This window comes from Massilia sp. Root418 (genome assembly GCF_001425265.1).
Classification (GTDB): domain Bacteria; phylum Pseudomonadota; class Gammaproteobacteria; order Burkholderiales; family Burkholderiaceae_D; genus Rugamonas.
On the sequence record NZ_LMEC01000026.1, the window covers coordinates 337,689 to 448,941 of the forward strand.

A 111,253-nucleotide genomic window follows, 5' to 3' on the forward strand; every position below is an offset into this window, starting at 1 on the left:
CGCTGCCGTCCGCCCGCACCACGCCTTTGAGCCTGGCCAGCGCCTCGATGGTGGTCTCGCGCGGATGCTCGTCCTGCTCGAAGCGCAGCGGATCGCCCTTCTTCTGCGGAATCAGCACCGGCACGATTTCGTCCGCGAACAGGCCGTCGCGCTGGGCGCGGGCTGTTTTCTCCTGACTGGCCAGCGCGAAGCGGTCCTGGTCGGCGCGGCTGATCCCGTAATCGTCTGCCACGTTCTCCGCCGTCTCCGGCATGGCGTCCGTGCCGTACAGCTCCTTCATCACGCGGTTCGGGAAGCGCCAGCCTATGGTCGTGTCGAAGATGGCGGCGCTGCGCGAAAAGGCCGCATCGGCCTTGCCCATTACGAAGGGCGCGCGCGTCATCGACTCGACGCCGCCGGCGATCATCAGGCCGGCGCCGCCGGACTGGATGGCGCGGGCAGCCGTGCCCACCGCATCCATGCCGGAACCGCACAGGCGGTTGACGGTGGAGCCAGGCACTTCCAGCGGCAGCCCCGCCAGCAGCGAGGACATGCGCGCCACGTTGCGGTTGTCCTCGCCGGCCTGGTTGGCGCAGCCGTAGATCACGTCGTCCACCGCGCGCCAGTCGACGGAAGGGTTGCGGCGCATCAGTTCGCGCAGCGGCATGGCGCCCAGGTCGTCGGCGCGCACGTCTTTCAGGGCGCCGCCGTAGCGGCCGATCGGGGTGCGGATGGCGTCGCAGATGTATGCGTCTTGCATGGTCGATTCCTCTATTGGGGGCGCAACAGCGGCGCGGCGGTGGCGGCCTGCAGTTCGTCAAAGCTCAGGCCTTCGGCCATTTCAAGCACCACCAGCCCGGCCGGGGTCACGTCCAGCACGGCCAGATCGGTGTAGATGCGGTTGACGCAAGCGACGCCGGTGAGCGGGTAGCTGCATTGCGGGACGATCTTGCTCTCGCCGCTCTTGGTCTGGTGGTCCATCATCACGAACACCTGCTTGGCGCCGATCGCCAGGTCCATGGCGCCGCCAACCGCGGGAATGGCGTCGGGCGCGCCGGTGTGCCAGTTGGCCAGGTCGCCACCGGCCGACACCTGGAAGGCGCCCAGCACGCACACGTCCAGGTGGCCGCCGCGCATCATGGCGAAGGAATCGCCGTGGTGGAAATAGGCGCCGCCGGTGAGCAGCGTCACCGGCTGCTTGCCGGCGTTGATCAGGTCTTCGTCTTCTTCGCCTTCGGCGGGTGCAGGACCCATGCCGAGCAGCCCGTTTTCACTATGCAGGAACACTTCGCGCTCGGCCGGCAGGTAGTTGGCCACCTTGGTCGGCAGGCCGATTCCAAGGTTGACGTAGGCGCCTTCGGGTATATCCTGCGCCACGCGGGCAGCAATCTGGTCTCGGGTATAGCGCTGCATTATGCATTCTCCTTGACCACGCGCTGCACGAAGATGCCGGGCGTGACGATGACTTCGGGGTCCAGTTCGCCCAGTGCCACCACCTCCTGCACCTGGGCGATAGTTGTCTTGGCGGCCATGGCCATGATGGGGCCGAAATTGCGCGCCGTCTTGCGGTACACGAGGTTGCCCCAGCGGTCACCGCGCAACGCCTTGATCAGGGCGAAGTCCGCGTGGATGGGTGCTTCGAGCACGTAATGGCGGCCATTGATCAGGCGCGTCTCCTTGCCCTCGGCCAGCAGCGTGCCGTAGCCGGTGGGCGTGAAGAAGCCGCCGATGCCGGCGCCCGCCGCGCGGATGCGTTCGGCCAGGTTGCCCTGCGGGGTCAGTTCGAGTTCGATCTTGCCGGCGCGGTACAGCGCGTCGAAATGCTGCGAGTCGGCCTGGCGCGGGAAGGAGCAGATGATCTTGCGCACCCGGCCCGCCTTGAGCAGCGCGGCCAGGCCGGTTTCGCCGTTGCCTGCATTGTTGTTGACGATGGTGAGCTCGCGCGCTCCCTGCTCTATGAGCGCGTCGATCAGCGCCGACGGCATGCCCGCGTTGCCGAAACCGCCGATCATGACAGTGGCGCCGTCATGCACGTCGGCCACGGCGCGCTGCAGGGATTCGTATGTCTTGTCTATCATGCTGACTCCTAGTTTGTTCGACTATCGAACAAATGATTGATTACCGCACACCAATAATATCGGCGTTTTGCGGCCGAGGTCAAGCGAAAAACGCTTGCCGGGCGCACGCGGCTGCGCCAACGCCCCCGTCCTGCTTGACAGGGGCTGGCTGCGATACGGGAAACGCCCCCTTCCTCGCGGAATCGTGTGCATGCTGCCGGAGGCTCCCCGCTACACTGTTCCGCTCTGAACCGATCTGCGAGGAGAACACCATGAACCAGCAGAGCTATCAAACTTGCATCGACGCGTGCAACGCTTGCGCCACCGCCTGCGACAACTGCGCCGCCTCCTGCCTTGCCGAGCAGGACGTCAAGGCCATGGCAAAGTGCATTGCATTGGACATGGACTGTGCCCAGGCGTGCCGGCTGGCGGCCGCCCTGATGAGCAGGGGCAGCCGCTTCGCGCCTGCGATGTGCAAGCTGTGCGGGGAAATATGCGCAGCCTGCGGCGAGGAATGCGGCACCCATGAGATGGACCATTGCCAGGCCTGCGCCGACGCATGCCGGCGCTGCGCCCAAGCCTGCCAGGCCATGGCCGCCTGATCTGCCGCCTGATCGGCCGCCGGTGTGCGTGCTAAAATGCGGCTGACCATCCAGCCCATCCATGCCGCAAGCTTCATGCCGCACACCTCATGCCGCAAACCTATACTGCCCAAGCCGAATCGCTGATACGCGACACCGGGGCGCGCCTGACCCAGCCGCGCACCCGGGTGCTTGCCTTCCTGCTCAAGCAGAAAGAGGCGATGACGCACCATGAAATCCACGACCACCTGCCCGGCGAGCCGCTGGATGCGGTAACGCTGTATCGGGTGCTGGAATGGCTGACCGAAAACAGCCTGGCACACCGCATCGCCGGCGCCGACCAGGTGTGGCGCTTTTCCGCCGGTGCCGGCCAGCAGAACCACGAGCACGCGCATTTCCAGTGCAACAGCTGCGACGCCGTCACCTGCTTCAACGACGTGCCGCTGCCGCGCCGCGTGAAAATGCCGGAAGGTTTCGTCAGCGAGGAAGTCGACTTCCTCATCAAAGGCATCTGCCCACGCTGCAGCAAGAAGTAAGCGCATTTTTTTGCACTTAAATGCAATTGAGTTGCGTTTACTGCCCAGCCAATCTATTATTGCAACTCTCTTGCATTAATGGATCCCCTCTCATGCCCGCCAACGACACCCGCTTGCCCGTCACCGTCCTGTCCGGATTTCTCGGTGCCGGCAAGACCACCCTGCTGAACCACATACTCGCCAACCGTGAAGGCCTGCGGGTGGCCGTCATCGTCAACGACATGAGCGAAGTCAATATCGACGCCGCGCTCATCGCCTCCGGCACCGCCAGCGCGGGCGCCTCATTGTCGCGCACTGACGAGCGCATGGTCGAAATGAGCAACGGCTGCATCTGCTGCACGCTGCGCGAAGACCTGCTGCTGGAGGTGCGCAAGCTGGCCGCCGAAGGCCGTTTCGACTACCTCCTGATCGAGTCCACCGGCATTGGCGAGCCGATGCCGGTGGCCGCCACGTTCGACTTCCGCACCGAAGAGGGCGAATCGCTGAACGACATCGCCTGCATCGACACCATGGTGACGGTGGTGGACGCGCGCAGCTTCCTGCCGGATTACCGCAGCACCGATTTCCTGTCCAGCCGAGGCGAAACCGCCGGCGAAGGCGACGAACGCACCCTGCCCTCGCTGCTGGCGGAACAGGTGGAGTTCGCCGACGTCATCGTCATCAACAAGACCGACCTGGTGACGCAGGCGGAGCTGGCCGAGGTGCAGGCGGCGCTGATCGCCCTGAACCCGGCCGCCGAACTGGCCTTTGCCGAGCGCGGACGCCTGCCGCTCAGGCGCATTCTCGGCACCGGCAAGTTCAACCTGGAACGCGCCAGCGGCATGGCCGGCTGGGCGCGCGCGCTGGCGGGTGAACACATGCCGGAGACCGAGGAATTCGGCATCTCCAGCTTTGTGCTGCGCGCGCGCCGCCCGCTGCATCCCGAGCGCTTCGACGCCTACCTGGGCCGCGATTTCCCCGGCCTGCTGCGCGCCAAGGGATACGTCTGGTTCGCCACCCGGCCCGACTGGGCGGTGGCCTATTCGCTGGCGGGCCGCATCGCGAGCGTGGAGCCGGTCGGCCAGTGGTGGGCCGCAGGCGACAGGGAGCGCTGGCCGCCGAAGGGCGATCCGCAGCGCGCCGAGATCGAAGCTGCCTGGCAGGAGCCGTTCGGCGACCGCGTCAACGAAGTGGTGTTCATCGGCCAGGCGCTCGACCGCGCCGCCATCGAGCGCGCCTTCGAAACGTCGCTGCTGACGGATGCCGAACTGGCGGCCGGCATGGCGGGCTGGCGCGGCCTGGAAGACCCGTTCCCGGAATGGGAGCGCGAGGAAGCATGAAGCACATGAAGCAGACAGCGATTGCCGCCGCGCTGGCGGCCAGCATGGCGCCGGGCGCCGTGCTCGCAGACGGCGCGGACGCGGCTGAAACCGCAGACATCGGCGCAGCTGCGGCCCCTGCAGCCGGCAGCGTCGTCATCAGTGCCCAGCGCCAGAACTACCGCAGCCTGAGCGTAGCCGGCGCCACCAAGACCGACGCGCTGCTGCAGGATCTGCCGCAGAGCGTGCGCGTGCTCACTGCCGACCTGCTGCGCGACGCGGGCGCCACCTCGCTCTCGTCGGCGCTGGAACTGGCCAGCGGCATTGCGCAGCAGAGCAACCTGGGTGGCCTGTGGGACAGCTACGCCATGCGCGGCTTCACCGGCGACCCGAACTTCGGTTCCGACTACATGGTGAACGGCTTCAGTTCCAGCCGCGGCTACAACGGCATGCGCGATATCGCGGGCACGCAGTCGGTGGAAATCCTGAAGGGGCCGTCGTCCGCCCTGTACGGGCGCGGCGATCCGGGCGGCACTGTCAACATCCTCACGCGCAAGCCACGCTTCACGCCCCAGTACAGCGTGGAGACGTCAGCCGGCAGCCACCGCACCTGGCGCACCGCCGCCGACCTGGCCGGCCCGCTGGGCGAGACCGTGGCCTACCGCCTGAACGCGGCCCACCAGCAAGGCGACAGCTTCCGCGATACCCTGCACAGCGAGCGCAGCTTCCTGTCGCCATCGCTGCTGTGGCTGATCGGCCCGGCCACCACGCTGTCCTACGAAGTGGAAGCGGCGCGCCAGGCCACACCGTTCGACCGTGGCGTGCTGGCCGTGAACGGCAAGCTGGGAGCGGTGCCGGTGTCGCGCTTCCTCGGCGAGCCGCGCGACGGTGCCATGGCGGTGAAGTCGCTGGGGCAGCAGCTGTTCGTGCAGCACGAACTGTCGCCGGCGTGGTCGCTGCAAAGCGGCCTGTCCTACCGCGACAGTTCGCTGTCCGGCTATTCCAGCGAGGCGAACAACCTGCTGGCCGACGGCCGCACCCTGCGCCGCCAGCGCCGCTACCGCGACTTCTCCGCCACCGACCGCTCGGCGCGCGTTGAACTGCTGGGCCGCGCCGCCACCGGCGCCGTGGTCCACAACCTGCTGTTCGGCGTGGACGGCTACCGCTTCGACGACGAGCGCCTGCAGCTGCGGCGCAATCCGGGCGCCGCGAATCCCTACGCGATCGACATTTTCGTGCCGGTGTACGGCACCACTGCCGACCCGCTGGCGCTGTCCATCAATACCGTGGAGCACCAGCGCGCGCACGCGGTCTACCTGCAGGACCAGCTTGTGCTGGGTGCGCAGTGGCAGGCGCTGCTGGGCGTGCGTCGCGACAGTTACCGCCAGCATGTGATCAACCGCCGCACGGTGGCCAGCAACGAGCAGGCGCTGAGCGCCACCAGCCCGCGCGTGGGCCTCGTATACCAGCCGCTGGCGGCCGTGTCGCTGTACGCCAGCGCAGCCAAGGGCTTCCGGCCCAACAGCGGCATCAGCCTGGAGAACCAGGCCTTCCCGGCAGAGTCCAGCCGCGCCTACGAGATCGGCGCCAAGGCCGACACGCTGGACGGCCGCCTGAACGCCACTGTGGCGCTGTACCGCATCGCCAAGAAGAACGTGCTGACCACCAATCCGCTCAACACGGACTTCGCCATCCCGGCCGGCGAAGTGGCCAGCAAGGGCGTGGAGCTGGACGTGTCCGGCGAGCTGGCGGCGGGCCTGCGGCTGTCCGGCGCCTACGCCTACACCGACGCCAGCGTGACCAAGGGCGACAACACCATCCGCACCGGCAGCAGCCTGCCCAACGTGCCGCGCCACAGCGCCAGCGTGCTGCTGGCGCAGACCTTGCGGCTTGGCGGCGGCAACGGTGGCAGCGGTGGTGGTGGCGGTGGTGGCGGCGACCTGACCCTGGGCGCTGGCATGAACTACGCCGGCGAGCGGCTGGGCGACGTGGCCGCATCGACCGGCTTCCGGCTGCCGGCCTACACCACGGCGCGCTTGCTGGCGGCGTACTCGCCCACGTCCCGGCTGCGCGTCTCGCTCAACGTGGACAACCTGTTCAACCGCGTCTGGTATGCCAGCGCCTACAGCCAGCTATGGGTGGCGCCGGGCGCGGAACGCACCGTGACCGCCACACTGTCCTACCGCTTCTGAATCCGAACATGAACCAATCCCTGACCGGCGGCCGCGTGGCCGCGATTGACATCCTGCGCGGCATGATCATGCTGCTGATGACGGTGGACCACGTCCGCGAAACCTTTTATCTGCAGCACCAAGTCGGCGATCCGATGGACGCCGCCGGCACGCCGCCCGCGCTGTTCTTCACCCGCCTGGCGGCGCATTTCTGCGCGCCGCTGTTCGTGTTCCTGACCGGCCTGGCGGCCTGGCTGTATGCGCATCCGCCCGGCGGCCAGCGCAGCGCCACCGGCTTCCTGCTCAAGCGCGGCGCCCTGCTGCTGTTGCTGGAACTGCTGGTGATCAATTTCGCCTGGTTTGGCAAGTGGCCCGGGCCGGTGCTGTACCTGCAGGTGATCTGGGCCATTGGCCTGTCCATGATCGCGCTGGCCTCGCTGCACCGGCTGCCGCTGCGCTGGCTGGCTGCCGTAGGCGCGCTGATCGTGGCCGGCCACAATGCCCTGCCCACCACCGCCCAACTGGCGGCGGCTTTCGGCGGCAGCTTCGAGCCGGGCGGCGCCGGCGCCATGCTGTGGACGGTGCTGGAGCAGCGCGGTTACCTGGTGAACGACGGTCCGGTCCGGGTGCGCGTCAGCTACCCGGTGCTGGCCTGGATAGGCGTGATCCTGCTCGGTTACGCAGCCGGGCCGCTGTACGCCCGCGCGATGGCGCCGCAGCACCGTGCGCGCCTGCTGCTGGGCGCCGGCTGCGCCGCGCTGGCCGCACTGCTGGTGCTGCGCGGCTTCAATCTCTACGGGGAAGCGCAGCCCTGGGCCCAGGGGGCGGACGCGCTGCACAGCGTTATGTCCTTCCTGAACTTCACCAAGTACCCGCCCTCGCTGGACTTCCTGCTGCTCACGCTGGGCACGGGCCTGCTGGTCCTGGCGCTGCTGGAACTGCCGGCGGGACAGGCAGCCCGGGCCTGGACCCAGGTGTGCGCCGTGTTCGGCGGCGCGCCGCTGTTCTATTACCTGTTGCACCTGTATGCGCTGCTGGCCCTGCAGCGCGCGGCGGCGGCGCTGCACCAGCAAGGCCGCCATGAATTCAACGCCGTGTGGCAGATCTGGCTGGCCAGCGCGCTGCTGGCCGTCCTGCTCTACCTGCCCACGCGCTGGTTCGGCCGCGTCAAGCGCAGCAGCGGCATCGCCTGGCTCAAGTATTTCTAACCGGCGAAAAATCCTGTCACGCGAAAAAAAAGCACCCGGCCTCGCGGCACGGGTGCTTCCTTGACATATCTTGGCAGCAGGGAATGCCGAAGGCGCTTAGCCTTCCGGATTTTCCTTGTTGTAGTTGGCCACGCCGTTCAGGATCTCCTGCTTGGCTTCTTCCGGGCCGTACCAGCCTTGCACTTTCACCCACTTGCCTGGCTCCAGGTCTTTGTAGTGCTCGAAGAAGTGCTGGATCTGCTGCAGGCGCAGGTCTTGCAGGTCTTCCGGCTTCTGCCAGTGCTTGTAGATCGGCAGTACCTTGTCCACCGGCACGGCCAGCACCTTGGCGTCTTCACCGGCTTCGTCGGACATTTTCAGCACGCCGATGGCGCGGCAGCGCACCACCACGCCAGGGATCAGCGGGAACGGGGTGATGACCAGCACGTCGCATGGGTCGCCGTCGTCGGACAGGGTATTCGGCACGTAGCCGTAGTTGCACGGGTAGTGCATCGCGGTGCCCATGAAGCGGTCGACGAAAATCGCGCCCGACTCCTTGTCCACTTCGTACTTGATTGGATCGGCATTCATCGGGATTTCGATAATCACGTTGAAGTCGTTCGGCACGTCGCGGCCGGATGGTACTTTATTCAGGCTCATATTTTCCTCGGTTTGCTATGCTGGTCAATTGCTTAAGAAAAGTCTAACCGCGTAATTATAGCGAAGTGGACAGCACTTGTGCGCCGCAGCAGGAAGCCGGGCGGAAAAAAGCCCGTCGCGGGAGACGGGCCTGGGCGATTACAGAATGGTGGCCAGTGCGCACTGGCGGTAGTGGCTGGCGGCCTCCTCCGGCTGCTGCAGCGCTTCGTGCAGCTGCGCCAGCTTGAGGTGCGATTCGCGCACCATGCGCGAGTCTTCCGCGTCCGACAGGGCCTGCTCCAGGTAGCGCTGGGCCTTGCCCCACAGCTTCTGCTTCAGGCACAGCGAACCGAGGGTCAGCGCCAGTTCGGCGTCGGTCGGGCGCTGCTGCATCCAGCGCTCGCAGTGCTCGATCTGCGCCAGCAGCGCCGGGGTGCCGGCCGGCGCGGCCGCGTCGCGGTAGGCGCGCACCACGCGGTCGTCCCAGTTGGCGGCCAGCGCTTCCTCGGCCACCACGCGCGCCGCGTCGTGCAGGCCGCGCGCGTTCATGGCGGCGGCGGCGCGGCAAGCCACATACGGCTTGAGGCGGTCGGCGGTAGGCACGGTGGACCAGACGCGCTGCACCGATTCGGCGTCGTGCGCCTTGTCCGACAGCAGGTCGTCATAGGCCAGTTCGCGCAGGCGCGCCGACAGCGCCGGGTGCAGCGCCTTGTGCTTGTCCAGCGAACGCACCAGGCGCAGCACTTCCGGCCAGTTCTTGGCCTGCTGCTGGGCTTTCAGCGACCATTGCAGCGCGTGGATGTGGCGCGTGCCGCTGGCGTTCAGTTCGCGCACCGCTTCCAGCGCCGCTTCCGGCTGGTGGTCGTCCACCAGCAGCTCGGTCATGGTCATCAGGCGCGCGGTCTTGAGCGCGCTGTCGCCGGCGGTCTGGGCCAGCCAGTTGTCGCGGCGGTGGTTCTGGCGCATGCGATGCGCGGCGCGCGCGCCGATCAGCGCGGCCACGCCGGCGTTTTCCGGCAGCTCGGAGGCGCGCAGCGCGGCCTTCTCGGCGTGGCCGAAGCGGCCTTCGAACAGGGCCTTGAGCGCGTCGCGCAGGCCCTTGTTGCCGTCGCGCTCACGCTTGCGCTGGCGGTAGGCCGCCACGCGGCCCGGCATCTGCATGGTGCTGCGCAGCGCGCCGATCACCAGGTACAGCAGCGCGAACAGCGCCAGCATCATCACCACGAACAGGTTCAGGGACAGGTCGATGCGGTGCGGCGGATAGAACAGCACCACATTGCCCGGGTTGAAGCGCGCCGTCACGGCAACGCCGATGGCCAGCGCCATCAGTGCGAGTAACCAGAGGAAGAAACGCATGGCTTAAGGCTTCGCTTTGTAGTTGCGCACGGCGTTCAGGCTGTCGGCCAGCGTCGGCATTTCGATGGCCAGGTTGCTGCCCTGCACCTGGCGCAGCAGCGCCTGCACGGTCTGCGTGGTCTTGGCGCGGGTATCGAAGTATTTGTTGAGCGCTTCCTGGGCGGCGATCAGGTCGCTGCGGAAGGCGGTCTCGTTGCGCGACAACAGGGCCATGCGCGCGTTCAGCAGGCGCAGCTTGAGGTTCTCGCGCAGGAAGTAAGCCTGGCTGGGCGAGAGCATCAGCGCATCCGGCGTGTCCACGGTGCGCACGCGGATCAGCTGGCGCACGTCGGTCCACATTTCGCTGCTCCAGCTGTTCCACACGTCCTGGGCCTGGTGCAGCCATGGGCTGCCCTCCTCGGCTGGCACGCTGGCGTCCCTGGCGGCCTTGCCGCCCTTGGCGGCAACGGCCGGCTTGGCGGCGGGGGCGCGCACTTTCCTTTCCGGCGCGGCCGGCAGGGTCGGCTTTTCGTCTGCCAGCATCGGCAGCGTGTCCACTTGCGCCATCACGTTGTCCAGGCGCAGCGCCAGGCCGACCGAATCCACGCTCGGCAGCGCCTTGAGCTTCTCGGTGTCCTTGGCGATGGCGCGGCGGATGGTGATGAATTGCGGCTTGTCCGAACGCGACAGGCTGCGGTCGGCGTTTTGCAGCGCGATCAGCGCGCCCGGCACGTTGCCGGCCAGCTGCAGCTGCTGGCTGGCGGTCGACAGCACTTGCTCGATCTCGGCCAGCGCCCATTCGTCGCGGTTCTTCGACAGGTCCTGGTACAGCTGCTCCAGGGCCAGTTGCTGGCTCTGGGCTTCGGTCTGGCGGCTTTCCAGCAGGCCGACCTTGATTTGCAGTTCCTTGGCCGTTTCCTGCACCGAGCGCGCCAGCGCGCCCGTTTCCGTGTTCACCGTGTCGCCCTTTTGCAGGCGGCGCGCCATTTCCTCGCGCAGGTTGCGCATCTGGTTGTGCGAGGACCAGGTCTGCGCGGCCAGCAGGATGCCGAGCACGATGACGGCGATGGTCAGCGGGCGTTGCAGGGGGGTGCCGGCGCCGGCGGCAGCGCTGAAGGCGGGACCGGCGGCGGAACCGGCGGCCGGGCTGGCCGTCAGCAAGGCCGGCTTGTCCGCACCGTCGGGCTGCGCTGCGGGATCGGCGGGGTCGGGTTTCGTAGGCAAATCGTTCATGGACGTGATTGTAACGCGGCCAGCAGGCGTTCGTCGCCTGATCCTGTCTGCGTGATGCTATGGAAGCCCAGCCCGTTTGCCGTTTGGGCAATACGGGCGTGGGGGACAATTAAATGCTGTTGTTGCAACTTTACAACGGCGTCAGGGCCGCCGGGCAACTGCCCGGCCAGCTGCAGCAGGCCGCGCAGCGCCTCGGAACTGGTGATGACCCAATCGGCCGGGCGCGCCAGCAGGCGCTCCAGCGTGGCGCTCAGCGCCGGCGTGAGCACCGGCGTGCTGCGGCGGTAAGCCGCCACCACGGTGACGTCGGCGCCGGCGGCGCGGAAGGCGTCGCCCATCAGTTCGCGCCCGCTCTCGCCGCGCACGATCAGCACCCGCGCGCCGCGCAGCGCGTGCAGGTCCAGCGCCTGCAGCAGGTGTTCGGTGTCCGCGTGCGCCGGGTTGGCCGGGCTGGCGATGTGCGCGTTGGCGTCCGTGACGCCGTGCGCGGCCAGCGCCGCGCGGCTGCCCTCGCCCACCACGGCCGCCGTCACGCCCGCCGGCCAGGCCGCGATATGGGCAAAGGCGGCGTCGATGGCGTTGGGCGACACGAACGCCACCAGCGCGTAGCTGGACAGCTGCGCCAGGGTGGCCTTGAGCAGGCTGTCGTCGGCCAGCGGCGCAATTTCCAGCAGGGGCAGCACTTCAACCGGACGGCCGAGCGCAGCCACGCGCGCAGCCAGCGGCTGCGCCTGCGCGTAGGGACGGGTGATGATGACGGTGGCGGGCATCCGGTGCTGGCGGGGCCGCGCGTCAGACGCCGGACCGGCCGCCGGTCGGCTCGCCGGGCTGCGTGTACGCGATATCCTCCGGGCTGCCGGGCTGCGGCGCGGCCTGCGGATTGGCAGCGGCGGCATCGGCGGCGGCGGCATCGGCCAGGCAGGAAGCCAGGATGGCGACGGCGTCCTGCCCGCGCAGCAGCTCGGCCACGTCCTGCCCCAGCTGCTCGGCGCTGGCGGCCACGCCGCGCACTTCGGCGCTGGCCATGCGCGCGCCGTCCGGGGTGGCAACCATGGCGCGCAGATGCATCTGGCCGCCCTCCACGGTGGCGTAGGCGGCCAGCGGCACCTGGCAGCTGCCGCCGAACACCTTGGACACCTTGCGTTCGGCCGTGACGGCCTGCGCGGTGGCCAGGTGGTTCAGCGGCGCCAGCAGGCGCATCAGGTCCAGGCCGTCGCTGCGCTCGGCGATCTCGATCGCCATGGCGCCCTGCCCGGCCGCCGGCAGGCTGGTTTCCGGCTCCAGCAGCGCGCGGATGCGCTGCGGCAGGCCCAGGCGCTTGAGCCCGGCGGCGGCCAGGATGATGGCCGCGTAGTCGCCCCGGTCCAGCTTGCCCAGCCGGGTGTCGAGGTTGCCGCGCAGCGGCTTGATCACCAGCTGCGGATAGCGCGCCGCGATCAGCGACTGGCGGCGCAGGCTGCTGGTGCCCACCACGGCGCCGGCCGGCAATTCGTCCAGCGAGGCGTAGTCGTTGGAGACGAACGCGTCGCGCGGGTCTTCGCGTTCCAGCACGGCGGCCAGCGCGAAGCCTTGCGGCAGCTCCATCGGCACGTCCTTCAGCGAGTGCACCGCCAGGTCGGCGCGGCCCTCGGCCATCGCCACTTCCAGCTCCTTCACGAACAGTCCCTTGCCGCCGACCTTGGACAGCGTGCGGTCCAGGATCTGGTCGCCCCGCGTGGTCATGCCCAGAATTTCTACGCTACACTGCGGATATAAAGCCGACAGCCGCGCGCGCACGTGCTCCGCCTGCCACATGGCAAGGCGGCTCTCGCGCGAAGCGATCACCAGTCGGGTTGGAAGCTCTTGAGCCAATTCGGAAGTATTCAAAGCCTGTTCTTTCGCTAGCGTGCATGTGACAAATTGTTCGACCCCAAATTTTATCATGCGCGCCCCATTCGAGAATCATGCATAGGGCATATACCATGGTTGAAAGCAATACAGCAGCACCAGCGGCAGAAGCAACCGCCAGCGCCGACAAGGATGCGCCCCTGAAGGAAGACATCCGCCTGCTCGGCCGCCTGCTGGGCGACGTGCTGCGCGCCCAGGAGGGCGAGGACGTGTACGCGGTGGTGGAAACCATCCGCCAGACCGCCGTGCGCTTCCGCCGCGAAGCCGACGCGGGCGCCGCCAAAGAGCTGGACGGCATGCTGAAAATCCTCACCCGCGAACAGACCATCACCGTGGTGCGGGCCTTCTCCTACTTCTCCCACCTGGCCAATATCGCCGAGGACCAGCACCACATCCGCCGCCGCCGCGCCCATCTGCTGGCCGGCTCCAGGCCGCAGCAGGGCAGCGTGAGCTACGCGCTGTGCAAGCTGGCCGGCGCCGGCGTGGACCAGGCCACCGTGGCCGGTTTCTTCGAGGACGCGCTGATTTCGCCGGTGCTCACCGCCCACCCCACCGAGGTGCAGCGCAAGTCCATCCTGGACGCCGAGCACGACATCGCGCGCCTGCTGGCCGAGCGCGACCTGCCGCTCACGCCCAAGGAACAGGCCGCCAACCTGCACCTGCTGCGCGCCCGCGTGGCCACGCTGTGGCAGACCCGCATGCTGCGCTACACCAAGCTGACCGTGGCCGACGAGATCGAGAACGCGCTGTCCTATTACCGCATCACCTTCCTGCGCGAGCTGCCCGGCCTGTACGACGACATCGAAGCCGACATCGCCGCGCAATACGCTGCGCAAAACGCCGCGCAGGCGCCCGGCTCAGAGCCGGCGCCGCCGGCCGCGCCCGCCATCGCCGCGTGCTACGTGCAGATGGGCAGCTGGATCGGCGGCGACCGCGACGGCAACCCCAATGTCAACGCCGCCACCGCGCGCCACGCGCTGGCGCGCCATGCCACCACCATCCTCGACTTCTACCTGGACGAGACGCACACGCTGGGCGCGGAGCTGTCGGTGTCGACACTGATGGTGGGCTGCACGCCCGCGCTGCAACTGCTGGCCGACAACTCCACCGACACCTCCGACCACCGCAGCGACGAGCCATACCGGCGCGCCCTGATCGGCATCTACGCGCGCCTGGCCGCCACCGCGCGTGCGCTGGGCGCGGCCAATATCCTGCGCAAGGAAGTGGGCCACGCCGAGCCCTACGACAACGCGGGCGGCTTCGCGGCCGACCTGCAGGTCCTGATCGATTCGCTCAACGCCCATCACGGGGCGGTGCTGGTGCACCCGCGCCTGTCCACGCTGCGGCGCGCGGCCGACATCTTCGGCTTCCACCTGGCCTCGCTGGACATGCGCCAGAGCTCGGACGTGCACGAGCGCGTGCTGGCCGAGCTGTTCGCCAAGGCCGGCGCGGCGCCCGACTACGCGGGCATGGACGAGGAAGCCAAGGTGGAACTGCTGCTGGCCGAGCTGGCCCAGCCCCGCCTGCTGTACTCGCCCTATATCACGTATTCGGAGGAAACCGGCTCCGAGCTGGCCGTGCTGGGCGCGGCGCGCGAAATCCGCCAGCGCTACGGCGCGCGCGCCATCCGCAACTACATCATCTCGCACACGGAAACCGTGTCCGACCTGCTGGAGGTGCTGGTGCTGCAGCAGGAAACCGGGCTGCTGCATGCCGATGGCGAGCGCAGCACCGCCGACCTGATGGTGATCCCGCTGTTCGAAACCATCCCCGACCTGCAGCGGGCGGCCGGCATCATGGAGCGCCTGATGGCGCTGCCGCTGGTGCGCCGGGTGATCGACGCCCAGGGCGGCCTGCAGGAAGTCATGCTGGGCTACTCGGACTCCAACAAGGACGGCGGCTTCCTCACCTCGAACTGGGAGCTGTACAAAGCCGAGCTGGGACTGGTGGACGTATTCGCCCGGGCCGGCGTGAAGCTGCGCCTGTTCCACGGCCGGGGCGGCACCGTGGGCCGGGGCGGCGGCCCCAGCTACGAAGCCATCCTGGCCCAGCCCAAGGGCACCGTCAACGGGCAGATCCGCCTGACCGAACAGGGCGAAATCATCGCCTCCAAGTTCTCCAACGCGGAAATCGGCCGGCGCAACCTGGAACTGCTGGTGGCCGCCACGCTGGAGGCCAGCCTGATGCCGCCGGCGGCGGACGACGCCCAGCGCGCGCAGCTGGCCGGCTTCGAGGTGGTGATGGCGGAGATTTCCGACCTGGCCTACCACGCCTACCGCAACCTGGTCTACGAAACGCCCGGCTTCACCGACTACTTCTTCTCTGCCACGCCGATCGCCGAAATCGCCGAACTCAACCTGGGCTCGCGCCCGGCCTCGCGCAAGTCCACCCGCCGCATCGAAGACTTGCGGGCGATTCCGTGGGGATTCTCCTGGGGCCAGTGCCGCCTGCTGCTGCCGGGCTGGTACGGCTTCGGCAGCGCCATCGGCGCCTGGATCGCCGCCGGCGACGAGAACGCCCGCGTGGAGCAGCTGCGCGCCATGTACCGGCAGTGGCCCTTCTTCGCCACCCTGCTGTCGAACATGGACATGGTGCTGGCCAAGACCGACCTGGCCATCGCCTCGCGCTATTCGCTGCTGGTGCAGGACGCCGAACTGCGCGAGCGCATCTTCAAGCGCATCACCGCAGAACACGCGGCCACGCTGGCCTGCCTGGAGCGCATCACCGGCGCCAGCGAGCGCCTGGCCGGCAACCCGCTGCTGGCGCGCTCGATCCAGAACCGCTTCGCCTACCTGGACCCGCTGAACCACTTGCAGGTGGAGCTGATCAAGCGCCACCGCTCGGTGGCGCACGAGCCGGGCAAGGTGGACGAGCGCGTACACCGCGGCATCCATTTGTCCATCAACGGCGTGGCGGCCGGCTTGCGCAACACCGGCTGACACCGGCTGACACTGGCGAAAAAAAAAGCGCCGCCCGGTTCACACCGGGCGGCGCTGTCGTTTGCTGCGTGCGGAATTAGCGGGTCACTTGCACCGTGGCGGTGGAGGTGTTGCCGGCCGCATCGGTGGCGCGGGTCTGCACGGTGTGGGTGCCGGCCGCTTCTTTCTTGGTGTTCCAGCTGTAGGCCAGGCTGCTGCCGGTGCCGGAGGCCTTCAGGCTGCCGTCGATGTACAGCGCCAGGCGGATGCCGGCGGCGCCGCTGTTGTCGCTGGCGTTCACGGTGACGGTGACGTTGCCGTTCACGCGGCCGTCGGTCGGGTTGGTGATCACGACCACGGGGGCAGTGGTATCCGGTGCCACAGGAGGCAAGGCGTTGGCGACGTTGACGGCCACGGTGCTGGAGTTGCCGCGGTTGCCGGCGGCGTCGTACGCCACGGCCACCAGGTTGTTCATGCCGTTGGCCACGCCGGTGCTGTCCCAGCTGAAGGCGTAGGGCGCGGCGTCGGTGGAAGCGACCACGGTGCCGTTCACTTGCAGGTCGACGCGGGCCACGCCCTTGTTGTCGCTGGCGCTGACGCTGACGGCGGTGGCGCCGCTGACGGTGCTGCTGCCCAGCGGCGCGGCGATGGCCACGCTAGGCGCCTGGGTGTCCGGCGCGGCCGGGGCAGCCAGCGCGGCCTGCATGGCGGCGGCGGCGTTGATGCGGCCGTAGCCGTACAGGTTGTCGCGGCCGGCGGTGCCGAGGTCCTTGGCGGTGCTGAACAGGATGCTTTCAACCTGGGCGCCGCTCAGGTCGGGACGGGCCGACATCAGCAGCGCTGCGGCGCCGGCGGCCACCGGGGCGGCAAACGAGGTGCCATTCCAGGTCTGGTACGCGCCGCCCTTGCTGGTCGTCCAGATGGCGGCGCCGGGCGCGGCCAGGCTGACGAAGTTGCCGTAGCTGGACCAGCTGGCCTTGGTGTCGCTGCCGTCGGTGGCCGATACCACGATCATGGTGGTGGTGGGCGCCAGGCCTTCATCCCGGCTGTTGTTGCCGGCCGAGACGAACACCAGGCCGCCCTTGTTCTTCATATACTGCGCTGCGCTCTGCACGGCGGCGCTGCCGGCGACACCGCCGTAGCTCACGTTGGCGATGCGGGCGCCGTTGTCGGCGGCATAGGTCAGGCCGCTGGCCACCGTGCTGAAATAGGCGTAGCAGCCGTTGACCGCGTCCAGGTAGGCGATACGCACCGGCATGATGCGGGCCTGGCCAGCCACGCCGGCCACGCCCACGCCGTTGTCGCTGCGGGCTGCGGCCGAGCCGGCCACTGCGGTGCCGTGGCCGCACACGTCGGAGGTGTCGGCATTGTTGCCGTAGATGTTGTAGCCGGCCACCAGGTTGCCTTGCAGGTCGGGGTGGCTGCCATCCACACCGGAGTCCAGGATGGCGATGGTGACGCCGGCGCCCTTTGCGCTATCCCAGGCGGCGGCGGCGCCGATGGTGCTGAGGTGCCATTCGCCGCCGGCGTAGGGATCGTTGACCGCGTAGCTGCTCTTGACGCGGCGGTCCAGTTCCACGAACTTGAACTCCGGGCGGTTTTTCAGCTGCGCCACGACCGCCGTTTCCGACGCGTTGGAAGGCAGGTCGACGATATGGGTGTTGCCCTGGCCGATCTTGCGGGCCTTGCCGCCGTGGGTCTTGAGCAGTTTTTCGAACTGGTCGGCGGTGACGCCGGCGCGAGGTTCAACCAGGATGCGGCCACGGGCATAATCTTGATCGTTATCGGCGGCAGCATGCGCTTGCGGCGCCAGGGCGGCGGCCATGCCGGCAAACGCCAGGGCGATGGCACGTGGCTGGAACACTGCGGAGATGGCGATAATCGATTTCATGGCTGGCTTCCTGTGATTGAATGATTTTCAAAGACAGGACTGCACAACCATGCGGAGGCACGGCCTCGGGACCCGGAGGGCGCGAGGGGACGGCGTACTACTCCACATTGCCTGGCAGTCCTGCCGTCATGGGGCTTGCGCCCTTTAGACCGATGACTTTGCGTCCCCCGCTTTCGCGGGGTTTGCCTTTTTCAGAGTTCGATACGGATATTAAACCAAAAGTTTATGTACGGCAATTGAATGTTTTGTGCGCCTACTTTCTAACTGATAGGCTCAGTTAATTAGAAAGTGACCATAATCATCACACTAATTTCCGTACGTAAACATTTATGGTATTTTTGTAAATAGACGGCTATTTATTTACCTGCACTGTCGCGGTCGAGGTATTCCCCGCCGCGTCGCGCGCCACGCTCTGCAATGTATGCGCACCGGCTGCAATCTTTCTGGTATTCCAGTTATAAGAAAGACTGCCGCCATTCCCGCTGCTCTTCAATTCGCCGTCGATATACAAAGACAGCCGGATACCGGCGGCGCCGCTATTATCAGAGGCGTTAATGGCAACATTAACGTTGCCGCTTACCTGGCCTGCCGTCGGATTGCTTATGACCACGACGGGACGCGTCGTATCCGCCGCCACCAGCGAAGTATTATTGGCCACGTTCACTTGCACCGTGCCGGACGCACCGGCGTTGCCTGCCGCGTCATAGGCGACAGCGGCCAGGCTGGCCATGCCGTTCGGCGCGCCGGCGCTGTTCCAGCTGAACGCATACGGCGCGCTGCTGTCGCTGGCGACAACCGTGCCGTTCACTTTCAGGTCCACCCTCGCCACGCCCACGTTGTCGGCGGCATTCACGCTGACCGCCACTGCCCCGCTGACGCTGGCGCCGCCGAGCGGTGCGGCGATACTGGCGGACGGCGCCTGGGTGTCGGCGGCCGCCACGCTGCTGGCCGCAGCCTGCACGGCGGCAGCGGCGTTGACCCGGCCGTAGCCGAACAGCGCGTCGCGGCCGGCCGCGCCCAGGTCCACCGCCGTGCTTTGCAGCAGGCTCTGCACCTTGGCGGGGTCCAGCGCAGGATTGGCCGCCATCATCAGCGCGGCCACGGATGCGGCCACCGGACTGGCGAACGAGGTCCCATTCCAGGCCTGGTAGCCGCCGCCCTTGGTGGTGGTCCAGATGCCGGAACCGGGCGCAGCCAGGGTGACGAAGCTGCCGTAGCTGGACCAGCTGGCCTTGGCGTCGTTGCCGTCCGTGGCCGAGACCACGATCATGCTGCTGGTGGGCGCGATGCTTTCGCTGATACCGTTGTTGCCAGCCGACACGAACACCAAGCCACCCTTGCTTTTCATATACTGCGCCGCGCTCTGCACGGCGGCGCTGCCGGATACGCCGCCATAGCTGACGTTGGCAATGCGGGCGCCGTGGTCCGCCGCGTACGTCAGGCCGCTGGCCACCGTGCTGTAGTAGGCGTAGCAGCCGTACGTCGGGTCCGGGTAAGCGATGCGCACGGGCATGATGCGGGCCTGCCCTGCCACGCCGGCCACGCCGGCGGCATTGCCGGTGCGAGCGGCCGCAGCGCCGGCCACGGCCGTGCCGTGGCCGCACACGTCCGAGGTATCGCTGTTCCCGCCATAGATATTGGTGCCGGCCACCAGGTTGGGCTGCAGGTCCGGGTGGCTGGCGTCCACGCCGGAATCGAGAATGGCAATGGTGATGCCGGCGCCCTGGGTTTTGTCCCAGGCGATGGCGGCGCCCATTTTGCCGAGATGCCACTCGCTGCCCGCATAGGGGTCATTGGCGGCGTAGGTGCTCTTGACGCGCCGGTCCAGTTCCACGAACTTGAACTCGGGACGGTGCTTGAGCTGCGCCAGCACCGCCGTGGCCGAGGCGGACGGCGGCAAGTCCACCACATGCAGGGTGCTCTGGCCCAGCTTGCGGTGCTTGCCTCCATGGGCTTTCAGCACCTGGGCAAGATCTTCATCGCTGACGCCGGCAACCGCTTCGACCAGCAGCCTGCCCGGTGCGTAGTCGTCGTCGCGGCCGGCGGAGGCATGTGCAGCCAGCGGCAGCAACGCGGCCAGGGCCAGCACGGGTTTGATGTTGAGTAAATTGAATGAATAATTAAATTGCATGAAATGGACCTGTTATAAATGGCTATGTAACAGGACTGTTTGCACGTCGCGACGCTTCACAGCCCTCTCTCCTTCGGGCTTGTCGCCGCACAAAGCTGAAAAGCGATATTGCTTACTTTCAACTTGGAAGTCGCATAGTAAATGAGTCCGACCAGCAAGACAATTGAATACCTTTGCGTGTCCTGGCATATCGATAGCCAAGATTAATTAGGCAGTGGATAATACGGAAACATAGATTATCTAAAGGCAATTACAATTGCCAGAGGAATTTATTCGTTTCAAGCCGTATATATTGCCTGAATGACTGTCGGTTTTCTTTACAGTTATTTCAAGTATCAAACTTTTAATTTTCGGTATTCCATATCAATTCAATAGCTTATACTTTCTGGCACAGTTAATGCATAACAATCCCCGGGTGATGTCATTTTTTACACAAAAGGGGAGGGTCATGAAAAAGTACCTAACACCGCTTGCACTGGCGATCGCTGTATCGCTGGACGCGGGCGCCGCGCCGATCATCTATTCGGCTAGCGGCACAACCGGTGGCGTGAATGTGAGCGCCACAGCCAGCTTCGATCTGGTCGGCAATAATCTGACCATCGTGCTGACCAACACTTCCGGCGCCAACGCGCTGGCCGACGTTCCAGGCAGTACCCTGACCGGCCTGTTCTGGAACTTTACCGGGTCGCCAACGCTGACCACCGTGTCCGCCATGCTGACCGCCGGTTCGCAGATCCTGGGTACTTGCTCGCAAGTGAACTGTGCCGGCGTCACCGATGTGAGCGGCGAATTCGGCTACAAGGCCGGTTCGGGGCCCACCGGCCAGAACCAGGGCATTGCCAGCTCGGGCTATATCGCCAACCCGGGTGGCAACGTCGGCAACTTCAACAATGGCGGCGCAGGCGTCAACCTGGACAATCCGGTGTCGCTGGACGGCATCAACTTCGGCATCGTTTCCAGTGCTGCAGGCTACAGTCCCAACGGCGGCCTGGAGGCGGTACCGGTGATCTCGAATTCCGTGACCTTCATGCTCACGGGGGTTAGCGGCCTGACCAATAGCGACATCAGCGGTGTGCTCTTCCAGTACGGCACCAATTTCAGTGAGTTCAGCATCCCTGGCGATGGTGGCGGAGGCGGCAACGGCGGAGGGGGCGGCGGCAACTCCGTGCCGGAGCCGGGCAGCCTGGCGTTGCTGGGTATCGGCCTGCTGGGCCTGGCGGCCAAGCGGCGCGGCCGCCGGCTTTGAGGCGCAAGCTCCGATGACTTGGGCCGCGTACCGGCCCAAGGCGCATCAAAAGGTGGGGATGGGGTTGGTGCCGCTGGCCAGCTTGTAGACCTTGCCGTCAAATATATAACGCGCACTGCCGGCAATGCGCCTGGTGGTGCGCACCGCTTTGTTGTCGTCACCGGACGCTTCGACGGCAGCCAGGCTGGCGGCCGTGGCCACGCGCTGCTCGCCCTCGAAATCCATGGCCACGTCGCCGTAGCGCGCACCGGCTGCCGCCGGCAGCACGCGCCAATGGGCCCGCACGTCCCAGCACTCCGCCACCCGGCCGCCGCAAGCGCCTTCGGTGTCGGCAAGCACTTGCGCCTCCGTCCCCATCAGTTCGCGCGGCTTGGGATCGCTGACGTCGAACAAGGACAGGAACATGGACGTATAACCCTGCCAGGTCCCGCCGCTCTCCGCTGCAAGTCCGACGCGGCCGGGGCCCAGCGCCACCCAGCTCAGCGTTCCCGGCTTGCCAAAGGAACCCAGCGCGGCAAAATTCTCGTTCCGGCGCAGCACGCGCCAGGCGCCGCCCTCCTGCTTCAGCACGAACATGCTGAGCAGGCCCGGCGTGGCATGCGCGGTCTGCGCGCTGCCCTCGTCGTCGCAGGCCTCGCCGTTAAACACCAGCACGGTTTCACCTCCCGGCAGCACCGTGGAGGCCACCCGCTCCAGCAGGTACAAGCCTTGCGCGCCGGGCTGGTCCGGATCGGCCAGCGAGGCCACCACCCCGCCCTCTTTGCCGGTGGCATAGTCGCCGAACAGGGCTTTGAGCAGCGGCGCGGCATCGGCCCCGGTGCCGGCGCTGGCCTGGTCGGGCGCGGAGGTGGACGCGGAAGCAGCGGCCGGCAATACCGGGCCGGCCGGCATGGCGGCGGCGGGCGCAGCAGCGGCGGGGGCCGCGGCAGCGCCCCCTGCCGGCGCTTGCTCCCGCGAACAGCCGGCCGCCAGCGCGCCCGCCGACAGCAGCACGCCCAGGCGCAGCCAGGCGCGGGACCCCACGTTCATTCTTCTCGACATGTCTTTTCCAAGCAAAAAGACAATAATATACTCTTGATAAGAATTCCGTAGGGCACGGTTGCATCTCAGTGGCCGCCGCCGCCCTCCGCGCGCACCGCTTGCACCTGCGCTTCGCTTACCCTGGCCGCGCCGCCCCAGCTGGCGCGCATATAGTTGGCCAGATCCGCCACTTCCTTGTCGGAGAGCTTGCCGGCAAAGCCGGGCATTTCCTGCATGCTCTCCTTCTCGCCGAAATGCTGGGCACGGATGCCGTCCAGGGTGACGGCGATCAGGTTATGCGCGTCGGCGCTGCGCACCGAAGTGTTGCCCTTCATCGCCACCGCCGCGTGCGGCTTGCCGCCGCCGTCCAGGCCGTGGCAGCCGGCGCACACAGCGACATAGGTGCGCCGGCCCGCATCGATATCGGCGCCGGTGGCGTTCACCACCTTCAGCGGCTGCGGTGCCAGCGGCTGGTCGCCCATCAGGTAAGTCGTCATGGCCTTCACGTCAGCCGGCGCCATGTACTGCGTGCTCAGGTGCACCACCTCGAACATCTCACCGGTGGCCGAGCCTTGCGAGGCCACGCCCGTGGTCAGCAGGGACGCCAGGTCCGGCTGCGTCCAGCCCATCGCCGACAGGCCGGCCGGCGTGATGTCGGGCGCGCCGATGCGCGCCATGCGGTTGCCTGCCAGGGGCCGCGACAGATCCATCTGGCCCAGCGCGCCGCGCGGCGTATGGCATTCCGCGCAGTGGCCCAGGGTGTTGGACAGGTAGCGCCCGCGCTGCCATTCGGCCGACTTGCCTGCCGATGCATCGCTCAACTCGTCTTTCAGGAACAGCATGTTCCAGAAGCGCACGCCGAAACGCATGTTGTAGGGGAACTTCAGGTCCGGCTCCCGGTTCGCCACCTTGGCAGGCCTGGCTTGCATGAAGTAGGCATACAGCGCGTCGCTGTCGGCGCGCGTCAGCGAGCGGTAGGAGGTGTAGGGCATGGCCGGATAGAGGTGCTTGTCGGGCGTGACGCCGTCGCGCAGCGCGGCATCGAACTCGTCCGCGCTCCAGCTGCCGATGCCGTGCTCCTTGTCCGGCGTGATGTTGGTGCCGTAAAAGGTGCCGAAGGGCGACTTCAGCTCCACGCCGCCGGCCCATGGCGCGCCGTCCGCCGTGGTGTGGCAGGCCGCGCAGTCGGCCAGCTTGGCCAGGTAGCGGCCGCGCTCCACCATCTCCTTGTTATTGGCGGCCGGCGCGGTGGCACCGCTGCCGCCCTTGCCGCAGCCGGCCAGCAGCGCCAGCGCCATGGCGGCCGATGCCAGCGAGGCCAATGATGCCACCGATGCCAGCGATGCCATTGCGGCCGCGCGGCTGCGCGCGTGTGCGTTCGCCATCATGCGCCCTCCTTCACCAGCCCCGGCGTGCCGAGCACCACTTCCTTTACCGCTTCGAAGTAGCGCACATAGCCGGTGCAGCGGCAAATATGGCCTTCCAGCGCGCTGCTGATGGTGCGCTCCACATCCGCCCTGGCCACCGGTTCGCGCTTCAGGCGCTCCAGCAGCACGGTGGCGCCGTTGACGAAACCGGGGGTGCAGTAACCGCACTGGAAGCTGAAATGCTCCAGGAACTTTTGCTGGATGGGCGACATGCCGACCAGCTCGCCCTTCTCGTTCTGCTGTCCGACGCCCTCCACCGTGCGCACCTTTTTGCCCTCGAAGTAGTGCGCACCGGTGATGCAGGAGCGCACTTCCTCGCTGCTGCCGTCCGGCTTGTCCAGGATCACCACGCAGGCGTGGCACACGCCCTGCCCGCAGCCCAGGCGCGAGCCGGTGAGGTTCAGGTATTCGTGCAGGAAATCGACCATCATGATGCCCTCGGGCACCGGCACCGGGCCGACGGTCTTGCCGTTCAAATGTAGCGTGATGGGTTTGGTTACGATGCTCATGCCAGCACCTCCTTGATACGTTGCGGGGTTACCGGCAGGCTGTTGAAGCGGTGGCCGATGGCGTGGGCGAGGCCGTTAACGATGGCGCCCACCACGGGAATCATCACCACCTCGGCGATGCCCTTGGGCGGGTCGGTTTCCGACACCGGCGGCAGCACTTCGGCGGTCTGGGTCCACACCGCCACGTCGGATGCGCGCGGCAGGTGGTAGCGGTTGAAGTTCCAGGTACCGTTGCCGGGACCGTCCTCGTACAGCGGCAGGTATTCATGCAGCGCGTGGCCGATGCCCATGGCCAGCCCGCCCTGCAGCTGGCCGGACACCAGCTGCGGCGACAGCATGTTGCCGCACTCCATGATGGAATGGTGGCCCAGCAGCTCCACCTTGCCGCTGCCTTCGTGCACAGCGAGCTCGACCAGGGTGCCGACGCAGCTGTAGTACGTGACCATGGCGCCATTGCGCTGGGTGGCCGGCATATAGGCCTTCCTGCGGTCCAGCACGCGGTAGCCGTTGGGCGTGCCGGCCTTGCCCTTGCCGTCGCCGTAGCGCAGCGACAGGCCGTCCACCGGCAGGCGCACCATGGCGCCGGCGCGGCTGCCGGTGCCATCGCCCGGGATATCCCAGTCCGCCTCGCTCCACTGCCAGCGGTTGAACACGTGCACCGCCGCGCCGGTCACCAGGCCCAGCGCGTGCGCCTTCCTGACGATGGCCTCGAACGGCAGCGCTTCCAGGCCGCCGGCCGACAGCTTGCCGTCCACCCAGCGCGCGTCCTCCACCCGCACCACCAGCGAGGCGGCCTGGCCGCCGGCCACGCCCTGGCTCCAGATGGCCATGGCGGCCGGCCACAGGCCGTGCATGAACACCACCCGCGCCGCCTCGCGCGTGCTGTGGGTGTAGTAATAGGCCGAGTTGGTGGCGCTCGCGGGCGAGCAATACGTGGGCGACCAGCGCGGGTTGGTGGCCAGCTTGTCCTGCTCGGCCTGGCTCATGATGTAAGGGTCGCCGGTGGCCACCACGGGCAGGTCGGCCCAGTCCGTGACCGCCGTCAGGATTTCGTCAGCCGGGCGGCACAGCCACTTGGCGCACGCCACCGCCTGCGAGGTGGACATGCCGGTGCCGATCTCGGTGCCGCTGTGCCACAGCCGGATCTTGCCATCGGCGTCGATCTCCACCCGCGCCAGCGAACTTTCCGCGCCGGTGCCGAAGTCCTTCTGCGTGCAGGCGAAGCCGACGCCGTAGCGCTTGCCGGGATGGGCGCTCTCGTACTCCGCCTTGCGCCGGGCGCGGCCGGTCCACATGGGATGGGCTTGCGCCTTGCGCAGCACCTCGTCCACGCGGATGGCGCCGGCCGGGATGGCGCCCTGCGAATTCTTCATGCCCGAGCGCAGCGCGTTACGCAGCCGGAATTCGATCGGGTCCAGCTTCAGCTGCTCGGCGAACTCGTCCACCATCATTTCGGTGGCCGCCATGCTCTGCAGGGTGCCGTAGCCACGCGCCGAGCCGGCATCCACCGCACGCGAAGCCAGGGCCACCGCCGCGAAGTCGTTCTTCGGGAAGTAGTAGATGGACTGCGCCGCCGTGGCTGCCACCATCACCACCGACGGCGAAAAATTGGCGCGGCCGCCGCCGTTGCCTTCGAAGGTGCCGGCAAAGGCCTGCAGCATGCCGGTCTTGCGGTCCACCGCCATGCGGTATTTCATGTCGAACGCGTGGCGCTTGATCGAGGTCTGGAACTGCTCGTAGCGGTCGTTGGCCAGCCGCACCGGCTTGCCGTTGCCGTACAGCGCGCACACCAGGCCGTAGAACGGGAAGTTGTAGTGGTCCTTGGAACCGTAGCCCACCGTGTAGCAAGGATGGACGAACAGCGCCTTAAGCGGGAAGTTCGCCGTTTTCATCATCTCCAGCGTGCTGTCGATGACTTCCTGCGGGCCCTGGCTGGCCACCACCATGTGCAGCTCCTGCCTGGCGGCGTCGTACCAGCAGTTGGCGTTGTCCGGCTCCAGCGCGGCGGTGTCCACCGACTGCGTCTGATAGGCGCGTTCCAGCACCAGCCAGTCCGGCGGCGGGCTGTCCAGCTCGGCCTTGATCTGGTTGGCGTGGTACATGCCCTGCTCGCCCAGCTTGCCGTGCTCGATGCCGTCCGGCCACACCGGCTGCTGCTTGCGCATCATGCTGGGGAACACCGGCGCCTGGCCCAGGCTGGAGAATTTGTCGTCGTCCTGCGAGCTGGCGCCGCCCACGCGCACGAAGCGGAAAGTGGCCCAGGGATCGCGCTCCATGGGCGGCACGGCGCCGCCGTAGCGCAGCACGGACTCCTGGAATTGCAGCTTGTCCTTGGCGAAGCGGTAGCGCGCGAAGTCGTCGTAGATCAGGATGGCCACCGCGTGGCCCAGGTAGGCTGCTTGCTTGCCTTCGGGCAGCAGCATGTCGCTGCCATAGAAGGCCGGGAAAGCCACGCCGTCGCGCGCCAGCTCGGCCGCCGTCACCACGCGGTCCGGCTTCAGGTCCTCGCCCAGCAGAGACAGGTCGATGCCGGTGTACAGGCGGTCGGTGCGGGTGGCGCGCAGGATGAAGGCATGCGATTGCTGCTGCGGCCAGTGCGGCATGTCCTGCGCGCGGATGTCGCGCGCGAACACTTTGGCGCCGGTGACCTTGGCCTTGCCGTCGATACGGACCCGTGCCTGGCCGCTTTTCGGATCCCAGGCGACGGGAGTGAGGATGTTGTGCTCGAACAGGGCGGCAAACGCCTTGCCCCCCAGCGGCGCGAGATACACCGAGACGCCCGCGACCATTCCCGCCTTCAGGAACGTGCGGCGCGAAAGTGCGACCTTCATGTTGAATACTCCCAATATTGGATAACGAGTTTCCGGGCCGGGGACGCCTGCTACGGGTCTGCCCCATCGTCCCGCCAGCATTTACGGCTGTCAAGAAACTCCGGCGCGCAGTGTCTCATCTGCGGTGTCCCATCAACAGCGTGCCGCGCCGCTACCGATTAATGACTTCTTTACGCCAATTCCATCGGGATTCGTGCTATACAGGTTGAATGCCAAAAGCATAAGATCGGATAAAATTTGACGATGTTTCCACAAGACACCACTCCGCTGCTGCTCCTGTTGCTAGCCGCCTCGATCGCCCTGGCCGGCACCGCCGCCGTCGCGCTGGCGCAATGGCGGCGTGCCAGCGCGCTGGCGCGCAGCGAGCGCCAGCTGCGCGAGATCCTGGCCAAGCTGCCGCTGGGCCTGTTCCTGAAAGACGCCGAGTCCCGTTTCGTGATGATGAACGCAGCCTGCGAACAAGCGTTCGGCCAGGATTACGCGACGCTGGCGGGCACCCATGGCGGCGAGCACTACCCGGCCGAGCAGCAGGCCGGCTTTCTGGCGGCCGACCGCGGCGCGTTCGCTTCCGGCCGCCTGTGGACCGACGAGGAATGGGTGTGGCACGCCGGCCTGCAGCAAGACCGCCGCCTGCAGACCTACAAGCAGCCGCTCTACGATGAGGATGGCAAGCCGTCCCTGCTGGTCGGCATGTGCATCGACGTGACCGAGCGCCGCGCCGCCGAGGAGGCGCTGGAATCGACGCTGCGCCAGCTGCGCGAACTGAGCGACCAGCAGGAAACTGCGCGCGAACACGAACGGCGGCGCCTGGCGCAATGCCTGCACGATGAACTGGGCCAGAGCCTGATGGCGCTGAAGCTGGACGCCACCTTGCTCAGCAGTTCGGCGCAGGCGCGCCATCCGCGCCTGCACGGCCACAGCTTGCGCGTGCTGGCCACGCTGGACGGCGCCATCGGCACGGTGCGCGCCCTGATCAACGACCTGCATCCCAGCACGCTGGAGCTGGGCTTGCCGGCCGCCACCGACTGGCTGCTCAAGCAGCAGGCGCGGCGCAGCGGCATGCAGTGCCGGCTGCACCTGATGCGCGACAGCGCCGGCGCAGCGCTGACGGCGCCGCAGACCTGGGCGGTGTTCCGCATGATCCAGGAGGCCCTGTTCTGCATCGAGGCCTATGCCCGCGCCAGCCGGCTGGACGTGTCGCTGGACCTGGACGGGGACGCGCTGCTGATCGTTATCAGCGACAACGGCCTGGGCATCGGCCTGCAGGCGGCGGGCGAGCGCCACGGCTCGCTGGCCATGCTGGCGCTGCGCGAGCGGGTGACTGCCTACGGCGGCCAGCTGAGCGAAGACAACCGCCCCGGGCGCGGCACCACCCTCACCATTTTGTTGCCCGACAATGAAAAACGGGAGGCCGCAGCCTCCCGTCCGGAATCCTCCGTGCGCGCCTGACGGCGCCCCACTGCTTAGTGCGTGGTCAGGAAGGTCTTCAGCTTGTCCGAGCGCGACGGCTGGCGCAGCTTGCTCATGGCCTTCGCTTCGATCTGGCGGATGCGCTCGCGCGTCACGTCGAACTGCTTGCCCACTTCTTCCAGCGTGTGGTCGTTCGACATTTCCACGCCGTAGCGCATGCGCAGCACCTTCGCTTCGCGCGGGGTCAGCGAGTCCAGCACTTCCTTGATCACGTTGCGCATCGAGGCGTGCAGCGCGGCGTCCAGCGGGGCCAGGGTGGTGTTGTCCTCGATGAAGTCGCCCAGCTGCGAATCGCCATCCTCGCCCATCGGCGTTTCCATGGAAATCGGCTCTTTCGCGATTTTCATGATCTCGCGCACCTTGTTCTCCGGCATTTCCATCTTGACCGCCAGGGTCGCCAGGTCCGGCTCGCTGCCGGTTTCCTGCATGATCTGGCGCGAAATGCGGTTCATCTTGTTGATGGTCTCGATCATGTGCACCGGCACGCGGATGGTGCGCGCCATGTCGGCGATGGAACGCGTGATGGCCTGGCGGATCCACCAGGTGGCATAGGTCGAGAACTTGTAGCCGCGGCGGTATTCGAACTTGTCCACCGCCTTCAGCAGGCCGATATTGCCTTCCTGGATCAGGTCCAGGAACTGCAGACCGCGGTTGATGTACTTCTTCGCGATCGAGATCACCAGGCGCAGGTTGGCCACCGTCATTTCGCGCTTGGCGGTGCGGGCGCGCTTCTCGCCGGCCGCCATCTGCTTGTTGATCTTGCGCAGGTCGGCCAGCGGCAGCGCCACGCGCGCCTGCAGGTCGATCATCTTCGATTGCAGTTCCTTCACGGCCGGCACGTTACGGCCCAGCACGGCGCTGTAGGGATAGGCCGAATCGACTTCGCCATCCACCCAGTCCAGGTCCGTCTCGTTGCCCGGGAACACCTTGATGAAGTGCGCGCGCGGCATGCCGCAGCGGTTCACGCACAGTTCCAGCACGGCGCGCTCGATGGAACGCACCTGCTCCATCTGGCCGCGCAGGGTGTCGCACAGCTTTTCGACCACCTTGGCGGTGAAGCGGATGCCCAGCAGCTCGGACGAAATGGCTTCCTGCGCCTTGGTGTAGGCCGGCGAACCGTAGCCGCCGGCAGCCTTGCGCATTTTCTCGAACTGCACTTCGATCACTTCGAATTTTTCCAGCGCGCCCTTTTTCAGCTGTACCAGCTGCTCGGTGGAGAAACCGGCCGCGCCGCCATTGGCGTCGCCGTCTTCTTCCTCGACTTCTTCTTCCTCTTCCTCGTCCTCGTCCGAGGCGGCGGCGTGGGACACGGCAGGCGCCGGGGCCGGCGCGTTGCTCGCTTCGTTCAGGTCGACGAAACCGTCCACCACTTCATCGACCTTGACTTCGTCGTTCTCGATCTTCTTGGCCAGCGCGATGATTTCGGCGATGGTGGTCGGGCAGGCGGAAATGGCCTGGATCATGTCCTTCAGGCCGCCTTCGATGCGCTTGGCGATCTCGATCTCGCCTTCGCGCGTCAGCAGCGCCACGGCGCCCATTTCACGCATATACATGCGCACCGGGTCGGTGGTGCGGCCGAAGTCGGAGTCCACGGTCGACAGCGCGGTGGCGGCAGCCGCTTCCACTTCGTCGTCGCTGGTCACGGCGGCCACGTTGTCGGTCAGCAGCAGGCTTTCCGCGTCGGGGGCGCGCTCGTAGACCGCGATGCCCATGTCGTTGAAGGTCGCGATGATGCCTTCGATCGCTTCCGGATCGATGATGTTTTCCGGCAGCTGGTCGTTGATCTCGGCGTAGGTCAGGAAGCCGCGGTCCTTGCCCATGTTGATCAGGTTCTTGATCTGCAGGCGGCGGCGTTCCAGGTCCTCGGCGGTCACGCCTTCGGTGCTCAGCGCGTCCAGGCCCTTGGCCTTGCGCTCGCGCGCCTTGGACACGGCCTTCAGTTCGGCGCGCTCAACCGCGTTCAGCGCTGCCACTTCATCGTTTTCCGGCGTGAATTCGCTCGGCTTGCGGCCGCGGCGGCCCGGCACTTTCACGCCCGGCAGCAGATAGCCCGAGGTGTCGATGGTGGCCAGGGTGGCGGCGTCGGTGACCTGGCTCACGGCCGGCGCGGTGCCGGGGGCCACGACCACGACAGGAGCAGGCTCGGCCTTGGCCTTGGCGGCGCGGGTCTTGACCACCACCGGCTTCGGGCCGGCCGGCGCGGCCAGGGAAACGGCGGCCGAGGCGGCGCCGGACTTGCGCGCCACCTTGACGGTGGCGGTCTTCTCTTCTGCGGCCACGTCGGCCACGGCATCGGCCTCGGCGGCGGCCGGCATGGCCAGTTCGGCCACGTCGCTGGCAGCGTTATCGGCGGCGGCCACGGCGGCCAGGCGCGAGCGAGTCTTTTTTACAACGGTAACTTTGCCGGCAGCCTCTTGCGCATTGTCGATGACATAAGATAAAGTGGTCTTAGGTACAGCCAGTTCCGCCGTTTTAGCGCGGGGGGCTTTGGTGGACAGCGTGAGGGTTTTCGGCGTTTTCGTCATTACAAATATCTCTCAATGGCAGACCCAAGGGCCGGCGGCGCGTAGTGAAAACAATGCCACCCGGGCCGGCAAGGGTCCGATGGCGCTTAGATGTGCTGGAATGAAAAAAGCCCGTTTGGACGGGCTGGCAGCTACGTATCAGTGCAGAGTGGGAAAGGCAAGCAAACTTCCTGTTTCAAACTGACGGTCACGGTGCTTCATTTGGTGCGTCGGCAATTATAGCGCGTTTCGGGCCGGCGCGCACGCTCAAAATTGTGGTTAAAATAACATTTTAGCCGATCTGGCAATGCACTCCCCTCCCCAGCGTGATATGCTGGCGGCTCTTTGCTTAACCTGTGATGTCGATGAACACTAGCCTTACCCCCGAGCCAGCGCCTGTTGTTGCCAATCCAGCAACCCCACAGGCGGCCACTCCCGAGTCCGCCGCGCCGGCGCTGACCGCGCGCACCCTGCTGAAACAGCTGCAGCAGCAGTTTCCCCCCTTCCGCGATTGTCTGCCGCTGTCGATCGGCATCGACAAACAGATCCTGGCGCAGGTGCCGGGCATCGACAAGAAACTCATGCGCACCGCGCTGGGCATCCACACCGGTTCGCAGCGCTACCTGCGCGTGATGGAAAAAGCCACCGTGCGCTACGATCTGGACGGCACCGCCGGCGCCGAAGTGACCGATGTGCACCGCAAGCACGCCAAGGAAGTCCTGAAGGAGCGCCTGAAGAAGGAAGCCGACCGCAAGAAGGCCGAGCGCGAAGCGGCTGCCGCCGAGGAAGCGGCCCGCGTGCGCCAGGACAAGCTGGCCCAGCTGACGGCCAAGTTCTCCAAAAAAGGCTGATGAGCGACACCGCCGCGGCCCCCACGGCGGTCTCGGCCGAGTCCGTCCCCGAGCTGCCGCCTTATATCGGCATTACGCTGGCCGAAGTGCGGCTGGTGAAAACCGCCGCCGACGTGGAAGAAGCGCAGGCGGCGCTGCTGGCGGCGGACGTGGTCGGTTTCGATACCGAGTCCAAACCGACCTTCCAGAAGGGCCAGAATTCCGACGGCCCGCACCTGATCCAGCTGGCCACCGACCGCCTGGCCTATCTGTTCCAGATCGGCAACGGACCTTCGCCTGCGCTGCCGGCACTGAAGGCGGTGCTGGAATCGGAACTGACGATGAAGGTGGGCTTCGGCCTCTCCGACGACGTGCGGCGCCTGCGCGCCAAGCTCGGCATCGAGCCGGCGCGGGTGGTGGACTTGTCGGTGGCCCTGCGCGGCGGGCAGCGCAACGACCTGGGCGCGAAAAGTGCGGTGGCCAAGTTCTTTGGCCAGAAGCTGCAGAAATCCAAGAAAATCTCCACCACCAACTGGGCCAGCGCGCGCCTGAGCGAGCGCCAGATCCTGTATGCGGCCGACGACGCCCAGGTGGCGCTGCGCGTGTACCGGCACTGGATTGCCGCCGGCAACGCGCTGCCGCCGCAGCGTGCCGCCAAGGCGCGCCGCACGCCACGGCCTCGGCCGCCTGCGCAGGAAGCCTGAGCCGCCGGCGCGCCGCCACGGCGGATTACGCTGCGCTAATCCGCCCTACGATGGTGGCGGGTGGTGATCATGTAGGGCGGGTTAGCGGGGCGCGCAGCGCGCCGCGTAACCCGCCGGCGCGCCGCCACCGGCCATTTCCCCTATCATCTGCCCCAGCGTGGCAATCGCCGCTTCGTGCTCGGCCGTCCACGGGTGCCCGTAATTCAGCCGAAGGTAATTGCGGAATTCGCGCTTGGCCGAGAACATCGGCCCGGGCGCAATGCTGATGCCGCGCTCCAGCGCGGCGGCGTGCAGCGCCAGCGCGTCCACGCCGTCCGGCAGCGCCACCCAAAGGAAATACCCGCCCTGCGGATGCGTCACGCGCGTGCCGGCCGGGAAGTGCTCGCCGAGCGCGGCCAGCATCTGCGCCTGCTGGGCCTTCAAGGCGGCGCGCAGCTGCCGCAGATGGCGGTCATAGCCGCCCTGCGCCAGGTATCCGGCCAGCGCCAGCTGCGACGGCATGGCGGCCGCCAGGCTGGTGCTCAGCTTGAGCCGCTCCACCGCCTGTGCGTAACGCCCCGGTGCCGCCCAGCCGACGCGGAAGCCCGGCGCCAGGCACTTGGAAAAGGAACTGCAGTGCAGCACCAACCCCTGCGCAGCGGGCGCGTCGTAGCGCTTGGCCAGCGCCGGCCGGCGCGCGCCGAAATACAGCTCGCCGTAGACGTCGTCCTCGATCAGCGGCACGCCGCGCGCGGCCAGCAGCGCCACCAGCGCCTGCTTTTTCTCCTCGGGCATCAGGCTGCCCAGCGGGTTCTGGAAGCTGGTCATGAGCCAGCAGGCGGCGGGACGGTGCCGGTCGAGCGCCTCGGCCAGCGCGCCCAGCTCCATCCCTTCGCGCGGATGCGTGGCCACTTCCACCGCCTTCAGTTGCAGCCGCTCCAGCGCCTGCAGGGCGGCGTAAAAGCTGGGCGACTCGACCAGGACCGTGTCCCCGGGCCGCGCCACCGCCTGCAGGCACAGGTTCAGCGCTTCCAGCGCGCCGTTGGTGACCACGATGTCCTGCGCCGCCACCGCCGCCCCGTCCAGCTGGTAACGCAGCGCGATCTGGCGCCGCAGTTCGCCGTTGCCCGCCCCCAGGTCCGCCACCGTGCTCCACGGGTCCAGCCGCCGCATGCTGGCGGCCAGTGCGCGCGCCAGCTTCGGCAAGGGGAACAGCTCCGGGCTGGGGAAGGCGGAGCCGAACGGCACCGCCCGGCGCGCACGCGCCGCTTCCAGCACGCCGAACACCAGTCCGCTCACCTCCACGCTGCGCGGCGCCCCGTCCGGGCGCGACGGTTCGGGATCGGGCTGCGGGGTGGACAGCGCCGCCGGCAAGCTGGCCGGCGCCGCCGGCGGCCTTGCCTGCGCCACGTAGTAGCCCGAACGCGGCCGCGACTCGATCACGCCGCGCGCCTCCAGCAGATAGTAGGCCTGGAACACGGTGCCGGGGCTGGCGCCGCGCCGCGCGTGCTGCTGGCGCACGGACGGCAGCCGTTCGCCCGGCAGCAGCATCCGCCGCGCCACCATGTCTTCGATTTCCTGCGCCAGCGCTTCGTACAGTTTCAAACTGATCCTTGGTTTTTGTTGCGCATCTGAGCCTGTCCATTTTGGCAACGCAGGCGTATCCTGTTTCCTGATTCCCATCCAACAGCTATTCTAAACGGGAGCCCCATGCTTACGAACCTGTCTCGACTCTGTACGGCAGCGCTGCTGGCCTGCGGCCTGGCCAGCGCGCCGTGCGCCGGGGCCGCGCCCGCCGCGCTGAAGGCCCTGCCCGACACGCTGGAGCAGCGTGTGGCCGCGTGCACCGCCTGCCACGCCGCCAACCAGCGCGGCGACGCCTACTTCCCGCGTATCGCCGGCAAGCCGGCCGGCTACTTGTACAACCAGCTGCTCAACTTCCGGGAAGGCCGCCGCAAGTATCCGATGATGACCTATATGGTGGACCACCTGCCGGACGCCTACCTGCGCGAGATCGCGCAGTACTTCTCCGAGCAGCACCCGTCCTACCCCGCGCCGGCCCCGAACGCAGCCACCCCGGCCATGCTGGAACGCGGCCGGGTGCTGGTGCACGAGGGCGACGCGGCGAAGAAAGTGCCGGCCTGCGTGGCCTGCCACGGCGCCCAGCTGACCGGCGTGGCGCCCGCCATCCCCGGCCTGATCGGGCTGCCGCGCGACTACGTCAATGCCCAATTCGGGGCCTGGCGCAACAAGGTGCGGCGCGCCCACGCGCCCGACTGCATGGCTGAGATCACGGCCCGCCTGTCGGACGCCGACGTGGCCGCCGTGTCCGGCTGGCTGGCCTCGCAGCCGGCCGACGCGGCAGCGCGCCCGGCCGCGTCCATCGCCATGCCGCTGCCCCTGCAATGCGGCAGCGCCCAAGGCACCGCCGCAGCGGAGGCCCAACCATGAAAAAGATGCCCATCATCGCGATTGCCGGCCTGCTGCTGGCGGCCGGCGCCGGCTTCATGCTGTATCCGGCCGACGATCCCCTGCCTCCCCTGGGCAAAACGGCCGCCCTGCCGCAAGCCGAACGGGTTGCGCTGGGCGCCTACCTGGCCAAGGCGGGCGACTGCATGGCCTGCCACACGCCGCGCGGCGGCGCACCGTACGCGGGCGGCCGCGCGCTGCAGACGCCATTCGGCAACGTGGTCTCGCCCAATATCACTCCGGACCGCGAAACCGGCATCGGCCAGTGGAATGCGGACGATTTCTGGCGCGCCCTGCACAACGGCAAATCGCGCGGCGGGCGCATGCTGTATCCGGCTTTCCCTTACACCAATTACACCCACCTCACGCGCGACGATTCGGACGCGCTGTTCGCCTACTTCCAGAGCCTGCCGCCGGTGAAGCAGGCCAACCAGCCGCACCAGCTGCGCTTCCCCTACAACCAGCAGCTCGGCCTGGCGTTCTGGCGCGCGCTGTATTTCCGTCCCGCCGCCTACCGCGGCGACAGCGCGCAAAGCGCCGACTGGAACCGGGGGGCCTACCTGGTGCAGGGGCTGGGCCATTGCAGCGCCTGCCATAGCACGCGCAACGTGCTGGGCGCCTCCCGCGACGGCCTGTCGGGCGGCCTGATTCCCGTGCTGGGCTGGTATGCGCCATCGCTCACGTCCGACCGCGAGGCGGGCCTGGGCGACTGGTCGCAGCAGGAGGTGGAGCAATTGCTGAAAACAGGCGTATCGCAGCGCGCCACCGTGTTCGGGCCGATGGCCGAAGTGGTGCGCGAGAGCCTGCAGCATTTGAACGATGCGGACGTGAAGGCGATGGCGGTGTATCTGAAGACCCTGCCGCGCAAGGAGGCCGCCGAACCGTACGAACGCAGCAAGGCAGCCGAGGCGCGCGCCCAGCTGGAAAACGGCGCGAGGCTCTACACCGCGCACTGCGTGGAATGCCACGGCGTGAGTGGCAAGGGTTTGCCGCCGCACTATCCGCCGCTGGCGGGCAACCGCGCGCTGCTGATGGACGAGGCCGTTAATCCGATCCGCATTGTGCTGAACGGCGGCTTCGCGCCCGGCACGGCGGGCAACCCGCGCCCCTACGGCATGCCGCCGTTCAGCCACAAGCTCAATGACAACGAAGTGGCGGCGGTGGTGTCCTACTTGCGCAGCGACTGGGGCAACAACGCGCCGCCGGTCAGTGGCAATGATGTGAACCGCTACCGCACCGTGCCGCTCGATTAGCCGACAATGGCGGGTTACGGCCTGCGGCCTAACCCGCCCTACGCACTGCCGGGATCGTAGGGCGGGTTAGGCGCAGCCGTAACCCGCCATTGCCGCGAACCYRTCCCACCGTAGGGCGGGTTAGGCGCAGCCGTAACCCGCCATTGCCGCGAACCTATCCCACCGTAGGGCGGGTTAGGCGCAGCCGTAACCCGCCATTACGCGGCAAAGCCCAAGCGGTCGGTGGTGGCATTGCGCGCGTCTTCGACGGCGATCTTGCCCTCGGCCAGCAGCACGCGCAATGCGGCGTTCATGGTGTGGCAACCGTCGCCGCCCTTGGTTTCCATCCAGTCGCGGATGGCGGCGATATTGCCGTTCTCGATCAGGCGCGCCACGTCCGGGTTCATGGTCAGGCACTCGGTGGCCAGGTGGTAGCGGTTGCCCTCCACCGACGGCAGCAGCGCCTGGCACAGCACGCCGCGCAGCGCGTGCGCCAGCGCCTGCTGCTGCGGCTCGCTGTTGCCCAGCATGCGCAGCATCTTCTGCAGCCCCAGTTCGGTGGAGCGCGCGTGCAGCGTGGCCAGCACCAGCGGTCCGGATTCCGCCAGCGCCAGCGCTTCCTGCGCCGTCTGCGCGTCGCGGATTTCACCGATCACGATTACGTCCGGCCGCTCGCGCAGCGCGTCCAGCGCGCCCAGGTAGAAGCTTTCCACGTCGCCGTCGAAACCCACCTCGCGCTGGGTGACGATGCAGCGGCGCTGCGGGATCAGCGTTTCCACCGGGTCTTCAATGGTGATGATGTGGCCGGAGCGGGTCTTGTTGATCTCGTCCAGCATGGAGGCGATGGTGGTGGACTTGCCCTGGCAGGTGTCGCCGATGATGAGCACCAGCCCGCTGGTCAGCTGCGAAAACTTCTGCTCATCGGCGCGCAAGCCCAGCTGCGCCAGCGCATGCGGCTCCTTGGGGAAGCGGCGGATCACGCAGCCCAGCCGCTTCTTGCCCTGGAAGGTAAAGCAGTTGGCGCGGATGCGCGCCGTATGCAGGTCGATGGAACGGTCGAAGGCGCGGTCCTGGATGCGTTCGCGCCAGTTCGGCTCCACCACTTCGAAGAACTCTTCCAGCTCCTCGCGCGTGATGGGCGAATCCGTCACCGCCACTAGGCCTTTCGGCTGGCGCAACAGCAGCGGGCTGTTCTGGTGGATCAGGATGTCGCTGAAACTCAGCCTGGAATTGAGCAGATGCAGGATCTGCTCGACCAGGGTGCCGAAGACGGGATGGTCTTCGTTTTCTTCATAGCTGAGGGTGCGGATCTGCGAAGACTGGTGATGTTCCATCGTACTCTACTCTCCGGGTGAAAAATGTCGCCTGGAAAGATTATACGGGACGCTTGGGGAATTCAAAGCCTGTTTTGAGGTCCATGTAGACCTTTACGCCACCCTGGTTGACAACCGACTTGGGCGGTGGTGGGACGCCCGCCAGCTCGCGCGTAAACACCGGCAGGCCCTCGCCCTTGCGCAGTTCCTCGTCGGCGCGCTGGAAGACGTTGGGGCAGCCGGTCTCGGCCAGCAGGGCCTGCACGATGGGCACTTTCCAGGCGTCCGCCGCGCCGGACTGGAAGCTGCACAGCAGGAAACCGGCGGGGCCGCCGTAATAGTCCACCACCAGGCCGGGCAGGCCGTCTTCCTCGGCGTTAATCAGCTGCATCAGGTCCTGCGGGCCCAGCTTGGCCACGGCGGCAGCGCGCTTGGCAATGGCAGCCTTGACGCGCCGTTTCATCATGGCGTGGTCCACCGGCTCGTCTTCGCGGAAGGTCCAGACGCGGGCGCGGATTTGCACCGCGTGCGCATTGTAGGCGGCGCGCGCCAGGAACTTGCGGGACGAGGACTGCACGGTGGCGGTGGCGCCGGCCTTGGATTTTTCCTGCGGCCGGCCTTCGACGCGCTCGATGGCGGTCGGGTAAATCCAGGGGTCGCCGGCCAGCAAGCTCTTTTCCTTGCCCTGTTTGATGGTGATGATCAGCATGTATTTCCAATGTAGTTACAGCCAGCATGATACCGCATGGCGCACCGCCCCCTGCGGATTGCATTCTATTCCGCCGTCTGCGCAGTCTGTCGCATGGGGCGGGCGGCGGCGCGGACGTTTCCGTACTATCCCCTCATCAGACAAGATCAATGAGGAGATCACAACATGGCAATCCATGCCACCGTCCGCGCCGCCCTTCGCAACGCCCTGCTGGCCGCCGGCGCACTGGCGTTGATCGTTCCGGCCGCCAGCGTGCAGGCTGGCCCGTTCAGCTGGCTGGGCGGCGGCGAGCGCGTGCAGGGCAGCGGCAAGATCACCCGGCAGACCCGCGACGTCGGCCACTTCAGCGGCCTGGCGCTGGCCCTGCCGGGCGACGCGGAAGTACGGCTCGGCAATACCGACAGCATCATCGTCGAGACCGACGACAATCTGCAGGCGCTGGTGGAAACCGTGGTGGAGAACGAAACGCTGCGGGTCCGCCCCGTGAAGCGCAATATGCGGCTCGACACGCGCAACATGAAAATCATCGTGCAGGCCAAGAGCCTGGAGCGTATTTCGGTGGGCGGTTCCGGCACGGTGGATGCAGAGAACCTCAAAGGCGCCAACTTGACCTTCGACGTGGGCGGCTCGGGTTCGATCAACGTGCGCGGCATGGAAAGCGAGTCGGTGTCGGTGGCGCTGGGCGGCAGCGGCAGCCTGAAGGCCAGCGGCAACACCGAGCGGCTGAAGGTGTCGATTGGCGGTTCGGGCAAGGTCAACATCGGCCAGCTTGCGGCGCGCGACGCCTCGGTCAGCATCGGCGGCTCTGGCCAGGCCACGGTGTGGGCCAAGCAATCGCTCAACCTGAGCGTGGCCGGCTCCGGCGACGTGGGCTATTACGGCGATCCGCAGATCAGCAAGTCCATCATGGGTTCGGGCAGCGTCAAGCGCCTGGGCACGGTCCCGCAATAAAGCTAGTACAGATTACTCCAGCCCGGCAGGCGCACACCCCGCCGGGCTGCGTTATTCGGCGTTGAACAGCTCTTGCACGCTGGCGCCGTCCAGCAGGCGGTCCAGCCAGGCCTCCAGTTGCGGCGCAGCAGCCGACTTGATCTGCGCCGCCACGGCGGCCGGCACCGCGCGCGACTGACGCCTGACTGTCCGCTTCACCACCTCTCTCAATGCCTCAAGCCGGCCCAACTCCACACCTGCCGCCATACCTGCTGCCTTACCTGCCGCCATACCTAGCGCCTTGCCTTCGGCCTTCCCCTCCGCCACCCCTTCAGCCCGGGCCGCGGCACACTCGCGCCGACGCGTCTCTTTCGCCTCTCGCACGATGGACTGCGTCCATTCATCCAGTGTCAAATTTCCCATAACAAACTCCTCATCCGGCACAAAGTCAGCCATGCATTCCTTGCGCTGCACGCAACCGGACAGCCAGCGCAACAAGCTGTCGCGGAGCGGTTGAGCACAGCCAGCCTGAAGCCAATTAGCCAGTGACCTCAACACATCCACACAGGCCTGCCGGGAACGAGACTGCTCAAGAGCGAACAGGGCAGCTACAACGTTCCGCTCGGTATCATCCAACGCCGTCCGGACTTTGCTTTGATCTATCAACAGATATTTTAGTTCGGGCTGGAATTCTGCCAAGCCTTCCGGCTGCGCCAAACGCAGTCCCGACAGGCTATGGCTCGCATTCCACGGCCGTTTGCCGCTATATAAAACAATGGGCAGCACCGGCGGCAGCTTGCCGCGCCGGTTGAGTTTGCGCTGCCTGATCAGGTCTTGGTACAGCAAGCCGACATAGACCTGCATGCGTAACGCCATCCAGCGATCGCTGCTGGATTGAAATTCCAGCACAAGGTAGATGTAGACGCATTCCCCGCCCACCCGCAAGCGCCAAACCATATCGTCATGCCGGTGTTCGCCATTTTCACCAACATAGCTGGCGTTGATGCGCTCGAAAGCGGATAGCTTGAGATCCTTGGCCCATGAATAGGGCACAAAGCCGCGCAGCAAGTCCCGCATCAGCTCGGGATAGGCAAAGAGCTGCTTGTAGCCAGTGTCGTGATCAGCTTTCATGGGCCGATTCTAGGGCGGCGCAAGGACATGCAGCGGCATTGCACGTGCGCGGTTTGGCCGGGCTCAAGCGGAATCAAAAAAAAGCCCGGCGCGGGGCCGGGCTGGGGAACTTAGAGGTCGAACTTGAGTTCCGCGATCAGCGTGCGCTGGGTGTAGGGGTGGAAGGCCCAGTACTTACGGTTGTTCAGGTTGTCGATGCCGAACGAGCCGGTCCATTGCGCGTTGAAGCGGTAGCGCACCCGCACGTCGGTGACGAAGTAGTCCGACACGCCGGTGTAGGTGGCGCCGTTGGGGTCGCTATTGTCCAGCGTACCGTACTGCCGGCCGCTGTAGCGCGCGCCGACGCTGGTGGTCCACTTGTCGCCGACGTGGTAGGACGCCAGCAGCGTGGCCCGCCAGTCCGGCACGCGCGGCTGACGCTTGCCCACGCTCGCCGGCAGCCTGTCGTTGCGTGCGATTTCAGAGTCGGCGTAGGTCATGCTGCCGGTCAGCGACAGGCCGTGCACCAGCACGTGGTCCGCCTGGTAGGACAGTTCCAGGCCGGTGGTGCGGATTTCGCCCACGTTCTGCACCGTGTTCACGGTGGGCGTCAGCGCCTGCGAATACAGCGCGTCGTGCGTATTTTCGTGGAACACGGTGGCGCGCAGCAGGCCGCGCTCCAGCATGCGTTCGGCGGTCAGCTCGGTGGTCCAGGACTTTTCGGCGCGCAGCGTGGGATCGGTGTTGACGATCCGGTTATCCACGATGGAACCCTGGAACAGTTCGGCCGCCGTGGGATTGCGCACCGCGCGCCCGGTGGACACTTTCAGCGTCCACAGGTCCGAGGCGCGGTAGGCCAGCGCCGCCTTGGGCGACCAGCTGTTCTCGCTGCGCGCGGGAAAGCGCAGCAGGCCGCCCGTGCCGGGACTGGCCGCCAGGCTGGCCGCGCTGGACAGCTCGCCGCCAAACGCTTGCCAGCGCTCGAAACGCAGGCCCAGGGTCGCCTTCCACGGCTCGCCGATGCGCCAGGTGTCCTGCGCGTACAGGCTTTCCAGGCGCGTTTCGCCGTTAAAGGTGGACACGTGCCTGCCGTCGTCCGCGCTGATCCAGTCCGCGCCGCTAAAGACGTGCGTGCGCAGCTTGGCGCTGTCGCGCTGCACGCCGAAATCAATCACGTGCGCGCCCCGGCCGCCCTCCCCGCCGCCGGCACCCGGCCGCCACGTGCCTTTCAGCGCCAGCGTATTCCAGCCGCTGCCGCCCATGTCCGTGACATTGCCCTGCCCTGGCGTGTCCAGATCCGGCACCGCCACGGTCGGCGTGCGCACGCGGTCCTTCGCGTAGTCGTACAGGCTGGCCGCCACTTCCCAGCTGAACACACCCTTGCCGTGCTGCTTGAGCGAGAAGCCATGCATTACGTGTTCCAGCTCGCCCCGGCTGGGCGCGAAGTCCGAAGGCAGCAGGCTGTACTTCGCGCCGTCCACATTGATATCGCCCTGGTAGACCAGCTTGGCGGCCGCGTCGCGCAGATAAGACTGCGAGCTGCGCCCGGCCTCGTTCTTCCACCAGCCCAGCGTATAGCTGGCGCGCAGTACCGGCGACACATCGTAGGCCAGCTTCACCTTGGCGTGGTCCTGCACCGTGTGAATCTGGTTGGTGGCGCCCAGGATCAGCCAGTCCTTGTTGGCCGGATTGCGGTCGGCGATGGCGCCCGTCACCGGCACACCGCCGCCAGGCGTGCCCTGCGTGCGCAGCTTGTTGGCGAAACCGATAGGCTGGCCATTGCTGTCCAGGCGCGACACGTCCACCCACCACGACCACGCGCCCTGGCGGTTGCCGATCGAAGCGCTGCCCTGCTTGCCGTAATGGCGCGTGTCGCTGCCGTACTGCTGGAAGCCCTGGCCGTAGCCCGAAAGCTTCACGTGCGCCTCCAGGCGCGCCGGCATGCGGGTCTGGAAGTCGACCACGGCGCCCACCGAGTTGCCGGGATAGGCGGCCGAGAACGGCCCGTACAGCACGTCCACGCGCTCGATTTCCTCCGGCGACACCAGCCCCCAGCGCGGCGTGAAGGTGGCGCCGTTGCCCAGCAAATTGGACAGCAGGATGCCGTCCGCGTACACCATGGAGCGCGCGCTGTTGCCGGTGCCGGAAGCCCGGCTGGCCAGCACGGCATGGTCATAGTCGCCGATGTAGCGCTTGCGCACGTTCAGGCTGGGCAGGTATTTCAGCGCGTCTTCACTGTCGCTGGCGTTGATGCGGTCTTCAATCTGCGCGCCGGTGATGCCCTCGATCGTGGTGGGGATCTGCGTCGGCAGGGAGCTCGGGCGGCCGCCATTGACGGTGACCACCGCATGATCCGCGTGCGCTGGACAAATCACGGACGCAGCAGCGCCCATCGCCGCCAGCATCACTGCCAGCGGCTTGCGTGTCAACTTGTTCATGATGTCCTCAGTGCTGGTGGGCGGCGCCTTCGGCGGGGAGGACGTTCAGGACCGGTGCGGGCGCCTTGAGTCTGGCGCCTGCCTCGCCCGGGAGTTCATCCCAGGCCAGGCTGCCCTTGACGCATTCCTGCACGATCTTGAAATACAGCTTGCCCGCTTCCGCGGGCAGCCTGGCCTGCACGGTGAACTCGTCGAAATAAGCGTCCGCCAGCGGGCCGCCGCTCCAGGTCACTTCGCGCACGGCGCTGGTGACCTTGCGTCCATGCGACTCCACCGGCACCGACAGCTTGCCTTCCACGGTGCGGATCTGCCAGCCCGGCTTGGGCATGGGCTTGGTGCCCGTCACGGATTCCGGCAGCATGACCGTAATGGCCCTGGTGGGGCTGCCGTCGCAGCCATGGCCAACGCGGAAGGTCAGCTTCTGGTAACTGTCCGCCAGGCCGGTCTGCTGCTCCAGCGTGACGTGGGCGTGCGATGGCGCCGCCAGCAGCGGGCACGCCGCAAGCGCAACAAGAGCAAGGTTCTTCTTCATGGCGCCCTCACTTCGCGGAATAGGTGAGCGGCCGCACGGCCACATTCAGCTCGATGGTTTCGAGCTTCTTGTCCTTCTTCTGCACCACCAGCGTGAGCGGCACGGTTTCGCCTTCTTTCAGCTGCCGCTTCAGCTGCATCAGCATGATGTGGTAGCCGCCCGAGGCCAGCTCCACGGTCTTGCCGGCAGGGAGGTCGATGCCGTTCACCTGCTGCATTTTCATGACATTGTTTTCCATCCCCATCTGATGGATCTCGGCCATGCCGGCCACGCTGGAGCGCACCTCGACCAGGCGCGCGTCCTGCGCGGACTGGATTTGCATGAAGGCGCCGCTGGCTTTGGCGGCGGGCACCGTGGCGCGCACCCATGGGTCCTTGACGGTGACCTGGGCCTGGACGGCGGCGGCGAAGGACATCAGCGCAATGGCGCCTGCGAAGAATTTGGTTTTCATATCTACCTCTGAAACGATTACGGAACGCGCCCGAAGGCGCTGCTGTAAAACGGAATCAGGCGTGCGCGGGCGGCCCGCGCGGGCGCGACGCCGACCACGCAGCAAGCGGCTGCGGCGCGCGGTAGAACAGGAATGGATGGAGCCGGGACTGGACGGCGAACGGCAGGCCGGACACCATGGACGGCGGCATGCCGAAGGAACCGGCGTGGGTGGCGCAGTAGCCGCAATCCTCGCCCATGGACATGGCCTTCCGGTCTTCCTCGCCGTCCATCTGCAGGAAGGGGGCCGGCAGCGGCTTGCTCTTGTCGGCACGGCAGATTTCAAACGCGGCAGGGTTGCCTTCGGCGGCGGCCAGGGCATGCGAAATGGACGGCGCGAGCGCGTTCATCAGCACCGCGATGATCGCGATCCAGATCCACTGCGCCTGGCGCTGCCAGCGTGTTGTCCATCTCGTTTGCATGATGGGGCATTATACAGAAGCTAGCGCCCCGCCGCATCCAGCGCGGCCGCCAGGTCCTGGGCCGCGCGCCAGCGCTGCGCTGGCGCCGGATGCGCAAACTGCTCGAAATTCGGTGCATGGCTGGAACGCACCAGCTTCTGGAAATACCGTGCCAGCAAAGGCGCAGGCCAGCCCACGCGCCACGCCAGCTTCAGGCCTTCGCGGTCCGCCTCGGCCTCCTGGCGCATGCCCAGCGGCGCCAGCTTGCGCATCAGCGCAGAGTCGCTGTCGACCGCGTCCTGCAGCTCGGCGAAGGGCCGCTCGCGCCAGGCCGGCTCCAGGCGCATGGCTTCCTCGTATTCCTGCAGGTTATGGCGCAGCACCGCATGGCAAATCTCGTGCGCCAGCAGCATGGCCAGTTCGGCGTCGGTCAGCAGCAGCTTGTGCACATAGGCGCGGCTGACCATCAGCTTGCCGCCCGCCATGGCGTAGGCGCTCTCGTCGTCCTCCGGCGCCGTGTGGACTTCCCACTGCCAGCCGGCCGATTCCGGATAGTCGTGCACCGCCTGCGCGATCAGCGGCCTGGCGATGCGCTGCACCCGCTGGTGGAAGGCGGGGTCGGCATCGAGCTGGTGCCGGGCCTGCAGTTCCTGCATGCGCTCGCGGTACAGGCGCTCGGCGCCGGCCATGACTTCGGCCTGCGTCAGCGCCGCGGCGGCGCCTGCATAGGCAAGAAGGATTAGTGCGAATGAATAGCGGCGCATGCGGGCATTCTGCCACAGCGCCGCAGGAGAAGCCGCCAGCGGGGGTGCTTAGCGCTCGCCCTTGAAGATCTCGCGCTCGATCAGCACGGTCTCGCTGCCGTCGGTCAGCCAGATCTGGCCGTCCTGGATGGTGCATTGCAGCTGCATGGTGCGCTGGGCCATCTTGGCCAGCTGCTCGGTGGCTTCGGACTGCAGGTTGACCACGGTGAGGTTCTTGGCGCGCTCGACCTTGTTGGCCAGGCCCTTCCACCAGATATGGCTGGTGGCGTTGTAGCTGTACACCATCACCTGCTCCGAGCGCCCCGCGCCCTTGAGCAGCTTCTTGTCGTCCGGCTGGCCCACTTCGATCCACAGCTGGATGGCGCCGGTCAGGTCCTTCTGCCACAGGTCCGGCTCGTCGGTGTCGAACAGGCCCTTGGTGAAGGTCAGGTGCTCGTGCGCGTGGATGGCGAAGGCCAGCAGGCGCACCATCATGCGTTCGTCGGTCTCCGACGGATGGCGCGCCAGGGTCAGCAGATGCGTGTCGTAATAATTGCGGTCCATGTCCGCAATCGATAGTTCGGCTTTGTAGATTGTTGCTTTGAGGGCCATTGCTAACTTCTATGTTCAGTAAGGGTTATTTGAATACGACGGTCTTGGCGCCGTTCTGCAGCACGCGGTGTTCCGTGAACCACTTCACGGCACGCGCCAGCACCACGCACTCGACGTCGCGGCCGATGGCCGACAGCGTGTCCGCGTCCATCGAATGGTCCACGCGCTCCACGTCCTGCTCGATGATCGGGCCTTCATCCAGGTCGCTGGTGACGAAGTGCGCCGTGGCGCCGATCAGCTTCACGCCGCGGTGGTGCGCCTGCGCGTAGGGCTTGGCGCCCTTGAAACTGGGCAGGAAGGAATGGTGGATGTTGATGGCCTTGCCCTTCAGGCGCGCGCACAGCTGGGGCGACAGGATCTGCATGTAGCGCGCCAGCACCACCAGGTCGATCTGGTGGTTGTCCATCAGTTCGATGATGCGCGACTCCTGCGCCAGCTTGGCCTCTTCCGGCGCGCCGGCCGCCAGCGGCAGGTGGTGGAAGGGAATATTGTAACTGGCCGCCAGCTGGTAGAAGTCCATGTGGTTGGACACGATGGCCGGAATCTCCACCGGCAGCAGGCCGCTCTTGTAGCGGAACAGCAGGTCGTTCAGGCAGTGGCCGATCTTCGATACCATCAGCATCACGCGCGGCTTGACGTGGGCGTCGCGCAGCTTCCAGTCCAGCTGCATGGCCTCGCCCAGCTGCGCGAAATCGGCGCGCAGCTGGGCGTCGCTCACACCCGGCTCGTCCAGCGAAAAATGCACGCGCATGAAAAACAGCCGCGATTCGGCGTCGCCGAACTGCGCAGAGTCTATGATGTTGCAACCGTGTTCGGCCAAAAAGCCCGACACGCGGTGCACGATACCGCGCTGGTCCAGGCAGGACAGGGTGAGGATGTATTCTGGATGCGTCATGTCAGGAAAAATAGGTTAGACGAATATCAACCCGCTATTGTCGCATGCCTGCGCGGCAGTTCCATCAAAATGAAAAATAGCACGATCGTTCAATTCTAAGTTATAGTTAAAGAACTCACTATTTGGAGACATAAAATGACCTTGGAGAACCTGCAATTCCGCTTGGCCAGCCGTCCGGTCGGCATGGCCAAAGCATCCGACTTCCAGCAGGCGGCCGAGCCGCTGCGCGACCTGGCGGACGGTGAAATCACCGTCAAGACGCTATACCTGTCGCTCGACCCGGCCATGCGCGGCTGGATGAACGACGCCAAGTCCTACATCCGCCCGGTGGCGATCGGCGAAGTGATGCGCGCCGGCGGCGTGGGCGAAGTGGTGGCGTCCAAGTCGCCCAAGTACGCGGTGGGCGACATCGTGTCCGGCGGCATAGGCGTGCAAGCCTACTGGCAGGGCGCAGCGGACGACAAGAGCGCTTCCTTCTTCAAGATCGACAGCCGCCTGGCGCCGCTGACCACATGGATGAACACCCTGGGCATGCCCGGCATGACGGCCTACTTCGGCCTGCTGGAAGTGGGCCAGCCGAAAGCCGGCGAAACGGTGGTGGTGTCCGGCGCGGCCGGCGCCGTGGGGCAGACCGTGGGCCAGGTGGCCAAGCAGCTGGGCTGCCGCGTGGTCGGCATTGCCGGCGGCAAAGAGAAATGCGACTTCGTGGTCAATGAGCTCGGCTTCGACGCCTGCATCGACTACAAGACCGGCTCGGTGCGCGACGGCCTGAAGGAACACTGCCCGCAAGGCGTGGACGTGTACTTCGACAATGTGGGCGGCGACATCCTGGACACCGTGCTGACGCGCATCAACATGAAGGCGCGCATCGTCATCTGCGGCGCCATCTCGCAGTACAACAACACCACGCCGGTGAAAGGCCCCGCCAACTATCTGTCGCTGCTGGTGAACCGCGCGCGCATGGAAGGCATGGTGGTGTTCGACTACGCCGACCGCTACCATCTGGGCGTGGCCGCGCTGGCCGGCTGGCTCAAGGAAGGCAAGATCAAAAGCAAGGAAGACGTGGTGCAGGGACTGGAAAACTTCCCGCAGGCATTGACGATGCTGTTTGAAGGAAAAAATTTCGGCAAACTTGTGCTTAAAGTCGCCTGAACCGCATTCTTGCGGAACTAAGCGCCATGACACTTCTCTAATTGACGGAGCAGCCAGCTTGGCTGCCCGTCCAACGTTCACTACGATTAAGGAGAAGAGTCATGGCTACAAATCAAGGCGATCAGACCAAAGGCGGCGCCAGCAAGGGCACGGCAAAACGCGGCTTCGCGGCGATGGATGAAGCGCAGCAGCGCAGCAGCGCCAGCAAGGGCGGACAGGCCGCGCACCAGAAAGGCACGGCGCATGAATTCGATTCTGAGGAAGCGCGCCGCGCTGGCCAGAAAGGCGGCGAAGCGGTCAGCCGCGACCGCGAGCACATGGCGGAGATCGGCCGCAAAGGCGGCGAGAGCCGCCAGTCGGCCAACCGTGCGGCGGGCAATCGCCAGGGCGGCAGCGGCAGTGGCGGCAAAGCGGAAGAGAAGTAAGCAGCCCCCCCCTCTTTTGCCAGAGGCGCGCACTGCACTATAGCGTCCGCCGTGTTTCACCGTGCTGGGCTAGAATCGGCAAGCCCGCTGGCAAGGGCCAGCGTTTGCTACCGATTCTACCCACCATCACGAGGCAAACATGACTGCAATCTCGAAACAGGGCGGCGACGCGCTGACCACTCCCACCGACCTGGGCCCCAAGGCGCGCAAGGAAGTCACGCTGGGCCTGAACCGCCTGCTGGCGGACGCGTTCGCGCTCTACATCAAATGCAAGAACTTCCACTGGCACGTGAGCGGCCCGCACTTCCGTTCCTACCACCTGCTGCTGGACGAGCAGGCCACCGCCGTGTATGCCATGCTGGACCCGGTGGCCGAGCGCGTGCGCAAGCTGGGCGGCAGCACGCTGCGCTCGGTGGGCCACATTGCCGAACTGCAGCGCATCAAGGACAACAACGCCGAGTACGTGGACCCGGTGGCCATGCTCAACGAACTGCGCGAAGATAACCAGCAGCTGGTGAAGTTCATGCGCGAAGTGCACGACATCTGCGACGAGGACAATGACATTGCCACCGCCAGCCTGCTAGAAAACTGGATCGACGAAGCGGAACAGCGCATCTGGTTCCTGTTCGAATCGACCCGCTAAAAAATTGTCGGCAAGGCATGCTAGAATCGGTCGAACCTCAACCACAAGGTTCGCTCCGACATGGCACAGTTTCCACTCGATACCCTGGCCGCCTACGTGGCAGCCGTCCTGCTGCTGGTGATCGCTCCGGTCCTGACAACATCCTGGCCATCAGCCGCGGCCTGAGCCAGGGCCGCACGGCCGCTACCCTGTCCGCTTGCGCCGCAGGGCTGGGCATCATGCTGCACTCCGTCGCTGCGGCACTGGGGCTGACGCTGCTGATCCAGGCGTCGCCCGCTGCCTTCTGGGCCGTCAAGCTGGCCGGCGCCGCCTACCTGCTCTATCTGGGCTATAAGGCGCTCAGCTCGCACGGCCTGATCTCGTTCCAGCCTGCCGCGCAGCAAAGCCTGCGCAGCATTTTTGCCAGCGGCCTGCTGTCCACCATCCTCAATCCCAAACCCGGCCTGTTCGTGCTGGCCTTCATCCCGCAGTTCGTGAGCGCTGAGCGCGGCTCGGTGACGGTGCAGATGCTGGCCTACGGTGCTATTTTCGCCGTGCTCACCGCCGCCATCTTTGCGCTCATGGGCTGCTACGCGGCCAAGCTGTCGGACTGGATAGCGCAGCGCCCGCGTGCCACCAAAGGCCTCAACGTCGGCGCCGGGGTGGCCTTCGTAGCCTCCGGCATCTCGATACTCGCCCTGGGCAACCGCCGCTAAGCCGGCACGCCCACGATCACGCTGGAGGCCTTGAACAGGGCGGTTGCCTCCATGCCCTCCTCCAGCGCCAGCGCCGCGCAGCTTTCCAGGGTCACGGTGGCGCCTATGGTGCCGCCGCCGGGCAGCGCAATACTCACGTCCGCGCTCACCGCGCCAGGCAGCAGGCGCGACACCACGCCGGTCAGCTGGTTGCGCGCCGATAAGCGCGCGCCGTCGGCGCCGGTGGCAATCATGACCGAGGACGCTTTCACCAGTGCGAACGCGTCCGATCCCGGTTTCAAACCAAGGCTGGCCGTGCTTTCGTGCGTGATGACGGCGACGATGCGCTGACCGCCGACGATGTCGATGGTTACTTCATCATTCACCGCGCCGGTCTTGATAGCCGACACGGTGCCGGCAAAATGGTTGCGCGCGCTGGTTTTCATCTTCATGGTCTGGATCAGGAGGAAGTCGTCGGCCAGCGCATGCGACTGGCGGCTCAGGTGCTCTACGAACAAGCGGTGCTCGCGCTCTATCTTGTGGAAGTTTTCCACCAGCTGCGCACCGCGCCTGGTGAGCCGCGTGCCGCCGCCGCCCTTGCCTCCCGCTACCCGCTCCACCAGCGGCTCGCCAGCCAGGTTGTTCATTGCCTCGATCGCGTCCCAGGCGCCCTTGTAGCTCATCTTCACCGCCTTGGCTGCCTGCGTGATGGAGCCGCATTCCGCGATGCTGGCCAGCAGCGCCACGCGGTTCGCGCCGCCCAGGTGCTCGCCGCCCACCGTCATCCAGACCTTGCCCTCCAGGGCCAGCACGGCATCCTTATCCATTCCCGTCCTCCTCGAGGATGGCGCCGTCGGCCATCGTCAGCACATGCCCGCCGAAGACGCGCGCGTCCTCCGGGTCGTGGGTAATCATCAGCATGGGAATGTCCAGGCGGCGCTGCAGGGCGTCCAGCTCTTCGCGCATGCGCACCCGCAGCATCGGGTCCAACGCAGCGAAGGGTTCGTCCAGCAGCAGCGCAGCCGGGTCGGCGATCAGCGCGCGCGCCAGCGCCACCCGCTGCCGCTGACCGCCCGACAGCTGCGAGGGCAGCTGCTGCGCCACCGCCTGCAGCTGGAAAGCGTCCAGCCAGTACGCCAGCCGCTCGCCATCGACACGCGGCGCGGGATTGAACCAGCCGCGGTTCGACCAGCCGCGATGCAAGCCGAACACAATATTCTGGCGCACGTTCAGGTGCGGGAACAGGGCGTAGTCCTGGAACAGGTAGCCCACGCGGCGGCGCTGCACCGGCAAGTTGATGCGCGCGGCGCTGTCGAACAGGCGGCGCCCGCCCAATTCAATGCTGCCGGCGTCCGGCGTGATCAAGCCGGCCACCGCTTTGAGCAGCATGCTCTTGCCCGCGCCGGAAGCGCCATAGATGACGATGCGGCGGCTGTCCGAGCGCAGGCGCGCCCTGAGCGTGAATTTGCGCGTGCCGGCGCGCAGGGTCTTGGCGATGTCGAGCTGGATCTGCATGTCAGGGTTGCCGCATGGGCGTGAGTTTGTTGGCCAGCACCAGTACCGCAACGCAGGTCACCGAGGTGATGACGACCAGCAGGTTCGCGGTATCGTCCTGCCCTGCCTGGACCGCCTCGTATACCGCAATCGACAGGGTCTGCGTCTTGCCGGGTATGCTGCCCGCCACCATCAGTGTGGCGCCGAATTCGCCCATGGAGCGCGCGAAAGCGAGCAAGGTGCCCGCCAGTACGCCGCGCCAGGCCAGCGGCAGGGTCACACGCAGGAATACGCCGGTGGCCGACACGCCCAGCACGCGGGCGGCGTCCTCCAGCTGCGTGTCCACCGTTTCGAACGCCGAGCGCGCCGCCTTCAGCACCAGCGGGAAGGCCACCACCGCAGCGGCAATCACCGCTGCCTGCCAAGTGAAGATCAGGTTGATGCCGAAGTGATCCTGCAGCCAGTGGCCTATCGGGCCGTTGCGGCCGATCAGCACAAGCAGGTAATAGCCCAGCACCGTGGGCGGCATTACCATCGGCAAAGTCAGGATGGCATCCAGCATATCGCGGCCGGGGAAACGCGCGCGCGCCAGCAAGTAGCCCAGCGCCACGCCGAACACCACGTCCAGCAAGGTGGCCCACAGCGCCACCTTCAGCGACAGCGACAACGCGATCCATGCCGGCTCCATCATTTAAGGACGTCCGAAACCGTATTTGGCCAGGATGGCCTGGCCGGCCGGCGCCAGCGCGTAGGCCAGGAAGCCGGCCCCGCCGGCGGCGTTGGGCGCCGTGCGGATGGCGGCGATGGGATACAGTACCGGCGTATCGGTCGGCACCGGCAGCGCCACTTTGACTTTCTCCTTCATCGCCAGTGCATCGGTGGCGTAGACGAATCCGGCGTCGACTTCGCCGCGCGCCACGTAGTCCAGGCTTTGGCGCACCGATGCGCCGAAGATCAGCTTCGGCTCGACAGCTGCCCACAAGCCGGCCTTTTCCAGCGCCTGTTTCGTATAACGCCCTGCCGGAACGCTGGCCGGATTGCCCATGGCGACCCTGGCCACGGCAGGCAGGCGCAGGTCCGCCAGGCTATGCACCGGCAAGCTACTGGCCGACGGCACCACCAGCACCAGCGTATTGCTAACGAAATTCCTGCGGCTGCCGGCGGCCAGCAACTGCTGCTGCGCGGCCTTGTCCATCGCCTCCTGGTCGGCGGACGCAAACACATCCACCGGCGCGCCCTTGGCGATCTGCGCCACCAGCGCATCCGAGGCGGCGAAGTTGAGCAGCACCTTGTGGCCGGGATGCGCGGCCTCGTAAGCCTGCGCCAGTTCCTTGAAGGCATTGGTCAGGCTGGCGGCGGCGGACACGGTAATGTCGGCGGCAAACGCCCCGCCCATGGCCGTCCCCAGCGCGGCGGCGGCACACATCTTTTTCAGCATCAAGCACTCCTTCAGACCGGAAAACCGCAATATACTCGATTATATAGCGGAGTGTGATACATTCTCGCCTCCCCACCTCTCCGGCAAGTCTTATATGCAGCCCCTGAAGTACCTGAGCGCCTATTCCGAGCAAATGCAGCAGCAAGTCCAGCAACTGATCGCGCAGGACAAGCTGGGCGACGTGCTGAAGAAGCGCTACCCGAGCGCACACGACATCCGCACCGACAAGGCGCTGTACCAGTACGTCCAGGATCTGCGGAATGAGCACCTGCGCAACGCGGCGCCGATCGACAAGGTGGCTTTCGACAGCAAGATCCACGTCATCAACCACGCGCTGGGGCTGCACACGTCGATCTCGCGGGTGCAGGGCGGCAAGCTGAAAGCCAAGCACGAAATCCGCGTGGCCACCATGTTCAAGGAAGTGCCGCTGGAATTCCTGCGCATGATCGCCGTGCACGAGCTGGCGCACGTGAAGGAAAAGCAGCACGACAAGGCGTTCTACAAGCTGTGCACCTATATGGAACCGAACTACCACCAGTACGAATTCGACCTGCGCCTCTACCTCACCCAGCTCGACCTGAGCGGCACCAAGCTCTGGTAGGAGCCCGCAACAAAAAACAATGGGGTCAGGGTTAGTTTTCGCGCAGCGAAAAACTAACCCTGACCCCATTTTTTGTGCAAGATTTCTTAGCGGAAGCGCTGCAGCAGCGCGCCGGGGTCGGATTCCACCAGCACCATGGCCGCGTGCTGCGGGCGGATGAAGCCTTGCCCGGTGGCGTGGCCGATGAAGCCGACCAGGCTGTCGTAAAAGCCGTCCACGTTGAGCAACCCTACCCGCTTGCTGTGGATGCCAAGCTGGGACCAGGTCAGCATCTCGAACAGTTCTTCCATCGTACCCATGCCGCCGGGCATGGCGATGAAGCCGTCCGAGAGCGAGGCCATCATGGCTTTGCGCTCGTGCATGTCCTTGACGACGAACTGGCGCGTCAAGCCGGTGTGCGCGACTTCGCGCTGCACCAGCGCGGTCGGAATCACGCCCGTCACTTCGCCGCCCAGGCTCAGCACTTCGTCGGCGATCACGCCCATCAGTCCCACATTGCCGCCGCCGTACACCAGCGACAAATTCATCTCCACCATGCCGCGCGCCAGCGCCCTGGCGGCTTCCGCGTAGCGCGGCGAGACGCCGCCATTGGAGCCGCAATATACACACAACGATTTCACGCTTATTCTTCCTCTATCTCGGCTTTTGCCAATTCCACGTCCAGCCGCTCGTTCGCATCGCGCGCTTCGTGCGCGGCCGCCTCTTCGTACAAGGCGACAGCTTCGTCCATTTTCTTCTTCCCGTCCAGCATGGCGAGCGCATTGGCATATTCGATACGCGCTATGGCACTGTCAGGATTCAGCTCCAGCGCCTTCTTGAACAGCCTGTAGCCTTCTTCCTTTTTCGCGCCGTAGGTCAGGCCGCCTATCATGGCGCCCACCTTGTCGACGATCTCGGCGTGGTAGCTGCCCAGCGCGATGTGCGCGTCGGCATGCCTGGGCGCCAGCTTGATGGCCGTGTCCAGGCTGTTCTTCACCTTGGCGCCGATGCCCTGCGCCAGCGCCTTCACCACCGAGATGCCCTGCGCGTAGCGGCCCAGCGAGTAGGCGTGCCAGTAGTACGCGGCGGCGTTCTTGGGCTGCTCCTGCTGATGCTGTTCACAGCGCCCCGACACTTCCAGGAACATGGCGAGCTTTTTCTTTTCGCTCGCTTCCAGGTAGGTGGCGTAGATGCAGGTGGCGCGGTGCGCCACCGAGTAGCCGTCAGCCCCCTGGGCCAGGCCCAGTTCGGCGGCCTTCTCGAAGTCGCCGGCATGGTAGGCAATCCACGCTTGCACCAGTTCAGCCTTGGCCGGGAACGGCTCGGCGTCGTTGGCATGCAGGCGCGGCCAGGCTTTCTTCAGGCTGGCCGCCGTGTGGACGTATGCGTCTTCCGGGTAGGGGAAGGTCTTCCATGCCATGCTGGTCTCCTCAGGTGATCTTTTTTAGGTATTCTTCCGACAGTTTCTGGAACAGCAACTGCGTTTCGTTGCGCAGGTAAGGACCAATTTGCGAGAGCACCTGGTAGCAGCCGCGCGCCAGCGCGTCCGACATTGATTGCTGCTCACTGTATTTGCGCGGATTGCGCACGTATTCATAGGACAGCCAATACGTCGCCACCACCACCATATTGGTGGCCATGGCGTCGATTACCGCGTCCGACGCCTCCAGGGACTGTTCGCTGCGCAGGTCTTCGCACAGCTGTTTGGCCACTTTGATTTTGTGCGCCAGGATCTGCTTGAAATGCAGTTCCAGCTTGCGGTTGCGCGACAGCAGATCGTTCAGGTCGCGGTAAAAGAAGCGGTAGCGCCAAATCAGTTCAAACATCAAATGCAGATACAGCCACACGTCTTCAATATTTGAACGGCGGCCGGCCGGCACTTGCAGGATGCGTTCTATCTCGCCCTCGAATTGGGTGAAGATCGAATTGACGATGTCATCCTTGTTCCGGAAGTGGTAATACAAGTTGCCGGGCGAGATATTCATCTCTTCCGCAATAACAGTCGTCGTAATGTTGGGCTCGCCGAATTCGTTAAACAGGCGGAGGGATAACTCGAGAATTCGTTCGCGGGTGCGGCGAGGTGCTTTCTGTAGCATGGCGGCTGGTCTTTGTTTTTCTTCCTGCAAGGATAACACCGATGATCGGCTTTTAAAAACAGCATACCGGTCAACGCCCATGTGCCACCTTCAGGTAGCGCTCCAGGTCGGACAAGGCCGCGTCGAGCCGCCCCAGGGCCTGGCGGCGGGGCCGCTGGCGCACCAGGGTCAGGCTGCTGTCCTGCAGTACGCTGAGCTTGAGCTGCATGCCGTGCCGCGCCAGCTTGGGCGCCAGTTCGCGGCGCTGCTGCCAGAGCATCAGCCGCGTGTTCTGGTAGGCTTGCTCGCAGGTGCGGCGGCGGTTGTTGTAGCTGAACATATTGGTGAAGAACAGTTCGGCGTCGTCCTCGCTGGGCTGGAACAGCAGGATGTCGACGTCCGGGTGGCTGACCTGGTAGCTGGCCAGGCCGGTTTCCAGGCGCGAGTGCAGGATGGAGCGCACGGTCTGCGACAGCACGTCGAGCAGGCCGCCGTTGGTGAGCTTGCGCGCCCCCTGCCTGAAGCGGGCGTTATAGGGCACGATGGGGTTGACGCACAGCAGCAGGTCCACGCCGTGTTCAAGCGCGATGGAGCCGTGCATGGTCTTGCGCAGCGCGCCGTCGACGAAATGGTGGCCGCCGATTTCCACCGGCGGGAACAAGCCGGGCACGGCAGAGCTGGCTTGCACGGCCAGCGAGATCGGCGTGTCGTCGCGCCCCGGCTCGCCGAAGCAGACGGCTTTGCCGGTGTCGAGATCGGTGGCCACGATGCGCAGCTTGCGCGGCAGCTGGCGGAAGTCGTTGCTGCGGCCCTGGGCGGCAAAGGCGGCTTTGAGGAAGTTGCCGATGGCGTCGCCGGACAGGAAGCCGGCCGGCAGCGCTTCGGTCAGGCGTTCGAAGGACGAGGCCAGGCTGCCGCGCTGGCGGGCGTAGTGCAATGCGCCGCCGGCCAGCAGGCCGGGCAGCGCACGCGCGCGGCGGCCGAACTCGCGCAAGGCGGGACGCAGCAGTGTTTCCGGCTTGAACAGCATGGCGCCGGCTGGGACGTGCGCATCGCCTGCGTCGCTCTCGACAAACAGGCGGCACATCTGGTGCGGCGTGTAGCCATTGGCCAGGGCCGCGCTGATGATGGCGCCGGCACTCACGCCGACGTAGATCTCGGCATCGTTCAGGTCCAGGCCGTCAATGGCCTCGGCAATCGCTGCCAGTGCACCGATCTCGTAGACGACGGCCAGCGGACCGCCGCCGGCCAGGGCCAGGCCGACCTTGGTTGCGGCGGCAGGCGCGGCAGCGGGTTTTCTAGCCATAGACTTTCAATTGCAGCATTCCCTCGGACCCGGTCCGCGAACGGACCGGGGGAGGAGGACCGAGGGAACTGTTACAGCCGGCGTGAACGCTTCGGCGTTCAAGCGGCCTTGTTGGCGGCGCTGACCGATTCGGCGGTCGGAAAAGCGATGGCGGCAGGCTTTGCAGCTGGTTTCGCGGCAGGCTTTGCGGCAGGCTTTGCGGCAGCCTTGGGTGCGGCTTTCGGGGCGGCCTTGGCAGTGTCCTTCACCTTGGGCGCTGGCTTGGCGGCGGGCTTTACAGCGGCTTTTGCAGCGACTTTTGCAGCTACTTTTGCAGCGACTTTCGCCGCCGGCTTGGCGGCAGCTTTCACTGCAGGCTTGGCTGCCTTGGCAGCGGGCTTGGCGGCCGGTTTGACAGCCGGTTTTGCGGTGGCTTTGGCGGCAGGCTTCACGGCAGCTTTGACCGCTTTCACGGCAGTCTTGGCAGCCGTGGCTGGCGCCAGCTTCTTGCCGGTCAGCTCTTCCACGGCCTTGGTCAGCGCCTCCACGCGTGCGGTCAGTTCCTGCACGTCCTTCTGGGTCGGCACGCCGATGGTGCCCAGGGCGCGCGACACGCGGTCTTCGAATACCTGCTCCAGTTTGTCCCACGAACCGGCGGCCTGCTTGCTCACGCCAGACACGGTCTCGCGCACTTCGGATACTTTGTCTTCAGCCATGTCACGGGTGCGCTGCTGCAGCGCGTTACCCTCTTTTACCAATTTCGCGAACACACGGCCGCCCTCTTCCTGCGCCTTGGCGAAAGCGCCCAGGCCCGCCTGCCAGATTTGCTGGGCGGAGTTGCGGACGGCGCTGGCCAATTGCTTGTCATCGGCATTCGCCAGGGATTTCAGTTTCTTAACCATAGTCGGCTCCATTGAGACTGTCGTTTAATCGGATCGTTCTTTCGATGAAAACATTTTAGGCCCCATTTCTAGAGATGGGCTTCTAATGGGGTAGAGCGGGTGTTCTAATCAAGCCTGCAACAGCGCTTGCCATTTATTGCCTATCCTGTAATGATTGTTCGCCGCAGATACCCCAAGAATAAAGGAGAGACTTGATGCAATATTTTGTTACTGGAGCCACCGGGTTTATAGGCAAGCGCCTTGTAAAAAAACTGCTGGCGCGCAAAGGCAGCGTGGTCTATTTCCTGCTCCGCGAAAGCAGCCGGGACAAGCTGGCGAGCCTCTATGAATACTGGGGCACCACCAAAGCCCGCGCCATTCCGGTATTCGGCGACCTGCGCAGCGCCAAGCTGGGCGTATCCAGGGACGACATCAAGAAACTCACCAAAACAATCGACCATTTCTATCACCTGGCCGCCGTCTACGATATGCTGGCCGACGCCGGGGAACAGATCGCAGTCAATGTGGAGGGCACGCGCAATGCGGTCGATTTCGCCAACGCGATCCAGGCCGGCATACTGCACCACGTCAGTTCCATTGCCGCCGCCGGCATGTTTGAAGGTATCTTCCGGGAAGACATGTTCGAGGAAGCGGAGAATCTCGACCATCCCTATTTCGCCACCAAGCACGAATCCGAGAAAATCGTCCGCCATGAAACCAAGGGGGCGTGGCGTGTGTACCGACCAGGCCTGGTGGTCGGCGATTCCAGGACCGGCGAAATGGACAAGATCGACGGCCCGTATTACTTCTTTAAACTGATACAGCGCATCCGCCAGCTTCTGCCGCCGTGGATGCCCACCATCGGCATCGAAGGCGGCCGCATCAACATCGTGCCGGTCGACTACGTGGTCAACGCCATGGACCACATCTCCCACCTGCCCAAGCTGGACGGCCGGGCCTTCCACCTGACCGACCCCGAACCGATGCGGGTCGGCGAGGTGCTGAACACCTTCTGCCGCGCCGCGCACGCGCCCACCATGAGCATCCGCATCAACGCCGCGCTGTTCGGCTTCATCCCCAAATCGATCAAGAAGGGCGTGTTCGCGCTGTCGCCGGTGCGCCGCGTGCGCGACGCAGTGATGAAGGACCTGGGCCTGCCGCCGGACCTGATGACCTTCGTGAACTACCCCACCCGCTTCGACAACCGCGACACGGCGCAAGCGCTGAAGGGCAGCGGCATCGCCTGCCCGCCGCTGGAGAAATATGCGGCGCCGGTATGGGACTACTGGGAACGCAAGCTGGACCCGGACCTGTTCATCGACCACACCCTGCGCGGCCAGGTGGCCGGCAAGGTGGTACTGGTGACGGGCGGCTCGTCCGGCATCGGCCTGGCGGCGGCGCACAAGCTGGCCGAGGCCGGCGCCATCACCATCATCTGCGGCCGCGACGAGGACAAGCTGGCCGAGGCCAAAAAGGAAGTGGCGGCGCGCGGTTTCGAGCTGATCACCTACCCTGCCGACCTGTCCGACATGGCCGACTGCGACCGTTTCGCGCAGGTGCTGATCGCCAATCACGGCGGCGTGGACGTGCTGGTGAATAACGCCGGCCGCTCCATCCGCCGCGCCATCGAAGCCAGCTACGACCGCTTCCATGACTTCGAGCGCACCATGCAGCTGAACTACTTCGGCGCGCTGCGCCTGACCATGGCGCTGCTGCCGTCCATGACGGCCAGGAAGCGCGGCCACGTCATCAACATCTCGTCTATCGGCGTGCTGACCAATGCGCCGCGCTTCTCGGCCTACGTGGCGTCGAAGGCGGCGCTGGATGCGTGGACCCGCTGCGCGTCGTCCGAGCTGCAGGACCTGGGCATCAAGTTCACCACCATCAACATGCCGCTGGTGCGCACGCCCATGATCGCGCCGACCAAGATCTACCAGAACGTGCCGACCCTGTCGCCGGAGGAAGCGGCCGACCTGGTCGCCGAGGCCATCGTCTGGAAGCCGGTGCGCATCGCCACCCGGGTGGGCATTTTCGGCCAGGTGCTGCACGCGCTGATGCCGCGCGTGGCGCAGATCGTGCTCAACACCAGCTTCCGCATGTTCCCGGATTCGGACGCGGCCAAGGGCGCCGACGGCAAGAAGGCGCCGCAGATGTCGTCCGAGCAGATCGCCATGCAGCAGCTGCTGCGCGGCGTGCACTTCTAAGTGCCGGAACCGCGCCGGGCCGCTTGCGCGCCGGCCGGCCCGAGCGCGCTGCTCACGTACAGCCACAACGCGCAAAGGCACAGCAGTCCGGTGCCCAGTGCGGCAAGCAGCTTGCCGGCGTAGTGCCAGCCCGCCTGGGGTTCGGGCCCCACCGCCAGCGCCGCACTGGAGATGGACACCAACGCCATCAGGATGATGAGGTGAAAGCGCTTGGAGCTGGCCTTGGCGGAGAGATGACAGAGCGTTTTTTCGGCGTCCATTCCTTTTCCCGGGAAAATTCACGAGTGGCCATCTTGCCCTTGCCCCCGCTGCAGCGCCTTGAGATTTCGCAAACGCCGGAGCTGCCGGACGGACTGGCGCTCACGGCTTCCTGGACTCGGCCGCGCGCGCGTCGGCCGGCAAGGGGTAGTGCGGCAGCCACTTGCGGTAGATTTTCTGGAAGCTGCCGTCGCGCTTCATGTCGCGCAAGGCGCTGTCCCACGCTTGCACGGTGGCGGGCGCGGTGCCATTGGAAAAAGCGAAGTACACCTCTTCCAGGCTGAGCTGCTTGACCAGCTCCACGTCGGCGCGCGCATAGCCGGCCTGCTCCAGCGCCGGGCCGACGATCTCTTCGCCGTCGAACCACAGGTCGAAGCGGCGCAGCATCAGCATGCGGGCGGCGGCTTCGGAACTCACCGGTTCATCGGTCAGGTTGTAGCCGTGGCCACGCGCGCGCTCGACGAAGATGCTGCCGCGCCGCGCGCCGCTGCGCAACTTGTAGATGCCCTCGCCCATCGCGCGGATCTCGGCGGCCCGCTCCTTGACCGCGAAGGCCGAGATGTAGGCCATGAAGATGGGCCCCACAAACAGCAGCCGCTGGGCACGCTGCGGGGTGCGGACGATGGACAGCAGCATCACGTTCGGCTGCGCGTTGGCGACGGTGTTGGCGCGCGCCCAGGGGATGATTTCGATCGGATCGCTGCGGCCCAGCCGCTGCTGGATATGGCGGGCCACGTCCACCGCCAGGCCGGCCGGCTGGCCGTCCTCCCGATAGCTGACCGGCTTGCTGTCCATGCCGTAGATGCGCAGCGCCCCGCCTTGCGCAGCCACCGGCGCAGCAATGGCGGGCGGCAGCGGGAGGAAAGCCAACAGCGAGGCCAGCAGTGGAGGCAGCACTGAGGCCAGCGCGCGGCGCGGCGGCGTGCGTCCCTGGCCAGTGCTCATGGCTGCCGCCGCGCGCTACGCGGCCTGGGCCGGCGGATGGCCGTGCAGCTGGCTGTGCAGGCGGAAGCCTTCGCGGATATTCTCGCGCAGCACCGCGCCCTTCCAGGGCTTGGTGTAGAAGCGGTCGATGGCGCCATGGTTGATGGCGGCCATGATGGGCGTCAGGTCCGCATAGGCCGACAGCATGATGCGGAAGGTGTCCGGCGCCAGGTTTTTCACGCGCTCCATGAACTCGGTGCCGCTCATCAACGGCATGCACTGGTCGCACAGGATCACCTGCACCCGGTGCCGCGCCAGCACGTCGAAGCCCTCGGCCGCCGTCTGCGCGGTGAGGATGCGGTAGCCGTCCTGCGACAGGAAGTCGCTCAGCACGTCGAGCATGAAGGCGTCGTCGTCCACGATCAGCAGGGTTTGCTGGTCGAGCTGGTTCTCGTCCACCGGCGCCTGCAGGTACTTGCCTTCCCTGAGCATGGCCTCGAACTCGTCCTCAGGCAGCGGGCGGCTGAAGTAGTAGCCCTGCATTTCGTCGCAGTTGTGGCGCCGCAGGTAGGCCAGCTGCGCGTCGCGCTCCACGCCCTCGGCAATCACCTGCAGCTTCAGGCTGTGCGCCATGTTGATGATGGCCAGCACGATGGCCGCGTCGTCCGGGTTGCTGGTCACTTCGCGCACGAAGGCGATGTCGATCTTCAGCTTGTCGATCGGGAAGCGCTTCAGGTAGGCCAGCGAGGAATAGCCGGTGCCGAAATCGTCGATGGAAATCTGGATGCCCAGCTTCTTCAGGTTCTGCAGCACCGTGATGGTCTCTTCGGCGTTCGACATCAGCGAGCTTTCCGTCAGCTCCAGCTCCAACAGCTCGGGCGCGATGTCGTGCTCCTTGATGGCGCGCATGACTTCCTCCTCCAGCCCGCCGACAAAGAACTGGATGCCGGACACGTTCACCGACAGGTGCACCGCGCCGATGCGCGTCTTGCCCCATTCGGCAATCTTGCGGCAGGCCTCGTGCAGCACCCAGGTGCCGACCCGCACGATCAGGCCGGTCTCCTCCAGCAGCGGGATGAACAGCGCCGGCGACACCATGCCGTGGCCGGGCCGCTTCCAGCGTATCAGCGCCTCGGCCCCGCTCACGCGGCCCGAGTTGATGTCGATCTTGGGCTGGTAGTACAGCACGAACTCGTTGTTGTCGATGGCGCGCCGCAGCGCATTTTCCATGTCCAGCCGCGCCAGCGACTGCGCGTTCATTTCGGCGGTGAAGAAGCGGAAGGCGTCGCGCCCGGCTTCCTTGGCGCGGTACATGGCGGTGTCGGCGTACTGGATCAGGGTGTCGGCATCGCTGCCGTCGTCGGGGAACACGGAGATGCCGATGCTGGCCGTCACCGTCACCTCGTGGCCTTTCAGGTCGAAGGGACGGCGCATCGCCTCGCGGATCTTGTCCACCACCGCGATGGCGTTCTGCGCCCCTTCCGGCAGCATCAGGATAGCGGCGAACTCGTCGCCGCCGAAGCGGCCGATGGTGTCGCGCACGCGCAGGCAGTCCACCAGGCGGCTGGAGAACTGGCGCAGCAGCTCGTCGCCGATGGTGTGGCCCAAGGTGTCGTTGATGTTCTTGAAGCGGTCCATGTCCAGGAACAGCACCGCCAGCGCCCATTTGTGCTCGCCCGCCTGCTGCAGGGAATGGGTCAGCGAATCGTAGAACTGGCTGCGGTTGGGCAAGCCGGTCAGGGTGTCGAAATGGGCCAGCTTGAGCAGGCGCTGCTCGGCTTCCTTGCGTTCGGTGATGTCGCGCGCCACCGCCACCAGGATCCAGTTCTGGCCCGAGCGCAGGGTGCGGCGCTGCACCTCCACCGACAGCGGCGAGCCGTCCTTGCGCTGCAGCAGCAGCTCGGCCATGGCGCCACTCTGGTCGCCCGCCAGCAGCTTGTCGTACAAGTCTTCCAGGCGGCGCAGGTCGCCGTCGATGGACTTGTTCGGCCCCACCTTGAGGAAGTCCTCGCGCAGGTAGCCCAGCATGCGGCAGGCGGTGGCGTTCACGTCCACGAAGCACATGCCGGCGCGGTCCACCAGGAAGATGGCGTCGGCGGTGGCGTCCATCGCCAGGCGGAAGCGGCGCAGGTCCTCGTCCAGGCGGATGCGCGCGTTCATGTCCAGCTGCAGCTGCGCGTGGTGGCGGCGGATCTCGTCGTACAGCAGCAGGTTTTCATAGGCGACCGAGATCTGCGCGGCCACCGTGGCGGCCACCCGCTCGTCCACCTCGCTGAAGCAGTCGGCGCCCAGCTTGTCCACCAGGTACAGCCAGCCGTGGGTGCGCTCGCGCGAGGCGATCGGCACGCCCAGGAAGGAATGCACCGGCGGATGGCTTTCCGGCAGGCCGATGGCGGTGGGGTCGCCCGGCAGCGCGTCCACGCGCACCGGCTGGCGCTGCTCCAGCAGCCCGGCCAGCACGCCGGCGCGCGGGGTGGACGCGATCAGGCGCGCCTGCTGGCCCACGCCGCAGGCGGCGAAATGGCTCAGTTCCTGCGCGCCCGATTCCAGCACCCCGATGCAGGCGTACTTGGACACGCAGATGTTCTGCGCCACGCGGCAGCCCACTTCGATCAGGGCTTGCGGGTCGCGCTCGGCGCCCAGCTCGATGCCCAGCTCGATCAGCGCAGTCAGGCGCAGGCTCACCGCCTGCAGGCTGGACAGGGAGCGCGACAGGCGTTCGGTCATCGAGCTCAGGTGTTCGGAGCCGGTTTCGGGCACGTCGCCGGTGCTGGCGATGTGGGAAATCAGGGCGCTGCTCGACTCCAGCTCGCCCAGGTATTCGGCCACCTTGTGGTCGATGCCCAGGAAGCGTCCGCCGCTGGGCGGCTCGGGCGCGAATTCGGGCACGTGGTCGTCCGCGTCGTCCGCCACGCCAAGCGCTTCGCGCACCGTGCGCAGGATCACGTCCGGATCGGACGGCTTGGGCAGCACCCAGCGCACGCCGCAGGCTTCGGCCACGGCCACGGCCTCGCGCTCGCGGTACGTGGCGGTGTAGAAGATGATCGGCACGTGCGCGGTTTCCGGATTGCTGTGCATGCGGGTGACAAACTCGTAGCCGTCCATATTCGGCATCAGGATGTCCGAAATGACCAGGTCGGGCCGCTCGGCGCTCACCATCTTCAGCCCTTCGGCGCCGTTGGATGCTTCCAGCAGCCGGTGGCCGCCGTAGCCCAGCAAGGTCATCAGGAACTCGCGGTTGAGCACATGGTCGTCGACAATAAGGATGGTGGCGATGTCGTTTTTAGCCGGGGGTGACACTTCCCCCGGCAAGAAAGACTCGATCTGGGCGACAAAGGTGTCCGGCTCGATGGGCTTGCCGATGTAGCCGTCGAAGCCGGCCGCCAGCAGCCGTTCACGGTCGCCCACCATGGCCAGGGCCGTCACCGCCAGCGCGGGGATGGGCCGCAGCGCCGGGTCCTGCTTGAGCTGCGCCACCACGCCGTAGCCGTCCAGCTTGGGCAGGTGCACGTCGCAGATGATCAGGTCGGGCCGTTCCCGCCGCGCGGTCGCCACCCCCTCTTCGCCGTCGTGCGCCATCAGCGGCGTGTAGCCGAAGGCGTTGAGCAGGTACACCATCAGCTCCATGTTGGTCGGATTGTCTTCGATGATAAGGATGCGTGCGGACACGTTGGCGCTCCCGGTTAAGTCATGCTCTCATATTCTTCATACGTCTATACGGCATCGTGCTCCGCTTCCAGCGGCACGGCAAGCGTAAACACGCTGCCGTGCCGCAGGTCGCTGGCGACACTGATCTGCCCGTTCAGCAACTGCGCAAGCTGCAAGCTCAACTGCAATCCCAAGCCCGTGCCCTCGAACTGCCCGGGCCCGCCCGCGCCGTCCAGCCGGCTGAACGCCCGCTCCAGCATGCGCTGGTGTTCAGGCGTGATGCCGATGCCGGTATCGCTGACGCTGACCGTGGCGCAGGCGCGGCCGCCCACGTCGGCCGTGTCGAGCTCGATGCGCACGGCGCCGCTGTCGGTAAACTTGATGGCGTTGTTCACCAGCTTGCTCACGATGCGCTGCATGGCAAGGCGGTCGCAGCGCACATGGACGTCGTCGCGCGGCGCATTGAAATCGAACTGCAGTCCTTTCTGATGCGCTTGCGGCTGGAATACTGGAAGTAGCTCCGCGATCAGCGCGTGGCACTCCAGCGCCTCCAGCCTCAACTCCACTTTACCCGAAGCGATCTTGCTCAGGTCAATCAAATCGCTAATCTGCGCCAACAGCTGGCGCGCGCTGGCCTGAATGGTGCGCAACTGGCGCTCTTGCTCCGGGGTCACCGGGCCTGGCAGCCTCATCAGCAGCGTGCCGGCAAAGCCGATGATGGCGTTGAGCGGCGTGCGCAGTTCGTGCGACATGCTGGCAAGGAAAAGGTCGGTGGCGTTGTGCTTGTCGTGGGCATTGTTCTGCTCGGCAGCACGCTCGTGGCGGCGGCGCTCGCGCAGGCAGCGCACCGTGTGCAGCAGCAGCGTGCGGCCGTCCGCCGTCAACACCCGGGCCGCGCAATCGACCGGCAAGCGGCTGCCGTCCCGGTGCCGCCACAGCGCTTCGTAGCGCGCGTCGCCGTGTTCGATCAGGTGCTGCTCGATGGCAGGCCCGTCGTGCTCCTGGCCGTCCGCCAGCACCAGTTGCGCCAGCCGCCGGCCCAGCGCCTCGGCCTGCGGATAGCCGAACAGCGCTTGCGCGCGGCGGGTCCAGCACACGATCTCCCCGCCCGGCTTGGTCACGATGACGGCGTCCGGCAGCTCCTCCAGTATCAGCTTTGCGAAGTCAGTGGGCATCGTGTCGCCTTGTGCTGGGCATGCATCTCTCACCATACAGCAAGCCGGGGCGCGGATTCTCACCAATAGTCACAAACTCCGTGGCAAATGGCGACGCTATGGGTTGCTGGTTCTCAATCCAGTCTACCTAAGGGAAACGCGCCTGTCTATTTTGTTTCTGCAACAACAAAATCCGCTGAAACCCGCGCAATTTCGTCCAGCACAAAGCGCACCGTTTCGGGGCGTGACCCCAGCGCCACGTGGCCGACGCCGCTCACCTCCACGTTTGCCGCGCCGGGCAGCCGGGCCGAGTCCTGCGGCGCCACGATATTGTCGTGGTGCGACCAGAGCGACACCATCAGCGCCCGCGCAGCGGGCGGCTCGCCGGCGGCCAGCTCCGCCAGCCAGGGTGAGCCGCGCTGCATCTGGCGCGCGTTCAGGCCGGGGCCGAAATTGGCCAGCGCCGTGCCGTGATGGGGCGTGCCGACCGTGATGATGCGCGCCACACGGGCAGCGCCGAACGCCCGCAGATGGGCGCGCGCAGCCAGGCCGCCCATGCTGTGGCACACCAGCACGGCGCGGCGCTGGCCGGTGGCGGCGCACAGCTGCTGCAGGGCGGCGTCGATCTGCACCGCGTAATCGTCGATGCCGGCGCCGATGGGTTCCAGGTCCAGCGCCAGGTAGCTGATGCCTTCACGCCGCAGCCGCGCGGCCAGGCGGCTCCAGTAGCCGCCATTGCAGCCGTAGCCGTGCACCAGCAGCACCGGGAGCAGCGGCAGGGCGCTGCCGGCGCCCGCCACATGCAGAGTGGTGCGCGGACGCAACATGGTCCATGAGGAAAGGGTCATCGATGAGGCGAATTCGGCCGCGAACATGCGCAAAAAGCCGGACCGGGACAGCGCATGGTGCGCGGGAACGGGGCTGCCGGCGCGCCGCGCCATGCGGAAATTGTTACCAGAAATTACAAGCCGCACCAGCACCACGCAGGCCAGGCCAAGCATGGCCGCGCCCGGCCAGCCCAGGGCGGGCCAGGCCAGCAGCAGCGCCGCCGCCACCGCCGCGCCGCCGCCCAGTTCGAGCAGCAGGATCAGCAGCAGAATGCGGCGCGCCATGGCAGCCTCAGCCGGCCGGTACCAGCGGCGCAGAGACGCCCGCGCCCGCGCCGCCGGCGCCAGAGGCCCGGCCGCCATGCGTATCGTTCAGCGCGGCGGTGGCACCGGCGGCCGCATCGGGATAGCGCGGCGGCTTGCCGGTCAGCTGCCCGGCCAGGCCGCTGGCCAGGCGCGCGGCAATGCCGTAGATCGACAGCTGCGGATTGGCGCCGATCGAGGTCGGGAACAGCGAGCCGTCGTGTACCGACAGGTTGGCCACGCCGTGGTAGCGCCCATCGCCATCCACCACGCCGCGGCGGGCGTCGGCCGCCATGCCGCAGCCGCCCATCACGTGCGCGGACACCACCCGCAGCAGCAGGTTCTTGAACGGCAGCCCGTTGATGGCCTCCCTCGCCTGCTGCCAGCTGGTATAGCTTTGCGCCATCTCGTGCACCGGCAGCACGCTGCGCGCCCCGGCCGCGAACTGGATCTCGGCCATGGTGAGCAAGGCGCGCCGCGCGCCGTCCCACACGAAAGGCGTGATCCGGTAATCCAGCACCGGCGCCCCGTGGCTGTCCAGCGACACGCTGCCGCCTGGCGCTTCCGCATGGAAGCCGTCGCGCAGCAGCGCCAGCAAGCCCTGCACATGTGGAAACTGGCGCATCATGGCCGCGTGCTCCTCGCCAAAGCCGGCCATGGTGGTCGACAGCAGCAGCGGATGCAGCGGCGGCGCTTCCAGCTTGTAGCCCATGGCCCCGTCCACGGCCTGCGTTTCCAGGAAATGGTCGGAGTAGATCGATTGCGGCGCGCCGGCGTAGCCGTCCACCCGCTGCGCGAATACGCCGGATGAAATAATGGTCGGATGCAGGAAGGTGCGCTTGCCCAGCAAGCCGTGCGGATCGGGCGCGCCCGAACGCAGCAGCAGCGCCGGCGAGTTGATGGCGCCGCCCGCCACCACATAGTGGCGCGCCTTCACGGTCACCCGTTTGCCGGTGGGCGCCAAGCCATCCGCCGTCAGGGCCGCCGCCAGCAAGTGCTCCACCGCGCCGTTGCGGAACACCAGTTGCTCGGCGCGCACGCGCGTGAGCAGCGTGGCGCCCAGGTCGAGCGCGGCGGGGATGGTGGTCACCAGCATGGACTGCTTGGCGTTGGTCGGGCAGCCCATGCCGCAGTAGCCCAGGTTCCAGCAGCCGTTCACGTTGCGCCGGATGGACGCGGTGGGGATGCCCAGCTTGTCCGCGCCGCGCCGCAGCAGGTCGTTGTTCTCGTTGGGCGGCACCTCCCACGCGCCGATGTGCAGGCGCCGCTCCATCATGGCGAACCACGGCGCCATCGCGTCGGGCGTGTAGCCGGACAGACCGAAATGCCCCTGCCAGTACGCCAGCGTGGACGGCGGCGTGCGGAAGCTGGAAGTCCAGTTCACCGTGGTGGAGCCCCCCACCGTGCGGCCCTGCAGGATGTTGATGCCCTTGTCGCGCGTCTTGCGCGCGCCCGCCTCCTGGTACAGGGCGGGATAGGCGTCCGCCTCGCGCATCTTGAAGTCGCTGGAGGATTTCAGCGCGCCCTCTTCCAGGATCAGCACCTTCAGCCCGGCCAGCGCCAGCAGCTCGGCCGTCACGCCGCCGCCGGCACCGCTGCCGATCACCACCACGTCCGCCTCCAGGGTGCGGTCGCGCTCCAGCGCGGCGCCGTCCAGCACTTGCCAGCCGCGCGCCAGGCCGGCGCGGATCGGGTCGGGGATCGCGTTGCCGCTCGTGCGTGGCGCGCTCATCAGCTCAGCTCCCTGATCGGGCCGGGATAGCCCATGGCCGCCCAGCTGGCCGGATCGGCATACCAGGCCCCCAGCACCAGGTCATGCAGCGCATGGTAGGCGGTCTGCAGCATCTGCAGGCGGTGCATGCGCCAGCCCTGCAGGAATTCGGCGGCCTGCGCCGGCGTGGTGTCGCACCAGGCCGGCACGCCGGCCAGCAGGCGGCGCGCGGGCGCCAGCGCCAGCAGGCCGAACAAATCCTGCACTTCCTTTTGCGTGTGCAGCGGCAGGCTGGACACCGCCTGCTGCACGCCGTGCGTGGTGCGCGCGACGGCCGCCGCGCGCGCGGCCCCCTCCTGCGGCAGCATGGGGCCGACGATGGCGGGAATGATGGCCGCCAGCACAGCGCGCGCCTCGCCCTCGAGCACATAGCGCTGCGGCTGCGCGGCGCCCTGCACGCTGCGGTACAGCGCGCCGCCGGCAGCCAGCGCCAGCGCGCCCAGCACGCCGGTCTTCAAAAAGGTTCTGCGGTTCAGCATGTCTCTGTTATTCCGGTGTTGGTAGGGCGGTTTGCGAAGCGTAACCTGCCGATTCCGAGTGTACGCCAAAGCCCGCGCCGCCCCGGCACGCAAAAATAGAGCCACGCATCTATTCGCTTCTGGTAAACATCCACCTATGAAGAATGAACAATCCCTGAGCCCGCTGCAGCAGCAGTTGCGCGCCGCGCGCCTGGAGCGGCAGGCGGCCGGTCGCGATCCGGCCCTGCATGCGGCGCGGCAGGCATTGAAAACTTTCCAGGCGGCCCGGCTGGCGCGCACCCACGCCGACCTGCTGGCCGCGCCCGACACCCGCCAGGCCGCCGAGTTCTTCCTCGAAGAGCTGTACGGCGCCCATGACCTGAGCCAGCGCGACACCGACCTGGAACGCATCGCGCCCACCATGCAGCGGGTGCTGCCGGCCGACGCGCTGCAAACCATCACCGAGGCCATGCAGCTGGACGCGCTGGCCGAGCGCCTGGACACGGCCATGGCCCAGCTGCTGGGCAGCCGCTTCAGCGAGGCGGACTATATACAGGCCTACCGCCGCGCCCTCACCCCGGACGAGCGCGCGCGCCAGCTGGCGCTGGTGCAGGCGCTGGGCGACTCGCTGAGCCAGCTGGTGCGGGTGCCCATGCTGAGCGGCACCCTGGCGCTGATGCGCGGCCCGGCCCGGCTGGCGGGCCTGGGCAGCCTGCAGCAATTCCTGGAGCGGGGATTTTCAGCCTTCAAGCGCATGAACAAGCCGCGCGACTTCGTCGCCGCCGTCACCGGGCGCGAGCGCCTCATCATGCAGCGGCTCTACGAAGGCCACCCGGCGCCCTTCGATATCAGTTGAATTTGTCGGTGATCTTGCGCGCGATGCCGCGCAGGATGTTCACTTCCTCGGTTTCCAGCTGGGTGCGGGAAAACATGCGCTTCAGGCGCGGCATCAGCTTGCGCGGATTGTTCGCGTCCAGGAAGCCCAGCGCCACCAGCGCCTGTTCCAGGTGGGCATACATGCCGTCGATCTGCGCCAGGCTGGCCGCCTCGCCCTGGAAGCCGATGGCCGGGGCGCCCGCTGTGGTTGCGGCGGTGGTTGCGGCAGTCGTTGCGGCAGTGGCTGCGGCGCCCGGCAGCGGCGTCCCCGCCTGCAGCGCCAGCGCTGCCATCCTGCACTCGTACACCAGCACCTGCGCCGCCTGCGCCAGGTTGAGCGAGGAATAATCCGGATTGGCCGGGATATTGATCAGGGCATTGCACTTTTCCACGATCCCGTTGGGCAGCCCGAAGCGCTCGTTGCCGAAGATGAGCGCCGCGTTCAATTCCGCCCCGGCCGCCGCCTGCTCGGCGAACTGGCGCGGCGCCAGCACTGGCGGCGAGTATTCACGCAGGCGGGCCGACACGGCCGCCGCGAAATGGATGCCCTCCAGCGCCTCGGCCATGCTGCCGACGATGCGCGCCGAGGCCAGGATATCCTGCGCGCCGCTGGCAAACGCCACCGCCTCCTCGTGCTCCAGCATGCCCTCGAAACGCGGCGTCACCAGCACCAGCTCGCCAAAACCCATGGTTTTCATGGCGCGCGCCACCGAGCCAATGTTACCAGGACGACTAGTTTCGACCAGAATTATTCGCAGGCGATGAAAAAGAGTCGCTGTATTTTGATGCTGCTTCATTTAAAATAGCGCCATTACGCGCGTTCGAGATGGATTTCGGTGGCATTCTAACCATTCCAGCCCGTTCCCGCACCGCTCTTTCTCACTCTTGTTCACACGCCACCCTGCCTGGATGCATCGCGCCCGGCGGGCAGCAGCGTTTTTTTTCACGGAAGCTTACATGCACCCAATGCTCAATACGGCTGTCAAAGCCGCTCGTCGCGGCGCCGCCGTCATCAACCGCGCCAGTTTCGACCTCGACCGCGTAATCGTCAATGAGAAACAACACAACGACTTCGTCACCGATGTCGACACCGCTGCCGAGCAGGCCATCATCGAAGTGCTGAGCAAGGCCTACCCCGAGCACGGCTTCCTGTGCGAAGAATCGGGCGCCTCCGCCAATGTGAACGACGAGACCGAGTATGTGTGGATCATCGATCCACTGGACGGCACCACCAACTTCATCCACGGCTTCCCCCAGTACGCCATTTCCATGGCGCTGCAGCACCGCGGCGTGATCACGCTGGCCCTGGTCTACGACCCGGTGCGCAACGACCTGTTCACCGCTGAAAAAGGTTCCGGCGCCTTCCTGAACGACAAGCGCATCCGCGTGGGCAAGCTGGACCGCATCGCCAAGGCCCTGCTGGGCACTGGCTACCAGGCCGGCAACCCTGCCGCGCTGACCGAATACCTGAAAATGTACGGCATCATGGCCGAGCGCAGCCACGGCGTGCGCCGCGCCGGTTCGGCCGCGCTGGACCTGGCCTACGTGGCGTGCGGCCGCCTGGACGGCTTCTACGAAAAAGGCCTGAAGCCGTGGGATATCGCGGCTGGCGCGCTGCTGGTGTCGGAAGCGGGCGGCATCATCGCCGAGTTCAACGGCGAATCCGACTACCTGCACAAGGGCAACGTCATTGCCGGCAGCCCGAAGGTGTTCGGCCAGATGGTCGGCCTGCTGGCGGAATTTGCCTGATTTCACTGAACGTTGCTTAACATTGTCACAATTTAGGTAACTTTGTTACAAAATAAAAGGGGCGATAGCCCCTTTTTCATTTCCATGCCGCAACTTGAACGACAACTAGCTGTTATACTCGGCTAGCGGCAACTCAACCAGTCCACGGCCGCACCCCCGAGTAAAAATTGATTGCCTCCTGACTGGCGCCCAAAAGGCGACGAGCCGATCTTAACTAAAAGTCATCATGTCATTTTCTACCCTTGGTCTGTCTGACGCCATCGTCCGCGCTGTCGCCGAAACCGGTTACACCACGCCGACGCCTATCCAGACCCAAGCGATTCCGGCTGTACTGAACGGCGGCGACCTGCTGGCCGGCGCACAGACCGGCACCGGCAAGACCGCCGGCTTCACCCTGCCGATCCTGCACCGCCTGTCCACCGACGCCAACGGCGCCAAGCAGACCAACCGCACCACGGCGCGCCCGATCCGCGCCCTGATCCTGACCCCAACCCGCGAACTGGCGGCCCAGGTCGAGGAAAGCGTGCGCGTGTACGGCAAATACACCAACCTGAATTCCGCCGTGATTTTCGGCGGCGTCAGCATCAATCCCCAGATCAAGCAGCTCAAGCACGGCGTCGACATCCTGGTCGCCACCCCGGGCCGCCTGCTGGACCACATGATGCAAAAGACCATCGACCTGAGCAAGGTTGAGATCCTGATCCTGGACGAAGCCGACCGCATGCTGGACATGGGCTTCATCCGCGACATCAAGAAAGTGCTGGCCGCCCTGCCGCCCAAGCGCCAGAACCTGCTGTTCTCGGCCACCTTCTCGGACGAGATCAAGGCCCTGGCCGACAGCCTGCTGGACAGCCCGGCCACCATTGAAGTGGCGCGCCGCAACTCCACCGTGGAAGTGATCGCGCAAAAGATCCACCCGGTCGACCGCGACAAGAAGCACCCCATGCTGTCCTACCTGATCCGCACCCACAAGTGGACCCAGGTGCTGGTATTCACGCGTACCAAGCACGGCGCCAACAAGCTGGTGGAACAGCTGGGCAACGACGGCATCGGCGCCATGGCCATCCACGGCAACAAGAGCCAGGCGGCGCGCACCCGCGCGCTGGCCGAGTTCAAGGACGGCACGCTGCAAGTGCTGGTGGCCACCGACATCGCCGCACGCGGCATCGACATCGACCAGCTGCCGCACGTGGTGAACTACGACCTGCCCAACGTGCCGGAAGACTATGTGCACCGCATCGGCCGCACCGGCCGCGCCGGCGCCACCGGCGAAGCCGTGTCGCTGGTGTGCGTGGACGAGCACACCATGCTGAAAGACATCGAAAAGCTCATCAAGCAGACCCTGCCGCGTGAAGTGATCCCCGGCTTCGAACCGGACCCGACCGCGCGCGCCCAGCCGATCCAGCTGCGCAGCGGCGCCGGCCATCATCGCAACGCTCCCCGCCAGGGTGGCGGCGGTGGCGGCAACGGCCGCAGCAAGCCGGCCGCGGGCGCCAGCGCCGGCGGCGCAGGCAAGCCGCGCAGCGCCGGCGGCAATGGCGGCGGCGGCAACGCCGGCGGCGGCCGTACCCCGGCAGCGCCCGGCGGCGGCCGCAGCGCCCCGCGCGCCGCGCCCCCGCACCGCTCGGGTGGCCGGGGCCGCTAAAACAAGCCGGGAGGCCTAGCCTCCCAGCAACACCAAAATGGGGTCAGGGTTAATTAAGTTATATACTTAATTAACCCTGACCCCATTTTTTTCGTGACCATGCCCAAGTTCGCCGCCAACCTGTCGATGCTGTTCACCGAGCAGCCTTTCCTGGACCGCTTCGCCGCAGCGCGCCAGGCCGGCTTCGACGCGGTGGAGTTCCTGTTCCCCTACGCCTACGATCCGGACCAGCTCAACGAGCGCCTGCACCGCCACCAGCTGCAGCTGGTGCTGCACAATATGCCGCCCGGCGACTGGCAGGCCGGCGACCGCGGCATGGCCTGCGATCCGCGCCGCGCCGAGGAATTCCGCGACGGCGTGCAGCAGGCCATCGATTTCGCCACCGAACTCGGCGTGGACAAGCTGCACTGCATGGCCGGCATCGTGCCCGGCGGCCTGGCGCCCGAGCGCGCCCACGAGACGCTGGTGGACAACCTGCAGTACGCCGCCGACCGCTGCCAGGCGCACGGCATCAAGGTGCTGATCGAACCCATCAATACTTACGATATCCCCGGCTATTTCCTGAACCGCAGCCGCCAGGCGCTGGACATCATCGCCGCCTGCGCCCGGCCGAACATTTTCCTGCAGTACGACATTTATCATATGCAGCGCATGGAGGGCGAGCTGGCCAACACCATCCGCGCTTGCCTGCCGCAGATCGGCCACATGCAGCTGGCCGACAGCCCAGGCCGCCACGAGCCCGGCACGGGCGAGATCAACTACCGCTTCCTGTTCCAGCTGCTCGACCAGCTGGGCTACCAGGGCTGGATAGGCTGCGAATACAACCCGCTGGCCGGCACCACGGACGGCCTGGGCTGGCTGCACAGCGCGCCGGCCTAGCTGCGCCCGGTTTGCGCTAGCGCAAAACCCCAATCTTTGCGCGGAGCAAGATAAGTCCTCACCTTCCTGGGAGAGGACCGATGAAACTGCCCCGCATCCTGGCAAGCACGCTTGCCGCCATCTGCGCCACCGTGATGCTCGGCGGCTGCGCCGGCAATCCGCGCCTGCACCAGGCGCGCGAATTTGCCGCCGAGTCCGCCAAGCTGGGCGGCTACGCCGACCTGACCCAGCGCTTCCGCGACACTTACCTGCGCGAGCAGCCTTATCTGACTTCCGCCGCCGACCAGCGCGAACGCCAGGAAGACGCGCGCCGCCGCGCCGCCTACCCCGACCTGATGGCCATCCACGAGGCAGTGCAGCTGTACATGCAGACACTGGGCAAGCTGGCCGACGGCGAAGCGTTCGACCTGAAGGAGCCGCTCAAGGCCATGGGCGGCAGCATCAAGGCCTGGCCCGACACCGGCCTGGCCGACCGCCACGTGAACGCCTATGGCGGCCTGGCACGCCTGCTGGCGCGCGCCGCCAGCAACCCTTACCAGGAGCGCGCCGTGCAGGCCATGGTGCGCGACGGCGGCGAAGAACTGCAAGCCCTGCTTGATGCGATGCAGCACCTGCTGCGCTATTACAGCAAGAGCAGCGACAACGAGCGCGACATCGTGCTGGGCATGCTGGAGGTGGAAATTGCCTTCGCCGACACCCCGCGCGACCGCCTGCTGGCGGCCCTGGCCAAGTCGCACCGGCTTGCCAAGCGCAACGAATACCGCCTGATCGGCCTGCGGCACACCATGGCGGCCAAGCACGTGGCCGCCATCGCGTCCGCGCACCGGGCGCTGCTGGCCCAGATGGCGCAGCCGGACAGCGCCGCCGCCCGCAGCGCCGGGGCGGAAGCGGGCCTGGCCCTGCGCGCCAGCGCCGCCGCCTTGGCCACGGCCTCCGCTGCCTCGCCCACCGCCCCGCTCACCGAATGAGGAGAACGCCATGCAACAGCCCACCACCGCAGCCGAGCTCGAAACGCTGGCCGACAGCCTGTCCGCCTGCGCCGACGAACTGCACCTGCGCATCATGAAGGCCATCCGCCGCAATCCGCCCGGCGGGCCCGCGCGCGAGCCGCAAGCCGATCCGACCACGCCGGAAGCCCTCAGCGGCAGGCCGCCGGCCGCGCCCGGCGTGACCATCATCCCGATCGCGCCCGCGCCCGCAGGCACCGGCGCTGGCAACGGCGCCGGCAACGGCAGCGGCAACCTCGATGCCGGCATCTCCCACGGAGCCGCGCAGGCCCTGTTCGAGAACGAGGTGGCGCTGCGCCAGCGCGCCAACAGCCTGTATGTGGACGCCGCCGTGCTGGCCGCGGCCGGGCTGGACGTGCCGCAGCGCGCGCTGCTGGACCTGGTGGCGGTGGCGCGCCGCCGCATCCGCCAGGCCAGCCTGCTGAAAGACGTGATCGGCATCACGGCCGACATGCTGGGCCTGGCCGCCGCGATTGCGGCCGGCAAACCCGAGCACCTGCCCGCCGTGGTCGAGAGCATCAAGGAGCGCTACGCGCAGCTCAGGGAAGACCGCGCCGGCTAGCGCCGCAGGGGCCTATAATCGCAGACATGCCATTTACTCCCGCTAAGGAGCGCAGCATGTCATACAAAAGCATCCTGGTGCACGTGGACGAAGCGCCGCGCGTGGCCGAGCGCATCCGCCTCGCGGTGGAACTGGCGCTGCAGGACGATGCCCACCTGCTGGGCGTGGCCATGACCGGTGTCGCCCGCGCCCTGTACCAGAACGCCATCGTCGACGAACAGGACCCCAACCTGGCCCTGCATCTTAATTTCCTCCGGGAACGCGCCAACCGCGCGCTGGAGCACTTCGGCCCGCTGGTGCAACGGCTCGGCCTGCAGGACTTCGAACAGCGCGTGGTGGACGACGACCCGGGTGCCGGCCTGAGCCTGATGGCGCGCCATGCCGACCTGGTGGTGATCGGCCAGGCCGATCCCGAGCACGTTTCCACCGCCGCCGGCAGCGACTTCCCGGCCCAGGTGCTGACCCATTCCGGCCGCCCGGTGCTGGTGGTGCCCCATGCCGGCCTGCCGCAGCCCGCGTCGGGCCAGGCCGGTCCGGCGCGGCGCATCATGGTGGCGTGGAACGCCAGCAAGGAGGCGGCGCGCGCGGTGCGCGAGGCGCTGCCGCTGCTGCGGCGCGCCGAGCGGGTGCAGATTGCCATCTTCGATGCGGACAGCCAGCGCGCGCAGCTGGGCCAGCCCCCCGGCGCGGAGCTGCTAGGCTATCTGGCGCGGCACGGTGTACAAGCGGAAATCCTGCTGCGCCAGTCGCAGCGGGCCGGGCTGCTGAAGCGGCCCACCGGCACCGGCGAAGCGCTGCTGTCGCTGCTGGCCGAACAGCACAGCGACCTGCTGGTGCTGGGCGCCTACGGCCACTCGCGCTTCCGCGAAACGCTGCTGGGCGGCGTCACCCGCACCGTGCTGGAGAGCATGACGGTGCCGGTGCTGATGGCGCACTGAGCGCCGGTGTCCGCCAGTGTCCATTAGTGTGCGCTAGTGTTCACTAGTGTTCACTAGTGTTCGCTAGTGTTCGCTAGTGTTCGCTAGTGTTCGCTAGTCCTCGGCCCAGGACAGGCTGCGGATCTTGGCCACCTGGCGCTGCGCCAGCCACTTCCACAGCTGCAGCGCGTCGGCCTGCGGCGCGCCGGCCATGCGGCGCGGGCTGGCCAGGGCGATCTCGCAGTCGCGGTCGGACCATTCGGCAAAGCAGATATCGCCGCCGCTGGCCACTTCCACTTCATACATCAGGCCGTCGTCGTAGCCGAAGCGCAACACCGCCGTGCCGGGCGCGCCGTCCGGGCCGTGCGCGGCGCCGCTATAGACTTCCGCCAGCGCCGCGGCAAGCTGCGACTCGGTGGGTGCGGCCACGTCGCGGCCGTCCGGGTGGGTCAGCACTACCCATGCCTGTGTCATTGACGTTCCCCCTTCTCAACTCGAAAACATTCTTCTGGCGAATAATGTACCGGCTCGGGCAACTTTGCCATGATCCATGTCTAGCATGGGCCTTGAGGACCGCATATCAGTTTTTTGATTGTAGCAACTATATAAGCAGCCACCAGCGCGGCACTTAAAATCTTGCACCGTTTGTTGGTCTGCAACATCAGCGCCCCCGTCCCGCTGTTCTTAGGGCGCGCACAGAGCGTTGCGCCCGCCGTATAATAAAAATCAATCGCCGCTCCCGGTCCTTGCTCAACCATAGGAAAACCCGATGGAATTGGATGCCATGCCGCAGTTGTCCGCCCGCGCTCTGGCCGCCAGCTCCAACGGCGTCGTGATTGCCGACGCCCGCCAGCCGTCCTGCCCCATCATCTACGTCAACCCGGCCTTGTGCCGCATGACAGGCTACGCGCAGGACGAGCTGCTCGGGCGCGACTGCCTGTTCCTGCAGGGCGAGGGGGACGGCCAGGCCGCCGCCCTGCCCGGCCTGCGCGCCGCCATGGCGCGCGGCGAGGAGGTGCATGCAGTGCAGCAGCAGCGGCGCAAGGACGGCACGCTGTGGTGGAGCGACCTGTTCCTGTCCCCGGTGCCGGGCCAGCAGGGCGAGCTGGCGCACTATATCGGCATTGCCACCGACATCACCGGCCTGAAGGAACGCGAGGACCGGCTGGCCTTCCACAGCACCCATGACCAGCTCACCGGCCTGCCCAACCGCACCCTGTTTACCGACCGCCTGCAACAGGCGCTGCTGCAGGCGCAGCGCCACGGCGGCCAGCTGGCCCTGCTGTGCGTGGGCATCGACAACTACGCCTTCGTCAACGAAAGCCTGGGCCACGCGGGCGGCGACCAGCTGCTGGCCGGCGCCGCCGAACGCCTGCGCGCCTGCGTGCGCAGCGAAGACACCGTGGCCCTGCTGGGCGGCAACGAGTTCGTCGTCATCCTGGGCGAAGTGAGCGGACCGACCGACGCGATTCCGGTCTGCGAAACCATCTTCGCCAACCTGGCCCCGCCCTTCACGCTGCTGGGCCAGCAGGTGCACGCCAGCGCCAGCATCGGCGTCGTGCTCAGTCCGCAGGACGGACGCGACGGCGCCACCCTGCTGCGCTACGCCGACATGGCGCTCACGCGCGCGCGCGAACTGGGCGGCGCGCACTACCAGTTCTTCGCCTCCGAGATGAACCACCGCACGCTGGAACGCATCGGCATGGAAGCGGCGCTGCGGCTGGCCGTGTTCCGCGACGAGCTGCAGCTGCGCTACCAGCCGCTGGCCGACCTGCGCAGCGGCGCCGTGGCCAGCCTGGAGGCGCTGGTGCGCTGGCAGCATCCGGCGCTGGGCCTGATCCCGGCGCAGCGCTTCGTGCCGGTGGCCGAGGAAGCCGGCCTGATCGGGGCGATCGGCAACTGGGTGCTGCGCCGCACCTGCCACGACCTGCGTGCCTGGCGCGATGCCGGACTGGCGCCGCTGCGGGTGGCCATCAACATCTCCCCCAAGCAGTGCCGCGACCCGCAGTTTGCCGCCCAGCTGGCCGCCGCGCTGGACGAGTTCGGCCTGCCGGCCTCGTCCCTGGCGCTGGAGATCACCGAGGCGGCGCTACCGCAGGACACCGCCGCCGGCGCCAGCCAGCTGCAGCTGCTGGAGCCCTTGCGGGCGCTGGGCGTGGCGCTGGTGCTGGACGATTTCGGCACCGGCTATTCCTCGCTGAGCAACCTGAAGCGCTATCCCTTCGACGCGGTCAAGATCGATTGCGCCTTCATCCGCGACATCGTCACCGACAGCGGCGACGCCGCGCTGTCGAAAACCATCATCTCCATGGCCCACCTGCTGGGCATGCAGGTAGTGGCCGAAGGGGTGGAAAGCGAGGCCCAGTGCGACTTCCTGCGCCGCCACAGCTGCGACCTGATCCAGGGCTACTACTTCGCCGCCCCGCTGGCGCCGGACGAGGTGCAGGCCCTGCTGCGCGAGGACCGCCGCCTGCCGGCGCACTTGCTGCGGGTGCAGAAGCAGCAGCGCACCTTGCTGCTGGTGGACGATGAGCAGAACATCGTCTCGGCGCTCAAGCGCCTGCTGCGCCGCGACGACTACCAGATCTACACCGCCAACAGCGGCCCGGAAGGGCTGGAGCTGCTGGCGCGGCACGCGGTGGACGTGATCGTGTCGGACCAGCGCATGCCCGGCATGCTGGGCGCGGACTTCCTGCGCAAGGCCAAGGAACTGTTCCCGGACACGGTGCGCATCATGCTCTCGGGCTATACCGAGCTGCAGTCGGTCACGGATGCCGTCAACGAGGGCGCCATCTACAAATTCCTCACCAAGCCGTGGGATGACGAGCAGCTGCGCGGCCACATCGCCGAAGCGTTCCGGCTCAAGGAAATCGCCGACGAAAACGAGCGCCTGAACCTGGAGCTGCGCACCGTCAACCACGAGCTGGCCTCGGCCAACCGCCGCCTGGAGGATGTGCTGCGCCAGAAGCAGCAGCAGATCAGCCGCGACGAGATCAGCCTGAACGTGGCGCGCGAACTGCTGCAGCACCTGCCGCTGCCGGTGATCGGCATGGACGACCAGGGCATGATCGCCTTCGTCAACGCCGCCGCCGACCACCTGTTCCGGCGCGCCGGCGCCCTGCTCGGCAACGAAGCATGCGTGGTGCTGCCGGAACTGTTCCCGGCCGGAGACGGCTTCGAGGCCATGGCCTCGGACCACCGCGCGCCCGGCACGCACGAGGCCGACGTGGACGGCACCCGCTTTGCGGTGGACGTCTATCCCATGGGTGCCAGCTCCACCTCGCGCGGCAGCCTGATCACTCTGAGCCGCAAAGAGGAGACCTTATGAGCAGCAGCGTGATGGTGGACCTGGACCAGGCCAGCGCCGGCATGGTGCTGGCCGAAGCCCTGCTGGACGCGCACGGCGCCGTACTGCTGCCGCCGGGCGCCGTGCTCAGCGAGAGCAGCCTGAGCTCGCTGCGCCGGCGCGGCGTGGAGCGCTGCAGCGTGGTCGCGCCCGAGCCCGAAGAAGATCCGGCCGTGGCCGCGGCGCGCCGCGAGCAGGCCTTGAAGCGGCTGCAGCACCTGTTCCGCCGCAGCGCGCAAACCGAAGCCACCGGCGAGCTGCTGCGCCTGCTGGCCGACTACCGCAGCAGGAGCTGATCATGCCCACCATGGAAGACGTCGCCCGCCGCGTGCAAGACCTGCCCTCCCTGCCGGTGGTGGTGATGGAGCTGCTGGCCTGCGTGGGCCAGGAAGGCCTGGACTTGCAGGTGCTGGCCGGCAAGCTCGCGCTGGACCAGTCGCTGTCGGCCAAGACCCTGCGCCTGGCCAATTCCTCCTTCTACGGCATGCCCTCGCGCGTGACCACCATCCAGCAGGCGGTGGCGGTGCTCGGGGTGCACAACGTGCGCACCCTGGTGACGGCCTGCTCCATCACCGGCAGCTTCAGCAACGTGGCCGGCAGCGGCTTCGACCTGCCGGGCTTCTGGCGCCACTCGGTGGGCACGGCATCCTGCGCGCGCGCGCTGGCGCGGCCGCTGCGCCAGAATCCGGACACCGCCTTCATCGCCGGCCTGCTGCACGACCTTGGCACCCTGGTGCTGGCCACCCGCTTCCCGGACGACTACCAGGCCATGGAAGCCTACCGCCGCCAGCACGATTGCTACCAGGCCGAGGCCGAGCTGGCCGTGTTTGGCTTCGACCACGCCGGCATCGGCGGCGCGCTGGCGGCGCGCTGGCAATTCCCGCAGGAGATCCAGCACGCGGTGGCCAGCCACCACGCTGCCGAAGCGCTGGACGCGCCCTCGCTGGCCCTGGCCGTACACCTGGCCGACGCCTTCTCGCACGCGCTGAACTTGTCGGGCAGCAGCGAGGAACTGGTGCCGGAGGTGGGCTGGCAAGCCTGGCGCGCCGCCGCGCTGAGCGACGCGGTCTGCCTGGACGTGTTTGCCGAGTCCGAGCGCACCTTCCACGACCTGAGCCAAATCCTGGTCAACTGACCGGGCCACCGAACGGAGCCGCCATGTCCCCCAGCCCAGCCAGCGCCGCGCCCCTCGCCGCCGACGCGGCCCCGTCCGCGATCGACCTGTCGGCCTTCCTGGACGGCCACCCGGTCTCCACCTTCGTGATTGACGTCAGCCATACGGTCACGCACTGGAACAAGGCCTGCGAACACCTGCTCGGCTGGAGCCGGGCGGAAATGGTGGGCACGCAAAACCACTGGCAAGCGTTCTACCCCAAGCAGCGCGCGCTGCTGGCCGACCTGATCGTGTCCGGCGCCGATCCGGCCGCCAGCGAGTACTACCGCGACAAGCACAAGCGCTCGGTGCTCATCCCCGGCGCCTACGAGGGCGAAGACTTCTTCCCCAACATCGGCGCCAGCGGCCACTGGCTGCATTTCACGGCCGCGCCGCTGCGCGACGCCGAAGGCCGGGTGGTGGGCGCGATCCAGACCCTGCTTGACGTGACCGAGCGGCGCGTGGCCGAGAACGCGCTGCGCAAGGCGCACGACAGCCTGGAGCACCTGGTGGAAAAGCGCACCGCGCAGCTGGCCGAGGCCAACCAGCGCCTGGAGGACGACATCCGCCAGCGCGAGCTGGCGGACGCCGAACTGCGCCGCCGCAACATCGAGCTGACCGAGCTCAACGAGCAACTCGGCATGACCCAGCAGCAGCTGCTGCAGTCGGAGAAGCTGGCGTCCATCGGCCAGCTGGCGGCCGGCGTGGCGCACGAGATCAACAACCCGATCGGCTACATCTTCTCCAATTTCGGCACCCTGCAAAGCTACCTGGGCAACCTGTTCGACGCGCTGCAAGCCTACCGCGAGGCCGAGCAGCACGTGGCCGATCCGGCCGTGGCCGGGCAGCTGCGCGCCATGCGCGAAGAACTGGACCTGGACTTCCTGCGCGAGGACATCCCCTCGCTGATGAACGAGTCGAAGGAAGGCATCGTGCGCGTGCGCCACATCGTGCAGGACTTGAAGGATTTCTCGCGCGTGGACGCCAACCAGGAGTGGGTGTGGGCCAATCTGCACCAGGGCATCGATTCCACGCTCAACATCGTCAGCAACGAAGTCAAGTACAAGGCCGACGTGGTCAAGCAGTACGGCCCCATTCCGGACATCCAGTGCCTGCCGCTGCAGCTGAACCAGGTGATCATGAACCTGGTGGTGAATGCGGCGCACGCCATCGGCGCCGAACGCGGCACCATCACGGTCAGCACCGGCACCGAGGACGCCGACCACGTGTGGCTGGCCGTGCAGGACAACGGCGCCGGCATCGCGCCCGACAACCTGTCGCGCATCTTCGACCCCTTCTTCACCACCAAGCCGGTGGGCAAGGGAACCGGCCTGGGCCTGTCCATGGCCTACGGCATCGTGCGCAAGCACAACGGCAGCATCACGGTGCAGTCCACCGTGGGCGCCGGCACCACCTTCCGCGTGGTGCTGCCGGTGCGCCATGAAGGCGCGGCGGACGAGCAAGGAGTGTCCCACACATGACGACCGCCCAGCCTGCCCAGTCCATCGCCGCCGGCCTGGGCGCCGCCGTGGGAAACCCGGCGCCGCCCTCCACCCTGCTGTGCGTGGACGACGAGCCCAACATCCTGGCCTCGCTGCGCCGCCTGTTCCGCGCCAAGGGCTACCGCGTGCTGCTGGCCGAGAGCGGCGCCGAGGGCTTGAACGTGCTGGAAACGGAAAGCGTGGACCTGGTGATCTCCGACATGCGCATGCCGGAAATGGACGGCGCCCGCTTCCTGGCGCAGGTCAAGCAGCGCTGGCCGGACACGGTGCGCCTGCTGCTGACCGGCTACTCCGACATCCAGTCCATCCAGGACGCCATCAATTGCGGCGAGATCTACCGCTACATCACCAAGCCTTGGGACGACAACGACATGCTGCTGGTGGTGCGCCACGCGCTGGAGCGGCGCGCGCTGGAGCAGGAAAAGCAGCGCCTGGAGACCCTCACCCTGCGCCAGAACGAGGAGCTGAAATCGCTCAACCAGAGCCTGGAGGCCAAGGTCGAGGCGCGCACCCTGCAGCTGCAGCTGTCGCGCGACGCGGCGGTGGCGGCCAACGAAAAGCTCAAGCAGAACTTCGTCACCACCATCAAGGTGATCTCCAGCATGCTGGAGATGCGCGGCGGCGCGCTGTCCGGCCACGCGCGCCAGGTGGCCGACCTGGCGCGCAAGATCGCCGTCCGGCTCAAGCTGGACGCGCGCGAGATCCAGGACATCTTCGTGGCCGGCCTGCTGCACGACCTGGGCAAGATAGGCTATAGCGACGACATGCTGGCCACCCCGCTGACCATGCTGCACGGCGAGGACCTGGGCCTGTTCCGCAAGCACCCGCTGCGCGCCGAGCAATTGCTGATGCCGCTGGAGGACTTGCGCGGCAGCGCGGCCATCCTGCGCGCCCAGCTGGAGCGCTTCGACGGCAACGGCTTCCCGGACGGCCTGGCCGGGCTGGCCATTCCGCTGGGCGCGCGCATCCTGGCGCTGGCGGTGGACTATTACAACCTGCAGCAGGGCGCCATGGTGCAGCGCCACCTGCGCGCCGACGAAGCGAAGTCGCTGATCATCAACGCCAGCGGCAAGCGCTACGACCCCAACGTGGTGAACGCCTTCCGCCAGGTGGTGGACGGCGGTGCCGGGGACGAGGCCAACGGGGTGGAAATGCTGTCCGGCGAACTGGTGCCCGGCATGGTGCTGGCGCGCGACCTGGTCAGCCGCGACGGCCTGATGCTGCTGGCGGCCGACCACGTGCTGGACGCGCGCATGATCCAGCAGGTGCAGGACTTCGAAGCGAAGAGCGAGGGCCGGCTGTCGATCCGGGTGCGGCCGGTGAAGGGCAAATGAGGGGCAATCGGGAGGGAAACGAGCATGCGACGCATCCTGCTGCTGGACGATGAACTGAACGTGCTGATGGCGCTGCAGCGCTCCATGCGCGCCCAGCTCAAGCACCTGGACCTGGACACCGAGATCTTCACCAACCCCTACGAGGCGCTGGAGCGCATCTGCGTGTGCGAGTTCGATGTGGCCATCTCGGACTACCACATGCCGCAAATGAGCGGCGTGGCCTTCCTGCAGGCGCTCAAGGACGTCGCGCCCAACACGGTGCGCATGATGCTGACCGCCTCCACCGAGTTCGAAACCGCCATGAGCGCCATCAACGAAGCCCATGTGTTCCGCTTCATCCCCAAGCCCTGGCAGCTGGAAGACCTGCGCGGCAACATCACCGAAGCGCTGGCCATGCGCGACCGCCTGCTGGCCGACCAAGCCGCGGCGCTGGCGGCGCCGCAGGGCGAAGCGCTCACGCCGCAGGAACTGGAAGCGCGCCGGCTGGAGGCGGAGGAACCCGGCATCATGCAGGTCAGGCGCGCCCCGGACGGCTCCATCATCCTGTAGCCTTGCCGCCCCGGCTCAGCCCTTGGGCGGATGCACCGGCAGCCGTATCGTGAAGCGGGTGCCCTTGCCCACTTCGGAGGCGACTTCGATGCGCCCGCCGTGCTTGTTCACAATGCCATAGGACAGTGACAGCCCCAGCCCGGTGCCGCTGCCCACCGGCTTGGTGGTGAAGAAGGGTTCGAAGATGCGGTTCAGGTTTTCCGGCGGGATGCCGCAGCCGCTGTCGCCCACCTCTATCCAGACCCAGCCGTTCTCGGCCCCGGTACGCAAGGTGATGGTGCCGCGCTCCTTGATGGCGTGGCTGGCGTTGACCAGCAGGTTCATGAACACCTGGTTCAGCTGCGAGGCCAGGCACTCGACCGGCGGCAGCACGCCGTAGTGCTTCTCCACCGTGCATTTGTACTTGATCTCGTTGGCCACGATGTTGAGCGTGCTGTCCAGGCCGTGATGCAGGTCGGCCACCTGCCATTCGGTCTCGCCCACGTGCGAGAAATCCTTGAGCGACTGCACGATGTCCTTGACCCGCTTGAGCCCATCCATCGACTCCTTCACCAGCTCGGTCACGTCCTCGCGCAGGAACTCCAGGTCGGCCGCGGCGCGCGCGGCGGCAATGCGCCCGGCCAGGGTGGGCGGCAGCGGCTGCGCGGCCAGCGCCTGGTCATAGGCGTCCACCACCCCGAACAGCGTGGCCACGTAGTTGCGCAAGGTGCCCATATTGGAATTGACGAAGCCCACCGGGTTGTTGATCTCGTGCGCAATGCCGGCCGCCAGCTGGCCGATGGAGGCCATCTTTTCCGACTGCAGCAACTGCTCGTGCGCCTCGCGCAGCTTGGCGATCAGGTCGTGCTGGGCCTGCTCCATGTGCTTGCGCACCGTGATGTCGGTGAGCGAGCCGATCACCTCCAGCGGTGCGCCGTGCTCGTCACGGATCAGGCGCAGGCTGTCGTGCATCCACAGATAGGAACCGTCGGCGATGCGGAAACGGTACTCGTAGGCGCGCTGCCCCTCGGTGAAAATGCTGGCCAGGCTGGAGAAAATGTTGGGCGCGTCGTCCGGGTGGATGTGGTCGAACCAGAAATTGGGATCGGCCACCATGTCCTCCGGCCGGTAGCCCAGCACGTTGAGTGCGTTGTTGCTGACGAAGGTCATCTTGAAGTCGCCGCTGGGCACGGTGCAATAGATGATGGCGGGCGTATTGTCGACCAGGTACTGCAGCCGCACCAGCGGCGACGCGGCCTCGGCGGACGGCGCCGGCGCTACCGGTGCCTGCGTGAAAAAATCAAAATCCTCGAATTGCATGTCGCCACCTTTCCGCCCAGGACATGCTTGAATTATGCGCTTTTCCTTGCTGGAAAGCGCACTATTCGGCGTCCCCTACCAGCTTGCAATCGCGTAGGAACGGCGCGCCGCGCCGGCTGGCGCAGCCACCGGTTCCGGCTGCAGGGATTCCGGCCCGGCCGGCTGCTGCGGCTGCGGCAGCCAGGCGCGCGGATCGACCCGGTAGTACTTCATGAATTCCTCATAGAGCGCGGCGTGGCGGTCCGCCATCTGCCAGGGCTTCTCAAAGAAGGTCTCGGTGGCCACGGCGAAGAACTCGGCCGGGCTGGTGGCGCCGTAGTGGTCGAGCACGCTGTCCTGGCGGCCGTAATAGGCGTCGTAGCGCAGGGTGTCGAAATCGCGCGACAGTACCGCCGACCAGCTGCGGTAGCTGTCCTGGCTGCCCAGGTAGGGCGCGCCATTGGTGCTGCCCGATTCGCTGTCGAGCTGGTGCGCGAATTCGTGCAGCACCACGTTGTGGCCGTCGGTCCAGTCGCGGTAGCCGCGCTTGACGTCGGCCCAGGACAGCACCACGCGGCCGTCGTCCCAGGACTCGCCCAGCAAAGTCTGCTTGTGGGCAGTCACCACGCCGCCCGCGTCCATCTGCTGGCGCGGCACCAGGAAGGCGCTCGGGTAGACCAGGATGGTGTGCAGGGCGCGGTACACCTTGCTGGGCCGGTTCAGCAGCAGCAAGCAGGCCTGGCCGGCGATGGTGTAGCGCATTTCATCGTCCACTTCCAGGCCTTCGCAGCCAACGAATTTCTTCTGGTGCAGGAATTGTTTCACCAGGCGCTGCAGCTGCTGCTGCAGTGCCGGGCCCATGCTGGCGTAGACTGGTATGTTGCGCTGCAAGATAGCTGCTGCCGCTGGCGGCAATGGCCGGGCCAGCGCGCGGCGCAGCGTCCAGCGCGGGTACATCAGCGGCGCGGCCAGGGCCAGCGCCACCACGGGGAGCCACAACAATCCGTCCATAGTGCCATCCATAAGGAAACTCGTCCGCCTCAGGTGGGGTTCCTTTCCGACAATTCAATGCACAACAGCCGGAACGCATTCCGGCTGTCTCAATGTAGCACTTTGGGGCACTCTGGTGGCACGGCGTGGCGGCACGCCCGCTGCCGCACCGGGCCGGGCCGCTTAAGGCTGGGCTTTTTGCAGCGAGGTCGGGGCGCCGAACAGGGCTGCCACCAGCGGATCGCGCGTGACCGGGCCGCGGTTCACGCGGATCGCGTAATGGGTGTCGTCAGCCAGGATATGGAAGTGGCGGCCGGCGCCTGCCATGGCCTGTTCACGCAGGCTGGGGCGCTCCTTGCGCGGTGGCGCGCCTTCGCGCTTGGGCTGCACGATGGCGGCCAGGAACTGCTTCACGCGCTCCGGGTCGGGCGTCAGCTGGTAGACTGCCTTGCCCAGGTAGGTGGCGGTGCCTTCAATATAGCGTGCCAGTTCGATCACGCCCGCATCGCGCAGGTCGCGGATGTATTTGCGGGCGCCGGACGGCGAAAACTTGAGGAACCATGCAATCTCGTCGGCAAGCATCTCATGCTGCTGCAGCTCGGCGATCAGCTTTTGCATGTTTTCAATGCGGCGCAGCGTCGCCGAAGTCGACCGCACCCGCTCAATGGGGGCCAGCGACAGGGCTTTGCGTTCAGGAATGGGACCGGGACGTTCCACCAGCGTCAGCCTTGGTTTGTCAGCAGCCTTGGCAGGCTCCTGCATGGCGTGGCCGGAATTTTGGTTTTCTCTGATTGCATGCATTTCAACACTCCTTAATAACGATAGCCAGGATTGCGTGGCGAGGGGCCCGACTGCCTTGCAGGCCACGCTTTCGTCTACTTCTGGGGTCTAGGATGCCGGTTCGGCCGGTTACGGTCTGTGCGGCAACGAACATAAGTGAGCAATAGGTCAATATGGTGGCGGCCGGGGCCGCTTGGTGCGTTCGCGAACAGAGCAGTTCGCCCGCGGCCGCTAAGCTGGTTCCATCTTTTCCAAAGAGAGGACTCATCATGAAACTATCGATCCTGTTGGCTACCGCCGCCGCCGCCCTCACCCTGAGTGCATGCGAGAAAACCACGGTGAATAATCCGCCCGCCGTGGAAACCCCGACACCGGCCCCGGCCGCCGTGCCGGTTCCAGTCCCTGGCCCCCCCGGCCCTCAAGGCGCCCCAGGCGAACCCGGCAAGCCCGGCGACACCCTGATCGTGGTGCCGGACGCGCCAAAACCCGCCGAAGAACCCGCTCCGCCGCCACCCGCCCGCTAAATTTCGGAGGGTGTCAAGTCACCAAGCTTGTTACTCTGCTACAATACCTACCGCGCCGCACCATTTTTGGTGACGGCGCGGTTTCCATTGGACTGCGCGAATGGCGGACAGTTCACGGACTGGACCGTCACAATTCGACAACACTTTTGATTTTGCGCAAGAGTTTTGTGCGGTAGCGCACGGAGTTATTGAACAAATATCCATAAAGTCCAGTCCAACAGCTCAGTACCTAGCTGGAAACTTCGCTGTGTAGGCAGCACCACCCTCAATAAACACGGGAGTTACTTGTGAAAAAGACCAATAAAATTGCCATCGTTGCAGCCCTGATGTCGCTGGCGTCGTCCGCCGTTCTGGCGCAGGAAGCCGTCATCAACCCTAACTGGTACATCCAGCCCAGCCTGAGCATCCTGGACCAGGATTCCGATTTCGGCATCGACAAGCAAGGCCACGGCGCCGGCCTGAAGTTCGGTAAGGCCCTGAACCAGAACTGGGACATCCAGACCGGTTACACCTATGCCCGCAGCCGCGACAACGGCACCCGCTACCAGCAAGAAACGCTGGGCGTGGACGGCCTGTACCTGTTCTCGCGCAAGGCTGTGCGTCCCTTCCTGCTGGTCGGTATCGGCGCCGAGCGTTCGCGCACCAACCTGCGCAATGTAGCCGAGCGCGAAAAGAGCGCCCCGTTCATCAGCGCCGGCGTGGGCTTCCAGTCCGACCTGACCGACCGCCTGTCGCTGCAAGCCGACCTGCGCAATGTGCACGGCTTCGTGCGCGACAACGCATTCCCGGGCGTTGGCGCCAGCAGCAACAATGCCTACCTGAACTTCGCGCTGAACTATGCGCTGGGTCCAAAGCCGGTACCGGCCGCGCCTGCACCGGCGCCAGTGCCAGTGGCCGCACCGGAACCAGCACCGGTTGCGCCGCCTCCACCGCCGCCGCCAGCACCGCGTTTCGAGAAGGTCACCATGTCGGCGACCGAGCTGTTCGCCTTCGACAGCGCCAAGCTGAACCCGAGCCAGCCTAAGCTGGACGAGCTGGCCACGCTGCTGAACAACAACCCATCCGTCGGCAACGTGACCATCACCGGCCACACCGACCGCCTGGGTTCGGACAAGTACAACCAGAAGCTGTCTGAACAGCGCGCCAACTCGGTCAAGGCTTACCTGACCGGTAAAGGCGTTGCCGCTGACCGCCTGAACGCTGTTGGCAAGGGCGAGTCCCAGCCAGTGGTACAGTGCGACAACAAGAAGCGTGCTGAGCTGATCAAGTGCCTGGAGCCTAACCGCCGCGTCGAAATCGACCAGGTGACCATCGAACGCCGCGTGAACTAATCGCACGGCTGGTTATCTGACTAAAAGGGAAAGGGGCTTCGGCCCCTTTTTCTTTTCTGGAAGGAGAAATTGCCATGAGACACATTCCACCCAAGGTCAAGACGCTGCGCAGCGTGGCCGTGTGCACCGTCACCGAGTGGCTGGAGCACCGCGCCAGCAGCAAGGGCGCGGCGCTGGCGTTCTACACCATGTTTTCCATCGCGCCCATCCTGGTGCTGGTGATCGCCATCGCCGGCGCCTTTTACGGCGAGCAGGCCGCGCAGGGCGAGCTGTTCGGGCAGTTGCGCGGCCTGGTCGGGCCGCAGGGTGCGGAAGCGCTGCAGGCGGTACTGGCCGGCGCGCGCAACCAGGAGCAAGGCAAACTGGCCACCCTGGTGGCCAGTGCGCTGCTGCTGTTCGGCGCCACCACCGTGTTTGCCGAACTCAAGTCCAGCCTGGACGAAATCTGGCAGCTGCCGCCGCTCACGCAGGGCACCTTGTGGGACACCGTGCGCACCCGGCTCTTGTCCTTCGGCATGGTGCTGGTGCTGGGCTTTCTGCTGATGGTGTCGCTGGTGGTGAGCGCGGCGCTGGCGGTGCTGGAAAAATACTGGAACGGGCTGTGGGCCAACGCGGCGCTGGCGCTGACGGTGATCAACTGGCTGATCAGCTTCCTGGTGATCGCCGCCATGTTTGGCGTGATCTACAAGCTGCTGCCGCGCATTGCGCTGTCCTGGCATGACGTCGTCATCGGGGCACTGGGCACGGCGGCGCTGTTCACGCTGGGCAAATACGGCATCGGCGCCTATATCGGCAACAGCGGGGTGGCCAACAGCTTTGGCGCGGCCGGCTCGCTGATCGCCCTGCTGCTATGGGTGTACTACTCGGCGCAGATCTTCTTCCTCGGCGCCGAGTTCGCCCGCCAGTACGCGCTGCAGCTGGGCAGCCTGCGCCACCATCCGCGCGACGAGCAGGGCAACCTGAAGTTCTAGTGCACCGCGTCCGGGCTGCCGGCTGCCGCGTGGGTCAGGTCGAGATGGCCGCCGCCCAGGCAGCCGGCGATGGCCAGCGGCACCGCGCCGGGACGCTTCACCGCGTGCAGATGGAACAGCAGCTGGCCATGCGCCAGTTCGCCCCAGCCGGCCATGACGACGTCGCCGGAGCATTGCTGCACCATCACGTGCACACTGCAAGCCAGGCCCGCCACCGGTTCCGCCACCAGCAGGTGGCTGACGCGGTAGGCTTCCTCGCCCTTGGCGCGCGTGGCCACCGCGCCGAGCAAGCTGCGCTGCTTCAGCAGGACTTCGCTGCCACCCTGCTCCGCCGCCTGGCGCGACACGCACGCCACGTGCGCGGTTTCGCCGTAGCGCAGGCACAGGAAAGTGTTCTCGTCGCAGTCCAGGCCCGGCGCGCCGTCCCGCAAGGCCTGCAGGACGGCGCGCGCGGCGTGCAGGCCTATCGGCTCCACCGGCAGAGCGTGCCCGTCGCAGTCGGCCAGCGCCAGTAATTTATCTTCTTGGGGGAAAGGCAGCGCCTTGCGTTCGGCACTGCCAGGACTTCCTTCAGCATGCATGGCCATCTTCTTCTCCGGTGGTGGGACGCATCTGATTTTATACGCCGGTGTCCAGAGAAATTCAACCGGCAGGCACGCTAAACTTGGCCAGCGCCCCGCCGTCGCTATTCGCCGAGCAGCTCGGCCACCACTTCCATGCCTTCCACGCGCTCGGCCACCACCTTGACGATGACGATCACGGGCACGCCCAGCAGCAGGCCCCACACGCCCCACAGCCAGCCCCAGAACAGCAGGCTGACGAACACGGCGGCGGGGTTCATGCGGGCGATGCGGCCCGTCATCCAGGTGGTGACGAAGGTGCCCACCAGGGTGGCGATGGCCAGCGAGGCGCCGGTCACCAGCAGCACCATCTGCAGGGACTCGAATTGCAGGAAGGCCACCACGCCGGTGGCGCTGGTGATGAGCAGGGGGCCGAAGTAAGGCATCAGGTGCAGCAGGCCGGCCACGATGGCCCAGGCGCCCGCGTTCTCCAGGCCGATGGCACGCAAGGCCATCCACATCAGCAAGGCCAGCAGCACGTTGGTCACCAGCAGCATGAACATATAGCTCTGGATGCTGCTGTTGATGTCCTCCAGGATGTGCACGGTGACTTTCTTCTTGGTCAGCGACGGGCCGGTCAGCTTGACCAGCTTGCGCTTGAAGGTGTCGCCCGCCAGCAGCAGGAAAAACACCAGGAAGATCACCATCGCGGCCTGGCTGACAAAGCCGGCCACGCCCATCGAACCGGCCCATACCCAGTCGATCACCTTGATGCCGCCCTGCTCGGCCGGGATGGCCTTGCGCACGGTGCGCTTGACGCCGCCCGAAGCGGCCTGCTCGATCTCGGTGGCCACGGCCTGGATGCGCTCCAGCGTGCTGGGGCCCTTGCCCAGCTTGTCGGACATCAGCCGCGACAGCTTGTGCGTGACAGTGGGCAGCTCTTCCATGATGTTCTGGAATTCGCCGTGCAATTTGTCGGCGGTGAAGGCGGAACCGCACAGGATGGCCACCGTCACCAGCGTGGCGCCGATCGGGCGCGCAATGCGGATGCGTTCCAGCCAGCAGACCAGCGGGTTCAATGTGTAAGCGATGAAGATGCCGAGCAGCAACGGCACCAGGAATTCCTTGGCCCACTGCAGCGCATACAGGAACGCCACGGTGGCGATGACACCTAGCGCGAGGCCGCGCGCATGCACGTGCAGCGGCAGGCGTGGCGCCCCGTCGGGCGGGGAATCCGGAAGTGATGCCGCCGCCGATTCCAGAGGGCGGGGTGTTGCGTCGTTGGCGTGCATCATGGTCTTTCGCTTGCCGGCACCATCCCCGCAGGGACAGCGCCGGCCGCATGCTTACTTCACGCGGATGTCGTTCTTGACCGACTTCACGCCGGCCACGCCGCGCGCAATTTCGCCGGCCTTGGTGATGTCGCCTGGCTGGGCCACGAAGCCGCTCAGCTGCACGGTGCCTTTGAAGGTCTCGACATTGATCTCGGTCGACTTCAGGGTAGGCTCGTTGAAGATGCTGGCCTTCACTTTGGTGGTCAGCACGGTGTCGTCGACGTATTCGCCGGCGCCTTCTTTCGTCGGGCTGGACGCGCAGCCGACCACAGCAAACAGGGTGGCGGCGGTAAATACGGCGGTTGCAAATTTTTGAGCGATCTTCATGGTTGTTCTCCTTGGTTGGCGAGTGCTCAACTGAGCAGTCTGCAGTATCGGCCAGGCGCGCCATGTCATCTGTACGCTAGCGTACACACCACGATTTATTTTCAGCGAGAGCAACAAGCCCAGGCGCCGTAAGGCTTCGTGCGTCATCGCACAGACCCTCACTGTCAAGCTGACTATGCTGTAAGCACACTTTTCAGGAGATCGACATGAAGACAACGCAAACCGTTGCGGCACTGATGATCGCTGCTTCCGCCCTCATCACCGGCTGCTCCAGCACCCCGGTAAATTCCACCAACTACTCCACTGCCAGCAACGACTCCACTTATGGCGTCATCGATGCGATCCAGATCGTGCGCATCGATCCCGCCACCAGTGGAGTCGGTGCCGTCACCGGCGGCCTGGTCGGCGCGCTGGTGGGCAACCAGGTTGGTTCCGGCAGCGGCCGTACCGCCGCCACCGCAGCCGGCGCCATCGGCGGCGCACTGGTGGGCAACAACGTGGAACGCAACCGCAACCAGCCCTACGACGCCTACCAGATCACGGTGCGGCTCGACAACGGCGAATACCGCACCATCAACCAGGACAGCGTGTATGACCTGCGCGTGGGCAACCGCGTGCGCATGGTCGACGGCCGCGTGTATCGCTACTAAGCAGCGCAGAAGCACATAAACTATATAAATCAAGGAGAAAAAGTCATGGGCACCATTATCCTCATCGTATTAGTCCTGCTACTGATCGGCGCGCTGCCGGCCTGGCCGCACAGCCGCAACTGGGGGTATGCGCCCAGTGGCATCACCGCAGTGATCGTGCTGATCCTGCTGTTCATGCTCTTTACGGGCAGGCTATAAGCCATAGGAGAACGCTATGAAAAGACCACTCGTCATCGCCATGCTGGCCGCCTGTTGTGCGGCGCAGGCGCAAGTTACGCCACCCGAAGTGGCGGCCCACCAGAAGCAGGAAATCAAGCGCGGCGAACCGGCCCGCTGGAGCCGCGAAGACCGCACCCCAGCCCAGCAGATGGCGACGCTGCGCAAGGAAATCCAGGCCGCGCTGGCCGAAGCGCGCGCCGAATGCAAGCAGCTGTCCCGCGAGGAACGCAGCGATTGCATGAAAGAAGCGCAAGCCACGTATGTGGCCGACCTCGGCAATATGCGCCAGCAGATCGCCAATGCCAACAACCCCCGCCAGGAAGTCTACGACACCAGCGGCCAATGACATGGCACTGCACAAAAAAACGCCGCGGAGCCTGAACGGCCTCCGCGGCGTTTTTCATGGGCCTCAGCCGGGCAGCGCTATTTGCGGCGCGACAGCCAGAGCCCGGCAGCCAGGGCCGCCGCGCCGGCCAGCAAGGCCGGCTTGACGAGGCGGCGCCGCGCCACAAAGGAACCGACCCGGATGGCGACCGGCAGCGCCCGGGTCAGGCCCATGCCCTTGACCAGGCCAATGATGCCGGCCAGGCTGGCCAGCCCGCCCAGCCCTGCGCTGGCGCCCTCTTCCGCATGCGTACCCGGGCGCGCGCCGCCGCCGAACAAGCCGGCGAAACGGTGCTGCACGGCGCCCAGCGCGTGTTCGATCGCGCTGTGCACGATGGCATCGGGACGCAGCGCATGTGCCACCTGGGCCTTGGCGTGCACCACGCTGACGCGGTAAAGCTGGCCTTCCAGCACCAGCTTTTCCTTGGCGGCCGCCAGGGCCGCCCGTTCCACATTGTTCATGGCTTCTCCATTCCGCGCCGGCCTACAAGAGCATGTCGCGGTCGCTCTGCAGCTCCGCCATGGTCATCGGCAGGCCGAGCTTGTTCTGCCGCAGCAGGCCGCGTGCCATCATCACCAGCCAGAGGGTGAGGATAATGAACACCGCAGCCAGGATCAGCAGGATCTTCCAGCCGATCGCTTCCCACGCCAGATAGACCACGGTGGCCGTGGTAAAGGCCACCGCGAACCAGCCGGCCACCAGCGCCAGCGCAAACACCACCGACAGCTGCACCAGGTGCTCGCGCACCTCGGACAGCTCCAGTGCCGCCAGTTCGATGCGCGACAGGATCAGCCGCGCCGTGTTGCGGAACACGCCGGCCAGCGAGCCGATCAAGCCAGGGGCGGGCGATGCGGGTTGCTCCATGTCAGCTCCTGGCACGCGCAATTATTTGCGGCCCAGGATCACACCCACCAGCAGGCCCACGCCGGCCGCCAGCGCGATCGAACGCCATGGGTTTTCCTTGACGTAGGCGTCGGTCGTCTGTGCCATTTGCTTGCCGGCCGCAACGGCGCTCTGCTGCGCCTCGTGGGCCTTGGCCAGCGCCGTGTCCAGCGCGCGCATGCCGCGGCCGCGCAGTTCTTCGGCCTTCTCGCCGGTCAGCGCGGTGGCTGCGGTGAACAACGCCTGGGCGTCCTTGACCAGGGTTTTCACGTCGTTGTTCACGGTACTGATGTTATTTTCAAGCATGATGGACTCCTGTTGTTATGGTGGGTAAAAACGTACTGCAAAAAAACGGGTTCAATCCCGGGCAAACTCCCGGGCAATTATTCGAGCAGATCCCGCATATCGTCGGCGTGTTCCTCTTCGACTGCCATGATCTTGATCAACAATTGCCTGGTCGTCGGGTCCGAGTCGCCAATCTGCTCGATCATCTGGCGATAGGACTCGATGGCCACCCGTTCGGCGATCAGGTTGGCGCGCACCATCGATTGCACCTCTGCTGAGTCATCATACTCGGCATGGCTGCGATCGAGCAACGTTGCCGGATTAAAATCGGGCTGGCCATTTAACTGAATGATACGCTCTGCCAGCCAGTCGGCGTGTTCCTGTTCCTCCATGGCGTGCTCAAGGAACTCGGCTTTCACGCCGGCGTTGTCGCGCCCGGCCACCGTGTAGTAGTGGCGCTTGTAGCGCAGAATGCAGACCAGCTCGGTTGCCAGGGCACCGTTCAGCATCTTGATGACTGCCTCCCGGTCGCCCTTGTAGCCGGCCGTGACGGGCCCGTCCGACAGGTTTTGCGCTGCCGCGCGGATGGCTGCCGTATCGATGCCGGCGGGTGGGGTGAGTGTGGATTCAGCCATGACAGTTCCTTTTCAAGTGATGCAATTGCGGATTCATCGGCGCGAATTGACCGGGCGGCCCGCGTCGGACAGCACGATTTCTACGCGGCGGTTCAGCTGGCGGCTGCCGGCCGAGTCGTTGCCTGCCACGGGATAGGCTTCGCCGTAGCCGCGGGTGGCCACGCGGGTGCCTTCAATGCCCATGCCCATCAGCGCGCTGCGCACGGCTTCCGCACGGCGCTGCGACAGTTCCAGGTTGTGCGCCGAGGTGCCGGTGCTGTCGGTGAAGCCTTCCACCATGACGTTGCGGTCCGGGTTCTGTTTCAGCACGTCGGCCAGCTTGCGCAGCGTGTGCTGGCCGCCTTCGGTCAGCACGGCCTGGTCGGTGTTGAACAGCACGTCGCCAAAGGTGATGACGATGCCGCGCTCGGTCTGCTTGGCCTGCAGGTCGGCCAGCTGGGCCGCCAGGGCGTCAGCCTTGGCTTGCGCGTCGCGCGCGGCACTGGCCTGGGCTTCGGTGGCCATGCGGGCCGCGTCGGCCTGGCTGCGGGCCGCCTCTGCCTGCGCCTGGGCCTGCTCGGCGCTGCGCTTGGCGTTTTCCGCCTCGGCGGTGCGCGCATCCAGGCGGATCTGGTCACGCTGGCGCGCCGCATCGGCCACCTGCGCCTCGGCGCCCTTCTGCTTGGCCACTTCCTGCGCCACGCCGATGCGCTGCTTGGCGATGTAGGCCAGCTTGTCGACCTCGGACGCGTCGTCCTTGCGCGCTGCCGCCTCGTTGGCGCGGTCCAGCGCTGCCGTGGCCTGGCGGAATTCCACCGGCGCATACTGCGCCACGGCCGGGTTGTTCTGCGCGGCCATGTAGTCGCCGCGGGTCTGGTCCAGCAGGCTGGTGGTGGTAGGCGCCGAGCTGCAAGCGCCCAGTGCGATGGCCAGCGCCAGCGCGGCTGGTTTGAATATCATCTTCATGTTGTTCTCCTGGCTTGTTTGATGGCTGATCTGGGGACTTACTTCACCGTCGTGGTGTTGGCGCGGTCCAGCTCTTCGCGCAGCACGCGGATGTTTTCCTGCAGCGCGTCGGCGGCCGCCGTGGCCTTGGCCGAGTTGGCTTTGCTCTGCGCCAGGCGGGCATCGGCCTGGGCCTGCGTGGCCAGGTCGCGCGCGGACTGGTAATCCTTGGCGGCCAGTGCCTGGTTGGCGCGCAGCATTTTTTCGCGGGCCGACGTCATCTCGGCCGGGGCCAGTTCAGCCGCGCCGGCCGAGGTGGCGTTCTCGACCGCCGCGCGCGACACGGCCACATCGGCAGTGGCGGGCGCCTTCTGGCTGGCGCAGCCGGCCAGCATCAGCAGGGCCAGGCCGCATATGGCGGAGGTGGATTGCATACGCAGCGGAGTGCTCATTATTTTTCTCCTTGAATGTATGAGGGGTATGCACGTTATAAGCGTTCTGGAGAACCCATTCAGTACGGTGCCGCACATTGCACCCGCCATGCGTGGTGTAGGCTGTGCCCATGCTCCCAGTATGAAAGGCCCCGCCATGTCCATGCCCCGCAGAACAAAAATCGCCCTTGCCATCGGTGGCACGCTGATTGCCGTGCCGGCCGTGGCCCTGATCGTGCTGCTCAATTACGACTGGAACCGCGCCCGCCCGTGGCTCAGCGAGAAGACCAGCGAGGCCATCGGCCGCCCCTTCTCCATCAACGGCGACCTGGCGCTGACGTGGGAAAAGCAGATCGTGCCCGAACGCGAACGCAGCTGGCGCGACCGCCTGCCGTGGCCGCACCTGGTGGCGAAAGACGTCCACCTCGGCAACCCGGCCGGCATGCAGCCGGCCGAGATGGCCAGCGTGGGCGAGTTCTCCTTCTCGCTCAATCCCTTTGCGCTGCTGAACAAGGAGATTTCCATCCCGGTGCTGCGTTTCGCCTCGCCCACCGTGCTGCTGCAGCGCAGCGGGGACGGCAGGAACAACTGGACCTTCGAAAAGAAGGACAAGCCCTCGCCGTGGCACCTGGACCTGGAGCGCGTGGTCTTTACCAAGGGCACCGTGCACTACCGGGACGCGGTGGCCAAGGCCGAGGCGACCGCCGAGCTCGACACCATCAATGCCGACCCCGCCTACGGCGTGTCCTGGAAACTCAAGGGCCAGTGGCACGGCGCCCCCATCACCGGCAGCGGCAAGGCCGGCGCGGTGCTGTCGCTGCGGCAGCAGACCACGCCCTACCCGGTCGCGGCCGACGTCAACCTGGGCGGCACCCGCATTGCCGTGGAGGGCACGCTGACCAAGCCCACCGCGCTGGCCGCGCTGGACATGAAGCTGACCCTGTCCGGCCCCAGCATGGCGCGCCTGTACGGGCTGACCGGCATCGTGCTGCCGGAGACCCCGCCCTTCACCACCTCCGGCCACCTGACGGCCACGCTGGGCAAGGACAAGGGCCACTACATCTACGACAAGTTTACCGGCAAGGTCGGCTCCAGCGACATCGGCGGCCACCTGGAATACCAGCAGAAGCAGCCGCGCGGCTACCTGAGCGGCGACGTGCGCTCGCGCCTGCTGCAGTTCGCCGACCTGGGCCCGCTGGTGGGCGCCGACTCCAACGCCAGCAAGCAGGCGCGCGGCCTGCCCGCCGTGCAGCCCAGCGGCAAGGTGCTGCCGGTGGAAAAATTCCGTACCGAGCGCTGGACCAGCATCGACGCCGACGTGAAGTTCAAGGCCGAGCGCATCGTGCGCGAAAAGCAGCTGCCGATCGCCAACCTGGTCACCGACATCCACCTGAAGGATGGCGTGATCGCGCTGACGCCGCTCAACTTCGACTGGGCCGGCGGCACGCTGGCCTCGAACGTCAAGCTCGACGGCAGCGGCCGCAGCGAGAAGGACGCCATCCGCGCCGAGCTCAAGGCCAGCGCGCGCCACTTGAAGCTCAAGGAACTGTTCCCCACCCTGGACGGCCTGAAAGCCAGCGTGGGCGAGATCAACGGCGACACCTCGCTGAGCGCCACCGGCAATTCCGTGGCCACCCTGCTGGCGGCCTCCAACGGCGAAGTGAAGGCGCTGATCAACCAGGGCAGCATCAGCAAGCTGCTGCTGGAACAGATGGGCTTGAACCTGGGCAACGTGGTGCTGACCAAGCTGTCCGGCGACAAGCAGGTGAAAATCAACTGCATGGCGGCCGACTTCGCCGTCACCAACGGCCTGGCGCAAACGCGCGAATTCATAGTCGACACCGAGGACGCGGTGATCGGCGTCAACGGCACCGTAAACCTGGCCAGCGAGCAGCTCAACCTCACGCTCAAGCCCGACAGCAAGGGCTTGCGCATCATCACCCTGCGCTCGCCGCTGCACGTGACGGGCACCTTCAAGAATCCCGACGTGAGCGTGGACAAGGGTAGCTTGGCCATGAAAGCCGGCGGCGCGGTGGCGCTGGCGGTGGCGGCGGCGCCGGTGGCGGCACTGCTGCCGCTCATTAACACCGGCCCCGGCAAGGACAGCGAATGCGGCCGCCTGCTGGCGCAGGCACGCGCCAAGCCGGTGGCGCCGCCGCCGGGCAAGACGCTGCAGGGCAAGCAGGCGCGCAAACAATGACCCAGCGTGCGATGGCGAACAGAACATTTTGCCGGGCGCGCCTATTCTGAGCCTGTCGGAAGCGCCTGTTGCCAGGCGCAATCTCACAAGGAGCTAACGATGAAAACTCTGCAATCCATCCCCACCCTGCTGGCCGCGCTGATGCTGGCTGCTACGGTGGGCTGCGCATCGACGCCCACGTCGGAAAGCACCGGCGAGTACATCGATGACACGGCTCTGACCGCCAACGTCAAGGCCGCCATGGTGAACCAACCGGAGCTGAACGCGTCCGAAATCAATGTGGAAACCTACAAGGGCACGGTGCAGCTGAGCGGCTTCGTTTCCTCGCAGGCGGACATTGACAAGGCCGTGGCAGCGGCCCGCAGCATCAACGGCGTGAAGAGCGTTACCAACGATATGCGCCTCAAATAAAGGAGAACATCATGAACCACATCAAACACCTCGCGGCCATTGCCGCCATCCTGTCCCTGAGCGCTTGCGCGGGCATGTCCCAGCAAGACAAGAACACCGCGGTCGGCGCCGCAGTCGGCGGCGTGGCCGGCTCGGTCCTGTCCGGCGGCTCCGCGGTCGGCACCGTCGGCGGCGCAGCCGTGGGCGGCGTGATCGGCAACCAGGTCAGCAAGCCGCCGCGCTAAGCCGGCGCCAGCCAGCAAAAAGGACTTCCGCGGAAGTCCTTTTTTTATTGCCGCTGCCCAGACTGCGCGGCAGCGGGGCACTCACAGGAACACATTGGCCATGCCGATGCTGCCGGTATCCTTCACCATCTCGTAGCAGCGGCAGGACACCGCCTCCAGCCCGGCCGAATCGAGGATCTCGATATTGCCCCGGCTGTAAGTGATGAGCTTCTGGTTCTGCAGGGCGCTGGCCGCCTTGGTCACGCCCACGCGGCGCACCCCCAGCGCGTGCGCCAGGAACTCGTGCGTGAGGTGGAATTTTTCCGATTGCAGGCGGTCGCGCGTGATCAGCAGGGACCGCGCCAGGCGCGCCTCCAGCACATGGAAGCGGCTGCACACGGCAATCTGGATGGCTTGCGCCAGCAGGGTGTCCGTGTAGCGGTACAGCAGGCGCTGCAGCGACTCCATGCGCGCGAACTCGGCGCAGAAGTCGGCCGCGTGGATGCGGCTCGCGTGGCCGGCCCGCTGCACCACCGCGCGCACTTGCGCCAGTTCGTGGCCCAGCGCCACCGACGAGCCTATCATGCCCTCGCGTCCCACCGAGCCCACCTCCAGCGTCATGCGCCCTTCCGCCACGGCCAGCAGCGAAATCAGGCTGTCGCTGGGGAAGTAGATGTACTGGATGGCCTGGCCCGGCTCGTACAGCACGTCGCCGACGTCCGCGTGCACCTGTTCGCACAGCGATTCCAGGTGCAGCAGGTCGTCTTCGGGCAAGCTGGCCAGCAGGCGGTTGCCAAAGTCCGGCGGCGGCATGCTGCTGTGAGCATTGGCGATAGTGAGGTCCATGGGTGGCGGGAGTCAGCGACAGTTAACTTTTCTTCATCATGAAATCAAGGGTAACGGCATTGAATTCCCATGTATGTACGCTGACGCACTGAACGAAGCGCCCTGTGCGGTGAAAATCCCACGCATCAGTCTGCCAAGGAAAACATCATGAACACCAACTCGCTCCGCTCCAACCACCCGCTGCTGCTGATCGCCGCGCTTGCCGTCATCCTGTTCTGCAGCGTGGGCATCGCAGCGCTGATGGGCTGGCTGCCCAATTCCAGCAGCAACCCTGCGCCGCAGCAGCTGGCCGCCGCCGCGCAGGCGCAGCAGCCCGCCGCCGACGCCGCCGTGGGCTATCCCGGCTACCATCCCGGCCCCGGCCCCGGCTCCAGCCTGACGCCGGTGCCGCCGCCCGCCACGCAGGGCGACGCCTACGCCAGCGCCGAACCGGCGCGCGGACCGGTCTACGACCGCGACGGCCGCGACGACCGCGCCCCCGCGCGCGCCGAAGCCGCGCCGGAGCCGCGCCGCGTGGCGCAGGCCGCGCCCGCCGTCTGCAAAAGCTGCGGCGTGGTCGAGTCGGTACGCGAGGTGACCACCCGCGCCCAGGGCAGCGGCCTGGGCGCCGGCGCCGGCGCCGTGGTGGGCGGCTTGCTGGGCCACCAGATCGGTGGCGGCCATGGCCGCCAGCTGGCCACCGTGGCAGGCGCCGTAGGCGGCGCCGTGGTGGGCAACCAGGTGGAAGGCAATATGCGCGCCACGCGCAGCTACACCATCAAGGTGCGCATGGATGACGGCAGCTACCGCACCTTCCACCGCAGCGCGCCGAACTGGCAGCAGGGTGAACGCGTGCGCGTGGTGAAAGGCGATCTGCGCCACGGCTAAGAAATGTCCGTTAATGTACGGCACCGTACAGAACGGCATGCGGCATGCGCCGATACTGACAACTCCTAAATCAACATCAAGACGAGAGGACCACTATCATGCTATACACCATCGCTGTAGTACTCATCATCCTCTGGCTGCTGGGCCTGGTGACTTCTTATACCGTCGGCGGCTTCATCCACATTCTGCTGGTAGTGGCTATCATTATGATCTTGCTGCGCCTGATAAGCGGACGCGGCATTTAGCCTAAGGAACGTCTATGAACCAACTCAGCATCAACAGCAGTAAAAAAGCGCTGGCCGGCGCGATGGCGCTGGCCGTCGCCCTCGCCAGCACCGGCTGCGCCGACATGTCCGCCACCCAGCGCGGCACGGCCACCGGGGCCGGCGCGGGCGCCGCGCTGGGCGCGCTGATCGGCGGCACCACCGGCAGCCACAGCAGTGGCCGCACGACGGGCGGCGCGCTGATCGGCGCGGCGGCAGGCGCTGTCATCGGCAATATCTGGTCCACCCGCATGGAGAACCAGAAGCGCGCCATGGAGCAGGCCACGCAAGGCACCGGGGTCCAGGTCAGCAAGACCGACGACAACCGCCTGCGCCTGGAAATTCCAAGCGATATCTCGTTCGACACCGGACGGGCCGATATCAAATCGAATTTCCGCCCCATCCTGGACCGTTTTGCCACCACGCTGAACGAAAATCCTGCCGCCACGGTCAGCATCATCGGCCATACCGACAGCACCGGCAGCGACGCCATCAACCAGCCCTTGTCGATCGACCGCGCCTCCAACGCGCGCGACTACCTGGCTGCGCGCGGCGTGTCGCCGACCCGTATCGTGGTGGAAGGCAAGGGGTCGCGCGAACCGATCGCCTCCAACAACGACGATGCGGGCCGCGCCCGCAACCGCCGCGTGGAGATCTTCGTCGCCGAACCGCAAAGCCGGGGCTGATTGGGGTATGCTGGCGCCTACTTAACGGGAGCCGCCATGCCATCCTTCTGCCCTGTCCACCGCAACACCCTCACGGCCGCAGCCCTTGCGGCCGCTTTCATTTTCCCCGCGTCGGCGCAAAGCATCCGCCCCGGCCTGTGGGAAATCACCAATAAAGTCCAGAACGCCCAAGGCGCCAACGCCAGCGCCCTGGCCGAGGCGCAGAAACAGCTCGCCGGCCTGCCGCCCGAGCAGCGCAAGATGCTGGAAGCCATGATGGCCAGGCAAGGCATCGCCCTCACCGGCAGCGCCGACGGCGGCATGAAGATCAGCTACTGCGTGACGAAGGAAATGGCGGAGAAAAAAGAGCTGCCCGCCGGACAGCAAGGCGACTGCAAGACCAGCCAGACCCCGATACCGGGCGGCCTGAACATCAGCTTCACCTGCAGCAACCCGCCGTCCACCGGCAGCGGCCAGGTGCTGTTCCAGGGCGACAGCGCCTACACCATGCGCATGAATATGTCAGGCACGGTGCAGGGCAAGCAGGAAAGCATGACCATCGACAGCGCCGGGCGCCTGATCAGCCCGGTCTGCACGCCGAAAAACTGATCAGGCCGCGTCCATGAAGGCGAAGTACAGATCGCGCGCCTGGGTGGCCACCGGGCCCACCGGCAGCGTGCGGTCTTCATAGCGCACGCACGGCGTCACCTTGCCGTAGTTGCCGGTATTGAAGATCTCCAGCGCCGTCAGCAGTTCCTCCGGCTTCACCGAACGCTCTTCCACCGGCACGCCGGCCTCGGCCAGCAGCTTGATTACGCGCGCGCGGGTGATGCCCGACAGGAAAGTGCCGTTCGGCACCGGCGTCACCACCTTGCCCTGCGGGGTGACAAAGAACAGATTGGCCGTGGCGAACTCGGCCACGTTACCCTGGCTGTCCACCATCACCGCGTTGTCGTAGCCGCGCTCCTTGGCCAGGCGCAGCGCCTTGGTGGAGTTGGCGTACAGCGCGGACGCCTTGGCGTCGGCCACCGCCATGTCGGCATCCGGACGGCGCAGGCTGGACAGGCAGGCCGAGAAGCCGGTGAACGGCGGCATCGGCGCATCGAACAGGGTCAGCGCGAACGCCGACTTCTCGGCCACGGGTATCAGCAGGCCGTCGGTGCCGAACACCAGCGGGCGGATGTACAGCTCGGCGTCCGGCGGGAACTTGGCCACGCCCTCGCGCACCAGCTTTTCCATCTCATCCACGCTCAGCGGGCACACCAGGCCCACGCTGGTGGACGAGCGCACCACGCGCTCCAGGTGCGGGCGCAGGTCGGGCATATGGCCGCGCACCGAACGCGCGCCGTCGAAAACGGAAGAGCCGAGCCAGACGCTGTGGTCCATGGCGCCGAACAGCGGGCTGTTGCCTTCGCTCCAGCTGCCGTTGAAATAGGTGAGGTACATGTACAAATTCCGGGCGGTTGTTGATCACAGTCTTCGACTGTAGCACAGCCGCTCAGAATGCGTGGCGCAGGCCCAGGTTGATCCCGCTGTTGCCCTTGCCCTTGTCGGTGGCGTTGCCCACCGTGTAGCCGGCGCCGTTCTTGTTCTTGATCTTGGCGTAGGCCGCGTACAGGCTGGTGCGCTTGGACAGCGCATAGGTCATGCCGGCCGCGATCTGGTCCGCGTCCTGGTTGGCCAGGGTGCGGTCGTTCTTGTGGATGTAGGACACCATGAAAGTGGCCGCCCCGCGGGGAATGGCGATGCCGGCCAGGATGTCGTGGCTGTTATTGGTGGGCATGGGCGTCACCAGCGCGCCGTAGGGATTGTTCGCATCCCAGGGCGAACTGCCGATGCCCCGGTTCACCCCGTAGGCGGCGTACAGCGTGGCCGCCTTCATGTTGAAATTGGCCGCCACCAGCGTATTGCGCGAGGAGTAATCGACCGCCGGCACCACGCCGGTGGCGTCCGACAGATTGTTCTTGCGCTGGTGCGCCACGCGCAGCATGAACGGCCCGTGCTCATAGCCGATGGTGGCACCGTAGGCGCGGTTGTAGCGGGTGCTGTAAGGCGACTCGCCGAAGCTGTAGATGGCGCTGGCGCTCCAGCCGCGTACCTGCGGCGTGGAATATTTCACGGTATTGTCGTAGCGGCGCGTGGTGTAGCCGGCCAGGTTGGTTGCCGTGCCGGCCATGCCGCCGCGGAAAGGATCCGCCACGTCGATCAGGGTTTCGTACTGCAGATTGTACTGGCGCCCCAGGGTAATGGCGCCCCAGCGGCTTTCCAGGCCCACGAAGGCCTGGCGGCCGAACAGCCGGCCCTCCTCGGACTGGCCGGTGTCCGCGCCCACGCCCGCCTCCAGCGTATAGACCGCGCGCACATCGCCGCCCAGGTCTTCCTTGCCGGTGATGCCGAGCCGGGATGCGCCGGCCACGCCGCTGCTGACCTTGGTCTTGGCGCATCCCGTGACGCAGCCGCGCTCGGCCACCACGCCCGCATCGACCACGCCATAGACGTTGACGGCCGACGGGGACGATTGCTCCTGCGCCAGCACAGCCAGCGGAGAGAACAACACGGCGGTCCAAAGTGCGGTTTTCATGATGAGTACAGAGTACGCCTGGCGGGACCGGTGTTTCTGTGCGCGCGCTCACATTTGCGCCGATCAATTGTCGTCCGGTTGATATACATCATGGCGGCAGGGGTATAGTTTAGAAAAAACTACCCTTTTAATAGTCCGGAGACCAGCCATGAGCACCGCAGCATCCCAGTACGCCGCGCAATACGCCAGCAAGCGCATGTCCGCCAGCGACGCCATCCAGCACGTGCGCGACGGCGACTTCATCATCGTGCCGTCCGGCGCCGGTGAGCCGCCCGCCCTGCTGACCGAACTGTCCGAACAGCGGCGCCGCTTCCGCGACGTCAAGGTGTCGCAAATTCTTGCCCTGCGCAAATACGCCTACTTCGACTGCGACACCGTGCAGCACGTGCGCCACGTGGCCCTGTTCTTCGGCGGCGCCTCGCGCGCGGCCGGGCAGGCCGGCTGGGCCGACTTCATTCCTGCCTACTTCTCCGAACTGCCCAGCCTGATCGAACGCAGGCAGATCCCGTCCGACGTGGTGTTCTCCATGGCCTCGCCGATGAACGAGCAGGGCTGGTTCTCGCTCAGCCTGGGCGCCGACTACACCATGGCCGCCGTGCAGCAGGCGCGCGCGGTGGTGCTCGAAGTCAACCCCAACGTGCCCTTCGCGCACGGCCAGTGCCACGTCCACATCTCCCAGGTGGCGGCGCTGGTCGAAAGCAGCGAGCCCATCATTGAAGTGGGCCTGCCGAAGATCGGCCCGGTGCAGGAAGCCATCGGCAAATACGTGGCCGACATGATAGAAGACGGCTCCACCCTGCAGATCGGCTACGGCGGCATCCCCGACGCCGTGGTGATGCAGCTGACTTCCAAGCGCGACCTCGGCATCCACACCGAAATGATAGGCGACGGCATCCTCAACCTGGTGGAAGCGGGCGTGGTCACCAACCGCAGGAAGACCTGGCTGCCCAACAAGATGGTGGCCACCTTCGCGCTCGGCTCCAAGCGCCTGTACGACTACATGCACCACAACCCCATGCTGGAAATGCACCCCGTCAACACGACCAACGACCCCTATATCGCCGGCCAGAACGACAAGCTGATCGCCATCAACGCCAGCCTGCAGATCGACCTGCTGGGCCAGTGCGGCTCCGAAAGCATCGCCCACCTGCCCTACTCCGGCACCGGCGGCCAGGTCGACTTCGTGCGCGCGGCCAACCGCTCGCGCGGCGGCAAGGCCTTCATCGTACTGCCCTCGACGGCCAAGGACGGCACCATCTCGCGCATCGTCCCCACGCTCACGCCCGGCACCCACGTCACCACCGGCAAGAACGACATCAACTACGTGGTGACCGAATACGGCGTGGCCCAGCTGCGCGGCAAATCCGCGCGCCAGCGCGCCGACGAGCTCATCAGCATCGCCCACCCCGACTTCCGCGCCGAACTGCGCCAGGCCGCCGCCAAAATCAACCTCTGCTGAACAAAAAATGGGGTCAGGGTTAATTAATTTTCCTGGAAAATTAATTAACCCTGACCCCATTTTCGGTGCAACTTTGCGGTTCGGAAATGTGCGGTTGCAGCATTTCGGGTAGACTACGGGCATGCTTAATATTCTTGAAAGCATCTCCGATGCGACCACCAGCATCGATACGCTGGTTCAACTTTTCAATACGCTGCGCCCCAGGCGCCCTTCCGACGCCGCGCAGGCCATCGCCAATGTCCGCACCCTGACCCGCCTGCTCAAGGCCGATGCCGGGCACGCACAGGCGCTGCGCGATTATGTGCTGCGCCTGCTGACCGCGCGCCGCCATTCCAGCCTGTACACCGAGATCGGCGTGCTGTCGAACGACGGTTTCTTTACCGAACTCAAGCGCCGCATCGCCTACCGCCTGCTGCCGCCCGCGCTGGGCGACGAGTACCTGAGCGACGCGCTCGACCAGCTGGCCCACGAGGAAACGGACTATCTCTGGATCAGCGCCGTCCCCGCCGCCGACTGGCTGGACCTGTTCGACATCATCTTCACCGCCGTACCCGGCATGCGCAACGTGATGCTGGCCGGCCTGCTGGACGCGGTGCGCACCCTGTCCTACCGCGTGGCCGCCATCGGCCTGGAACCGAAGCTGACCAACTTCCACACCGAAATCGAAGTCTTCGATTCCCCGTTCACCGAGCAGAACCGCGAAGTGAACGCCTACCTGGACGGTTACCAGCGCCTGCTGGCCGGCCAGGCCGAACAGGTGGAGGACGCCGCCCACCTGCTGGTGATGCTGGACCAGTGCGACGCCGTGGTGGCCAAGATCCGCAAGAAGGCGCTGGCGCAAGGCACCAGCATCGCGCTGACCTACCTGCTGGTGACCCTGACCCAGAGCATCGACCGCCTGCGCAAGCTGCTGTTCCTGGTCGACACTTCCGGCGGCCTGCTGCACGCGCCGGCCAGCGAGCGCCGCGCGGCCGGGGTGGCCCTGATGCTGGAACTGATCGAAGCGCACAACAAGAAGTACACCGTGCGCGACCTGCTGGCCGACAACATCCACCTGCTGGCGCGCAACGTCACCGAGAACGCCAGCCGCACCGGCGAGCACTATGTGGCCGACAACCGCGGCCAGCTGGGCGGCATGTTCCTGTCCTCGGCCGGCGCCGGCCTCATCATCGGCTTCATGGCGCTGTTCAAGATCCTGATGTCCTACCTGCGCGCCGCGCCGCTGGTGGAAGCCTTCCTGTTCAGCATGAACTATTCGCTGGGCTTCATGTTCATCCACCTGCTGCACTTCACGGTGGCCACCAAGCAGCCGGCCATGACGGCCTCGCGCATCGCCACCGGGCTGCAAAGCCGCGACGGCAAATACCTCGACGTGGACAGCATGGCCGACCTGGTCAACAAGGTGTTCCGCACCCAGGTATGGGCGGTGCTGGGCAACCTGGCCACTGCCATCCCCACCGCCTGGCTAATCGCCTTCGGCTGGCAGCGCCTCACCGGCCGCCACCTGGTGTCGCCCGAGAAGGCCATGCACCTGCTGCACGATATCGACCCGGTCGGCAGCCCGGCCCTGCTGTACGCGGCCGTGGCCGGCGTGTGCCTGTTCCTGGCCGGCCTGATCTCGGGCTATTACGACAACAAGGCACTGTACACCCGCTTCGCCCAGCGCATCTCGCAGCGCCGCGGCCTGGGCCGCCTGATCGGCCAGAAGCGCCTGGACCGCCTGGCCGTGTACCTGGAGAACAACCTGGGCGGCCTGATGGGCAATTTCTACTTCGGCATCCTGCTGGGCAGCATGGGCACCCTGGGTTTCCTGCTGGGCCTGCCGCTTGATATCCGCCACGTTACTTTCTCCTCCGCCAACTTCGCGACAGCAATTGTGGCCTTGGATCACAATGTCAGCTGGCAACTGGTGTTGAAGTCCGTATCGGGTTTCCTGGCCATCGGCGCGGTCAACCTGCTGGTCAGTTTCTCGCTGGCGCTGTGGGTGGCGCTGCGCTCCCGGCAGGTGCGCTTCAAGCATGGCTTTGCCCTGCTGAAAGCCCTGGGCCGCCGCTTCATTGCGGCGCCGGTCGACTTCTTCCTTGGTGCCAGGGATACGGCCCCCATATTGCCGGATGAGACTTCCGTGAAGAGATAATTCATGACACTGCGCATGACACTCCCAAACGCGCGCTGCTGGCTGGCGACGCTCCTGACCTGCTGGTCCCTGGTGGCGTGCGCATCCCTGCCGACGGTGGAGGCGGACAATGCCAAGGCCAAGGCCGCCGTGTCGGCCCCGCCGCGCATCCAGACCGCGAACGGCAAGCTGTCCGCCAACACCAGCGAATCGCTGCTCAAGAAGCGCTGGGCCAAGGGCGCGCTGGACCTGGCGCAGCAGGCGGCGCTGGAAGAAGCCGCCACCGGCGTGCCCCTGATCGCGGGCAACAAGGTGCAGCTGCTGTTCGACGGCCCGGCCACCATGAAGGAGATGATGAAGGCGATAGACTCGGCCAAGAACAACATCAATTTCGAGACCTATATCTTCGACGAGGACGAACTGGGCAATCAGTTCGCCGACCTGCTGCTCAAGAAGCAGGCCGAGGGCATCACCGTCAACATCATCTACGACAGCGTGGGCACCATCGGCGTGCCGCAAGCCTTCTTCGACCGCATGCGCGCCGGCGGCATCAGGCTGGTGGCGTTCAATCCCGTCAATCCGGCCAAGGTGCGCGGCAACGGCTGGAAGGTCAACAACCGCGACCACCGCAAGATCCTGATCGTGGACGGCAAGGTGGCCTTCACCGGCGGCATCAACATCAGCGACACCTATTCGAAGAGCTCGCCGTTCCGCTCCAAGACCAAGCCCACCGACAAGAAGGACGTCGGCTGGCGCGACACCCACGTGAAGATCGAAGGCCCGGCCGTGGCGGCCTTCCAGTGGCTGTTCATCCAGGCCTGGGCCCAGCAGGACAGCGACGACCTGCGCGATGCCGACTACTTCCCCACCCCGGTGATCGCGGGCGACCGCATCGTGCGCGTACTGGGCAGCGCGCCGGGCGGCAAGTTTGAAATCTTCAAGGCCTATTTGCTGGCGATGCAGGAGGCGAAAAAATCCATCCACATCACCATGGCCTATTTCGTGCCGGACGAGCAGACCATGAGCGCGCTGACCGACGCCGCCAAACGCGGCGTGGATGTGCGGCTGGTGCTGCCCAGCGTGTCCGACAGCGGCCTGGTATGGCACGCCGGGCGCGCCAAGTACGACGAGCTGCTGCAGGCCGGCGTGAAGATCCACGAGCTCAAGCTGGCCGTGCTGCACGCCAAGACCGCCGTGATCGACGGCGTCTGGTCCACGGTTGGCTCGACTAACCTCGACACGCGCAGCTTCCTGCACAACAGCGAAGTGAGCGTGATCGTGATGGGCGAGTCCTTCGGCGCCGAAATGGAGCGCGCCTTCCAGGAAGACTTGCGCAACTCCACCGAAGTGAAACTGGAACAGTGGCGCCACCGCCCCTGGAGCCTGCGCATGAAGGAATGGTCGGCGCGGTTTATGGATTACTGGCTTTAATGAGCTGCTGCATCGGCTGCTGCATCGGCTGCTGAAACTACCGGCCGGCGCCGCGCAGGAAATTAGGCGCGGCGCCGTCTCCGCCAGCCAGCAGCAGGCGTTTCAGATACAGGCTGTCTTCTTCCAGCAGCAGCCGGCGCGCCAGCGCCACCTGCTCCCCTTCCGCCTCCAGCCGCGCCAGCACACGCTCCACGCAGGCCCGCACGCACCGGTGCAACGCGGACGGCTCCACCTTCAGCGCTTGCGCGTAACGCTCCGCCAGCACCGCGATATTCAGCTGCAGCGTGCCGGCGATGAACGTCCTGGCCAGCGCCAGCTCCTGGTCCACCGCAACGTCCGGATTCCGCAGCTGCGCCACGTGCCCGGCCAGCTGCGGCCAGCGCTGCGCCAGGTGGCCGGTGCGGACGCGGGCGGTGCCGTGGCTCTCCAACAGCAGCCGCAAGCGCTTGCCGCGCTGCTTCAGCACCAGCAGCGTATTCTGCTGGTCTGATTCCAGCGCGACGCCGTAGCGCAGCCACAGCCGAAGATGCAGGCCCAGCGTCAGCTCCAGATACTCGTCGAAGAAGGCCGGCAGGTCGCCGCCGTAGTAGCGCAGCGCCAGCGCCTGCGCCACGATGCCGCCCTCGGGCGTGCCGGCGCCCAGCGCCGCCACCGGCACCACGGCGCAGCCTTTCAGCGCCGCCGCCGGGTAGCGCCGCAGTACGTAGCCGGGGAAGCCCTGCTGCGCGGCGTAGCCGCAAGCCCGCTCACTGGTGAACAGGACGTGTTGCGCGCAGGCCGGCTCGCGCGCGGCGATGTCTGCCAGCAGGCGCTGGATGGCGCAACCGTCGCTGGCGGCGCCCGGCTCCATGGTCCCCAGCGTGCCTGTCGTCAGCGGCAGCTCCAGATGCCAACCCGGCGCCTCCAGCAGCGCCACGGTACGCACCAGCAGCGTGGACGCCACCGTCATCCAGGGCAGCGGCGCCTGGACAGCCTGCGCACCCTGCGCAGGCTGCCCGGCCAGGCCGCACGCTTCAAGCATGGCGTCCAGCCGCGTGCCCCACAAAAACGGATGCACCGGCACCAGCGCATGGCTGTGCGCCAGCTGTGGCGGCAGCCCCACGTCGGCAAAGGTCGGCCAGGCGGCCGGCCACCCCTCGCCCTCCCCATCCGCGCGCGCCGGGCCGCGCGGCAGCGCCAGCCAGCGCAGCTGGAACGGCTGCTGGCTTTCCGGCCCGTAGGCTTCCAGCGCCGCGCGGTCGAAACCTGGCCTGGCGCGCGCCGTGGGGTGCAGCGGATGGTCGTGAAAGGCCGCCACGCGCTGGTAATGCAGCAGCGATGCGCTCCAATCCAGTTCATGCACATCCAGCTTCTGCAGCCGCAACGCGCCGAACCAGCGCTCGCGCACCGCCTCGGCAATGCGGCGGTGCCCGACCGCCGTGCGGCACTCGGCCGCCAAGGACGAGAACGGTTCCTGCGCCGGCGGCGCCAGGCCGCGCGCGAAGCACGCCACGATATCGTCCAGCACCAGCAGCTCGGTGTAGCGCATGCCCTCCTGCCACAGCAGCGGCGCGGCGGTGCTGCGCCATTGCTGCAGGAAGCGCGCCGGCTGCACCGGTATCCACAGCACGCCGCCCTGGAAATGCGGCAGCCGCAGCCATTGCGCGCCGTCCGGCCGGGCCCAGGCGCCGGGGTAGCCGGCCAACTGCGCTGCCCCCGCCAGGGTGGCCTGGCTGACGCAGCCGCGCACGTCCTCGCGCAGCAGCGTGTCCAGCAC

General features: G+C 66.4%; 108 protein-coding genes and 1 riboswitch (2 of these 109 only partly in view). Of the genes, 48 read left to right on the top strand and 60 right to left on the bottom strand.

Translation table 11 applies throughout. The features are described from left to right. The 3 genes in view from pcaF to ASC94_RS30025 are tightly spaced (at most 11 nt apart) and all read right to left on the bottom strand, a layout consistent with a single transcriptional unit that may run on beyond the window. A protein-coding gene (gene pcaF / locus ASC94_RS30015; RefSeq protein ID WP_056404930.1) for a 3-oxoadipyl-CoA thiolase crosses the window boundary here: on the bottom strand, window positions 1-739 show its 5' portion. The gene continues 464 nt to the left of window position 1, outside the view; the window shows 739 of its 1,203 coding nt (coding positions 1-739); it begins with the start codon at window positions 737-739; its stop codon lies beyond the left edge, outside the window. 11 nt (window positions 740-750) lie between these two features. Next, window positions 751-1,392, bottom strand: a complete 642-nt coding sequence (locus ASC94_RS30020; RefSeq protein ID WP_056404933.1) for a CoA transferase subunit B — start codon at window positions 1,390-1,392, stop codon at window positions 751-753. After that, window positions 1,392-2,057 carry a 3-oxoacid CoA-transferase subunit A gene (locus ASC94_RS30025; RefSeq protein ID WP_056404935.1) on the bottom strand — a complete coding sequence of 222 codons (666 nt, stop codon included), beginning with the start codon at window positions 2,055-2,057 and terminating at the stop codon, window positions 1,392-1,394. The genes ASC94_RS30020 and ASC94_RS30025 overlap by 1 nt, the downstream gene beginning before the upstream one ends. Window positions 2,058-2,566: 509 nt before the next feature. On the opposite strand from ASC94_RS30025, the gene ASC94_RS34210 reads away from it, so the two are divergent. The 5 genes from ASC94_RS34210 to ASC94_RS30050 all read left to right on the top strand — a co-directional run bounded on the left by ASC94_RS34210 (window position 2,567) and on the right by ASC94_RS30050 (window position 7,830). Further along, a complete protein-coding gene (locus tag ASC94_RS34210; RefSeq protein ID WP_307718858.1) occupies window positions 2,567-2,638 on the top strand; it encodes a four-helix bundle copper-binding protein in 72 nt (23 codons plus the stop codon). Between the two features lie 89 nt (window positions 2,639-2,727). Next, entirely contained in the window at window positions 2,728-3,153 is a 426-nt protein-coding gene (locus tag ASC94_RS30035; protein ID WP_056404938.1) for a Fur family transcriptional regulator, read from the top strand. 92 nt (window positions 3,154-3,245) lie between these two features. Continuing rightward, window positions 3,246-4,472: a GTP-binding protein gene (locus tag ASC94_RS30040; protein WP_056404941.1), complete on the top strand. Its 1,227-nt coding sequence runs from the start codon at window positions 3,246-3,248 to the stop codon at window positions 4,470-4,472. Further along, entirely contained in the window at window positions 4,469-6,643 is a 2,175-nt protein-coding gene (locus ASC94_RS30045) for a TonB-dependent siderophore receptor (protein ID WP_056404943.1), read from the top strand. The genes ASC94_RS30040 and ASC94_RS30045 overlap by 4 nt, the downstream gene beginning before the upstream one ends. 8 nt (window positions 6,644-6,651) lie before the next feature. Continuing rightward, window positions 6,652-7,830 carry a DUF1624 domain-containing protein gene (locus ASC94_RS30050; RefSeq protein ID WP_200955855.1) on the top strand — a complete coding sequence of 393 codons (1,179 nt, stop codon included), beginning with the start codon at window positions 6,652-6,654 and terminating at the stop codon, window positions 7,828-7,830. A gap of 96 nt (window positions 7,831-7,926) precedes the next feature. On the opposite strand, the gene ppa is transcribed toward ASC94_RS30050, so the two are convergent. From ppa to hemC, 5 genes are all read right to left on the bottom strand, one after another. Continuing rightward, window positions 7,927-8,469: an inorganic diphosphatase gene (gene ppa, locus ASC94_RS30055; RefSeq protein ID WP_056404946.1), complete on the bottom strand. Its 543-nt coding sequence runs from the start codon at window positions 8,467-8,469 to the stop codon at window positions 7,927-7,929. Window positions 8,470-8,607: 138 nt separating this feature from the next. Beyond that, on the bottom strand, window positions 8,608-9,804 hold the full coding sequence (locus tag ASC94_RS30060; protein WP_056404949.1) for a heme biosynthesis protein HemY: 1,197 nt from the start codon (window positions 9,802-9,804) through the stop codon (window positions 8,608-8,610). A gap of 3 nt (window positions 9,805-9,807) precedes the next feature. Further along, window positions 9,808-11,016 (bottom strand): uroporphyrinogen-III C-methyltransferase, encoded by a 1,209-nt coding sequence (locus ASC94_RS30065; RefSeq protein ID WP_056404951.1) that lies wholly within the window; start codon window positions 11,014-11,016, stop codon window positions 9,808-9,810. Next, complete coding sequence (locus ASC94_RS30070; protein ID WP_056404952.1) at window positions 11,013-11,786, bottom strand: uroporphyrinogen-III synthase; 774 nt, start codon at window positions 11,784-11,786, stop codon at window positions 11,013-11,015. The genes ASC94_RS30065 and ASC94_RS30070 overlap by 4 nt, the downstream gene beginning before the upstream one ends. Before the next feature lie 22 nt (window positions 11,787-11,808). Continuing rightward, on the bottom strand, window positions 11,809-12,882 hold the full coding sequence (gene hemC, locus ASC94_RS30075) for a hydroxymethylbilane synthase (protein ID WP_373888143.1): 1,074 nt from the start codon (window positions 12,880-12,882) through the stop codon (window positions 11,809-11,811). Between the two features lie 95 nt (window positions 12,883-12,977). Between hemC and ppc the strand changes: the two genes are divergently transcribed. Further along, window positions 12,978-15,842, top strand: coding sequence for a phosphoenolpyruvate carboxylase (ppc, locus tag ASC94_RS30080; RefSeq protein WP_082616938.1), 2,865 nt, complete (start codon window positions 12,978-12,980; stop codon window positions 15,840-15,842). Between the two features lie 76 nt (window positions 15,843-15,918). Here ppc and ASC94_RS30085 read toward each other — a convergent pair whose 3' ends face one another. Then, the gene (locus tag ASC94_RS30085) at window positions 15,919-17,712 is read right to left on the bottom strand and encodes a S8 family serine peptidase (RefSeq protein ID WP_056404957.1); all 1,794 of its coding nucleotides are present in this window, start codon (window positions 17,710-17,712) and stop codon (window positions 15,919-15,921) included. A 110-nt stretch (window positions 17,713-17,822) separates the two neighbouring features. Next, window positions 17,823-17,909: riboswitch (cyclic di-GMP riboswitch) on the bottom strand. 155 nt (window positions 17,910-18,064) lie between these two features. Beyond that, entirely contained in the window at window positions 18,065-19,843 is a 1,779-nt protein-coding gene (locus tag ASC94_RS30090) for a S8 family serine peptidase (RefSeq protein ID WP_056404960.1), read from the bottom strand. A 448-nt stretch (window positions 19,844-20,291) separates the two neighbouring features. Between ASC94_RS30090 and ASC94_RS30095 the strand changes: the two genes are divergently transcribed. After that, a complete protein-coding gene (locus ASC94_RS30095) occupies window positions 20,292-21,089 on the top strand; it encodes an XDD4 family exosortase-dependent surface protein (RefSeq protein WP_056404962.1) in 798 nt (265 codons plus the stop codon). 45 nt (window positions 21,090-21,134) lie between these two features. Here the strand turns inward: ASC94_RS30095 and ASC94_RS33360 are convergent, their stop codons facing one another. The 4 genes from ASC94_RS33360 to ASC94_RS30115 all read right to left on the bottom strand — a co-directional run bounded on the left by ASC94_RS33360 (window position 21,135) and on the right by ASC94_RS30115 (window position 26,876). Further along, entirely contained in the window at window positions 21,135-22,130 is a 996-nt protein-coding gene (locus tag ASC94_RS33360; RefSeq protein ID WP_200955856.1) for a hypothetical protein, read from the bottom strand. A gap of 65 nt (window positions 22,131-22,195) precedes the next feature. After that, window positions 22,196-23,458, bottom strand: a complete 1,263-nt coding sequence (locus ASC94_RS30105; protein WP_082616968.1) for a cytochrome c — start codon at window positions 23,456-23,458, stop codon at window positions 22,196-22,198. Between the two features lie 35 nt (window positions 23,459-23,493). Next, the gene (locus tag ASC94_RS30110; protein WP_056404966.1) at window positions 23,494-24,045 is read right to left on the bottom strand and encodes a (2Fe-2S)-binding protein; all 552 of its coding nucleotides are present in this window, start codon (window positions 24,043-24,045) and stop codon (window positions 23,494-23,496) included. Further along, a complete protein-coding gene (locus tag ASC94_RS30115) occupies window positions 24,042-26,876 on the bottom strand; it encodes a xanthine dehydrogenase family protein molybdopterin-binding subunit (RefSeq protein ID WP_056404968.1) in 2,835 nt (944 codons plus the stop codon). Before ASC94_RS30115 ends, ASC94_RS30110 begins: the two co-directional genes overlap by 4 nt. A gap of 243 nt (window positions 26,877-27,119) precedes the next feature. Here ASC94_RS30115 and ASC94_RS30120 point away from each other — a divergent pair, with 243 nt between their 5' ends. Continuing rightward, a complete protein-coding gene (locus tag ASC94_RS30120; protein ID WP_056404970.1) occupies window positions 27,120-28,325 on the top strand; it encodes a PAS domain-containing protein in 1,206 nt (401 codons plus the stop codon). 14 nt (window positions 28,326-28,339) lie between these two features. On the opposite strand, the gene rpoD is transcribed toward ASC94_RS30120, so the two are convergent. Then, a complete protein-coding gene (rpoD, locus tag ASC94_RS30125) occupies window positions 28,340-30,871 on the bottom strand; it encodes an RNA polymerase sigma factor RpoD (RefSeq protein WP_056404972.1) in 2,532 nt (843 codons plus the stop codon). Window positions 30,872-31,215: 344 nt separating this feature from the next. On the opposite strand from rpoD, the gene ASC94_RS30130 reads away from it, so the two are divergent. Then, window positions 31,216-31,701 (top strand): ProQ/FINO family protein, encoded by a 486-nt coding sequence (locus ASC94_RS30130; RefSeq protein WP_056405442.1) that lies wholly within the window; start codon window positions 31,216-31,218, stop codon window positions 31,699-31,701. Further along, entirely contained in the window at window positions 31,701-32,384 is a 684-nt protein-coding gene (locus ASC94_RS30135) for a 3'-5' exonuclease (protein WP_056404974.1), read from the top strand. Before ASC94_RS30130 ends, ASC94_RS30135 begins: the two co-directional genes overlap by 1 nt. 81 nt (window positions 32,385-32,465) lie before the next feature. Here ASC94_RS30135 and ASC94_RS30140 read toward each other — a convergent pair whose 3' ends face one another. Next, window positions 32,466-33,968, bottom strand: coding sequence for a PLP-dependent aminotransferase family protein (locus ASC94_RS30140; protein WP_056404976.1), 1,503 nt, complete (start codon window positions 33,966-33,968; stop codon window positions 32,466-32,468). 105 nt (window positions 33,969-34,073) lie between these two features. On the opposite strand from ASC94_RS30140, the gene ASC94_RS30145 reads away from it, so the two are divergent. Both ASC94_RS30145 and ASC94_RS30150 read left to right on the top strand, forming a co-directional pair. Next, window positions 34,074-34,814 (top strand): c-type cytochrome, encoded by a 741-nt coding sequence (locus ASC94_RS30145; RefSeq protein ID WP_056404978.1) that lies wholly within the window; start codon window positions 34,074-34,076, stop codon window positions 34,812-34,814. Then, window positions 34,811-36,085 (top strand): cytochrome c, encoded by a 1,275-nt coding sequence (locus ASC94_RS30150; RefSeq protein ID WP_056404980.1) that lies wholly within the window; start codon window positions 34,811-34,813, stop codon window positions 36,083-36,085. The genes ASC94_RS30145 and ASC94_RS30150 overlap by 4 nt, the downstream gene beginning before the upstream one ends. A 197-nt stretch (window positions 36,086-36,282) precedes the next feature. On the opposite strand, the gene ASC94_RS30155 is transcribed toward ASC94_RS30150, so the two are convergent. Continuing rightward, on the bottom strand, window positions 36,283-37,398 hold the full coding sequence (locus ASC94_RS30155; protein ID WP_056404982.1) for a type IV pilus twitching motility protein PilT: 1,116 nt from the start codon (window positions 37,396-37,398) through the stop codon (window positions 36,283-36,285). 40 nt (window positions 37,399-37,438) lie between these two features. Further along, window positions 37,439-38,086 carry a hypothetical protein gene (locus ASC94_RS30160; protein ID WP_056404984.1) on the bottom strand — a complete coding sequence of 216 codons (648 nt, stop codon included), beginning with the start codon at window positions 38,084-38,086 and terminating at the stop codon, window positions 37,439-37,441. Window positions 38,087-38,251: 165 nt separating this feature from the next. Here ASC94_RS30160 and ASC94_RS30165 point away from each other — a divergent pair, with 165 nt between their 5' ends. Beyond that, window positions 38,252-39,037, top strand: a complete 786-nt coding sequence (locus ASC94_RS30165; RefSeq protein WP_056404986.1) for a head GIN domain-containing protein — start codon at window positions 38,252-38,254, stop codon at window positions 39,035-39,037. A 51-nt stretch (window positions 39,038-39,088) separates the two neighbouring features. Here ASC94_RS30165 and ASC94_RS30170 read toward each other — a convergent pair whose 3' ends face one another. The 8 genes from ASC94_RS30170 to purU form a co-directional block, all read right to left on the bottom strand. Continuing rightward, window positions 39,089-40,147 carry an Rpn family recombination-promoting nuclease/putative transposase gene (locus ASC94_RS30170; RefSeq protein WP_056404988.1) on the bottom strand — a complete coding sequence of 353 codons (1,059 nt, stop codon included), beginning with the start codon at window positions 40,145-40,147 and terminating at the stop codon, window positions 39,089-39,091. A 110-nt stretch (window positions 40,148-40,257) separates the two neighbouring features. Next, on the bottom strand, window positions 40,258-42,564 hold the full coding sequence (locus ASC94_RS30175; RefSeq protein WP_056404991.1) for a TonB-dependent receptor: 2,307 nt from the start codon (window positions 42,562-42,564) through the stop codon (window positions 40,258-40,260). A 7-nt stretch (window positions 42,565-42,571) separates the two neighbouring features. Further along, on the bottom strand, window positions 42,572-43,096 hold the full coding sequence (locus ASC94_RS30180; RefSeq protein ID WP_056404993.1) for a YcnI family protein: 525 nt from the start codon (window positions 43,094-43,096) through the stop codon (window positions 42,572-42,574). A 7-nt stretch (window positions 43,097-43,103) separates the two neighbouring features. After that, window positions 43,104-43,547: a copper chaperone PCu(A)C gene (locus tag ASC94_RS30185; RefSeq protein WP_056404994.1), complete on the bottom strand. Its 444-nt coding sequence runs from the start codon at window positions 43,545-43,547 to the stop codon at window positions 43,104-43,106. Window positions 43,548-43,602: 55 nt separating this feature from the next. Next, the gene (locus ASC94_RS30190; RefSeq protein ID WP_056404995.1) at window positions 43,603-44,007 is read right to left on the bottom strand and encodes a DUF2946 domain-containing protein; all 405 of its coding nucleotides are present in this window, start codon (window positions 44,005-44,007) and stop codon (window positions 43,603-43,605) included. A gap of 20 nt (window positions 44,008-44,027) precedes the next feature. Continuing rightward, window positions 44,028-44,750 (bottom strand): M48 family metalloprotease, encoded by a 723-nt coding sequence (locus ASC94_RS30195; protein ID WP_056404996.1) that lies wholly within the window; start codon window positions 44,748-44,750, stop codon window positions 44,028-44,030. A gap of 48 nt (window positions 44,751-44,798) precedes the next feature. Then, entirely contained in the window at window positions 44,799-45,341 is a 543-nt protein-coding gene (locus ASC94_RS30200; RefSeq protein WP_056404997.1) for a YaeQ family protein, read from the bottom strand. Between the two features lie 25 nt (window positions 45,342-45,366). Then, window positions 45,367-46,236 (bottom strand): formyltetrahydrofolate deformylase, encoded by an 870-nt coding sequence (purU, locus tag ASC94_RS30205; protein WP_056404998.1) that lies wholly within the window; start codon window positions 46,234-46,236, stop codon window positions 45,367-45,369. A gap of 135 nt (window positions 46,237-46,371) precedes the next feature. Here purU and ASC94_RS30210 point away from each other — a divergent pair, with 135 nt between their 5' ends. The 4 genes from ASC94_RS30210 to ASC94_RS30225 all read left to right on the top strand — a co-directional run bounded on the left by ASC94_RS30210 (window position 46,372) and on the right by ASC94_RS30225 (window position 49,151). Further along, on the top strand, window positions 46,372-47,388 hold the full coding sequence (locus ASC94_RS30210) for an NADP-dependent oxidoreductase (protein WP_056404999.1): 1,017 nt from the start codon (window positions 46,372-46,374) through the stop codon (window positions 47,386-47,388). A gap of 101 nt (window positions 47,389-47,489) precedes the next feature. After that, window positions 47,490-47,813 carry a KGG domain-containing protein gene (locus ASC94_RS30215; protein WP_056405000.1) on the top strand — a complete coding sequence of 108 codons (324 nt, stop codon included), beginning with the start codon at window positions 47,490-47,492 and terminating at the stop codon, window positions 47,811-47,813. Between the two features lie 139 nt (window positions 47,814-47,952). After that, a complete protein-coding gene (locus tag ASC94_RS30220; RefSeq protein ID WP_056405001.1) occupies window positions 47,953-48,456 on the top strand; it encodes a Dps family protein in 504 nt (167 codons plus the stop codon). 188 nt (window positions 48,457-48,644) lie between these two features. After that, on the top strand, window positions 48,645-49,151 hold the full coding sequence (locus ASC94_RS30225; protein ID WP_229417477.1) for a LysE family translocator: 507 nt from the start codon (window positions 48,645-48,647) through the stop codon (window positions 49,149-49,151). On the opposite strand, the gene ASC94_RS30230 is transcribed toward ASC94_RS30225, so the two are convergent. From ASC94_RS30230 to modA, 4 genes are read right to left on the bottom strand one after another with little or no spacing between them, the layout of a single operon-like run. Further along, window positions 49,148-49,957 (bottom strand): TOBE domain-containing protein, encoded by an 810-nt coding sequence (locus tag ASC94_RS30230; protein WP_056405002.1) that lies wholly within the window; start codon window positions 49,955-49,957, stop codon window positions 49,148-49,150. The two genes, ASC94_RS30225 and ASC94_RS30230, sit on opposite strands and share 4 nt — an antisense overlap. Beyond that, window positions 49,950-50,645: an ATP-binding cassette domain-containing protein gene (locus ASC94_RS30235; protein ID WP_056405003.1), complete on the bottom strand. Its 696-nt coding sequence runs from the start codon at window positions 50,643-50,645 to the stop codon at window positions 49,950-49,952. The genes ASC94_RS30230 and ASC94_RS30235 overlap by 8 nt, the downstream gene beginning before the upstream one ends. A 1-nt stretch (window position 50,646) precedes the next feature. After that, on the bottom strand, window positions 50,647-51,312 hold the full coding sequence (gene modB / locus ASC94_RS30240) for a molybdate ABC transporter permease subunit (protein ID WP_056405444.1): 666 nt from the start codon (window positions 51,310-51,312) through the stop codon (window positions 50,647-50,649). A 3-nt stretch (window positions 51,313-51,315) separates the two neighbouring features. Further along, complete coding sequence (gene modA, locus ASC94_RS30245; RefSeq protein ID WP_056405004.1) at window positions 51,316-52,062, bottom strand: molybdate ABC transporter substrate-binding protein; 747 nt, start codon at window positions 52,060-52,062, stop codon at window positions 51,316-51,318. Window positions 52,063-52,156: 94 nt separating this feature from the next. Here modA and ASC94_RS30250 point away from each other — a divergent pair, with 94 nt between their 5' ends. Next, window positions 52,157-52,663 (top strand): YgjP-like metallopeptidase domain-containing protein, encoded by a 507-nt coding sequence (locus tag ASC94_RS30250; protein WP_056405005.1) that lies wholly within the window; start codon window positions 52,157-52,159, stop codon window positions 52,661-52,663. 86 nt (window positions 52,664-52,749) lie between these two features. Here ASC94_RS30250 and ASC94_RS30255 read toward each other — a convergent pair whose 3' ends face one another. From ASC94_RS30255 to ASC94_RS30275, 5 genes are all read right to left on the bottom strand, one after another. Then, on the bottom strand, window positions 52,750-53,283 hold the full coding sequence (locus tag ASC94_RS30255) for a TIGR00730 family Rossman fold protein (RefSeq protein ID WP_056405006.1): 534 nt from the start codon (window positions 53,281-53,283) through the stop codon (window positions 52,750-52,752). A gap of 2 nt (window positions 53,284-53,285) precedes the next feature. Beyond that, a complete protein-coding gene (locus ASC94_RS30260; protein WP_056405007.1) occupies window positions 53,286-54,062 on the bottom strand; it encodes a hypothetical protein in 777 nt (258 codons plus the stop codon). 10 nt (window positions 54,063-54,072) lie between these two features. Beyond that, complete coding sequence (locus tag ASC94_RS30265; protein WP_056405008.1) at window positions 54,073-54,738, bottom strand: TetR/AcrR family transcriptional regulator; 666 nt, start codon at window positions 54,736-54,738, stop codon at window positions 54,073-54,075. Between the two features lie 70 nt (window positions 54,739-54,808). Continuing rightward, complete coding sequence (locus ASC94_RS30270; RefSeq protein WP_056405009.1) at window positions 54,809-56,023, bottom strand: patatin-like phospholipase family protein; 1,215 nt, start codon at window positions 56,021-56,023, stop codon at window positions 54,809-54,811. Window positions 56,024-56,121: 98 nt separating this feature from the next. After that, window positions 56,122-56,904: a phasin family protein gene (locus tag ASC94_RS30275; protein WP_056405010.1), complete on the bottom strand. Its 783-nt coding sequence runs from the start codon at window positions 56,902-56,904 to the stop codon at window positions 56,122-56,124. 194 nt (window positions 56,905-57,098) lie between these two features. Between ASC94_RS30275 and ASC94_RS30280 the strand changes: the two genes are divergently transcribed. After that, window positions 57,099-59,087, top strand: a complete 1,989-nt coding sequence (locus ASC94_RS30280; protein ID WP_056405011.1) for an SDR family oxidoreductase — start codon at window positions 57,099-57,101, stop codon at window positions 59,085-59,087. Here ASC94_RS30280 and ASC94_RS30285 read toward each other — a convergent pair. From ASC94_RS30285 to ASC94_RS30315, 7 genes are all read right to left on the bottom strand, one after another. Beyond that, the gene (locus tag ASC94_RS30285; RefSeq protein ID WP_056405012.1) at window positions 59,084-59,347 is read right to left on the bottom strand and encodes a hypothetical protein; all 264 of its coding nucleotides are present in this window, start codon (window positions 59,345-59,347) and stop codon (window positions 59,084-59,086) included. The genes ASC94_RS30280 and ASC94_RS30285 overlap by 4 nt on opposite strands. A gap of 100 nt (window positions 59,348-59,447) precedes the next feature. Beyond that, on the bottom strand, window positions 59,448-60,290 hold the full coding sequence (locus tag ASC94_RS30290; protein WP_082616939.1) for an ABC transporter substrate-binding protein: 843 nt from the start codon (window positions 60,288-60,290) through the stop codon (window positions 59,448-59,450). A 15-nt stretch (window positions 60,291-60,305) separates the two neighbouring features. Beyond that, on the bottom strand, window positions 60,306-63,938 hold the full coding sequence (locus ASC94_RS30295; RefSeq protein ID WP_056405013.1) for an EAL domain-containing protein: 3,633 nt from the start codon (window positions 63,936-63,938) through the stop codon (window positions 60,306-60,308). Window positions 63,939-63,982: 44 nt separating this feature from the next. After that, a complete protein-coding gene (locus ASC94_RS30300; RefSeq protein ID WP_056405014.1) occupies window positions 63,983-65,092 on the bottom strand; it encodes a HAMP domain-containing sensor histidine kinase in 1,110 nt (369 codons plus the stop codon). 146 nt (window positions 65,093-65,238) lie between these two features. Continuing rightward, window positions 65,239-66,183, bottom strand: a complete 945-nt coding sequence (locus ASC94_RS30305) for an alpha/beta fold hydrolase (protein WP_056405448.1) — start codon at window positions 66,181-66,183, stop codon at window positions 65,239-65,241. 7 nt (window positions 66,184-66,190) lie between these two features. Next, window positions 66,191-67,933, bottom strand: coding sequence for a GMC family oxidoreductase (locus ASC94_RS30310; protein ID WP_082616940.1), 1,743 nt, complete (start codon window positions 67,931-67,933; stop codon window positions 66,191-66,193). After that, a complete protein-coding gene (locus ASC94_RS30315; RefSeq protein ID WP_056405015.1) occupies window positions 67,933-68,451 on the bottom strand; it encodes a hypothetical protein in 519 nt (172 codons plus the stop codon). The genes ASC94_RS30310 and ASC94_RS30315 overlap by 1 nt, the downstream gene beginning before the upstream one ends. A gap of 136 nt (window positions 68,452-68,587) precedes the next feature. Between ASC94_RS30315 and ASC94_RS30320 the strand changes: the two genes are divergently transcribed. Beyond that, on the top strand, window positions 68,588-69,286 hold the full coding sequence (locus ASC94_RS30320; protein ID WP_056405016.1) for a hypothetical protein: 699 nt from the start codon (window positions 68,588-68,590) through the stop codon (window positions 69,284-69,286). On the opposite strand, the gene ASC94_RS30325 is transcribed toward ASC94_RS30320, so the two are convergent. Next, entirely contained in the window at window positions 69,279-70,103 is an 825-nt protein-coding gene (locus ASC94_RS30325; protein WP_056405017.1) for an RNA methyltransferase, read from the bottom strand. The genes ASC94_RS30320 and ASC94_RS30325 overlap by 8 nt on opposite strands. 169 nt (window positions 70,104-70,272) lie before the next feature. Between ASC94_RS30325 and ASC94_RS30330 the strand changes: the two genes are divergently transcribed. The 6 genes from ASC94_RS30330 to ASC94_RS30355 all read left to right on the top strand — a co-directional run bounded on the left by ASC94_RS30330 (window position 70,273) and on the right by ASC94_RS30355 (window position 76,086). Further along, window positions 70,273-71,055, top strand: coding sequence for an inositol monophosphatase family protein (locus ASC94_RS30330; RefSeq protein ID WP_056405018.1), 783 nt, complete (start codon window positions 70,273-70,275; stop codon window positions 71,053-71,055). Between the two features lie 226 nt (window positions 71,056-71,281). After that, window positions 71,282-72,700 (top strand): DEAD/DEAH box helicase, encoded by a 1,419-nt coding sequence (locus tag ASC94_RS30335; protein WP_056405019.1) that lies wholly within the window; start codon window positions 71,282-71,284, stop codon window positions 72,698-72,700. A gap of 99 nt (window positions 72,701-72,799) precedes the next feature. Further along, window positions 72,800-73,579: a 2-oxo-tetronate isomerase gene (gene otnI, locus ASC94_RS30340; RefSeq protein ID WP_056405020.1), complete on the top strand. Its 780-nt coding sequence runs from the start codon at window positions 72,800-72,802 to the stop codon at window positions 73,577-73,579. A gap of 80 nt (window positions 73,580-73,659) precedes the next feature. Further along, on the top strand, window positions 73,660-74,547 hold the full coding sequence (locus ASC94_RS30345; protein WP_200955857.1) for a hypothetical protein: 888 nt from the start codon (window positions 73,660-73,662) through the stop codon (window positions 74,545-74,547). A 10-nt stretch (window positions 74,548-74,557) separates the two neighbouring features. Continuing rightward, window positions 74,558-75,148 carry a hypothetical protein gene (locus ASC94_RS30350; protein WP_056405021.1) on the top strand — a complete coding sequence of 197 codons (591 nt, stop codon included), beginning with the start codon at window positions 74,558-74,560 and terminating at the stop codon, window positions 75,146-75,148. 56 nt (window positions 75,149-75,204) lie between these two features. Beyond that, window positions 75,205-76,086: a universal stress protein gene (locus tag ASC94_RS30355; protein WP_056405022.1), complete on the top strand. Its 882-nt coding sequence runs from the start codon at window positions 75,205-75,207 to the stop codon at window positions 76,084-76,086. 93 nt (window positions 76,087-76,179) lie between these two features. On the opposite strand, the gene ASC94_RS30360 is transcribed toward ASC94_RS30355, so the two are convergent. Continuing rightward, the gene (locus ASC94_RS30360) at window positions 76,180-76,539 is read right to left on the bottom strand and encodes a hypothetical protein (RefSeq protein WP_056405023.1); all 360 of its coding nucleotides are present in this window, start codon (window positions 76,537-76,539) and stop codon (window positions 76,180-76,182) included. 295 nt (window positions 76,540-76,834) lie between these two features. Between ASC94_RS30360 and ASC94_RS32165 the strand changes: the two genes are divergently transcribed. The 6 genes from ASC94_RS32165 to ASC94_RS30390 are packed head-to-tail and all read left to right on the top strand — an operon-like array spanning window position 76,835 to window position 83,949. Next, complete coding sequence (locus tag ASC94_RS32165) at window positions 76,835-79,393, top strand: EAL domain-containing protein (RefSeq protein WP_082616941.1); 2,559 nt, start codon at window positions 76,835-76,837, stop codon at window positions 79,391-79,393. Next, on the top strand, window positions 79,390-79,707 hold the full coding sequence (locus ASC94_RS30370) for a hypothetical protein (RefSeq protein ID WP_056405024.1): 318 nt from the start codon (window positions 79,390-79,392) through the stop codon (window positions 79,705-79,707). Before ASC94_RS32165 ends, ASC94_RS30370 begins: the two co-directional genes overlap by 4 nt. A 2-nt stretch (window positions 79,708-79,709) precedes the next feature. Then, window positions 79,710-80,546, top strand: a complete 837-nt coding sequence (locus ASC94_RS30375) for an HDOD domain-containing protein (protein ID WP_056405025.1) — start codon at window positions 79,710-79,712, stop codon at window positions 80,544-80,546. A 23-nt stretch (window positions 80,547-80,569) separates the two neighbouring features. Beyond that, window positions 80,570-82,045, top strand: a complete 1,476-nt coding sequence (locus tag ASC94_RS30380) for an ATP-binding protein (RefSeq protein ID WP_056405026.1) — start codon at window positions 80,570-80,572, stop codon at window positions 82,043-82,045. Further along, window positions 82,042-83,400 (top strand): HD domain-containing phosphohydrolase, encoded by a 1,359-nt coding sequence (locus ASC94_RS30385; RefSeq protein ID WP_082616942.1) that lies wholly within the window; start codon window positions 82,042-82,044, stop codon window positions 83,398-83,400. The genes ASC94_RS30380 and ASC94_RS30385 overlap by 4 nt, the downstream gene beginning before the upstream one ends. Before the next feature lie 24 nt (window positions 83,401-83,424). Then, complete coding sequence (locus tag ASC94_RS30390) at window positions 83,425-83,949, top strand: response regulator (protein WP_056405027.1); 525 nt, start codon at window positions 83,425-83,427, stop codon at window positions 83,947-83,949. A gap of 15 nt (window positions 83,950-83,964) precedes the next feature. Here ASC94_RS30390 and ASC94_RS30395 read toward each other — a convergent pair whose 3' ends face one another. From ASC94_RS30395 to ASC94_RS30405, 3 genes are all read right to left on the bottom strand, one after another. Continuing rightward, a complete protein-coding gene (locus tag ASC94_RS30395; protein WP_056405028.1) occupies window positions 83,965-85,248 on the bottom strand; it encodes an ATP-binding protein in 1,284 nt (427 codons plus the stop codon). 75 nt (window positions 85,249-85,323) lie between these two features. Beyond that, window positions 85,324-86,238, bottom strand: a complete 915-nt coding sequence (locus tag ASC94_RS30400; RefSeq protein WP_056405029.1) for a zinc-dependent peptidase — start codon at window positions 86,236-86,238, stop codon at window positions 85,324-85,326. 162 nt (window positions 86,239-86,400) lie between these two features. Then, a complete protein-coding gene (locus ASC94_RS30405; protein WP_056405454.1) occupies window positions 86,401-86,979 on the bottom strand; it encodes a winged helix-turn-helix domain-containing protein in 579 nt (192 codons plus the stop codon). Window positions 86,980-87,266: 287 nt separating this feature from the next. On the opposite strand from ASC94_RS30405, the gene ASC94_RS32885 reads away from it, so the two are divergent. The 3 genes from ASC94_RS32885 (at window position 87,267) to ASC94_RS30415 (ending at window position 89,823) form a co-directional block, all read left to right on the top strand. After that, the gene (locus ASC94_RS32885; RefSeq protein ID WP_157201650.1) at window positions 87,267-87,521 is read left to right on the top strand and encodes a hypothetical protein; all 255 of its coding nucleotides are present in this window, start codon (window positions 87,267-87,269) and stop codon (window positions 87,519-87,521) included. A 287-nt stretch (window positions 87,522-87,808) separates the two neighbouring features. Then, complete coding sequence (locus tag ASC94_RS30410; protein WP_229417453.1) at window positions 87,809-88,852, top strand: OmpA family protein; 1,044 nt, start codon at window positions 87,809-87,811, stop codon at window positions 88,850-88,852. A gap of 74 nt (window positions 88,853-88,926) precedes the next feature. Beyond that, window positions 88,927-89,823 carry a YihY/virulence factor BrkB family protein gene (locus ASC94_RS30415; RefSeq protein ID WP_056405030.1) on the top strand — a complete coding sequence of 299 codons (897 nt, stop codon included), beginning with the start codon at window positions 88,927-88,929 and terminating at the stop codon, window positions 89,821-89,823. Here the strand turns inward: ASC94_RS30415 and ASC94_RS30420 are convergent. The 3 genes from ASC94_RS30420 to ASC94_RS30430 all read right to left on the bottom strand — a co-directional run bounded on the left by ASC94_RS30420 (window position 89,820) and on the right by ASC94_RS30430 (window position 92,044). Next, complete coding sequence (locus ASC94_RS30420; protein WP_157201651.1) at window positions 89,820-90,404, bottom strand: hypothetical protein; 585 nt, start codon at window positions 90,402-90,404, stop codon at window positions 89,820-89,822. The two genes, ASC94_RS30415 and ASC94_RS30420, sit on opposite strands and share 4 nt — an antisense overlap. 104 nt (window positions 90,405-90,508) lie before the next feature. Continuing rightward, a complete protein-coding gene (locus tag ASC94_RS30425; protein ID WP_229417454.1) occupies window positions 90,509-91,678 on the bottom strand; it encodes an AI-2E family transporter in 1,170 nt (389 codons plus the stop codon). Between the two features lie 51 nt (window positions 91,679-91,729). Then, on the bottom strand, window positions 91,730-92,044 hold the full coding sequence (locus ASC94_RS30430) for a BON domain-containing protein (protein WP_056405032.1): 315 nt from the start codon (window positions 92,042-92,044) through the stop codon (window positions 91,730-91,732). Window positions 92,045-92,250: 206 nt separating this feature from the next. Between ASC94_RS30430 and ASC94_RS30435 the strand changes: the two genes are divergently transcribed. The 3 genes from ASC94_RS30435 to ASC94_RS30440 are packed head-to-tail and all read left to right on the top strand — an operon-like array spanning window position 92,251 to window position 93,259. Next, window positions 92,251-92,694, top strand: a complete 444-nt coding sequence (locus ASC94_RS30435) for a glycine zipper 2TM domain-containing protein (protein ID WP_056405033.1) — start codon at window positions 92,251-92,253, stop codon at window positions 92,692-92,694. A 45-nt stretch (window positions 92,695-92,739) separates the two neighbouring features. Next, window positions 92,740-92,892 carry a DUF3309 domain-containing protein gene (locus ASC94_RS32170; RefSeq protein ID WP_082616943.1) on the top strand — a complete coding sequence of 51 codons (153 nt, stop codon included), beginning with the start codon at window positions 92,740-92,742 and terminating at the stop codon, window positions 92,890-92,892. Window positions 92,893-92,908: 16 nt separating this feature from the next. Further along, entirely contained in the window at window positions 92,909-93,259 is a 351-nt protein-coding gene (locus ASC94_RS30440) for a hypothetical protein (protein WP_056405034.1), read from the top strand. Window positions 93,260-93,336: 77 nt separating this feature from the next. Here the strand turns inward: ASC94_RS30440 and ASC94_RS30445 are convergent, their stop codons facing one another. From ASC94_RS30445 to ASC94_RS30470, 6 genes are all read right to left on the bottom strand, one after another. Beyond that, complete coding sequence (locus ASC94_RS30445) at window positions 93,337-93,759, bottom strand: hypothetical protein (protein ID WP_056405035.1); 423 nt, start codon at window positions 93,757-93,759, stop codon at window positions 93,337-93,339. A 22-nt stretch (window positions 93,760-93,781) separates the two neighbouring features. Then, window positions 93,782-94,162 (bottom strand): phage holin family protein, encoded by a 381-nt coding sequence (locus ASC94_RS30450; RefSeq protein WP_056405036.1) that lies wholly within the window; start codon window positions 94,160-94,162, stop codon window positions 93,782-93,784. A 21-nt stretch (window positions 94,163-94,183) separates the two neighbouring features. Next, window positions 94,184-94,486 carry a YqjD family protein gene (locus tag ASC94_RS30455; RefSeq protein WP_056405037.1) on the bottom strand — a complete coding sequence of 101 codons (303 nt, stop codon included), beginning with the start codon at window positions 94,484-94,486 and terminating at the stop codon, window positions 94,184-94,186. A gap of 77 nt (window positions 94,487-94,563) precedes the next feature. After that, on the bottom strand, window positions 94,564-95,100 hold the full coding sequence (locus ASC94_RS30460; RefSeq protein ID WP_056405038.1) for a bacterioferritin: 537 nt from the start codon (window positions 95,098-95,100) through the stop codon (window positions 94,564-94,566). 33 nt (window positions 95,101-95,133) lie between these two features. Next, window positions 95,134-96,045, bottom strand: a complete 912-nt coding sequence (locus tag ASC94_RS30465) for an OmpA family protein (RefSeq protein ID WP_056405039.1) — start codon at window positions 96,043-96,045, stop codon at window positions 95,134-95,136. Between the two features lie 38 nt (window positions 96,046-96,083). Next, window positions 96,084-96,476: a DUF4398 domain-containing protein gene (locus tag ASC94_RS30470; RefSeq protein WP_056405041.1), complete on the bottom strand. Its 393-nt coding sequence runs from the start codon at window positions 96,474-96,476 to the stop codon at window positions 96,084-96,086. Between the two features lie 136 nt (window positions 96,477-96,612). Between ASC94_RS30470 and ASC94_RS30475 the strand changes: the two genes are divergently transcribed. From ASC94_RS30475 to ASC94_RS30485, 3 genes are all read left to right on the top strand, one after another. Continuing rightward, window positions 96,613-98,655: an AsmA family protein gene (locus tag ASC94_RS30475; RefSeq protein WP_056405042.1), complete on the top strand. Its 2,043-nt coding sequence runs from the start codon at window positions 96,613-96,615 to the stop codon at window positions 98,653-98,655. Window positions 98,656-98,754: 99 nt separating this feature from the next. Further along, the gene (locus ASC94_RS30480; RefSeq protein ID WP_056405044.1) at window positions 98,755-99,066 is read left to right on the top strand and encodes a BON domain-containing protein; all 312 of its coding nucleotides are present in this window, start codon (window positions 98,755-98,757) and stop codon (window positions 99,064-99,066) included. An 11-nt stretch (window positions 99,067-99,077) separates the two neighbouring features. After that, window positions 99,078-99,290: a glycine zipper 2TM domain-containing protein gene (locus ASC94_RS30485; RefSeq protein WP_056405046.1), complete on the top strand. Its 213-nt coding sequence runs from the start codon at window positions 99,078-99,080 to the stop codon at window positions 99,288-99,290. 81 nt (window positions 99,291-99,371) lie between these two features. Here the strand turns inward: ASC94_RS30485 and ASC94_RS30490 are convergent, their stop codons facing one another. Then, window positions 99,372-100,115 (bottom strand): Crp/Fnr family transcriptional regulator, encoded by a 744-nt coding sequence (locus ASC94_RS30490; RefSeq protein WP_056405049.1) that lies wholly within the window; start codon window positions 100,113-100,115, stop codon window positions 99,372-99,374. A gap of 147 nt (window positions 100,116-100,262) precedes the next feature. On the opposite strand from ASC94_RS30490, the gene ASC94_RS30495 reads away from it, so the two are divergent. The 4 genes from ASC94_RS30495 to ASC94_RS30505 all read left to right on the top strand — a co-directional run bounded on the left by ASC94_RS30495 (window position 100,263) and on the right by ASC94_RS30505 (window position 102,519). Next, entirely contained in the window at window positions 100,263-100,982 is a 720-nt protein-coding gene (locus ASC94_RS30495; protein WP_056405051.1) for a glycine zipper 2TM domain-containing protein, read from the top strand. A 98-nt stretch (window positions 100,983-101,080) separates the two neighbouring features. After that, complete coding sequence (locus ASC94_RS32890) at window positions 101,081-101,227, top strand: lmo0937 family membrane protein (protein WP_107870886.1); 147 nt, start codon at window positions 101,081-101,083, stop codon at window positions 101,225-101,227. Window positions 101,228-101,241: 14 nt separating this feature from the next. Next, window positions 101,242-101,931 (top strand): OmpA family protein, encoded by a 690-nt coding sequence (locus ASC94_RS30500; RefSeq protein WP_056405054.1) that lies wholly within the window; start codon window positions 101,242-101,244, stop codon window positions 101,929-101,931. A 36-nt stretch (window positions 101,932-101,967) separates the two neighbouring features. Continuing rightward, entirely contained in the window at window positions 101,968-102,519 is a 552-nt protein-coding gene (locus tag ASC94_RS30505) for a DUF3617 domain-containing protein (RefSeq protein ID WP_056405055.1), read from the top strand. Here ASC94_RS30505 and ASC94_RS30510 read toward each other — a convergent pair whose 3' ends face one another. Next, window positions 102,520-103,356, bottom strand: coding sequence for a branched-chain amino acid aminotransferase (locus tag ASC94_RS30510; RefSeq protein WP_056405056.1), 837 nt, complete (start codon window positions 103,354-103,356; stop codon window positions 102,520-102,522). 52 nt (window positions 103,357-103,408) lie between these two features. Further along, on the bottom strand, window positions 103,409-104,491 hold the full coding sequence (locus ASC94_RS30515; RefSeq protein WP_056405057.1) for a porin: 1,083 nt from the start codon (window positions 104,489-104,491) through the stop codon (window positions 103,409-103,411). Window positions 104,492-104,639: 148 nt separating this feature from the next. Here ASC94_RS30515 and ASC94_RS30520 point away from each other — a divergent pair, with 148 nt between their 5' ends. From ASC94_RS30520 to cls, 3 genes are all read left to right on the top strand, one after another. Next, window positions 104,640-105,950: an acetyl-CoA hydrolase/transferase family protein gene (locus tag ASC94_RS30520; RefSeq protein WP_056405060.1), complete on the top strand. Its 1,311-nt coding sequence runs from the start codon at window positions 104,640-104,642 to the stop codon at window positions 105,948-105,950. Between the two features lie 121 nt (window positions 105,951-106,071). After that, entirely contained in the window at window positions 106,072-108,087 is a 2,016-nt protein-coding gene (locus ASC94_RS30525; protein WP_056405062.1) for a site-specific recombinase, read from the top strand. A 15-nt stretch (window positions 108,088-108,102) separates the two neighbouring features. Beyond that, on the top strand, window positions 108,103-109,497 hold the full coding sequence (gene cls / locus ASC94_RS30530; protein ID WP_056405064.1) for a cardiolipin synthase: 1,395 nt from the start codon (window positions 108,103-108,105) through the stop codon (window positions 109,495-109,497). A gap of 37 nt (window positions 109,498-109,534) precedes the next feature. Here cls and ASC94_RS30535 read toward each other — a convergent pair whose 3' ends face one another. After that, window positions 109,535-111,253, bottom strand: the 3' portion of a protein-coding gene (locus ASC94_RS30535) for an IucA/IucC family protein (protein WP_056405066.1). Its footprint extends 120 nt past the window's final position; 1,719 of the gene's 1,839 nt are visible here — the last part of the coding sequence; the start codon falls outside the window, past its right edge; the stop codon is at window positions 109,535-109,537.

Bases quoted from the DNA above. Each gene is read 5' to 3' on its own strand.
- ASC94_RS30045 (WP_056404943.1), top strand. From the start codon at position 4,469: ATGAAGCACATGAAGCAGACAGCGATTGCCGCCGCGCTGGCGGCCAGC.
- ASC94_RS30060 (WP_056404949.1), bottom strand. From the start codon at position 9,804: ATGCGTTTCTTCCTCTGGTTACTCGCACTGATGGCGCTGGCCATCGGC.
- ASC94_RS30400 (WP_056405029.1), bottom strand. From the start codon at position 86,238: ATGGACGGATTGTTGTGGCTCCCCGTGGTGGCGCTGGCCCTGGCCGCG.
- ASC94_RS30040 (WP_056404941.1), top strand. From the start codon at position 3,246: ATGCCCGCCAACGACACCCGCTTGCCCGTCACCGTCCTGTCCGGATTT.
- ASC94_RS30430 (WP_056405032.1), bottom strand. From the start codon at position 92,044: ATGAAGATCGCTCAAAAATTTGCAACCGCCGTATTTACCGCCGCCACC.
- ppc (WP_082616938.1), top strand. From the start codon at position 12,978: ATGGTTGAAAGCAATACAGCAGCACCAGCGGCAGAAGCAACCGCCAGC.
- ASC94_RS30285 (WP_056405012.1), bottom strand. From the start codon at position 59,347: ATGGACGCCGAAAAAACGCTCTGTCATCTCTCCGCCAAGGCCAGCTCC.
- purU (WP_056404998.1), bottom strand. From the start codon at position 46,236: ATGACGCATCCAGAATACATCCTCACCCTGTCCTGCCTGGACCAGCGC.
- ASC94_RS30480 (WP_056405044.1), top strand. From the start codon at position 98,755: ATGAAAACTCTGCAATCCATCCCCACCCTGCTGGCCGCGCTGATGCTG.
- ASC94_RS30155 (WP_056404982.1), bottom strand. From the start codon at position 37,398: ATGGAACATCACCAGTCTTCGCAGATCCGCACCCTCAGCTATGAAGAA.
- ASC94_RS30470 (WP_056405041.1), bottom strand. From the start codon at position 96,476: ATGAGCACTCCGCTGCGTATGCAATCCACCTCCGCCATATGCGGCCTG.
- ASC94_RS30180 (WP_056404993.1), bottom strand. From the start codon at position 43,096: ATGAAGAAGAACCTTGCTCTTGTTGCGCTTGCGGCGTGCCCGCTGCTG.
- ASC94_RS32165 (WP_082616941.1), top strand. From the start codon at position 76,835: ATGGAATTGGATGCCATGCCGCAGTTGTCCGCCCGCGCTCTGGCCGCC.
- rpoD (WP_056404972.1), bottom strand. From the start codon at position 30,871: ATGACGAAAACGCCGAAAACCCTCACGCTGTCCACCAAAGCCCCCCGC.
- ASC94_RS30210 (WP_056404999.1), top strand. From the start codon at position 46,372: ATGACCTTGGAGAACCTGCAATTCCGCTTGGCCAGCCGTCCGGTCGGC.
- ASC94_RS30165 (WP_056404986.1), top strand. From the start codon at position 38,252: ATGGCAATCCATGCCACCGTCCGCGCCGCCCTTCGCAACGCCCTGCTG.
- ASC94_RS30025 (WP_056404935.1), bottom strand. From the start codon at position 2,057: ATGATAGACAAGACATACGAATCCCTGCAGCGCGCCGTGGCCGACGTG.
- ASC94_RS30385 (WP_082616942.1), top strand. From the start codon at position 82,042: ATGACGACCGCCCAGCCTGCCCAGTCCATCGCCGCCGGCCTGGGCGCC.
- ASC94_RS30315 (WP_056405015.1), bottom strand. From the start codon at position 68,451: ATGCTGAACCGCAGAACCTTTTTGAAGACCGGCGTGCTGGGCGCGCTG.
- ASC94_RS30195 (WP_056404996.1), bottom strand. From the start codon at position 44,750: ATGCGCCGCTATTCATTCGCACTAATCCTTCTTGCCTATGCAGGCGCC.
- ASC94_RS30235 (WP_056405003.1), bottom strand. From the start codon at position 50,645: ATGCAGATCCAGCTCGACATCGCCAAGACCCTGCGCGCCGGCACGCGC.
- ASC94_RS30325 (WP_056405017.1), bottom strand. From the start codon at position 70,103: ATGAAGCAGCATCAAAATACAGCGACTCTTTTTCATCGCCTGCGAATA.
- ASC94_RS30445 (WP_056405035.1), bottom strand. From the start codon at position 93,759: ATGAACAATGTGGAACGGGCGGCCCTGGCGGCCGCCAAGGAAAAGCTG.
- ASC94_RS30395 (WP_056405028.1), bottom strand. From the start codon at position 85,248: ATGCAATTCGAGGATTTTGATTTTTTCACGCAGGCACCGGTAGCGCCG.
- ASC94_RS30380 (WP_056405026.1), top strand. From the start codon at position 80,570: ATGTCCCCCAGCCCAGCCAGCGCCGCGCCCCTCGCCGCCGACGCGGCC.
- ASC94_RS30200 (WP_056404997.1), bottom strand. From the start codon at position 45,341: ATGGCCCTCAAAGCAACAATCTACAAAGCCGAACTATCGATTGCGGAC.
- ASC94_RS30495 (WP_056405051.1), top strand. From the start codon at position 100,263: ATGAACACCAACTCGCTCCGCTCCAACCACCCGCTGCTGCTGATCGCC.
- ASC94_RS30425 (WP_229417454.1), bottom strand. From the start codon at position 91,678: ATGATGCACGCCAACGACGCAACACCCCGCCCTCTGGAATCGGCGGCG.
- modA (WP_056405004.1), bottom strand. From the start codon at position 52,062: ATGCTGAAAAAGATGTGTGCCGCCGCCGCGCTGGGGACGGCCATGGGC.
- ASC94_RS30345 (WP_200955857.1), top strand. From the start codon at position 73,660: ATGAAACTGCCCCGCATCCTGGCAAGCACGCTTGCCGCCATCTGCGCC.
- ASC94_RS30465 (WP_056405039.1), bottom strand. From the start codon at position 96,045: ATGAAGATGATATTCAAACCAGCCGCGCTGGCGCTGGCCATCGCACTG.
- ASC94_RS30190 (WP_056404995.1), bottom strand. From the start codon at position 44,007: ATGCAAACGAGATGGACAACACGCTGGCAGCGCCAGGCGCAGTGGATC.
- ASC94_RS33360 (WP_200955856.1), bottom strand. From the start codon at position 22,130: ATGTCGAGAAGAATGAACGTGGGGTCCCGCGCCTGGCTGCGCCTGGGC.
- ASC94_RS30175 (WP_056404991.1), bottom strand. From the start codon at position 42,564: ATGAACAAGTTGACACGCAAGCCGCTGGCAGTGATGCTGGCGGCGATG.
- ASC94_RS30160 (WP_056404984.1), bottom strand. From the start codon at position 38,086: ATGCTGATCATCACCATCAAACAGGGCAAGGAAAAGAGCTTGCTGGCC.
- ASC94_RS30280 (WP_056405011.1), top strand. From the start codon at position 57,099: ATGCAATATTTTGTTACTGGAGCCACCGGGTTTATAGGCAAGCGCCTT.
- ASC94_RS30090 (WP_056404960.1), bottom strand. From the start codon at position 19,843: ATGCAATTTAATTATTCATTCAATTTACTCAACATCAAACCCGTGCTG.
- ASC94_RS30275 (WP_056405010.1), bottom strand. From the start codon at position 56,904: ATGGTTAAGAAACTGAAATCCCTGGCGAATGCCGATGACAAGCAATTG.
- ASC94_RS30320 (WP_056405016.1), top strand. From the start codon at position 68,588: ATGAAGAATGAACAATCCCTGAGCCCGCTGCAGCAGCAGTTGCGCGCC.
- ASC94_RS30020 (WP_056404933.1), bottom strand. From the start codon at position 1,392: ATGCAGCGCTATACCCGAGACCAGATTGCTGCCCGCGTGGCGCAGGAT.
- ASC94_RS30420 (WP_157201651.1), bottom strand. From the start codon at position 90,404: ATGCATGCTGAAGGAAGTCCTGGCAGTGCCGAACGCAAGGCGCTGCCT.
- ASC94_RS32885 (WP_157201650.1), top strand. From the start codon at position 87,267: ATGAAACTATCGATCCTGTTGGCTACCGCCGCCGCCGCCCTCACCCTG.
- ASC94_RS30135 (WP_056404974.1), top strand. From the start codon at position 31,701: ATGAGCGACACCGCCGCGGCCCCCACGGCGGTCTCGGCCGAGTCCGTC.
- ASC94_RS30515 (WP_056405057.1), bottom strand. From the start codon at position 104,491: ATGAAAACCGCACTTTGGACCGCCGTGTTGTTCTCTCCGCTGGCTGTG.
- ASC94_RS30475 (WP_056405042.1), top strand. From the start codon at position 96,613: ATGTCCATGCCCCGCAGAACAAAAATCGCCCTTGCCATCGGTGGCACG.
- ASC94_RS30520 (WP_056405060.1), top strand. From the start codon at position 104,640: ATGAGCACCGCAGCATCCCAGTACGCCGCGCAATACGCCAGCAAGCGC.
- ASC94_RS30265 (WP_056405008.1), bottom strand. From the start codon at position 54,738: ATGCTACAGAAAGCACCTCGCCGCACCCGCGAACGAATTCTCGAGTTA.
- ASC94_RS30460 (WP_056405038.1), bottom strand. From the start codon at position 95,100: ATGGCTGAATCCACACTCACCCCACCCGCCGGCATCGATACGGCAGCC.
- ASC94_RS30085 (WP_056404957.1), bottom strand. From the start codon at position 17,712: ATGAAATCGATTATCGCCATCTCCGCAGTGTTCCAGCCACGTGCCATC.
- ASC94_RS32170 (WP_082616943.1), top strand. From the start codon at position 92,740: ATGGGCACCATTATCCTCATCGTATTAGTCCTGCTACTGATCGGCGCG.
- ASC94_RS30485 (WP_056405046.1), top strand. From the start codon at position 99,078: ATGAACCACATCAAACACCTCGCGGCCATTGCCGCCATCCTGTCCCTG.
- ASC94_RS30355 (WP_056405022.1), top strand. From the start codon at position 75,205: ATGTCATACAAAAGCATCCTGGTGCACGTGGACGAAGCGCCGCGCGTG.
- ASC94_RS30505 (WP_056405055.1), top strand. From the start codon at position 101,968: ATGCCATCCTTCTGCCCTGTCCACCGCAACACCCTCACGGCCGCAGCC.
- ASC94_RS30230 (WP_056405002.1), bottom strand. From the start codon at position 49,957: ATGGATAAGGATGCCGTGCTGGCCCTGGAGGGCAAGGTCTGGATGACG.
- modB (WP_056405444.1), bottom strand. From the start codon at position 51,312: ATGGAGCCGGCATGGATCGCGTTGTCGCTGTCGCTGAAGGTGGCGCTG.
- ASC94_RS30260 (WP_056405007.1), bottom strand. From the start codon at position 54,062: ATGGCATGGAAGACCTTCCCCTACCCGGAAGACGCATACGTCCACACG.
- ASC94_RS30510 (WP_056405056.1), bottom strand. From the start codon at position 103,356: ATGTACCTCACCTATTTCAACGGCAGCTGGAGCGAAGGCAACAGCCCG.
- ASC94_RS30095 (WP_056404962.1), top strand. From the start codon at position 20,292: ATGAAAAAGTACCTAACACCGCTTGCACTGGCGATCGCTGTATCGCTG.
- ASC94_RS30525 (WP_056405062.1), top strand. From the start codon at position 106,072: ATGCTTAATATTCTTGAAAGCATCTCCGATGCGACCACCAGCATCGAT.
- ASC94_RS30150 (WP_056404980.1), top strand. From the start codon at position 34,811: ATGAAAAAGATGCCCATCATCGCGATTGCCGGCCTGCTGCTGGCGGCC.
- otnI (WP_056405020.1), top strand. From the start codon at position 72,800: ATGCCCAAGTTCGCCGCCAACCTGTCGATGCTGTTCACCGAGCAGCCT.
- ASC94_RS30415 (WP_056405030.1), top strand. From the start codon at position 88,927: ATGAGACACATTCCACCCAAGGTCAAGACGCTGCGCAGCGTGGCCGTG.
- ASC94_RS30130 (WP_056405442.1), top strand. From the start codon at position 31,216: ATGAACACTAGCCTTACCCCCGAGCCAGCGCCTGTTGTTGCCAATCCA.
- ppa (WP_056404946.1), bottom strand. From the start codon at position 8,469: ATGAGCCTGAATAAAGTACCATCCGGCCGCGACGTGCCGAACGACTTC.
- ASC94_RS30220 (WP_056405001.1), top strand. From the start codon at position 47,953: ATGACTGCAATCTCGAAACAGGGCGGCGACGCGCTGACCACTCCCACC.
- ASC94_RS30115 (WP_056404968.1), bottom strand. From the start codon at position 26,876: ATGAAGGTCGCACTTTCGCGCCGCACGTTCCTGAAGGCGGGAATGGTC.
- ASC94_RS30455 (WP_056405037.1), bottom strand. From the start codon at position 94,486: ATGCTTGAAAATAACATCAGTACCGTGAACAACGACGTGAAAACCCTG.
- ASC94_RS30305 (WP_056405448.1), bottom strand. From the start codon at position 66,183: ATGGCGCGCCGCATTCTGCTGCTGATCCTGCTGCTCGAACTGGGCGGC.
- ASC94_RS30375 (WP_056405025.1), top strand. From the start codon at position 79,710: ATGCCCACCATGGAAGACGTCGCCCGCCGCGTGCAAGACCTGCCCTCC.
- ASC94_RS30110 (WP_056404966.1), bottom strand. From the start codon at position 24,045: ATGAGCATCGTAACCAAACCCATCACGCTACATTTGAACGGCAAGACC.
- ASC94_RS30290 (WP_082616939.1), bottom strand. From the start codon at position 60,290: ATGAGCACTGGCCAGGGACGCACGCCGCCGCGCCGCGCGCTGGCCTCA.
- ASC94_RS30500 (WP_056405054.1), top strand. From the start codon at position 101,242: ATGAACCAACTCAGCATCAACAGCAGTAAAAAAGCGCTGGCCGGCGCG.
- ASC94_RS30215 (WP_056405000.1), top strand. From the start codon at position 47,490: ATGGCTACAAATCAAGGCGATCAGACCAAAGGCGGCGCCAGCAAGGGC.
- ASC94_RS30440 (WP_056405034.1), top strand. From the start codon at position 92,909: ATGAAAAGACCACTCGTCATCGCCATGCTGGCCGCCTGTTGTGCGGCG.
- ASC94_RS30120 (WP_056404970.1), top strand. From the start codon at position 27,120: ATGTTTCCACAAGACACCACTCCGCTGCTGCTCCTGTTGCTAGCCGCC.
- ASC94_RS30350 (WP_056405021.1), top strand. From the start codon at position 74,558: ATGCAACAGCCCACCACCGCAGCCGAGCTCGAAACGCTGGCCGACAGC.
- ASC94_RS30300 (WP_056405014.1), bottom strand. From the start codon at position 65,092: ATGCCCACTGACTTCGCAAAGCTGATACTGGAGGAGCTGCCGGACGCC.
- ASC94_RS30405 (WP_056405454.1), bottom strand. From the start codon at position 86,979: ATGCAGGAGCCTGCCAAGGCTGCTGACAAACCAAGGCTGACGCTGGTG.
- ASC94_RS30170 (WP_056404988.1), bottom strand. From the start codon at position 40,147: ATGAAAGCTGATCACGACACTGGCTACAAGCAGCTCTTTGCCTATCCC.
- ASC94_RS30035 (WP_056404938.1), top strand. From the start codon at position 2,728: ATGCCGCAAACCTATACTGCCCAAGCCGAATCGCTGATACGCGACACC.
- ASC94_RS30390 (WP_056405027.1), top strand. From the start codon at position 83,425: ATGCGACGCATCCTGCTGCTGGACGATGAACTGAACGTGCTGATGGCG.
- ASC94_RS30065 (WP_056404951.1), bottom strand. From the start codon at position 11,016: ATGAACGATTTGCCTACGAAACCCGACCCCGCCGATCCCGCAGCGCAG.
- ASC94_RS30145 (WP_056404978.1), top strand. From the start codon at position 34,074: ATGCTTACGAACCTGTCTCGACTCTGTACGGCAGCGCTGCTGGCCTGC.
- ASC94_RS30310 (WP_082616940.1), bottom strand. From the start codon at position 67,933: ATGAGCGCGCCACGCACGAGCGGCAACGCGATCCCCGACCCGATCCGC.
- ASC94_RS30360 (WP_056405023.1), bottom strand. From the start codon at position 76,539: ATGACACAGGCATGGGTAGTGCTGACCCACCCGGACGGCCGCGACGTG.
- cls (WP_056405064.1), top strand. From the start codon at position 108,103: ATGACACTCCCAAACGCGCGCTGCTGGCTGGCGACGCTCCTGACCTGC.
- ASC94_RS30435 (WP_056405033.1), top strand. From the start codon at position 92,251: ATGAAGACAACGCAAACCGTTGCGGCACTGATGATCGCTGCTTCCGCC.
- ASC94_RS30050 (WP_200955855.1), top strand. From the start codon at position 6,652: ATGAACCAATCCCTGACCGGCGGCCGCGTGGCCGCGATTGACATCCTG.
- ASC94_RS30185 (WP_056404994.1), bottom strand. From the start codon at position 43,547: ATGAAAACCAAATTCTTCGCAGGCGCCATTGCGCTGATGTCCTTCGCC.
- ASC94_RS30270 (WP_056405009.1), bottom strand. From the start codon at position 56,023: ATGGCTAGAAAACCCGCTGCCGCGCCTGCCGCCGCAACCAAGGTCGGC.
- ASC94_RS30490 (WP_056405049.1), bottom strand. From the start codon at position 100,115: ATGGACCTCACTATCGCCAATGCTCACAGCAGCATGCCGCCGCCGGAC.
- ASC94_RS30070 (WP_056404952.1), bottom strand. From the start codon at position 11,786: ATGCCCGCCACCGTCATCATCACCCGTCCCTACGCGCAGGCGCAGCCG.
- ASC94_RS30330 (WP_056405018.1), top strand. From the start codon at position 70,273: ATGCTCAATACGGCTGTCAAAGCCGCTCGTCGCGGCGCCGCCGTCATC.
- ASC94_RS32890 (WP_107870886.1), top strand. From the start codon at position 101,081: ATGCTATACACCATCGCTGTAGTACTCATCATCCTCTGGCTGCTGGGC.
- ASC94_RS30250 (WP_056405005.1), top strand. From the start codon at position 52,157: ATGCAGCCCCTGAAGTACCTGAGCGCCTATTCCGAGCAAATGCAGCAG.
- ASC94_RS30105 (WP_082616968.1), bottom strand. From the start codon at position 23,458: ATGGCATCGCTGGCATCGGTGGCATCATTGGCCTCGCTGGCATCGGCC.
- ASC94_RS30450 (WP_056405036.1), bottom strand. From the start codon at position 94,162: ATGGAGCAACCCGCATCGCCCGCCCCTGGCTTGATCGGCTCGCTGGCC.
- ASC94_RS30335 (WP_056405019.1), top strand. From the start codon at position 71,282: ATGTCATTTTCTACCCTTGGTCTGTCTGACGCCATCGTCCGCGCTGTC.
- ASC94_RS30370 (WP_056405024.1), top strand. From the start codon at position 79,390: ATGAGCAGCAGCGTGATGGTGGACCTGGACCAGGCCAGCGCCGGCATG.